This window comes from Streptomyces sp. NPDC000075 (assembly GCF_040301925.1).
GTDB lineage: Bacteria > Actinomycetota > Actinomycetes > Streptomycetales > Streptomycetaceae > Streptomyces > Streptomyces polychromogenes.
In genome coordinates this window covers 80,664-196,006 of record NZ_JBEPFL010000001.1, presented here as the reverse complement: position 1 = coordinate 196,006, position 115,343 = coordinate 80,664, and the positions used below count along the sequence as shown (strand labels likewise).

General features: G+C 72.2%; 88 protein-coding genes and 2 pseudogenes (1 of these 90 only partly in view). 50 read left to right on the top strand and 40 right to left on the bottom strand.

Translation table 11 applies throughout. From position 1 onward, the window contains the following. A protein-coding gene (locus tag ABT403_RS00765; protein ID WP_344167658.1) for a sugar ABC transporter ATP-binding protein crosses the window boundary here: on the bottom strand, positions 1–487 show its 5' end (the start). It extends 1,076 nt beyond the left edge of the window; 487 of the gene's 1,563 nt are visible here — the first part of the coding sequence; its start codon is at positions 485–487; the stop codon falls past the left edge of the window. Between the two features lie 121 nt (positions 488–608). Continuing rightward, complete coding sequence (locus tag ABT403_RS00760) at positions 609–1,619, bottom strand: ABC transporter substrate-binding protein (RefSeq protein ID WP_344167661.1); 1,011 nt, start codon at positions 1,617–1,619, stop codon at positions 609–611. Between the two features lie 215 nt (positions 1,620–1,834). On the opposite strand from ABT403_RS00760, the gene araB reads away from it, so the two are divergent. From araB to ABT403_RS00745, 3 genes are all read left to right on the top strand, one after another. Beyond that, positions 1,835–3,529, top strand: a complete 1,695-nt coding sequence (gene araB, locus ABT403_RS00755; protein WP_344167664.1) for a ribulokinase — start codon at positions 1,835–1,837, stop codon at positions 3,527–3,529. Positions 3,530–3,600: 71 nt separating this feature from the next. Beyond that, complete coding sequence (gene araA, locus ABT403_RS00750) at positions 3,601–5,112, top strand: L-arabinose isomerase (RefSeq protein ID WP_344167667.1); 1,512 nt, start codon at positions 3,601–3,603, stop codon at positions 5,110–5,112. Between the two features lie 277 nt (positions 5,113–5,389). Beyond that, positions 5,390–7,126: a glycoside hydrolase family 6 protein gene (locus ABT403_RS00745; RefSeq protein ID WP_344167670.1), complete on the top strand. Its 1,737-nt coding sequence runs from the start codon at positions 5,390–5,392 to the stop codon at positions 7,124–7,126. Between the two features lie 114 nt (positions 7,127–7,240). Here the strand turns inward: ABT403_RS00745 and ABT403_RS00740 are convergent, their stop codons facing one another. Beyond that, entirely contained in the window at positions 7,241–8,305 is a 1,065-nt protein-coding gene (locus tag ABT403_RS00740) for a LacI family DNA-binding transcriptional regulator (RefSeq protein ID WP_344168404.1), read from the bottom strand. Between the two features lie 335 nt (positions 8,306–8,640). Here ABT403_RS00740 and ABT403_RS00735 point away from each other — a divergent pair, with 335 nt between their 5' ends. The 4 genes from ABT403_RS00735 to ABT403_RS00720 all read left to right on the top strand — a co-directional run bounded on the left by ABT403_RS00735 (position 8,641) and on the right by ABT403_RS00720 (position 13,530). Next, positions 8,641–9,987 (top strand): ABC transporter substrate-binding protein, encoded by a 1,347-nt coding sequence (locus tag ABT403_RS00735; protein ID WP_344167673.1) that lies wholly within the window; start codon positions 8,641–8,643, stop codon positions 9,985–9,987. A 140-nt stretch (positions 9,988–10,127) separates the two neighbouring features. Then, positions 10,128–11,144 carry a carbohydrate ABC transporter permease gene (locus ABT403_RS00730; RefSeq protein WP_344167676.1) on the top strand — a complete coding sequence of 339 codons (1,017 nt, stop codon included), beginning with the start codon at positions 10,128–10,130 and terminating at the stop codon, positions 11,142–11,144. A 4-nt stretch (positions 11,145–11,148) separates the two neighbouring features. Then, a complete protein-coding gene (locus tag ABT403_RS00725) occupies positions 11,149–12,042 on the top strand; it encodes a carbohydrate ABC transporter permease (protein WP_344167679.1) in 894 nt (297 codons plus the stop codon). A 45-nt stretch (positions 12,043–12,087) separates the two neighbouring features. Then, positions 12,088–13,530, top strand: coding sequence for a GH1 family beta-glucosidase (locus ABT403_RS00720; protein WP_344167682.1), 1,443 nt, complete (start codon positions 12,088–12,090; stop codon positions 13,528–13,530). Between the two features lie 4 nt (positions 13,531–13,534). Here ABT403_RS00720 and ABT403_RS00715 read toward each other — a convergent pair whose 3' ends face one another. Continuing rightward, complete coding sequence (locus ABT403_RS00715; RefSeq protein WP_344167685.1) at positions 13,535–14,755, bottom strand: ROK family protein; 1,221 nt, start codon at positions 14,753–14,755, stop codon at positions 13,535–13,537. Next, entirely contained in the window at positions 14,752–16,200 is a 1,449-nt protein-coding gene (gene xylB / locus ABT403_RS00710; RefSeq protein WP_344167688.1) for a xylulokinase, read from the bottom strand. Before xylB ends, ABT403_RS00715 begins: the two co-directional genes overlap by 4 nt. Before the next feature lie 91 nt (positions 16,201–16,291). Between xylB and xylA the strand changes: the two genes are divergently transcribed. The 4 genes from xylA (at position 16,292) to mmsB (ending at position 21,802) form a co-directional block, all read left to right on the top strand. Beyond that, entirely contained in the window at positions 16,292–17,464 is a 1,173-nt protein-coding gene (gene xylA / locus ABT403_RS00705; protein ID WP_344167691.1) for a xylose isomerase, read from the top strand. A 384-nt stretch (positions 17,465–17,848) separates the two neighbouring features. Next, a complete protein-coding gene (gene chvE, locus ABT403_RS00700; protein WP_425580318.1) occupies positions 17,849–18,946 on the top strand; it encodes a multiple monosaccharide ABC transporter substrate-binding protein in 1,098 nt (365 codons plus the stop codon). Positions 18,947–19,015: 69 nt separating this feature from the next. Further along, positions 19,016–20,563: a multiple monosaccharide ABC transporter ATP-binding protein gene (gene mmsA, locus ABT403_RS00695; RefSeq protein WP_344167694.1), complete on the top strand. Its 1,548-nt coding sequence runs from the start codon at positions 19,016–19,018 to the stop codon at positions 20,561–20,563. Between the two features lie 3 nt (positions 20,564–20,566). Next, positions 20,567–21,802: a multiple monosaccharide ABC transporter permease gene (gene mmsB / locus ABT403_RS00690; RefSeq protein ID WP_344167698.1), complete on the top strand. Its 1,236-nt coding sequence runs from the start codon at positions 20,567–20,569 to the stop codon at positions 21,800–21,802. 25 nt (positions 21,803–21,827) lie between these two features. Here mmsB and ABT403_RS00685 read toward each other — a convergent pair whose 3' ends face one another. Next, positions 21,828–23,093, bottom strand: coding sequence for a hypothetical protein (locus ABT403_RS00685; protein ID WP_344167701.1), 1,266 nt, complete (start codon positions 23,091–23,093; stop codon positions 21,828–21,830). A 215-nt stretch (positions 23,094–23,308) separates the two neighbouring features. Beyond that, positions 23,309–24,217 (bottom strand): LysR family transcriptional regulator, encoded by a 909-nt coding sequence (locus ABT403_RS00680; protein WP_344167704.1) that lies wholly within the window; start codon positions 24,215–24,217, stop codon positions 23,309–23,311. Between the two features lie 248 nt (positions 24,218–24,465). Between ABT403_RS00680 and ABT403_RS00675 the strand changes: the two genes are divergently transcribed. The 5 genes from ABT403_RS00675 (at position 24,466) to aspA (ending at position 30,033) form a co-directional block, all read left to right on the top strand. Then, entirely contained in the window at positions 24,466–25,257 is a 792-nt protein-coding gene (locus ABT403_RS00675) for a gamma-glutamyl-gamma-aminobutyrate hydrolase family protein (protein WP_344167707.1), read from the top strand. A gap of 31 nt (positions 25,258–25,288) precedes the next feature. Then, on the top strand, positions 25,289–26,020 hold the full coding sequence (locus tag ABT403_RS00670; protein WP_344167710.1) for a FadR/GntR family transcriptional regulator: 732 nt from the start codon (positions 25,289–25,291) through the stop codon (positions 26,018–26,020). After that, positions 26,017–27,456, top strand: a complete 1,440-nt coding sequence (locus ABT403_RS00665) for an amino acid permease (RefSeq protein WP_344167713.1) — start codon at positions 26,017–26,019, stop codon at positions 27,454–27,456. Before ABT403_RS00670 ends, ABT403_RS00665 begins: the two co-directional genes overlap by 4 nt. An 84-nt stretch (positions 27,457–27,540) precedes the next feature. After that, positions 27,541–28,563 carry an asparaginase gene (locus ABT403_RS00660; protein WP_344167716.1) on the top strand — a complete coding sequence of 341 codons (1,023 nt, stop codon included), beginning with the start codon at positions 27,541–27,543 and terminating at the stop codon, positions 28,561–28,563. Between the two features lie 60 nt (positions 28,564–28,623). Then, positions 28,624–30,033 carry an aspartate ammonia-lyase gene (aspA, locus tag ABT403_RS00655; protein ID WP_344167719.1) on the top strand — a complete coding sequence of 470 codons (1,410 nt, stop codon included), beginning with the start codon at positions 28,624–28,626 and terminating at the stop codon, positions 30,031–30,033. Positions 30,034–30,143: 110 nt separating this feature from the next. Here the strand turns inward: aspA and ABT403_RS00650 are convergent, their stop codons facing one another. From ABT403_RS00650 to ABT403_RS00635, 4 genes are all read right to left on the bottom strand, one after another. After that, entirely contained in the window at positions 30,144–30,644 is a 501-nt protein-coding gene (locus tag ABT403_RS00650) for a universal stress protein (protein WP_344167722.1), read from the bottom strand. Between the two features lie 5 nt (positions 30,645–30,649). Then, entirely contained in the window at positions 30,650–31,906 is a 1,257-nt protein-coding gene (locus ABT403_RS00645; protein ID WP_344168410.1) for an SLC13 family permease, read from the bottom strand. Positions 31,907–32,014: 108 nt separating this feature from the next. Next, positions 32,015–33,166 carry a glycosyltransferase gene (locus ABT403_RS00640; protein WP_344167725.1) on the bottom strand — a complete coding sequence of 384 codons (1,152 nt, stop codon included), beginning with the start codon at positions 33,164–33,166 and terminating at the stop codon, positions 32,015–32,017. Then, on the bottom strand, positions 33,163–34,263 hold the full coding sequence (locus tag ABT403_RS00635; RefSeq protein ID WP_344167728.1) for a glycosyltransferase: 1,101 nt from the start codon (positions 34,261–34,263) through the stop codon (positions 33,163–33,165). Before ABT403_RS00635 ends, ABT403_RS00640 begins: the two co-directional genes overlap by 4 nt. On the opposite strand from ABT403_RS00635, the pseudogene ABT403_RS00630 reads away from it, so the two are divergent. Beyond that, positions 34,264–35,712: pseudogene (locus tag ABT403_RS00630) on the top strand (ABC transporter ATP-binding protein); the annotation flags it as partial. A 6-nt stretch (positions 35,713–35,718) separates the two neighbouring features. Here ABT403_RS00630 and kdpB (ABT403_RS00625) read toward each other — a convergent pair. Continuing rightward, positions 35,719–37,875, bottom strand: a complete 2,157-nt coding sequence (gene kdpB / locus ABT403_RS00625; RefSeq protein WP_344167731.1) for a potassium-transporting ATPase subunit KdpB — start codon at positions 37,873–37,875, stop codon at positions 35,719–35,721. Between the two features lie 605 nt (positions 37,876–38,480). On the opposite strand from kdpB (ABT403_RS00625), the gene ABT403_RS00620 reads away from it, so the two are divergent. From ABT403_RS00620 to ABT403_RS00605, 4 genes are all read left to right on the top strand, one after another. Next, positions 38,481–39,974, top strand: coding sequence for a cytochrome P450 (locus tag ABT403_RS00620; protein WP_344167735.1), 1,494 nt, complete (start codon positions 38,481–38,483; stop codon positions 39,972–39,974). Positions 39,975–39,985: 11 nt separating this feature from the next. After that, positions 39,986–40,576 (top strand): quercetin 2,3-dioxygenase, encoded by a 591-nt coding sequence (locus ABT403_RS00615; protein ID WP_344167738.1) that lies wholly within the window; start codon positions 39,986–39,988, stop codon positions 40,574–40,576. Next, the gene (txtE, locus tag ABT403_RS00610) at positions 40,573–41,793 is read left to right on the top strand and encodes a 4-nitrotryptophan synthase (RefSeq protein ID WP_344167741.1); all 1,221 of its coding nucleotides are present in this window, start codon (positions 40,573–40,575) and stop codon (positions 41,791–41,793) included. The genes ABT403_RS00615 and txtE overlap by 4 nt, the downstream gene beginning before the upstream one ends. A gap of 80 nt (positions 41,794–41,873) precedes the next feature. After that, positions 41,874–43,007, top strand: coding sequence for a nitric oxide synthase oxygenase (locus ABT403_RS00605; RefSeq protein ID WP_344167744.1), 1,134 nt, complete (start codon positions 41,874–41,876; stop codon positions 43,005–43,007). A gap of 50 nt (positions 43,008–43,057) precedes the next feature. Here ABT403_RS00605 and ABT403_RS00600 read toward each other — a convergent pair whose 3' ends face one another. Next, positions 43,058–44,995, bottom strand: coding sequence for an APC family permease (locus tag ABT403_RS00600; RefSeq protein ID WP_344167748.1), 1,938 nt, complete (start codon positions 44,993–44,995; stop codon positions 43,058–43,060). Positions 44,996–45,117: 122 nt separating this feature from the next. Next, entirely contained in the window at positions 45,118–47,043 is a 1,926-nt protein-coding gene (locus ABT403_RS00595) for an APC family permease (protein ID WP_344167750.1), read from the bottom strand. Between the two features lie 222 nt (positions 47,044–47,265). On the opposite strand from ABT403_RS00595, the gene ABT403_RS00590 reads away from it, so the two are divergent. The 9 genes from ABT403_RS00590 to ABT403_RS00550 all read left to right on the top strand — a co-directional run bounded on the left by ABT403_RS00590 (position 47,266) and on the right by ABT403_RS00550 (position 59,011). Next, positions 47,266–48,015, top strand: coding sequence for a DUF4118 domain-containing protein (locus tag ABT403_RS00590; RefSeq protein WP_344167753.1), 750 nt, complete (start codon positions 47,266–47,268; stop codon positions 48,013–48,015). A gap of 240 nt (positions 48,016–48,255) precedes the next feature. After that, the gene (kdpF, locus tag ABT403_RS00585; protein WP_037807443.1) at positions 48,256–48,345 is read left to right on the top strand and encodes a K(+)-transporting ATPase subunit F; all 90 of its coding nucleotides are present in this window, start codon (positions 48,256–48,258) and stop codon (positions 48,343–48,345) included. Positions 48,346–48,351: 6 nt separating this feature from the next. Next, positions 48,352–50,016: a potassium-transporting ATPase subunit KdpA gene (kdpA, locus tag ABT403_RS00580; protein ID WP_344167764.1), complete on the top strand. Its 1,665-nt coding sequence runs from the start codon at positions 48,352–48,354 to the stop codon at positions 50,014–50,016. Then, positions 50,013–52,115 carry a potassium-transporting ATPase subunit KdpB gene (gene kdpB, locus ABT403_RS00575; protein WP_344167767.1) on the top strand — a complete coding sequence of 701 codons (2,103 nt, stop codon included), beginning with the start codon at positions 50,013–50,015 and terminating at the stop codon, positions 52,113–52,115. Before kdpA ends, kdpB (ABT403_RS00575) begins: the two co-directional genes overlap by 4 nt. 6 nt (positions 52,116–52,121) lie before the next feature. Further along, positions 52,122–52,799: a potassium-transporting ATPase subunit C gene (locus ABT403_RS00570; protein WP_344167770.1), complete on the top strand. Its 678-nt coding sequence runs from the start codon at positions 52,122–52,124 to the stop codon at positions 52,797–52,799. A gap of 101 nt (positions 52,800–52,900) precedes the next feature. Further along, positions 52,901–53,590, top strand: a complete 690-nt coding sequence (locus ABT403_RS00565) for a response regulator (RefSeq protein ID WP_344167772.1) — start codon at positions 52,901–52,903, stop codon at positions 53,588–53,590. Between the two features lie 39 nt (positions 53,591–53,629). Then, positions 53,630–56,176: a DUF4118 domain-containing protein gene (locus ABT403_RS00560; RefSeq protein WP_344167774.1), complete on the top strand. Its 2,547-nt coding sequence runs from the start codon at positions 53,630–53,632 to the stop codon at positions 56,174–56,176. Positions 56,177–56,796: 620 nt separating this feature from the next. Continuing rightward, complete coding sequence (locus ABT403_RS00555) at positions 56,797–57,609, top strand: SDR family NAD(P)-dependent oxidoreductase (protein WP_344167777.1); 813 nt, start codon at positions 56,797–56,799, stop codon at positions 57,607–57,609. Positions 57,610–58,219: 610 nt separating this feature from the next. Beyond that, positions 58,220–59,011, top strand: a complete 792-nt coding sequence (locus ABT403_RS00550) for a GNAT family N-acetyltransferase (RefSeq protein ID WP_344167780.1) — start codon at positions 58,220–58,222, stop codon at positions 59,009–59,011. A gap of 129 nt (positions 59,012–59,140) precedes the next feature. Here the strand turns inward: ABT403_RS00550 and ABT403_RS00545 are convergent, their stop codons facing one another. From ABT403_RS00545 to ABT403_RS00525, 5 genes are all read right to left on the bottom strand, one after another. Continuing rightward, positions 59,141–60,583: a serine/threonine-protein kinase gene (locus ABT403_RS00545; RefSeq protein ID WP_344167783.1), complete on the bottom strand. Its 1,443-nt coding sequence runs from the start codon at positions 60,581–60,583 to the stop codon at positions 59,141–59,143. Continuing rightward, the gene (locus tag ABT403_RS00540) at positions 60,580–61,389 is read right to left on the bottom strand and encodes a serine/threonine protein kinase (RefSeq protein ID WP_344167786.1); all 810 of its coding nucleotides are present in this window, start codon (positions 61,387–61,389) and stop codon (positions 60,580–60,582) included. The genes ABT403_RS00545 and ABT403_RS00540 overlap by 4 nt, the downstream gene beginning before the upstream one ends. Positions 61,390–61,869: 480 nt before the next feature. Then, positions 61,870–63,921, bottom strand: coding sequence for a DUF8189 domain-containing protein (locus tag ABT403_RS00535; protein ID WP_344167789.1), 2,052 nt, complete (start codon positions 63,919–63,921; stop codon positions 61,870–61,872). A gap of 89 nt (positions 63,922–64,010) precedes the next feature. Continuing rightward, positions 64,011–65,519 (bottom strand): DUF8189 domain-containing protein, encoded by a 1,509-nt coding sequence (locus ABT403_RS00530; RefSeq protein ID WP_344167792.1) that lies wholly within the window; start codon positions 65,517–65,519, stop codon positions 64,011–64,013. After that, entirely contained in the window at positions 65,516–66,502 is a 987-nt protein-coding gene (locus ABT403_RS00525) for an alpha/beta hydrolase (RefSeq protein WP_344167795.1), read from the bottom strand. Before ABT403_RS00525 ends, ABT403_RS00530 begins: the two co-directional genes overlap by 4 nt. 233 nt (positions 66,503–66,735) lie before the next feature. Here ABT403_RS00525 and ABT403_RS00520 point away from each other — a divergent pair, with 233 nt between their 5' ends. Together ABT403_RS00520 and ABT403_RS00515 are read left to right on the top strand one after the other, a co-directional pair. Then, positions 66,736–69,207: a penicillin acylase family protein gene (locus tag ABT403_RS00520; protein ID WP_351647399.1), complete on the top strand. Its 2,472-nt coding sequence runs from the start codon at positions 66,736–66,738 to the stop codon at positions 69,205–69,207. Positions 69,208–69,267: 60 nt separating this feature from the next. Beyond that, positions 69,268–70,287, top strand: a complete 1,020-nt coding sequence (locus ABT403_RS00515) for an alpha/beta hydrolase (protein WP_425580319.1) — start codon at positions 69,268–69,270, stop codon at positions 70,285–70,287. A 71-nt stretch (positions 70,288–70,358) separates the two neighbouring features. On the opposite strand, the gene ABT403_RS00510 is transcribed toward ABT403_RS00515, so the two are convergent. Next, complete coding sequence (locus ABT403_RS00510; protein WP_344167804.1) at positions 70,359–71,432, bottom strand: AfsR/SARP family transcriptional regulator; 1,074 nt, start codon at positions 71,430–71,432, stop codon at positions 70,359–70,361. A 304-nt stretch (positions 71,433–71,736) separates the two neighbouring features. On the opposite strand from ABT403_RS00510, the gene ABT403_RS00505 reads away from it, so the two are divergent. Both ABT403_RS00505 and ABT403_RS00500 read left to right on the top strand, forming a co-directional pair. Next, entirely contained in the window at positions 71,737–73,254 is a 1,518-nt protein-coding gene (locus ABT403_RS00505) for a PLL family lectin (protein ID WP_425580320.1), read from the top strand. Positions 73,255–73,291: 37 nt separating this feature from the next. Next, positions 73,292–74,986, top strand: a complete 1,695-nt coding sequence (locus tag ABT403_RS00500) for a PLL family lectin (RefSeq protein ID WP_344167807.1) — start codon at positions 73,292–73,294, stop codon at positions 74,984–74,986. A gap of 146 nt (positions 74,987–75,132) precedes the next feature. Here the strand turns inward: ABT403_RS00500 and ABT403_RS00495 are convergent, their stop codons facing one another. Together ABT403_RS00495 and ABT403_RS00490 are read right to left on the bottom strand one after the other, a co-directional pair. After that, positions 75,133–76,311, bottom strand: coding sequence for a M6 family metalloprotease domain-containing protein (locus ABT403_RS00495; protein WP_344167810.1), 1,179 nt, complete (start codon positions 76,309–76,311; stop codon positions 75,133–75,135). 76 nt (positions 76,312–76,387) lie between these two features. Continuing rightward, positions 76,388–77,653, bottom strand: coding sequence for an alpha/beta fold hydrolase (locus ABT403_RS00490; RefSeq protein WP_344167813.1), 1,266 nt, complete (start codon positions 77,651–77,653; stop codon positions 76,388–76,390). A gap of 284 nt (positions 77,654–77,937) precedes the next feature. Between ABT403_RS00490 and ABT403_RS00485 the strand changes: the two are divergent. Further along, a pseudogene (locus ABT403_RS00485) lies at positions 77,938–79,245 on the top strand (ABC transporter substrate-binding protein); the annotation flags it as partial. Here ABT403_RS00485 and ABT403_RS00480 read toward each other — a convergent pair. Then, positions 79,217–79,468, bottom strand: coding sequence for a hypothetical protein (locus ABT403_RS00480; protein WP_344167816.1), 252 nt, complete (start codon positions 79,466–79,468; stop codon positions 79,217–79,219). The pseudogene ABT403_RS00485 and the gene ABT403_RS00480 sit on opposite strands and share 29 nt — an antisense overlap. Beyond that, positions 79,465–79,761 carry a metallopeptidase domain-containing protein gene (locus ABT403_RS00475; protein ID WP_344167819.1) on the bottom strand — a complete coding sequence of 99 codons (297 nt, stop codon included), beginning with the start codon at positions 79,759–79,761 and terminating at the stop codon, positions 79,465–79,467. The genes ABT403_RS00480 and ABT403_RS00475 overlap by 4 nt, the downstream gene beginning before the upstream one ends. Positions 79,762–79,886: 125 nt before the next feature. Between ABT403_RS00475 and ABT403_RS00470 the strand changes: the two genes are divergently transcribed. Continuing rightward, positions 79,887–80,852: a LysR family transcriptional regulator gene (locus ABT403_RS00470; protein ID WP_344167822.1), complete on the top strand. Its 966-nt coding sequence runs from the start codon at positions 79,887–79,889 to the stop codon at positions 80,850–80,852. Positions 80,853–80,860: 8 nt separating this feature from the next. Here ABT403_RS00470 and ABT403_RS00465 read toward each other — a convergent pair whose 3' ends face one another. Together ABT403_RS00465 and ABT403_RS00460 are read right to left on the bottom strand one after the other, a co-directional pair. Next, complete coding sequence (locus ABT403_RS00465) at positions 80,861–81,793, bottom strand: hypothetical protein (RefSeq protein ID WP_344167825.1); 933 nt, start codon at positions 81,791–81,793, stop codon at positions 80,861–80,863. Between the two features lie 14 nt (positions 81,794–81,807). Continuing rightward, positions 81,808–82,674 (bottom strand): papain-like cysteine protease family protein, encoded by an 867-nt coding sequence (locus tag ABT403_RS00460; RefSeq protein WP_344167828.1) that lies wholly within the window; start codon positions 82,672–82,674, stop codon positions 81,808–81,810. A 1,965-nt stretch (positions 82,675–84,639) separates the two neighbouring features. On the opposite strand from ABT403_RS00460, the gene ABT403_RS00455 reads away from it, so the two are divergent. From ABT403_RS00455 to ABT403_RS00420, 8 genes are all read left to right on the top strand, one after another. Continuing rightward, positions 84,640–86,004, top strand: coding sequence for an MFS transporter (locus ABT403_RS00455; RefSeq protein ID WP_344168416.1), 1,365 nt, complete (start codon positions 84,640–84,642; stop codon positions 86,002–86,004). 13 nt (positions 86,005–86,017) lie between these two features. Next, positions 86,018–87,925 (top strand): helix-turn-helix domain-containing protein, encoded by a 1,908-nt coding sequence (locus ABT403_RS00450; RefSeq protein WP_344167831.1) that lies wholly within the window; start codon positions 86,018–86,020, stop codon positions 87,923–87,925. A gap of 113 nt (positions 87,926–88,038) precedes the next feature. After that, the gene (locus tag ABT403_RS00445) at positions 88,039–88,983 is read left to right on the top strand and encodes an ABC transporter ATP-binding protein (protein ID WP_344167834.1); all 945 of its coding nucleotides are present in this window, start codon (positions 88,039–88,041) and stop codon (positions 88,981–88,983) included. Next, entirely contained in the window at positions 88,980–89,966 is a 987-nt protein-coding gene (locus ABT403_RS00440) for an ABC transporter permease (protein ID WP_344167837.1), read from the top strand. Before ABT403_RS00445 ends, ABT403_RS00440 begins: the two co-directional genes overlap by 4 nt. A gap of 78 nt (positions 89,967–90,044) precedes the next feature. Then, positions 90,045–90,467 (top strand): GntR family transcriptional regulator, encoded by a 423-nt coding sequence (locus ABT403_RS00435; protein ID WP_344167840.1) that lies wholly within the window; start codon positions 90,045–90,047, stop codon positions 90,465–90,467. Between the two features lie 136 nt (positions 90,468–90,603). Further along, positions 90,604–91,488 carry a MetQ/NlpA family ABC transporter substrate-binding protein gene (locus ABT403_RS00430; protein ID WP_344167843.1) on the top strand — a complete coding sequence of 295 codons (885 nt, stop codon included), beginning with the start codon at positions 90,604–90,606 and terminating at the stop codon, positions 91,486–91,488. Then, positions 91,485–92,588: a methionine ABC transporter ATP-binding protein gene (locus tag ABT403_RS00425; RefSeq protein WP_425580321.1), complete on the top strand. Its 1,104-nt coding sequence runs from the start codon at positions 91,485–91,487 to the stop codon at positions 92,586–92,588. The genes ABT403_RS00430 and ABT403_RS00425 overlap by 4 nt, the downstream gene beginning before the upstream one ends. Beyond that, positions 92,585–93,247, top strand: a complete 663-nt coding sequence (locus tag ABT403_RS00420; RefSeq protein ID WP_344167846.1) for a methionine ABC transporter permease — start codon at positions 92,585–92,587, stop codon at positions 93,245–93,247. The genes ABT403_RS00425 and ABT403_RS00420 overlap by 4 nt, the downstream gene beginning before the upstream one ends. A 63-nt stretch (positions 93,248–93,310) precedes the next feature. Here the strand turns inward: ABT403_RS00420 and ABT403_RS00415 are convergent, their stop codons facing one another. The 3 genes from ABT403_RS00415 to ABT403_RS00405 form a co-directional block, all read right to left on the bottom strand. After that, positions 93,311–93,688 (bottom strand): hypothetical protein, encoded by a 378-nt coding sequence (locus ABT403_RS00415; RefSeq protein WP_344167849.1) that lies wholly within the window; start codon positions 93,686–93,688, stop codon positions 93,311–93,313. Positions 93,689–93,844: 156 nt separating this feature from the next. Beyond that, positions 93,845–94,627: a class I SAM-dependent methyltransferase gene (locus ABT403_RS00410; RefSeq protein WP_344167852.1), complete on the bottom strand. Its 783-nt coding sequence runs from the start codon at positions 94,625–94,627 to the stop codon at positions 93,845–93,847. Further along, positions 94,624–95,847, bottom strand: a complete 1,224-nt coding sequence (locus ABT403_RS00405) for an MFS transporter (protein WP_344167855.1) — start codon at positions 95,845–95,847, stop codon at positions 94,624–94,626. Before ABT403_RS00405 ends, ABT403_RS00410 begins: the two co-directional genes overlap by 4 nt. Before the next feature lie 72 nt (positions 95,848–95,919). Between ABT403_RS00405 and ABT403_RS00400 the strand changes: the two genes are divergently transcribed. After that, positions 95,920–96,675, top strand: coding sequence for a DeoR/GlpR family DNA-binding transcription regulator (locus ABT403_RS00400; RefSeq protein WP_344167858.1), 756 nt, complete (start codon positions 95,920–95,922; stop codon positions 96,673–96,675). 65 nt (positions 96,676–96,740) lie between these two features. Here the strand turns inward: ABT403_RS00400 and ABT403_RS00395 are convergent, their stop codons facing one another. The 4 genes from ABT403_RS00395 to ABT403_RS00380 all read right to left on the bottom strand — a co-directional run bounded on the left by ABT403_RS00395 (position 96,741) and on the right by ABT403_RS00380 (position 99,833). After that, a complete protein-coding gene (locus ABT403_RS00395; protein ID WP_344167861.1) occupies positions 96,741–97,481 on the bottom strand; it encodes an SOS response-associated peptidase in 741 nt (246 codons plus the stop codon). Between the two features lie 39 nt (positions 97,482–97,520). Continuing rightward, on the bottom strand, positions 97,521–97,820 hold the full coding sequence (locus tag ABT403_RS00390) for an SHOCT domain-containing protein (protein WP_344167864.1): 300 nt from the start codon (positions 97,818–97,820) through the stop codon (positions 97,521–97,523). Positions 97,821–97,935: 115 nt separating this feature from the next. Next, entirely contained in the window at positions 97,936–98,601 is a 666-nt protein-coding gene (locus ABT403_RS00385) for a response regulator (RefSeq protein WP_344167867.1), read from the bottom strand. Continuing rightward, positions 98,598–99,833, bottom strand: coding sequence for a sensor histidine kinase (locus tag ABT403_RS00380; RefSeq protein WP_344167870.1), 1,236 nt, complete (start codon positions 99,831–99,833; stop codon positions 98,598–98,600). The genes ABT403_RS00385 and ABT403_RS00380 overlap by 4 nt, the downstream gene beginning before the upstream one ends. A gap of 157 nt (positions 99,834–99,990) precedes the next feature. On the opposite strand from ABT403_RS00380, the gene ABT403_RS00375 reads away from it, so the two are divergent. The 3 genes from ABT403_RS00375 (at position 99,991) to ABT403_RS00365 (ending at position 103,223) form a co-directional block, all read left to right on the top strand. Next, positions 99,991–100,242 (top strand): hypothetical protein, encoded by a 252-nt coding sequence (locus ABT403_RS00375; protein ID WP_344167873.1) that lies wholly within the window; start codon positions 99,991–99,993, stop codon positions 100,240–100,242. Between the two features lie 248 nt (positions 100,243–100,490). Beyond that, positions 100,491–100,988 carry a hypothetical protein gene (locus ABT403_RS00370; protein WP_344167876.1) on the top strand — a complete coding sequence of 166 codons (498 nt, stop codon included), beginning with the start codon at positions 100,491–100,493 and terminating at the stop codon, positions 100,986–100,988. A 126-nt stretch (positions 100,989–101,114) separates the two neighbouring features. Next, positions 101,115–103,223: a SpoIIE family protein phosphatase gene (locus ABT403_RS00365; RefSeq protein WP_344167879.1), complete on the top strand. Its 2,109-nt coding sequence runs from the start codon at positions 101,115–101,117 to the stop codon at positions 103,221–103,223. A gap of 18 nt (positions 103,224–103,241) precedes the next feature. Here ABT403_RS00365 and ABT403_RS00360 read toward each other — a convergent pair whose 3' ends face one another. Then, positions 103,242–105,320, bottom strand: a complete 2,079-nt coding sequence (locus ABT403_RS00360) for a prolyl oligopeptidase family serine peptidase (protein WP_344167881.1) — start codon at positions 105,318–105,320, stop codon at positions 103,242–103,244. Between the two features lie 38 nt (positions 105,321–105,358). After that, on the bottom strand, positions 105,359–106,273 hold the full coding sequence (locus ABT403_RS00355; protein ID WP_344167884.1) for an aldo/keto reductase: 915 nt from the start codon (positions 106,271–106,273) through the stop codon (positions 105,359–105,361). Between the two features lie 86 nt (positions 106,274–106,359). On the opposite strand from ABT403_RS00355, the gene ABT403_RS00350 reads away from it, so the two are divergent. Further along, on the top strand, positions 106,360–106,980 hold the full coding sequence (locus ABT403_RS00350) for a TetR/AcrR family transcriptional regulator (protein WP_344167887.1): 621 nt from the start codon (positions 106,360–106,362) through the stop codon (positions 106,978–106,980). After that, entirely contained in the window at positions 106,977–108,344 is a 1,368-nt protein-coding gene (locus tag ABT403_RS00345; RefSeq protein WP_344167890.1) for an MFS transporter, read from the top strand. Before ABT403_RS00350 ends, ABT403_RS00345 begins: the two co-directional genes overlap by 4 nt. On the opposite strand, the gene ABT403_RS00340 is transcribed toward ABT403_RS00345, so the two are convergent. The 5 genes from ABT403_RS00340 to ABT403_RS00320 all read right to left on the bottom strand — a co-directional run bounded on the left by ABT403_RS00340 (position 108,334) and on the right by ABT403_RS00320 (position 114,997). Further along, entirely contained in the window at positions 108,334–111,588 is a 3,255-nt protein-coding gene (locus ABT403_RS00340) for a TIM-barrel domain-containing protein (protein ID WP_344167893.1), read from the bottom strand. The genes ABT403_RS00345 and ABT403_RS00340 overlap by 11 nt on opposite strands. A 201-nt stretch (positions 111,589–111,789) precedes the next feature. Further along, positions 111,790–112,566 (bottom strand): class I SAM-dependent methyltransferase, encoded by a 777-nt coding sequence (locus tag ABT403_RS00335; RefSeq protein WP_344167896.1) that lies wholly within the window; start codon positions 112,564–112,566, stop codon positions 111,790–111,792. 90 nt (positions 112,567–112,656) lie between these two features. Continuing rightward, complete coding sequence (locus ABT403_RS00330; protein WP_344167899.1) at positions 112,657–113,610, bottom strand: ABC-2 membrane transporter-related protein; 954 nt, start codon at positions 113,608–113,610, stop codon at positions 112,657–112,659. Then, entirely contained in the window at positions 113,607–114,581 is a 975-nt protein-coding gene (locus tag ABT403_RS00325; RefSeq protein ID WP_425580322.1) for an ABC transporter ATP-binding protein, read from the bottom strand. Before ABT403_RS00325 ends, ABT403_RS00330 begins: the two co-directional genes overlap by 4 nt. Further along, complete coding sequence (locus tag ABT403_RS00320) at positions 114,578–114,997, bottom strand: GntR family transcriptional regulator (RefSeq protein ID WP_344167902.1); 420 nt, start codon at positions 114,995–114,997, stop codon at positions 114,578–114,580. Before ABT403_RS00320 ends, ABT403_RS00325 begins: the two co-directional genes overlap by 4 nt. Between the last annotated feature and the right edge of the window lie 346 nt (positions 114,998–115,343).

Sequence of the window (115,343 nt, the reverse complement as noted above, 5' to 3'; positions counted from 1 at the left end):
CCAGTTGCTGCACCGCCAGGGAGTGCGCGCCGAGCGGACGGGTGACGTCGAGGCCGAGCTCCAGTTCCGTCAGCAGCTCGGCCGCCCGCCGCCGCATCGCGGACCAGCGCAGGAGGCCGAACCGGCGCGGTTCGCGCCCGATGAGGATGTTCTCGGCGACCGAGAGGTTGGGGCAGAGGTTGACCTCCTGGTAGACGGTGCTGATTCCGGCCCGCTGCGCCTGGAGGGGGTCCGTGAACGAGTGGGGCCGGCCGTCGACGAGGACGGTGCCGCCGTCGGTGGGGTGGACACCGGTGAGCACCTTGATCAAGGTGGACTTCCCGGCGCCGTTCTCGCCCATCAGGGCGTGCACCTCGCCGGGGAAGAGCCGCAGGGCGACTCCGTCGAGGGCGAGAACGCCCGGGAACCGTTTGCGGATGCCGTGGGCTTCCAGGACCGGTCGCGGACCGCCGGTGCCCGTGGGCGGCGGGGTGGACGGAGATGTCATCCGCCCTCCTCTCGTGTGGGGGTGGAGCGGGCCCGGCCGCCGGGCCTCGCGGGCCGGCGGGACCGGGAGGGGACGGCCGGCCCGCCGGGACCGGGCGGCGGCGCGGCCGCCGTGGGTCGGGTCAGTACTTCCGGGACGGCAGCGCGGCCGCGGCCTGGTCCTGCGGGAACACGCCCTCCTGGGTCTCGACCCGGGCCGGCACGCTCTCGCCCGCGACGACCTTCTTGGCCAGTTCCATCAGCTGGTCACCGAGGAGCGGGTTGCACTCCACCACGACGTTGATCTTGCCCTCGGTCATCGCGGTGAAGGCGTCCTTGATCCCGTCCACCGAGATCACCTTGATGTCCGTACCGGGCTTCTTACCGGACTCCTCGATGGCCTGGATGGCGCCGAGGGCCATGTCGTCGTTGTGGGCGTAGAGGACGTCGATGTTCTTCTGGGACTTCAGGAACGCCTGCATGACCTCCTTGCCCTTGGCCCGCGTGAAGTCGCCCGACTGGGAGGCGACGATCCGGAACCTGCCGTCGGCCCGGATGGCCTCGGCGAAGCCGGCCTTGCGGTCGTTGGCGGGTGCGGAGCCCGTGGTGCCCTGGAGTTCGACGATGTCGACCGGGCCCTGCCGGTTGGCGTACGCGGCGGTCAGCCACTCCCCCGCGGCCTTGCCCTCCTTGACGAAGTCCGAGCCCAGGAAGGTCTTGTAGAGGGAGGTGTCCTTGGTGTCCACGGCGCGGTCGGTCAGGATGACCGGGATGCCCGCGTCCTTGGCCTCCTTCAGCACCGTGTCCCAGCCGGACTCCACGACCGGCGAGAAGGCGATCACGTCGACCTTCTGCTGGATGAACGTGCGGATCGCCTTGATCTGGTTCTCCTGCTTCTGCTGCGCGTCGGAGAACTTGAGTTCGATCCCGGCCTTCTTCGCCGCCTCCTGGACGGACTTCGTGTTGGCGGTGCGCCAGCCGCTCTCGGCTCCGACCTGGGCGAAGCCCATGGTGATCTTGCCTCCGGAGCCCGCCTTGGCCCCGGAGGCCGGGCCCGGCGCGGGAGCGGCGGCCGGGCCCTGGGTCGAGCAGGCGGTCAGCGCCGAGGAGGCGAGGAGTGCGGCGGTGAGGACGAGGACTGCTCTGCGAGCCATGACGGATGTCCTTTCGGGGAAGGGGAGCCGTCGCATTGTGAGCGCTAACAAGTGCGGTTCTCAACCCTCTTGCGCACGTTACCTCTCTGTTATCCCCGCCGGATGCGGCATCGAGTGACTCGTCGCGCGATCCGGGCGCACCCTCTTGCCCTCCGCATTGTTAGCGCTCACACTGCATGGGCGCCGACACCACCACTCCTTCGAAAGGCATTCAGTTGACGTCACCCCACCTCCGCACGCCCACCCCCCGTTCCGGCGAACCGGAGCAGTACACGGTCGGTGTCGACTTCGGCACCCTGTCGGGCCGCGCCGTGGTGGTGCGGATCCGCGACGGGCAGGAGCTGGCGGCGGCCGTCCACACCTACCGGCACGGCGTCATGGACCGGTACCTGCCGCACGGCGGTGCGCCCCTGCCTCCCGACTGGGCCCTGCAACACCCCGAGGACTGGCGGGACGTCCTGCGCCGCGCCGTCCCGGCGGCCGTGGCGGCGGCCGGAGTCGATCCGGCCGCCGTGATCGGCATCGCCACCGACTTCACCGCCTGCACCGTCCTGCCCACCCTGGCCGACGGGACCCCCCTCGCCGAGACGGAGCTCGCCGGACGGCCGCACGCGTGGCCCAAACTGTGGAAACACCACGCCGCCCAGCCGTACGCCGATCGCATCAACGAACTCGCCCACGCCCGCGGGGAGAAGTGGATCGCCCGCTACGGCGGACGGATCTCCGCGGAGTGGCAGTTCGCGAAGGCCCTCCAGGTCCTGGAGGAGGATCCGCTCGTGTACGACACCTGCGCGCGGTGGATCGAGGCCGCCGACTGGATCGTGTGGCAGCTCACCGGAACGGAATCCCGCAACGCCTGCACCGCCGGATACAAGGGCATCCACCAGGACGGCGCCTACCCGAGCGAGGAGTACCTGGCCGGGCTGAACCCCCGGTTCGCCGACTTCGCCCGTACCCGCCTCGCGTTCCCGCTCTCCGCGCTGGGCTCACGCGTGGGCCCGCTCAGCACCCGGGCGGCGGCCTGGACCGGGCTGCGCCCCGGGATCGCCGTGGCCGCAGGCAACGTCGACGCCCATGTCACCGCGGCCGCGGCCCGGGCCGTGGAGGACGGTCAGTTGCTCGCCATCATGGGCACCTCCACCTGCCACGTCGTGAACGCCCCCGTCCTCGCGGACGTCCCCGGCATCTGCGGCGTCGTGAACGGCGGGATCGTCGAGGGGGCCTACGGCTACGAGGCCGGGCAGAGCGCGGTCGGCGACGTCTTCGCCTGGGTGCTGGACCAGGGCGTCCCGCCGGACTACCTCGCCGAAGCGGCCGAGCGCGACGAGGACCTGCACACCCTGCTGAGCCGGAAGGCCGCCGGCCAGCCGGTCGGCGGCCACGGCCTGGTCGCCCTCGACTGGCTGGGCGGAAACCGCTCGGTCCTCGTCGACCACCACCTCTCCGGAGTCATCGTGGGCCTGACCCTCGCGACCCGCCCCGAGGACGTCTACCGGGCGCTGCTCGAAGCCACCGCGTTCGGCACCCGCGTCATCGTGGAGGCCCTGGAGACGGGCGGCGTACCGGTGCGCGAGTTCATCGTCGCGGGCGGACTGGCCAGGAACGAACTGCTGATGCAGATCTACTCCGACGTACTGCGCCGCCCCGTCTCACTCGCCGCGTCGGACCAGGCGCCCGCCCTCGGGGCGGCCATCCACGCCGCCGTGGCCGCCGGCGCGTACGCCGACGTACGCACGGCCGGCGCCGCCATGGGCCGCCGGCTCCCGGCCGTCTACACGCCGGACGCCTCCCGGGCCGATGCCTACGACGCCCTCTACGCCGAATACCGGCTCCTGCACGACCGCTTCGCCGCCGACGGCCAGCTGCACCGCCTGAGGCGCATCCGCGACACGACCCGCACGGCGAACTGATCCGCACCGCCGTCCGCCCTCCCCTCCCGCCCGGTTCGACGCGCCGCGGGACGTCACCTCCAGGAGTCCATGTGCCCAGCCTCACGTCTCCCGCCCAGGAAATCTGGTTCCTCACGGGCAGCCAGCACCTCTACGGGGAGGAGACGCTGAAACAGGTCGCCGAGCAGTCGCGGCAACTGGCCGCCGCGCTGGACGACACCTCCGGCATTCCCGCACGTGTCGTGTGGAAGCCGGTCCTCACCGACGCCGACGCCATCCGCCGCCTGTGCCTGGACGCGAACGCCGACGACCGGTGCACCGGGCTCATCGCCTGGATGCACACCTTCTCGCCGGCGAAGATGTGGATCGCCGGACTGGACGCGCTGCGCAAGCCGCTGCTGCACCTGCACACCCAGTCGAACGTGGCCCTGCCCTGGGACACCATCGACATGGACTTCATGAACCTCAACCAGGCCGCCCACGGAGACCGCGAGTTCGGGCACGTCCAGGCCCGCCTCGGGGTGCCCCGCAGGACCGTGGCCGGCCACGTCACGGACCCGGCGACGACCGCTCGGGTCGCCGTCTGGGCGCGGGCCGCCGCCGCACGCTCCGAACTGGCCTCCCTCAAGGTCGCCCGCTTCGGCGACAACATGCGCGACGTGGCCGTCACCGAGGGGGACAAGGTGGAGGCCCAGCTGCGCCTCGGCGTCTCCGTCAACACCTACGCCGTCAACGACCTGGTGCGGGTCGTCGACCACGCGCTGGAGAGCGAGGTGGCCTCGCTCGTGGCAGAGTACGCGGACCTGTACGACCTGGCGCCGGAGCTGCGACGGGGAGGCGAACGGCACGAGTCCCTGCGCTACGCGGCCCGCATCGAGGCCGGCCTGCGCACCTTCCTCGAAACGGGCGGCTTCCGGGCCTTCACCACCAACTTCGAGGACCTGGGCGGACTGCGCCAGCTGCCCGGCCTCGCGGTCCAGCGGCTCATGGCCCAGGGGTACGGCTTCGGAGGGGAGGGCGACTGGAAGGCCGCCGTCCTGCTGCGCGCCCTCAAGGCGGCCACCGCCGGCCTCCCCGGCGGCACCTCCTTCATGGAGGACTACACCTACGACCTGACACCGGGCAGCGAGCTCATCCTCGGCGCACACATGCTGGAAGTGTGCCCCACCCTCACGGCCGCCAGGCCCCGCTGCGAGATCCACCCCCTCGGCATCGGCGGACGCGAGGACCCGGTCCGGCTGGTGTTCGACGCCGCCCCCGGACCGGCCGTGGTCGTCGGGCTCGCCGACCTCGGCGACCGGTTCCGCCTGGTGGCCAACGACGTCGACGTCGTGGCACCCCCGCACCCGCTGCCCGCCCTGCCCGTCGCCCGCGCGGTCTGGCGGCCCCGCCCGGACCTGCGGACCTCCACCGAATCCTGGCTGACGGCCGGCGGCCCCCACCACACCGTCCTCAGCACCGCCCTGACCTCCGACCACCTCGACGACCTCGCGGAAATGCTCCGCCTGGAGCTCCTCCTCATCGAAGAGAGCACCACCCCCCGGCAGTTCCGGCGCGATCTGCGCTGGAACCAGGCCTACCACCGGCTGGCGATGGGGTTCTGAACCGGAGGGAGGAGTCGGGGATTCCCGGGCGAAAGCCTTTCGACCCTCCCCGTACCTTGACGCGGCTGGGCGCCGTCCGCACAGTGGGAGCGCTCCCACTGTTCATCCGTCGTGCACGGCCCGCCGTGCCACGGCCAGGACGGCGCTCCGCCCGCGGACCAGCGCGCTCAGGCCTGCCGCGGCCCGGTTCCGGCGTCCGTGCCCTCCCCGTACGACGGAACGCCAGCAGCGGCGCCGGGCCCCGCCTGCGCGCCCGACCTGAAAGGCACCCCGCGAAATGAGCCGCAGCATCCCCCGTACCGCGTTACTGGCGGCCCTCGGCCTCGTCACGGCCGCGGGCGCCACCGCCACCGTCTTCGGCGCCCCCGCCGGAGCCGCCACCGCCGGCTGCAAGGTCGAATACCGGATCACGAACCAGTGGAACACCGGGTTCGGTGCCGACGTGGTCGTCACCAACACCGGCGACCCCCTCGCCGCCTGGACCCTGGAGTGGACCTACGGATCCGGCCAGCAGGTCACCCAGGGCTGGAACGCCGCGATCACCCAGTCGGGAGCGGCCGTGACGGCCAAGAGCCTCTCGTACAACGGGGCGCTGTCCACCGGCGGTTCGACGTCCTTCGGGTTCAACGCCTCCCACAACGGCACGAACACCGTGCCCGCGACGTTCAAGCTGAACGGCGTCACCTGCAACGGCGCCACCGAACCGACCCAGCCCCCCACCACTCCCCCGACGACCCCGCCCACGACGCCTCCGCCCACGGGAGGCAAGGCGGACAACCCCTACGCCGGCGCCAGGGTGTACGTGAATCCCGAGTGGTCCGCCAAGGCGGCCGCCGAGCCGGGCGGCACGAGGGTGTCGAACCAGCCCACCGCCGTCTGGCTCGACCGCATCGCCCTCGTCACGGGCACCAGCGGCAAGATGGGCCTGCGCGACCACCTCGACGCGGCCCTGGCCCAGAAGGGCAGCGGCGAACTCGTCGTCCAGCTGGTGGTCTACGACCTGCCCGGACGCGACTGCTCCGCGCTCGCCTCCAACGGAGAACTGGGCCCGACCGAGATCGACAAGTACAAGACGCAGTTCATCGACCCGATCGCCGCGATCCTCTCCGACCCCAAGTACGCCGGACTGCGGATCGTCACCGCCGTCGAGATCGACTCGCTGCCGAACCTCGTCACCAACGTCTCGGGCCGTCCGACGGCCACCCCCGCCTGCGACGTGATGAAGGCCAACGGCAACTACATCAAGGGGGTCGGCTACGCGCTGAACAAGCTGGGCTCGATCCCCAACGTCTACAACTACGTGGACGCGGGCCACCACGGCTGGCTCGGCTGGGACGACAACTTCACCGCCTCCGCGGAGATGTTCAAGCAGGCCGCGACCGCCGAGGGCTCCACCCTCTCCAAGGTGCACGGCTTCATCGTGAACACGGCCAACTTCAGCGCGCTGAAGGAGGACAACTTCACCATCGACGACTCGGTGGGCGGCACCTCCGTGCGCCAGTCGAAGTGGGTCGACTGGAACCGCTACACCGACGAGCTGTCCTACGCCCAGGCCATGCGGGCCAAGGCGGTCTCGCTGGGCTTCGACGCCGGCGTCGGCATGCTCATCGACACCTCCCGCAACGGCTGGGGCGGCACGGCCCGCCCGACCGGCCCCGGCCCGACGACCAGCGTGGACTCCTACGTCAACGGCGGGCGCTACGACCGGCGCATCCACCTCGGCAACTGGTGCAACCAGGCGGGAGCCGGGCTGGGCGAACGACCGCAGGCGGCACCGGCCGCCGGCATCGACGCCTACGTCTGGATGAAGCCGCCGGGCGAGTCGGACGGGGCGAGCAAGGAGATCCCGAACAACGAGGGCAAGGGCTTCGACCGGATGTGCGACCCCACCTACACGGGCAACGTCCGCAACGGCAACAGCATGTCGGGCGCGCTCCCGGACGCACCGCTCGCCGGACAGTGGTTCTCCGCCCAGTTCCGGGAACTCATGAAGAACGCCCACCCGGCCCTGTGACGGACCGCACCTGAGGGACCCGGAGCCGTACGGAGCCACCCGGGTCCCGTACGGCTCCGGCGCGCACGCGCTCGGGCCCCGGCGGCGCCCGGAACCGGCGCGCGCCCCCGCCGCTCAGGAGGAATCCCGCACGACCAGCTCCGTGGGAAGGACCCGCCGATGCTCCTCCCCCGCCGCCGAACCGGCTCCGGGCCCCTCGGTGATCTTCCGCAGGAGCAGCCGGGTCATCGTGCGGCCCATCTCCTCGATGGGCTGGCGCACGCTCGTCAGGGGCGGGTCCATCAGGCGCGCCACCACCGAGTCGTCGACGCCGACGAGGGCCACGTCCTCGGGGACCCGCCGGCCGGCCTCGCGCAGCACCCCGCGCGCTCCGGCCGCCATCACGTCGGAGGCGGCGAAGACCGCGTCCAGCCCGGGGGCACGCTCCAGCAGGGCGCGCATCGCCAGCCTGCCGCCCTCCTCGGTGAAGTCCGCGGTCGCCACGAGCGACTCCTCGGGGGCGATCCCCGCCTCGGTGAGGCCCGCGCGGTAGCCGCCGAGGCGGGCGCGGGCCACGTACATGTCGAGCGGGCCGCTGATGGTCGCGATCCGGCCGCGGGCCCGGCCCACCAGGTGGGCGACGGCGGCGCGGCCGGCGCCGACGTTGTCGGAGTCCACGTAGTCGACCGGTTCGGCCTCGGAGCGCCGTCCGTTCATGACGACCGGCAGGCCCAGTCGCACCATCCGGTCGGGCAGGGGGTCGTCCCCGTGGACGGATGCCAGCAGTACGCCGTCGACCCGCTGGGCGGCCAGATAGTGTTCGAACCGCCGCCGCTCGGCCTCGGTCCGGACCAGGGTGAGCAGCAACTGCTTGTCCGCCTGGGCGAGTTCGGCGCTGACCCCGCGGATCAGGTCCAGGAAGTACGGCTCCGAGAACACCCGGGCCTCGGTCTCCGGGATGACCAGGGCGACCGCGTCGGTCCGGCTGCCGGCCAGCGCCCTGGCCGCCTGGTTGGGTACGTACCCGAGCTCGGCGACCGCGCGGGCGACGGCTTCCCTCGCCTGCTCGCTCACCCTCGGCGAACCGTTGATGACCCGGGACACCGTGCCCCGGCCGACGCCGGCCAGGGCCGCGACCTCTTCCAGGGTGGGCCTGCCGTTCCGCTGTCCGCTCACGCCTCTCGAACTCCCCTCGCGCATCGCACGACGCGTCGGCCCCGATCCGGTGGATCCGGCGAGCACCATGGACCCCGCCGCGTCGCGCGGCACACCTTACGCCGAAGAGCGCTGTGGGAGCGTTGGGAGCGCTCCCACACTACCCCTGATCGCCCGAACACGCCACGGACGAATCCGCGTTCAACTCTTGACACTCGCGCCCGCCAGGCAGGAACCTTCCGGCAGCGGCGTGGGAGCGCTCCCATTACAGAGAGGGCGCGACGGACGCCACTTCAGGTCCGCGCGGTGCCTCGCCGAGCCGCGTACGAGCCGCCGGACCCCTGCGCACGACCGGCACCGCCTTGGACGAGGAGAGTGGAATGCGCACTTCCAGCAGCAGACGTGGCCGCGGCCCCCGCACCGCGCTCATCACGGCCGTCGCCACGGCCACCGCCGCGGCCTTGCTCGCCGGTTGCGGAGGCGACGCCGGCGGGGACGGCGACGCGGACGCCGGCGGACGGATCACGCTGCGGATCGCGACCTTCGGTTCCTTCGGCTACGACGACGCCACCGGGGCGAAGCTCTACGCCGCGTACGAGAAGTCCCACCCCCACATCAAGATCGAGGAATCGAACGTAGCGGACGGCCAGAAGTACTGGGACACCCTCAAGCTCCGCCTCTCCCGCGACAGCGGCCTCGCCGACATCCAGGCTCTGGAGGTGGGATACATCGCCGAGGCCACCGGCCCGGCCCTGGCGGACAAGTGGGTCGACCTGGGCAAGACGGGCGGCGCGGACCTCGGGGCGTTCCTCGACTGGAAGGTCAAGCAGGCCACCACGGCCGACGGCAAGGTCATCGGGCTGGGCACGGACATCGGCCCGATGGCCATCTGCTACAACAAGGACCTCTTCGCCCAGGCCAAGCTGCCGACCGAGCGTGCGGAGGTGGCCCGGCTCTGGGCGGGCGACTGGGCGAAGTTCCTGGCGGCCGGGGAGACGTACAAGAAGAACGCCCCCGCCGGGACCGCGTTCCACGACTCCGCCGGCGGGCTGTTCAACGCGGTGATCTCCAGCGAGCCCGTGCAGTACGCCGACGCCGAGGGAAAGCTGGACTACGAGAACAGCCCCGGCGTGAAGAAGGCCTGGGACACCGCCGTGGCGGCGGCCCAGGGCGGACTGACGGCCAAGCTGCGCCAGTTCGACGAGAAGGGCACCTGGAACGCGGCCTTCAAGAACTCCCGGTTCGCCACCGTCGCCTGCCCCAGCTGGATGACCGGCATCATCAAGGAACAGGCGGGCCCGGAGAACCGGGGGAAGTGGGACATCGCCGCGCCGCCCGTGGCCGGGAACTGGGGCGGCTCCTTCCTCGCCGTGCCGAAGTCGGGCAAGCACGTCAAGGAGGCGGCCGAACTCGCCGCCTGGCTCACCGCTCCGGCCCAGCACGCCAAGGTCTTCGGCGTGAACGGCAACATCCCGTCCTCCAAGGACACCCTCGCCTCCCCCGCGGTCCAGGACGCGAAGCTGCCGTACTTCGGGGACACCCCGGTCGGCAGGATCTACTCGCAGGCCGCGGCGGGGATCACGCCCGCGCCGATCAGCCGCTGGGACGGCCAGGTGAAGACCTTCCTCACCGACAACGGCATCCTCGACATCGAGCAGCGCGGCACCGATCCGGCGAAGGCCTGGGAGAACGTCAGGAAGCTGGTCGCCGACAAGATCGACCGGTAACGCGGGCATCCGTGACGGCCCGCCGCCCGCCGCCTCCCCGGCTGAGGCGGGCCGTCCATCGCCGGCATCACCCCACCACCACAGCACCACCGCACCACAGCACCGCAGCACCGCACGCATCGACCTGGAAGGACGCCCCCGTGGCCACCTCCGTACGGGCGGCGGGCGACGGCTCCGCGCCGCCCGCCGCACCGGTCCGGCGCCGCAGCGCCGGCCCCGGCTCCCCCGGCCGGCGGCCCCCCGGCCGCAGCGGTTGGCGCAGCACGCTCCACCGCCTCGACCTGAAGGCCGTCCCGTACGTCTTCGTCGCCCCCTTCTTCCTCACCTTCGCCGCCTTCGGCCTCTTCCCCCTGATCTACACGGGCTGGCTCTCGCTGCACCGGGTCGAACTCGGCGGGGAGGCCCGGTGGAAGGGAATGGGGAACTACTCTTCCCTGGCGACCAGCGAGTTCTTCTGGAACGCGCTGGCCAACACCTTAACCATCGGTGTGCTCTCGACCGTGCCCCAGCTGCTGATGGCCCTGGGCCTGGCCCATCTGCTCAACTACAGGCTCCGCGGCCGCGGGTTCTTCCGGGTCGCGGTCCTCGCCCCGTACGCCACCTCCATCGCGGCGGCGACGCTCGTCTTCGCCCAGCTCTTCAACACCGACTACGGTCTGATCAACACGGTCCTGGGCTGGGCCGGCTTCGCGCCGGTCGACTGGGAGTCCTCCAAGTGGCCCGCGCAGATCGCGATCTCGACGATCGTGACCTGGCGGTGGACGGGCTACAACGCGCTGATCTACCTGGCGGCGATGCAGGCCGTACCGCAGGACCTGTACGAGGCCGCGGCGCTGGACGGGGCTTCGCGCTGGCGCCAGTTCCTCAGCGTGACCATCCCCGGCATCCGGCCGACGATCCTCTTCACCGCCGTCGTCTCGACCATCGGCGCCACCCAGTTGTTCGGCGAGCCGCTGCTCTTCGGCGGCAGCGTGGGGATCAGCGGCGGCAGCGGCAACCAGTTCCAGACCCTGAGCCTGCTGATGTACGAGAAGGGCTGGGTGACCGGCGCGCTGGGCCAGGCCTCCGCCATCGCCTGGGTCATGCTCCTGCTCCTCCTGCTCGTCGGGGGCCTGCGGATCCTGATCTCCCGGCTGCGTACGAAGGCGGGGAGCTGAACCCATGGCCCGCACACCCGATACGACCGCCTCCGGGGCGCCGCGCGTCAGGCGCCTTCGCCCGTCGGCCGGCCGTCAGCACCACGCGGGACCGCTGACCTACGTCCTCCTGGGCCTCGCCGCCCTCATCTCCCTCTTCCCCCTCTACTGGAACCTCGTCGCCGCCTCCCACACGGGCGAGCGGGTGGTCAAGGCCCCGGCGCCGCTGCTGCCCGGCCCCCGGCTGCTCGACAACCTCTCCTTCGCCTGGAACCAGGTCGACATGGGTGAGGCACTGGTCAACACGACGGTCGTGGCGGGCCTGGTGGCCCTGTCGACCGTCCTGTTCTCCACTCTGGCCGGATTCGCCTTCGCCAGACTGCCGTTCAGGGGCCGGAGCGCCCTGCTGGCCCTCGTGGTGGCCACGATGACGATCCCGCCGCAGCTCAGCGTGATCCCCCTCTACCAGATCATCACGGACCTCGGCTGGGTCGATCAGCTCCAGTCGGTCGTCCTGCCTTCGCTGGTCGCCGCCTTCGGCGTGTTCTTCATGCGGCAGTACCTGATCGAGGCACTCCCGGTGGAGCTCGTGGAGGCGGCCAGGGTGGACGGCGCGCACAGCCTGCGCATCATCTGGCACGTGGTGTTCCCCGTGGCCCGGCCGGCGATGGCGGTGCTCGGGATGCTCGTCTTCGTCCAGGCCTGGAACGACTTCTTCTGGCCGTTCATCGCGCTGACCCCCGACGGCAACCCGACCCTCCAGGTAGCCCTGGCCGGCCTCGGGGCGGGCAACCACACGGTCGACCAGGCCGTCGTGCTGACCGGTGCGCTGATCTCCACGCTGCCGCTGCTGCTGGTCTTCGCCGTCCTCGGCAAGCACATCGTGGGCGGCATCACCGCGGGTGCCGTCAAGAACTGACGGTGCCTCACGACTTCATCCGACCCGCGTTGGGAGCACTTTGCGATGACCGTGCCCGAGACCCGGCCACTGACCGCCACCCGCACCTTCCCGTCCGGTTTCCTGTGGGGCACGGCCACCGCCGCGTACCAGATCGAAGGTGCCGCCCGCGAGGACGGCCGGACCCCGTCCATCTGGGACACCTTCTCGCACACCCCCGGCAAGGTCTTCGAGGGCCACACCGGTGACGTGGCCGTGGACCATTACCACCGGTTCCCCGAGGACGTCCGCCTGATGTCCGAACTCGGCCTGGGGGCGTACCGGTTCTCCGTCTCCTGGTCGCGTGTCCAGCCGACGGGCCGGGGTCCCGTCGTCCAGAGGGGCCTGGACTTCTACCGCCGGCTCGTCGACGAACTGCTCGGCGCGGGCATCGAGCCGGCGCTCACGCTCTACCACTGGGACCTGCCCCAGGACCTGGAGGACGCGGGCGGCTGGCCCGCGCGCGCGACCGCCGAGCGGTTCGCCGCGTACGCGGGTCTCGTGGCGGACGCCCTCGGAGACCGGGTGAAGCGCTGGACGACGCTCAACGAGCCCTGGTGCAGCGCGTTCCTCGGCTACGGCTCCGGTGTCCACGCCCCGGGACGGACCGATCCGGTCGCCGCCCTGCGCGCGGCCCACCACCTCAATCTCGGCCACGGCCTCGCCGTCCAGGCCCTGCGGGCCTCGCTGCCCGGCGACGTCCAGCTCGCGGTCTCCCTCAACCTGCACGCGGTCCGCCCCCTGACCCCCTCGGCCGGGGACCGGGAGGCGGCCCGGCGCATCGACGCCGTCGGGAACCGGATCTGGCTGGGGCCGATGCTGGAGGGCGCGTACCCCGGCGACCTGTTCACGGACACGGCGCACCTGACCGACTGGTCCTTCGTCCGGGACGGCGACTCCGCGACGATCCACCAGCCGCTGGACCTCCTGGCCGTGAACTACTACACCCCGACGGTCGTCTCGCACGTCGCGCCGGGCGCCGAGCGGCCGCAGGACGACGGCCACGGCGACAGCGAGTACTCGCCCTGGCCGGGCGCGGACGACGTGGCCTTCCACCGTGCGCCGGGTGAGCGCACCGCGATGGGCTGGCCGGTCGACCCCGGCGCGCTCTACGACCTGCTCACCAGCACCGCCGCCCGCTATCCCGGCCTGCCGCTCGTCGTCAGCGAGAACGGCGCCGCGTACGAGGACGAGGTCGGGCCCGACGGCAGGGTGCACGACCCGCGGCGCGCCGCGTACGTCCACGCGCACCTCGAAGCCGTGCACCGGGCGATCACGGACGGTGCGGACGTGCGCGGCTACTTCCTCTGGTCGCTGCTCGACAACTTCGAGTGGTCCTACGGCTACGCCAAGCGCTTCGGCGCCGTTCACGTCGACTACGACACCCTGGAGCGCACGCCCAAATCCAGCGCGCTCTGGTACGCGCGCGTCGCCCGGACGGGACGGCTGCACACCCCGGACGGGGCGTAGGGGCTCACCCGGCCCGGTGCACGGGCAGGCGGGTGGGGTCGGCGATGATCCGCTGCACGGTCGACCAGGCCGCGCCCAGTACCGGTCCGCGGCGCCCCAGGGCGGAGGGGCGTACCGCCTCCGGGGGCCAGGGCCGGACGGTGACCCGGGCGGCCAGTTCGGCGCGTATCGGGGACAGGAGCCAGTCGGCGAGTTCGGCGTAGGCGCCGCCCAGGACGAGGCCGTCCGGGTCGATCAGGTCCACCGCCGAGACGAGGGCGAGGCCCAGGGCCCGTCCGGCGCGGTCCAGGGCGCGCAGGGTCGCCGCGTCCCCGGCGCCCGCCCGCTCGGCCAGCACGGCGACCGGGTCGCCGGCGGCTGCCAGCCCCGCCTCGCGCAGGACGGCCGCTTCACCCGCGTACTGCTCCAGGCAGCCGCGTGCCCCGCAGGGACAGGGCGCGCCCTGCGGGTGGACGGGCAGGTGGCCGAGCTCGCCCGCGAACCCGCGGGCGCCCCGGAACAGCCGGCCGCCGATGACCAGTGCGGCGCCGATTCCGGCCTCGGCGGAGACGTGGACGAAGGTCTCGGCGGGGTGTCCCCGGTGCCGCTGCTCGGCGAGGGCTCCGAGGTTGGCCTCGTTCTCCGGCTCGGGCACGGTGTCGGGGTCGGGCCAGTGGTCGGCGGGGCGGACGGCCTTCCAGCCGAGGTTGGGGGCGTGGGCGACCAGCCCTCCGGGGGCGTTCGGCACCACCCCCGGGACGGCCAGGACGCGGCCCTCGACGCGCAGTCCGAGGGCGGCGGCCCCGGCCTGCGCGTCGGCGGCGAGCGCGGCGGCCTCCTTGAGGACCTGTCCGGCCGGCCGGCCCGCGTTGGCCCGCTCCACCCGGCGCCACACCCGGGGTTCGCCGCGCAGGTCGACGACGCACGCGGCGAGATGGGTGACGCCGATCTCCAGTCCGAGGCCGGCGGGGCCCCGGTCGTTGAGGGCCAGGGCGCGCCCGGGGCGGCCGACGCGTCCGCTCGGGGCGGTCTCCGTCTCGGTCAGGGCGGCGCGGCCGATCAGCTCGTCGGCCAGGGAGGAGACGGCCGGTCTGGTCAGGCCGGTGTGTCCGGCGACGTCCGCCCGGGAGAGCGGGCCGTGCGCGGCGACGGCGCCGAGCACCGCGGCGAGGTTCTGCCGGCGCATCCCCTGCTGGGAGGCGGGGGCGGTGCGCGCGCCCCCGCCCGGCCTGCCGAGCGCGGTCATCGTCCCCGTCCCTCCTGTCGCCCGTCCGGCGGGACCTCCTGCAGGGCCCGCGCCCGCCGCAGCGTACCGGTGATCCGTTCGAGCGCGTCGTCGTCACGGGGTACGGGCTCCAGCACCCGGCCCTCCGTGGTCCGCCAGCGCCGGGCGACGGCGTCGGCGGGCTCACCGGTGAGCAGGGCGGCGGCCTGCGCGGCGGCCCCGAGCGCGACGAGTTCCCGGGCCTCGGGCACCTGGACGGGCCGGCCGGACAGCCGCAGGACCGTGTGCCGCCAGGCCCGGCCCGCCGCTCCGCCGCCGATCAGCAGCAGGGGTTCGTCCGGGGCCGGGTCCTCGCCTCCGGCGCGCAGGACGTCGTCCAGGGCCGTGAGCAGGGCGTGGGCGGCGCCGTCGTAGGCGGCCTGGAGCAGCTGGCCGGGTGTCGTGTCGTGGCGGAGTCCGTGGACCAGCCCGGAGGCGCCCGGGAGGTCCGGGGTGCGTTCGCCGTCGAGGTAGGGGAGCACGACCACCGTGCCGCCGTCCTCGACGTCTTCGCGGTCGCGGCCGGTGAGGGCGGCGAAGCGGTCGACGGCGAGGGTGCAGTTGAGCGTGCAGGCGAGCGGCAGCCAGCCGCCGAGGGCGTCGGCGAAGCCGGCGACGGTTCCGTTCGGGTCGGCGGGCCGGGTCCGGCCGACTGCGTAGACGGTGCCCGATGTGCCGAGGCTCAGGACGGGGCGTCCGGGGGTGAGGCCCAGTCCGAGGGCGGCGGCCATGTTGTCGCCGGTTCCGGTGGCGACGAGGGCGCCCTCGCGCAGGGGCGTCCCAGCCCGGACGAGGCCCGCGCGGGCGCCGGGCGCGAGGACTTCCGGCAGCAGGGCGGAGTCGAGCCCGATGTGGGCGAGGACCTCCCGGTCGTAGCCGTCGGGGCCCCACCAGCCGGTTCCCGACGCGTCACCGCGGTCCGTCACCGCCTCGCCGGTCAGCCGTTCCGTCAGGAAGTCGTGGGGAAGCCGGACCGCGGCGGCGCGGTCGGCCGCGGCGGGTTCCCGCGCGCGCAGCCAGGCCCACTTGGCGGCGGTGAAGGCGGCGGTCGGGACGCTTCCGATGCGGCGGGCCAGTTCCGCCGGGCCGAAGGCGGCCGCGAGTGCGGCGGCCTGCGGGGCGGAGCGGACGTCGTTCCACAGGAGTGCGGGGCGCACGGGACGGCCGGCCGTGTCGAGGGTGACCAGGCCGTGCTGCTGGCCGGCGATCGAGCAGGCGGCGGCCCGGTCCGCCCAGCCGGTGGCCGCCGTGGCCTCGCCGAGCGCCCGCCACCACTGTTCGGGGTCGCCCTCGCGTCCGGGGCCCGCGCTGACCGTGTGCGCGGCGCGGCCCTCGCCCAGGACGGCGCCGGTCTCGACGTCGACGGCGAGGGCCTTGGTGGACTGGGTCGAGCTGTCGACACCGATGACGACACGCTGTGCGGGCATGGTCCCTCCGGTGGGGTTCCTTCTGGCGTCTCGGCATACTAATTTGTTTTTCGCCCTTACAAATAGCCCTCGGCCCGATCCGGAGCGCCTCATGAGCAGCGACCCGCTCGTCCCCGTCCCCGCACACAGGTTCACCTTCGGCCTGTGGACCGTCGGCTGGCAGGGGCGGGACCCCTTCGGCGACGCCACCCGGCCCGCCCTCGACCCGGTCGAGACCGTGCACCGGCTGGCCGGGCTCGGCGCCTACGGGGTCACGTTCCACGACGACGACCTCATCCCCTTCGCCGCCGGCGACGCCGCCCGCGAGCAGGCGGTCAAGCGCTTCCGCACCGCCCTGGACACGGCCGGGCTGAAGGTGCCGATGGCCACCACCAACCTGTTCACCCACCCGGTGTTCAAGGACGGAGCGTTCACCGCCAACGACCGCGACGTGCGCCGGTACGCGCTGCGCAAGACGATCCGCAACATCGACCTGGCCGTGGAACTCGGCGCCTCGGTCTACGTCGCCTGGGGCGGCCGCGAGGGCGCGGAGTCGGGGGCGGCCAAGGACGTGCGCACGGCCCTCGACCGGCTGAAGGAGGCCTTCGACCTGCTGGGCGAGTACGTCGAGGAGCAGGGGTACGACCTGCGCTTCGCGATCGAGCCCAAGCCGAACGAACCGCGCGGGGACATCCTGCTGCCGACCGTCGGCCACGCCCTGGCCTTCATCGACGCGCTGGAGCGGCCGGACCGGGTCGGCCTCAACCCGGAGGTCGGCCACGAGCAGATGGCGGGGCTGAACTTCGCGCACGGCATCGCCCAGGCCCTGTGGCACGGCAAGCTGTTCCACATCGACCTCAACGGCCAGAGCGGGATCAAGTACGACCAGGACCTGCGTTTCGGCGCGGGCGATCTCCGCCAGGCCTTCTGGCTGGTCGACCTGCTGGAGTCGGCGGGCTACGACGGCCCGCGCCACTTCGACTTCAAACCGCCGCGCACGGAGGACCACGAGGGCGTCTGGGCCTCGGCGGCCGCCTGCATGCGCAACTACCTGCTCCTGGCGCAGCGCGCCCGCGCGTTCCGCTCCGATCCGGAGGTCCAGGCCGCGCTCGCCGCCTCCCGGCTGCCCGAACTCGCCGTCCCCACGGCCGAGGACGGCCTGGCCGGGCTCCTGGCCGACCGGTCCGCGTTCGACGGGTTCGACGTCGACGCGGCCGCCCGCCGCGGCATGGCCTTCGAGCAGCTGGACCAGCTGGCCCTCGAACACCTCCTCGGCGCCCGCTGACCCGCGGCCCCCGTGAGCCGGGCCGCGCCCCCTCGGCGCGGCCCGGCCCCCCGAAAGGATTGTTAACGCTAACAATCAACGCGTCAAGGACACAGTGGCCAGCCTCGCCACGGAATCCCGGCCGTCTCCCGCCCTTCGGACCGGAGACGCCCACCCTCACGAAACACGCTCCCCCACCCCGGAGTTGGCCTCGCACGATGATCCGCCCAGACCCTTGACGGGGCTCTTGTGAGCGTTAACACTCGGGATCGCCAGGCCGGGCACACCGCTCACACGGACTTCGCACGCTGCGAGGACGCGGCACCCGGCCGGCCCCGCCCGGCCGTTTCCGGTCGTCCCCGCCGGGGCGCGCCGTGCCGGTCGCGGACCATCACTGGAGGAACTGTGCGGAAGCTTTCAGCGGGCCTTGCCGCCCTGGGCATGACGCTGGCGCTGGCGGCCTGCGGCCAGAGCGCCAACGGAGCGGGCGACGGAGGGGGCGGCCGCGACGCCGAAGGCGGCCTCATCGGCATCGCGATGCCGACCAAGTCCTCGGAGCGCTGGATCAACGACGGCGCCAACATGGTCAAGGAGTTCCAGGCCAAGGGCTACAAGACGGACCTCCAGTACGGCGACAACGTCGTGGAGAACCAGGTCTCCCAGGTGGAGAACATGATCACCAAGGGGGCGAGGCTCCTGGTGATCGCCGCCATCGACGGTTCCTCGCTCACCAACGTGCTCCAGCGGGCCGCCGACGCCCACGTCCCCGTCATCTCCTACGACCGGCTGATCCGGGGCACCGGCAACGTCGACTACTACGCGACCTTCGACAACTACAAGGTCGGCGTCCTCCAAGGCGGCTACATCGTGGACAAGCTCGGCCTCAAGGACGGCAAGGGCCCCTTCAACATCGAGCTGTTCGCCGGCTCTCCGGACGACAACAACGCCGCGTTCTTCTACAACGGCGCGATGAGCGTCCTCAAGCCGTACATCGACGACAAGAAGCTGGTCGTACAGAGCGGCCAGACCTCCCTCGCCCAGATCGCCACACTGCGCTGGGACGGCGGTCTGGCCCAGTCCCGGATGGACAACCTGCTGAGCAAGTCGTACACGGCCGCACGTGTCGACGCCGTGCTCTCGCCGTACGACGGCATCTCGATCGGCATCATCTCCTCGCTCAAGGGCGTCGGCTACGGCACCCCGGGCCGGCCGCTGCCCGTCGTCACGGGCCAGGACGGCGAGCTCGCCTCGGTGAAGTCGATCATCGCGGGCGAGCAGACCCAGACCGTCTACAAGGACACCCGCCAACTGGCCAAGGCCGCGGTCCAGATGGGCGACGCGCTGCTGACCGGCGGCAAGCCCGAGGTCAACGACACCCGGCAGTACGACAACGGCGTCAAGACCGTCCCGGCGCAGCTGCTCCAGCCGGTCAGCGTCGACAAGGAGAACTACCGCAAGGTCCTGGTGGACAGCGGCCAGTACACCGAGGACCAGCTCAAGTAGCAGCCGGCGGGTGCGGTGCCCGGGGAACCCACGGGCACCGCGCCGCCCCGACGATACGGACGCACAGCCATGGCCCGACCCGTTCTCGAAATGCGGTCGATCAGCAAGACGTTCCCCGGTGTCAAGGCCCTCTCCGAGGTCAACCTGACGGTCGCCGCCGGCGAGGTGCACGCCGTCTGCGGTGAGAACGGCGCCGGCAAGTCCACCCTGATGAAGGTGCTCAGCGGGGTGTACCCGCACGGCGGCTACGAAGGCGAGATCTACTTCGAAGGCGCCCCCTGCCGGTTCCGGGACATCCGGGCCAGCGAGCGGCGCGGCATCGTGATCATCCATCAGGAGCTCGCCCTGGTGCCCTACCTGTCCATCGCCGAGAACGTCTTCCTCGGCAACGAGCACGCCACCCGGGGCGTGATCGACTGGCACCGGACCCTGGCCCACACCGCCGACCTGCTCCGGCAGGTCGGGCTCGACGAGAGTCCGCACACCAGGATCGCCGATCTCGGCGTGGGCAAACAGCAGTTGGTCGAGATCGCCAAGGCGCTCGCCAAGAAGGTCAAGCTGCTCATCCTGGACGAGCCGACGGCCGCTCTCAACGACGAGGACAGCCGCAAGCTGCTCGACCTGATCCTCGGCCTCAAGGCCCGCGGCATCTCCTGCATCCTGATCTCGCACAAGCTGAACGAGATCGCCCGGGTCGCCGACGCCGTCACCGTCCTGCGCGACGGGCGCACCATCGAGACCCTCGCCATCGGCCCCGCGGGCATCTCCGAGGAGCGGATCATCCGCGGGATGGTGGGCCGCGACCTGGAGCACCGCTTCCCGGAGCGCTCCGCGCAGGTCGGCGAGGTCGCCTTCGAGATCGAGGACTGGAGCGTCCGGCATCCGATCGACCACCGGCGCACGGTGGTCGACGGGGTTTCGCTGAACGTCCGGCGCGGTGAGATCGTCGGCATCGCGGGCCTCATGGGCGCCGGCCGCACCGAACTGGCCATGAGCGTCTTCGGCCGCTCCTACGGGCGCTGGACCGGAGGCCGGGTGCGGCTGGACGGCCGCGAGATCCGCACCCGGACGGTACCGGAGGCGATCGGACACGGCATCGCCTACGTGACCGAGGACCGCAAGCAGCTCGGCCTCGACCTCAACGCCGACATCAGCCGCAACATCTCGCTGAGCGCCCTCGGCAAGGTCGCCCGGAGGGGCTGGGTCGACCGGCACGAGGAGGCGAGGGTCGCCGAATCGTTCCGGCGGACCATGAACATCAAGGCCCCCTCGGTGTTCGCGCAGACCGGCAAGCTCAGCGGCGGCAACCAGCAGAAGGTCGTCCTCAGCAAATGGATCTTCGCCGAGCCGGAGGTGCTGATCCTCGACGAGCCCACCCGGGGCATCGACGTCGGCGCCAAGGCGGAGATCTACGCCGTCATCGCCCAGCTCGCCGCCCAGGGCAAGGCGGTGCTCCTCATCTCCTCGGAACTCCCCGAACTCCTGGGCCTGTGCGACCGGATCTACACCATGGCCGCGGGCCGGATCACCGGTGAGACCGGCCGTGCGGACGCCACCCAGGAATCCCTCATGCGGCTCATGACCATGAGCACGGCATCCCCCGACAAGCAGGTGTGAGGCATGGCGCAGACACGGACCACCCCGGACTCCACACCCGGCACGCCGCAGACCGGCGCACGGCCTTCGGCCGGTGCCGTACTGGCCCGAGCGCTGCGGGGCAACCTGCGCCAGTACGGGATGCTGCTCGCGCTGGCGCTGATCGTGCTGCTGTTCCAGTTCTGGACGGGGGGCATCCTGCTCCAGCCGCTCAACATCACCAATCTGATCCAGCAGAACGGCTACATCCTCATCCTGGCCATCGGCATGATGATCGTCATCATCGCCGGGCACATCGATCTTTCGGTCGGGTCGCTCGCCGCCTTCGTCGGGGCGGCCGCGGCGGTGATGATGGTCGAGCACAGGACTCCCTGGCCCCTGGCGCTGGCGGCCGCGCTGCTGATCGGGGCGCTCGCCGGAGCCTGGCAGGGGTTCTGGATCGCCTACCTGGGGGTCCCCTCGTTCATCGTCACGCTGGCCGGCATGCTGCTGTTCCGCGGCGGGACCCAGATCCTCCTCCAGGGCCAGTCGGTGGCGCCGTTCCCCAAGGGTTTCCAGAACATCAGCAGCGGCTTCCTCCCCGAGGTCGGCCCTCACACCGACTACCACAACCTCACCCTCCTGCTGGGCCTGGCGGTGCTGGCCGTCGCGGTCCTGCAGGAGGTGCGCGGGCGGCGGCGGGCCGCCTCGTACGGGCTGCGGCCGCTCCCGGCCGGACTGTTCCTGGTGAAGCTCGGCGCGATCACCGCGGCCGTGGTGAGCTTCACCCTGCTGCTGGCCAGCTACCACGGCGCGCCGATCGTCCTGCTGCTGCTCGGCGTCCTGCTGGCCGTCTTCGGATACGTGATGCGCAACTCGGTCCTGGGCCGCCACACCTACGCCATCGGCGGCAACGAGGCGGCGGCGCGGCTGTCCGGGGTGAAGAGCAAGCGGGTCGTCTTCCTGGCCTTCGTGAACATGGGCGTCCTCGCGGCCCTGGCCGGGATGGTGTTCGCCGCACGGCTCAACGCCGGTACGCCGCAGGCGGGCATCAACTTCGAGCTGGAGGCGATCGCCGCCGCCTTCATCGGCGGCGCCTCCGCGAGCGGCGGTGTGGGTACCGTCCTCGGCGCGCTCACCGGCGGTCTGGTGCTCGGCGTGCTCAACAACGGCATGTCGCTGGTCGGCGTGGGCACCGACTACCAGCAGGTGATCAAGGGCCTGGTGCTGCTGGCCGCCGTCGGCTTCGACGTCTACAACAAGCGCAAGGCCGGATCCTGACGCCCTGGTCGTGGCCGGGCGTGCGTCACGCTCCGGGGGGCGTGCCGGTCTCTTCGTCGTTCAGGTGGGCCCGCCACTGGCCGACGTGTTCATCGGACAGGGAGCCCAGGCGGGCGATCTCGGCGTCGCCGCGCCCGTCGGACCAGGCCAGGATCCGTGCCACGGTGCGGTTCCGTCCGGCACGGAAGTCCTTGAGCAGGTTCTCCAGGCGTTCGATCTCCTCGCCTTCGAAGCGGAGCTGCTGGTCGACGCCGGCGCGTTCCTCGGCGCGCAGGGTGCGCAGGTAGGTGTCGAGTCCGGTCAGGACGAGCCCGTGTTCGCGCGCGCTGTTCTGGAACCTGTCGCTCAGGTCGGCCAGCACGCAGTCGGAGACGTCGGCGAGGTTGGCCCCGGGGGGTTTGGCCGCTTCCCAGATGCCTTTGCCGGTCTCCGTGGTCTCCAGCCAGGTGCGGGCGTCGGTCGGGGTGCGGTCGCCGGACGCCTGTGCGCGGTAGGCGTACAGGGCGGCGCGGTGGCCGTAGAAGGTGAAGCCGTCCTCGATGTGTCTCCCGGCGTTGTGGCAGATCCTGCCCGGTACTCCCCCGTAGCCGGTGGCGGGCTGGTAGTCGGCGTAGGCGTCGAGTTCGGCGTCGGGGGCCACGGCCCAGGAGGGGTCGCACAGCTCGGGGTTGGCGTCCAGGAAGGCGCCGACCTCGACGCGCCAGGACGGGACCGGTGTCATGCGCGGCAGGGGCCAGCGCAGTTCCCCGGAGGGGTCGTAGGCGGGGGTCGCGGTCTGCTCGATGTCGTCCCACGCGGTGGCCGCCTCGGCGGACCATTCCAGCTCGCCCGCGGGCCCGATCCGGTGGATCGAGTCCACGAGTCGCTGCACGGCGGGCAGGACGCGCTCCGCCAGCGCGTGCAGTTCCTCCGCGCTGAAGAAGTGCCAGGTGCAGCCCCGCTGTTCGTCGTGGCTCAGGTGTCCGAGCAGCTGCACCATGATTCCGGGGCCGGGGACGGTCCCGTCTCCGAGTGCTCTGCGGGGGATGCCCGGTATCCGGCTGCCGGGGGATTCCTGCGGGGCCCGCCAGTCGGTGTCGCCGAACCAGACGGCACCGCCGCGGGCGTCCACCGCCAGCCACTGCCGGTAGCCGACTCCCGGACCGTAACGCTGGTCCTGCTGCTCGGCGTTCTCGTCGTGCCACACGTACTCGGGCGGGGGCGGGTCCAGCTCTGCGGCCATGAAGCCGTCCTCGGGGCGGTAGCCGGTGAGGACGCGCGCCGTTCCGGGCGCGCAGTCGGCTGAGGTCATGAGGGGTTTCCTCTCGGTGGAACGTCAACCGCGGCAAACATAGTGTGCCCGTCAGACAATAGTTTAACTTTCAGCCACCGTGTCCGGTAGTCGGACACGGTGGGACGTCCGGCATGCCGGTGGGGTCTACGCGCGTGCGAGGGCCGACAAGTTGGCCGCTTTTCACGTAGCCTCCACGATCCGTTCGCCCCCACTGCCACGGGACGCCGCGCCCCTCACGAGAGCGCGGCCAGCGCCTGCGCGGCGAGCATCTCCTCCAGGTCCAGGACGGCGCGCGGGGTGTGCCGGGTGTCGATGCGGACGGCGTAGATGAAGCGCGTCAGGCGCGGCTCGGCCAAGGGGCGCGCCACGACCTGGGTGTGGGTGCGGGGCAGGGCGAGTCGCGGCATGACGGCCACGCACAGACCGGCGGCCACGAACCCGAGCACGGTGTTGAAGTCGTCCCCCTCGTATTGCAGACGGGCCTGGAAACCGGGCGTGTTGGCCATCTGCGAGAGCAGTTCCAGGCGCAGCGCGGCCTCCGGAGCGGCGATCCACGTCTCCGAGGCGAGGCTGGCCAGGTCGATGACCTCCCGGCCGGCCAGGCGGTGGTGGGCCGGGACGACGGCCACCACCGGATCCCGTGCGACCAGCGTCCGGCGCAGCATCCGGGGCGGCGGGACGGGGATGAAGTCGTAGTCGTAGCTCAGCGCCAGGTCCATGTCCCCCCGCTTGAGCCGGTTGTAGCCGGCCTCGGGCTCCAGCTGGCTGAGGCTGACCTGCACGTGGGGGTAGGCCGCGTGGAGCCGGGCCAGCGCCTGCGGAACGATGCCGGTGGCGGCCGAGGCGAAGGCGCCGAGCCGGATCCGTCCGGCCGTACCGGCGCGCATGGCGCCGAGTTCGGCCTGGGCCGCCGCCAGCGCGCTGCGGACGCCCTGCTCCGCGCCGAGGAGGACTTCGCCGGCCGGTGTGACGCGAACGGGGCGGCGCTCGAGCAGCCTGAGGCCGGCGCGGCGTTCGAGTTCGGCGATCTGCTGGGAGACGGCGGGCGGGCTGTAGCCGAGTTCGCGTGCGGCGGCACTGAACGAGCCGTGCCGTACGACGGCTTCGAGGGTGGCGAGCAGGCGGGGGTCGAGTCCGTGCACGGGGTTAAGGCTCACTTATCTGTCGCGAAGATGTGTTTTCTTGTGATTGGAGATGAACGCCAGGAGGATTCTTGCCAGCGGCAAGAAAAACGCAAGCCTGCGCCCTTGGCCCGCCAACACCCCTCCCCCGCCGTCCCGGTGACCTCCGCCGGTACCGCCTCGCCCTCCGCCGCAGCCTGCCGTGGCGGGGGCGTTCGGTCCGGCTCCGGCTGTCGACGGTCACCCCTCATGCCCCGAAAGGAAGTGGTATGCCCCAGCCACCACTCATCGGAATCACCACCTACCTCGCTCACGCTCAGTGGGGTGAGTGGGACCTTCCCGCCGCAGTGCTGCCCGCGGCCTACGCGGACTGCGTCCGGGCGTCCGGCGGCCGCGTCGTACTGCTGCCGCCGGACGCGCCGGAGGCCGCGGCCGACGTGGTCGAACGGCTGGACGCGATCGTCCTGGCGGGGGGCGAGGATCTCGATCCCGCACTGTACGGGGCCATGCCCCATCCGCGTACCGGGCCGCCGGTGCGCGAGCGCGACCGGTGGGAGCGGGCCGTACTGGCCGCCGGCCTCGCCCGTGACATGCCCGTGCTCGGGGTGTGCCGGGGGATGCAGCTGATGAACGTACACGAGGGCGGCACGCTCATCCAGCACCTGCCCGACACCGTGGGCCACGAGGCCCACAACCCCTACCGGGGCCACTTCTGCGCCCACGCCGTGACCACGGTGGCCGGGACACGGGTCGGCGCCCTGCTGCCGGGGACGCACCAGGTCGCCACGCACCACCATCAGGCGGTGGACCGCCTCGGCGCGGGGTGGATCGTCGCCGCCCGCGCGGCGGACGGCACCGTCGAGGCGATCGAGAGCACCCGGTACCGCTTCGCCGTGGGCGTCCAGTGGCACCCCGAGATGGGTGCCGACGCACCGGTCGTGCAGGCCCTGGTGACTGCCGCGGGCTCCGCCGAAGGTACCGGTCCGGCCCGGACGGCCGGACGGCACGCACGCACGGTGCGAAGTGTGCCGGGCCCGATTTTCCCGACACAGGTGTCTTGACACCCCGGGGCGCACCCCGCAGGATCACAGCGTGAACCTGTCAGACAGCCAGACAGGTGGCCCCCTTCCCCGGCGCGTCAGCGCCATGGAAGCGGTCTTCGGCCACCTGCGCAGCGCCATCGAGCGCGGCGAGTACGCCGTAGGAGACAAGCTTCCTTCCGAAGCCGAGTTGTGCCGCACCCTTGAGGTCAGCCGGCCCGTGCTGCGGGAGGCCCTGCGGGCCCTGCAGGCCATGGGGCTCACCGTCTCCAAGAGCGGCAAGGGGACCTTCGTCGTGGCCAACACGGTCGAGGACCCCACCTTCGGCGACTACGCCGCCAGCGACCTGCTGGAAGTGCGCCGGCACGTCGAGATCCCGGTCGCCGGGTACGCCGCTCTGCGTCGCACCCCGGAGGACCTGGACCACCTGAACCATCTGCTGGACCGGATGGAGCAGGAGACCGACACCACCGCGTGGGTGGCGATGGACACCGTCTTCCACCTGGCGGTGGCCGAGGCCTCCCGCAACCCCGTCTTCCGCCGCGTCATCGAGGAGATCCGCGACGCACTGGCGCGTCAGTCGACCTTCCTCAACGAGCTGGGCGGCCGGCGCGAGCAGTCCAACTGCGAGCACCGGGCGATCCTGGAGGCGCTGGCCGACGGCAGCGAGCACGACGCGGTGGAAGCCATGTCCCACCACCTGCTACGGGTCGAGACGACCCTCACCGACATCGTGCGCCCCCAGCGCACCACCGCCCTCACGGAAGGCAGACCCGAGGCGTGAGCGAGCAGTTCCTCAAAGACGAGAAGCGCCCCACGACCCGTCACGTCGACGCCGGGGACACCGGCTACAGCAAATCCCTGAAACCCCGGCACGTCAACATGATCGCTATCGGGGGTGCGATCGGCACCGGGCTCTTCCTCGGCGCGGGCGGCCGCCTCGCCGACGCCGGTCCCTCCCTCTTCGTCGCCTACGCCGTCTGCGGGATCTTCGCGTTCCTCGTCGTGCGCGCGCTCGGCGAGCTGGTCCTGTACCGGCCCTCCTCCGGTGCCTTCGTCTCCTACGCCCGGGAGTTCCTCGGGGAGAAGGGCGCCTACACCGCGGGCTGGATGTACTTCCTGAACTGGGCGACCACCGGCATCGCGGACATCACCGCCGTCGCCACGTACACCCACTACTGGCACCTGTTCTCCGACGTCCCCCAGTGGGTGATCGCCCTCATAGCCCTGGCCCTGGTCCTCACCGTGAACCTGATCTCGGTGCGGATCTTCGGCGAACTGGAGTTCTGGTTCGCCATCGTCAAGGTCAGCGCCCTGGTCGTCTTCATGGGGATCGCGATCTTCCTCCTGGTGACCCGGCACCCGGTCGACGGCACCGTCCCCGGCCCCGCCCTGATCACCGACCACGGCGGGATCTTCCCCAACGGGCTGCTCCCCATGCTGCTGATCATCCAGGGCGTCGTCTTCGCCTACGCCTCCGTCGAACTGGTCGGCGTCACGGCCGGCGAGACCGAGAACCCCGAAGAGATCATGCCCAAGGCGATCAACTCGATCATGTGGCGCGTGGGCCTCTTCTACGTCGGCTCGGTCATCCTGCTGTCGATGCTGATGCCCTGGAACAGCTACAGCGCCGGCCAGAGCCCGTTCGTGACCGTGCTCTCCCACATCGGCATCCCGGCGGCGGGCGACGTGATGAACCTGGTCGTCCTCACCGCGGCCATGTCCTCGCTCAACTCCGGCCTCTACTCCACCGGCCGCATCCTGCGCTCGATGGCCGTCAACGGCTCCGCACCGCGCTTCACCGCCCGGCTCAGCCGCACCCAGGTCCCCTACGGCGGCATCCTCCTCACCAGCGGCATGTGCGTCCTGGGCGTCGGGCTCAACTTCGTGGTCCCCGCGGACGCGTTCGAGATCGTCCTCAACCTCGCCGCGATCGGCATCCTCGCCACCTGGGGCATGATCATGGTCTGCCACCTCCTCTTCTGGCGGAAGACCCGCAGCGGCGAACTCACCCGCCCCTCGTACCGCCTGCCCGGCTCCCCGTGGACCGAACTCGTGACGCTGGCCTTCCTCGCCTCCGTCCTGGTCCTCATGTACGCCGACGGAGGAGCCGCGCGCACCACCGTGCTGTGCGTGCCGCTGATCGCCGCGGCGCTGGTCGCCGGCTGGTACGCGGTCCGCGGCCGCGTGGCGCGCGCCGCCGCCGGGAGCGACGGCTGAGCCGGACGCCACCCGTCCTCCCTGCCCCGGGGGCGGCGATCGCCGCCCCCGGTCAGCAGTGAACCACCACAGAACGAGGCAGTGATGCGCAGCAGTTTCCTCGCGGACGCGCCCGCGATCCGCGAGCCCCGGCACGCCCCCGTCGCCCACGTCATGCGGGGCGGTCTGATCGAGGGGGTCCACTACGGCTCCGTCGTCGTCCTCGACGGCGAGGGCGAGGTCCGCATGAGCCTCGGAGACATCGAGGCCGCCTGCTACCCGCGCTCGGCCCTCAAGCCGGTCCAGGCCGTCGCCATGGTCCGGGCCGGCCTGCCGCTCGACGGCGTCCTGCTCTCCCTCGCGATGGGCAGCCACTCGGGCGAGGAACACCACCTCGCCGGCACCCGGCTCATCCTGGAGCTGGCCGGCCTCACCGAGGCCGACCTGCGCAACGTCCCCGACCTGCCCTACGCCCCGGCCGTCCGGGACACCTGGGTCCGTGAGGGGCGCGGGCCGTCCCGGCTCGCCCAGAACTGCTCCGGCAAGCACGCCGCGATGCTGTACCTGTGCAAGGTGTCCGGCTGGCCCCTGGAGACCTATCTCGACGCGGACCACCCGCTCCAGAAGGCGATCGCCGAGACCGTCGAGGACCTCACCGGCCAGCACATCGCGAACGTCACCGTCGACGGCTGCGGAGCCCCGCTCTTCGCGGTGTCCCTGCACGGCCTGGCCCGCGCCGCCGCCCGCATCGCCACGGCCCCGCCGGACACCGCCGAACACCGGGTCGCGGGCGCGCTGCGCATCCATCCGGAGATGGCCTCCGGAACAGGACGGGACACGGCCGAACTGATGCGCGCGGTGCCCGGGCTGCTGGCCAAGGACGGCTTCGAGGGCGTCCAGGTCGCCGCGCTGCCCGACGGCCGGGCCATCGCCGTGAAGATCGCCGACGGGGCCGACCGGGCGCGCATCGCGGTGACGGCCGCCGCCCTCGCCCGTGCGGGCGTCGAGCCCCGGCTGCTCGCCGGGTTCGCGGGCGAGCCGGTGACCGGCGGCGGCCGGGCCGTCGGGGGCATCCGCCCGGTCGCGGCCCTGGACCCGCCCGTCACCCCCGTCGCCGCGACCGCCTGACCTCCGCTCCCCCATTCCCCCCTTCGATCCGCCCACCTCAGGAAGAGGACCCGCACACCCATGACCGCCTCCAGCCGCAGTGAACACGACCTGCTCGGAGACCGCGACGTCCCCGCCGACGCCTACTGGGGCGTCCACACCCTGCGCGCCACCGAGAACTTCCCCATCACCGGCACGCCGATCTCCGCCTACCCGCACCTGATCGACGCCCTCGCAGCCGTCAAGGAGGCCGCGGCCCTCGCCAACGGGGAACTCGGCCTGCTGGACCCGTCGAAGGCCGCCGTCATCGTCGCCGCCTGCCAGGAGATCCGCGGCGGCAAGCTCCACGACCAGTTCGTCGTCGACGTCATCCAGGGCGGCGCGGGCACCTCGACCAACATGAACGCCAACGAGGTCATCGCCAACCGGGCGCTGGAGCTGCTGGGCCACGCCCGGGGCGACTACGGGCACCTGCACCCCAACGAGGACGTCAACCTCGGCCAGTCCACCAACGACGTCTACCCCACCGCCGTACGGATCGCGACCGTCTTCGCGGTGCGCGGCCTGCTCGACGCCATGGCCGTCCTGCAGGACGCCTTCGCCGGCAAGGCGGCCGAGTTCCACGACGTCCTGAAGATGGGCCGCACCCAGCTCCAGGACGCCGTGCCGATGACGCTCGGGCAGGAGTTCTCCGCCTTCGCCGTCATGCTGGACGAGGACCGCAGCCGGCTCGCGGAAGCCCTCGGACTCATCCACGAGATCAACCTCGGCGCCACCGCCATCGGCACCGGTCTCAACGCCCCGGCCGGGTACGCCGAGGCCGCCCGCCGTCACCTCGCCGACATCACGGGCCTGCCCCTGGTCACCGCCCCCGACCTGGTGGAGGCCACCCAGGACTGCGGCGCCTTCGTCCAGATGTCCGGCGTCCTCAAGCGCATCGCCGTCAAGCTGTCCAAGACCTGCAACGACCTGCGCCTGCTGTCCTCCGGGCCCCGCGCCGGACTCGGCGAGATCAACCTGCCGCCGGTCCAGGCCGGCTCGAGCATCATGCCCGGCAAGGTCAACCCGGTGATCCCCGAGGTCGTCAACCAGGTCGCCTTCGAGGTGATCGGCAACGACATCACCATCACCATGGCCGCCGAAGCCGGACAGCTCCAGCTCAACGCCTTCGAGCCCATCATCCTGCACTCGCTGTCGAAGTCCGTCACCCACCTGCGCGCGGCCTGCCTCACCCTCGCGGAACGCTGCGTCAGCGGCATCACCGCCAACACCGAGATGCTGCGCGCCACCGTCGAGAACTCCATCGGCCTGGTGACCGCCCTGAACCCGCACATCGGGTACACCGCCGCCACCGACATCGCCAAGGAGGCCCTCGCCACCGGGCGGGGCGTGGCCGAACTCGTCCTGGAGCGGGGTCTGCTGCCCGCCGGACAACTCAAAGCCCTGCTGCGGCCCGAGGTGATCGCCGGAACGGGTGCGGTCCGTACCTGACACCGAGGGCGCCGTTGCCCTGCCGTCTCACCTCTTCACCCTCAACCGGTGGGACGGCAGGGCAACGGCCGTTTTCACGGGCCGGTCCGCATTCCGCCCCGGGCGCCCTGTCAGCGGTCATGCGGAGGGTGCGGCGGCGGGGGCGGGATGGTGGACGTCGACGGTGCGCTCTGCGGCCAGACGAGCAGGACCGGGCAGGGGGCGTGGTCGACGACGAACCGGCTTGCCGGCCCGAGGCTGTGGGGGCCGAGGCGGCTGTGGTCTCCGTCGCGGGCGAGGATGAGCAGGTCGGCGCCCTCGGCAGCGGCCACGACTTCCCGTTCGGCGCGGCCCGCGCGTTCCCGCCGGACGCACGGGCCTCCCAGCCGGGCGGCGGCCCGGGCCAGGAGCTGTTCGCCCGCCGCGCGGGCCAGGCCCTCCACCTGCGTGCCGGGGTCGCGGTCGGGCCGGGCCCGGCCCAGCAGCCCGGCGTAGGCACCGTGCGCGAGGCCGGGTGCCTGAGGAGCGCTGATGTGGAGCAGCACCACCTCGGTGTCCGCGGGAGTATGGACGCGTGCGGCCTCCACGCAGGCGGCCCAGGTGCCTTCGACGATCCAGACGATGACGCTCACCGTGTTCAGCCTCCGATCATGTGGAGTGAGACCCAGAGTGCCGCCACCGACAGCAGCAGTGCGGCCGGCGTGGCGAGCAGGCCGAGCCGGGTGAACTCGCCCAGCTCCACGTCGGTGTCGTGCTCGCGCACGATGCGCCGCCACAGCAGCGTGGCCAGGGAGCCGGCGTAGGTGAGGTTGGGGCCGATGTTCACCCCGAGGAGCACGGCCAGGACCGCGCCCGGGCCGGTGGGCGCGGTCAGCGGGAGCAGCACCAGGACCGCGGGCAGGTTGTTGATCACGTTCGCCAGTACGGCGGCCAGTCCCGCGATGGCCAGGAGGGCCGGCAGGTCGGTCCCGGTGGGAATCAGGCGGCCCAGCACGTCCGCGAGGCCGTTGTCGACCACGGCCCGGACCACGATGCCCAGGGCCAGCACGAAGACGCAGAACGGCAGCGCCGCGGCCCGCACGATCGCCCGCCCGGTGGTCCGTCGCCGTGCCAGGGCGCGGGTGGCCAGGACGGCGGCACCCGCGGCCGCCGCCCACGCCGGGTCGATGCCGAGTACGGAGGCCAGCACGAATCCCGCGAGGGTGCCCGCCACCGTGAGCAGGGCGAACAGCGGCAGCTCGGGAGCGTCTGCGGCGGGTGGGGCGTCCGCGCCCGCGTCCAGGTCGGTGGCGAAGAAGCGGCGGATCACGACGTACTCGGCCGCGATGGCGGTGAGCCAGGGCAGCGCCATCAGCGCGGCGAACCGGGTGAAGGCCAGGCCGCTGGCGGTGAAGGCCAGCAGGTTGGTCAGGTTGGAGACCGGCAGCAGCAGCGACGCGGTGTTCGACAGGTGGGTGCACGCGTAGACGTGCGGCTTGGCTCGGGCGCCCAGCCGGGCGGCGGTGGCGAAGACCACCGGAGTCAGCAGCACCACGGTGGCGTCGAGGCTGAGGACGGCCGTGATGAGGGAGGCCATCACGAAGACGAGGACCAGCAGGCGGCGTGGACGGCCCGCCGCCCGGCGCGCCATCCACGCCCCGCAGGCGTGGAAGAGGCCCTCGTCGTCGCACAGCTGGGCCAGGACCAGAACGGCCGCGAGGAAGCCGATCACCGGGCCGAGCCGGACGGCCTCCGCCACCGCCTGGTCGGGGGAGATCGCTCCGGCGGCGATGACCGCCCCGGCGGCGGGGACGGCCACGACCGCCTCCGGCCAGCCCCAGGGCCTGATCACCGCACAGGCCAGGACCGCGAGGAGCAGGACGACGGACAGTGCTTCTGAGAGGGAGGCGTTCAGCGTCGGAGCCTTTCGGGGGTGCGGTCCGGGCGCGGGAGGAGGCGTTCGAGCGTCTCACCGCCTTCTGACACCCGGCGCCGACCCGATCCGTGCCGTGGTGCTCCGCTCCTAAGGGGTGTCCTGGGAAGCGGCATGCGTGGTCAGGACGTCTGTGGCGAGGCGGTGGTAGCGGGCGGCGACGGCCGGCCAGCTCAGGTCCTGGGGTGTCTCGCAGGACGCGGGAAGGGGGGCGGATTCCTCGCTGAGCAGGGCGGTGACGGCGTCGGCCAGGGCTGTGGGGTCGCGGTGGGGGACCACGGTGCCGCGGCCGGCGGTCAGGAGCTCCGTGGCGTGGGGGAAGGCGGTCGCCACCACCGGCACTCCGGCGGCGATGGCTTCGGCGAGGACGCCGGAGGTCGCCTGGTCCGCGGATTCGTACGGAAGTACCACGCATGACGCGCGCTGGAGCCGGAGCCGCAGTTCGTCGGGGCTGAGGAAGCGGTCGTCGAAGCTGACGCGGTGCGCGACACCCAGGCGGTCGGCGTGTGCGGCGAGCCGGCGGCGGTAGGTGTCGCCGTGTTCGTCGATGAGGCGGGGATGGGTGCGTCCGGCCACGACGTAGCGGGCGTCGGCGGCCCGGCCCCGCAGCAGGGGGAGGGCGGCGATGGCCCACCGGATGCCCTTGGCCGGCCGCAGCAGGCCCCAGGTGAGCAGGGTCGGGGCCGCGTTCTCGGCGGCCGGCGGGTCGTGGGCGCGGCGCAGGCCGACGAGTGCGGGGGCGACGCCGTGCGGGATCAGGTGGATGCGCTCGTCGGGGACGTCGTATCCGGCCGACAGGCGGGCGCGGGCGTCCTGGCTCATGACCACCACGGCGGCGGCCTTGCGGCAGACGCGGTTGAGGACGGCGCGCGCGTGGTCGGCCGGATCGTCGAGCACGGTGTGGATGACGACGATGGCCGGCACGGTCAGCAGGTCGACGACGCGCAGTGCGTCGACGCCGGACGGGCCGCCGTAGATGCCGAACTCGTGCTGGACGAGGGCGACGTCCTCCCGGTTGAGGATCCGCGCGGCGGCGATGCAGCTCGCCGGCGACTCGGGCCGCAGCACGCCGCATACCTCGGGGGGCCATTCGGCCGTCCCGGGGTCGGCGCCGTCGGGTTCTTCGAGGGCGACCACGGCGCCGGCGGCCCGCGCGGGGAGCGCGTCCCGCAGCGTGGCGCTGAAGTTGGCGATGCCGCACACCTGGGGCGGGTACGTGGTCAGCAAACCGATCCGGGTCACCGCGCGACCGCCACGGGCGCTGCCGTCAGGGCGTGCAGTTCTTCGAGGAGTGCGTCGGCCACGCTCTCCCACGAGCGGGTGGCGGCCTGCCTCAGGCCGTGCGAGGCCAATGATGCACGCAGGTCGGGGTGGTGGAAGAGGGCGTTCATGAGCGTTGCCGCGTGTACCGGGTCCGGTGGCCACGCCCAGACCAGGCAGTCGTCGTCGAGCGCCGAGACGCGGCCCGGGGAGTGGATGAGGAGGCCGGCGCGCCCGAGGACCTCGCCGACGCAGCTGTTGGCCGTGGCCACCACCGGCAGCCCCACCGCCTGGGCCTCCAGCAGCGGCAGCCCGAACCCCTCCCCCGTGGTCGGGAAGAGGAACGCGTCGGCCGCCTGGTACAGGTTCGCCACCTCGTTCTCGCTGAACGGGTTGTCGAACAGGTCCCGGTCCCGGTGGCTGAAGGTCACGCGTGAGGACAGCCCGCTGGAGTGGATGAGTTCCAGCAGGCCGCGGTCGGGCTGGGTGTGCAGGTGGAGCACGGTGCGCCGGGCCGCCTCGGGATCGTCGCGGCAGTAGAGGCGCAACGCCTCGATGGCGTACTCGATGCCCTTGCGCGGATCGTTGCGGCCCACGAACAGGAACACGAAGGCGTCCGGGTCCCAGCCGAGCCGGGTCCGCAGCCCGGCCTTGCGACGCCCGTCCACCGGGTGGAAGACGTCGAGGTCGACACCGAGTCCCACCCGGCCGACGCGGCCGCCGTCCACCACCCGCGAGAACTGGGAGCGGCCGTTGTCGGCCTGCGCGAGGACGCGGTCGCAGGACTCCAGGACGCCCCGCCACGGGTGCGGGGGCGTGTCGCGTTCGAACTCGACGGGGAACCAGCCGACCACCGGGGCCGAACGGGCACGAAGGGCCGGCAGCAGGGAGCGGAAGTGCTGCACCGAGCCGAGGAGCAGGACGACGTCGGGCCGTACCCGGTCGAACAGCGTTCGCCGGAACTCGGGGTCACGGGCCTGTCGGAGGTCGGCCGCCTCGTGCAGCAGCACCCCGTCGGGCACCGGCGGCGCCTGTGCGCCCGTGAGCTCGGCGTCGAGGGCACCGGCGTAGTGGTGCACGTCGAAGGAGTGTTGCCCGTCGCCGTGACCCTGACGGTGATGTTCCGCCTCTCCTGGCAGATCACCGCGGCGGCCCTGCTCCTCCTGCCGCTCTTCCTCCTCCCCGCACGCGTCATGGGCGGCCGGCTGACCGCCCTGATGCGGCAGACCGCGGCCTGCCACTCCTCCCTGACCGCCCTGATGACCGAACGGTTCTCCGCCCCCGGAGCGGGCCTGGTCAAACTCTTCGCCGACCCCGAGGCCGAGAGCACCGGGTTCACCGCCCGCGCCACCCGGATCAAGGAGCTGGAAGTACGGAGCACCGTCAGCCAGTTCCTGTTCGTCATCGCCCTCGCGCTCGTCTCCGCGCTGGCCGTGGCCCTCGTCTACGGTCTCGGCGGCTACCTCGCCGTCACCGGCACGATCCGGGCGGGTACCGTCGTCACCCTCGCCCTCCTGCTGCGCGAGCTCTACGATCCCCTCACCCGCCTCGCCGGCACCCGCCTCGACCTCATCACGGCCCTGGTCGGCTTCGAGCGCATCCTCGAAGTCCTCGACCTGCCCCCACTCGTCACGGAGCCGGCCCACCCGAAGCAGCTGCCCGCAGGCCCGCTGCCGGTCGAGTTCGACGAGGTCACCTTCGCCTACCCGGCACCCGACCAGGTCTCCCTCGCCTCCCTGGAAGACGCCGCCACCCTGGACACCCGCGGCGGCGAGGACGTCCTGCGCAAGGTCAGCTTCCGCATCGAACCCGGCACCCTCACCGCCCTCGTCGGCCCCTCCGGCGCCGGCAAGTCCACCCTCGCCACGCTCATCCCACGCCTGTACGACACCGACCACGGCAGCGTCCGCATCGGCGGCGCCGACGTACGCGACCTCTCCTTCGCCACCCTGCGCCGCACCGTCGGCATGGTCACCCAGGACAGCCACCTCTTCCACGACACCGTCCGCGCCAACCTCACCCTCGCAGACCCCGAAGCCACCGACGAGGACCTGTGGCACGCCCTGCGCCGGGCCCGCGTCGACGGCCTCGTACGGTCGCTGCCCGAGGGACTCGACACCGTCGTCGGGGAACGCGGCCACCGCCTCTCCGGCGGGGAGCGCCAGCGCCTGACCATCGCCCGCGTCCTCCTCGCCCGCCCCCGCGTCGTCATCCTCGACGAGGCCACCGCCCACCTCGACGCCCACGCCGAAGCCGCGGTCCAGGAGGCCCTCACCGAAGCCCTCCAGGGCCGGACCGCCCTGGTCATCGCCCACCGCCTGGCCACCGTCCGGGCGGCGGACCGCATCCTCGTCCTCGAAGCCGGCGAGCTCGTCGAATCCGGCACCCACGACGCCCTCCTGGCCGCGGACGGCGCCTACGCCCGGCTGTACCGGACCCAGTTCGCCGAACCTGCCGACATCGGCGGTGCCGTGAGCGTCCCCGCTCCCCCGCACCGGACACCTGATGCGGCTCTGACGCGGCCCTGACGGTGTTCATCCGATGCCGGGGATGAGGGAGACCAGCAGGTCGATGAGTTTGATGCCGGCGAAGGGTGCGATCAGGCCGCCGAGGCCGTAGACGGCGAGGTTGCGGCGGAGCAGGTCGTGTGCGGAGGCGGGCCGGTAGCGGACGCCGCGCAGGGCGAGCGGGATGAGGGCGACGATGATCAGGGCGTTGAAGATGATCGCCGAGGTGATGGCGGACTGCGGGCTGTGCAGGCCCATGACGTTGAGGGCTCCGAGGCCCGGGTAGGCCGAGGCGAACATCGCCGGGATGATGGCGAAGTACTTCGCGACGTCGTTGGTGATGGAGAAGGTCGTCAGGGCGCCCCGGGTGATGAGGAGCTGCTTGCCGATCTCCACGATCTCGATGAGCTTGGTCGGGTTGGAGTCCAGGTCGACCATGTTCCCGGCCTCCTTGGCGGCCGAGGTGCCCGAGTTCATCGCCACGCCCACGTCCGCCTGGGCGAGGGCCGGGGCGTCATTGGTGCCGTCGCCGGTCATCGCGACCAGCTTGCCGCCCTCCTGTTCGCGCCTGATGAGGGCGAGCTTGTCCTCGGGGGTGGCCTGCGCGAGGTACTCGTCGACGCCCGCCTCGGCCGCGATGGCCTTGGCGGTCAGCGGGTTGTCGCCGGTGACCATGACCGTACGGATGCCCATCCGGCGCAGTTCCGCGAAGCGTTCGCGGATGCCGTCCTTGACCACGTCCTTGAGGTGGATGATGCCGAGCACCCGCGGGCCGTCCCCGTCGTGGACGGCCACCAGCAGCGGGGTGCCGCCGGAGGCGGACACCGAGTCCGCCCAGGTGACGGCCTCGGCCTGGACGGTGCCGCCGCGCAGCGCCACCCACGCGGCGACCTCGGCCACGGCCCCCTTGCGGATGGCGACGCCCGCGCCGTTCGGCCAGCTCAGGTTGAGCCCACTCATCCGGGTCCGTGCGCTGAACTCCACGAAGCGCGGGTTGCTCAGCTCGCCCTCGGCCGGGGGCCGGACGCCGTACCGCTGCGCCAGGGCGACGACGGAGCGGCCCTCGGGGGTCTCGTCCGCGAGGGAGGACAGCTGGGCGGCATCCGCGAGCCTGCCCAGGTCCTGGCCGGGCAGCGGGATGAGGGCGGTCGCCTCGCGGTTGCCGAGGGTGATGGTGCCGGTCTTGTCGAGGAGCAGGGTGTTCACGTCCCCGGCCGCCTCCACGGCGCGGCCGGACATGGCCAGGACGTTGCGCCGCACGAGGCGGTCCATGCCGGCGATGCCGATCGCGGAGAGCAGGGCACCGATGGTGGTGGGGATGAGGGTGACGAGCAGGGCGACGAGGACGGCGGTGCTCTGGCCGGCCTTCGCGTACTCGGCCATCGGCTGGAGGGTGACCACCACCAGGACGAAGACGATCGTGAGGGCCGCCAGGAGGATGTTGAGGGCGACCTCGTTGGGCGTCCTCTGCCTGGCGGCACCCTCGACCAGCGCAATCATGCGGTCGAGGAAGCTGTTTCCGGGACGGGAGGTCACGCGGACGACGATCGAGTCCGACAGGACCGTCGTCCCGCCGGTCACACCGGACTTGTCACCCCCCGACTCCCGCAGCACGGGCGCGGATTCGCCGGTGACGGCCGACTCGTCCACCATCGCGGCGCCGTCCACGACGTCCCCGTCGGCCGGGATCAGCTCGCCGGCCTCGACCAGGACGAAGTCCATCGGCTGGAGCTCGGCCGGGGTGACGGCCTCCGATTCGGCCCGGTGCGCGTTCGTACCGTACGACCAGTGCTTGATCCGCAGCGCGACGGTATCGGTACGGGCCTTGCGCAAGGACGCGGCCTGGGCACGTCCGCGGCCCTCGGCCACCGCTTCGGCGAGATTCGCGAACAGCACCGTGAGCCACAGCCAGCCGCTGATCACCCAGGTGAAGACCGACGGGTGGATCACGGCCGACAGGGTGGTCAGGACCGAGCCGACCGCCACGACCAGCAGCACCGGCTTCCGGGACAGGGCGCGCGGGTGCAGTTTGCGCACCGCCTCACCGGCCGCCTCAGCCAGCTGCTCCGGCTCCAGCAGCCGGGACGGCCGGCCCGGACGCCGGTGCGGCGGCCGGGTCACGGGCGGCGGGGGCGGGCTGCCCGGGCCCGGCGGGGTGTGCTGCGCGGTGGCGGCGGAATGCATGCGAGGTGAACCTTCTGACGTGAAGCGGGGGCAGGCGGACTGGTCGGGCCGGCCGGGTGCGCGGCGTGGGCCGGCTGTACGGGAAGAGCCGCTGCCGGGGACCGGATCGCATGGGCCCCTCAGCCGTCGCACGCACTGTGTCTGGGCCCCCGGCAGCGGGAACGGGCAGGAAGCTACCGGACCGGACGGTCGCCCGCGCGGCTCGGGCGGAGGAATTGCCGCGCCTTTGACGCCCGTGCCGGGATTTCCGTCAAGATCACGTCAGAGCCGCGTAAGAAACGCCCCTCCGGGGTGCTCGGCCGCCGACGGTGAAGCCGCCCCCTGGCGCCCGCCGAAATCTGCGGATGTTCGTCAATTCACTGACGGCCCCACGCACGGATCCGGCCATCCGAATGCGGGCGGCCGACGCCCCGTCAGCTGCCGGTATCGGCCGCGCCCGCAAACCGCACCAGCCCGGACGACGGGCGGACATACGCACGGCATATTCATTCCCCTGCCCGAACCGGCCATACGGCCATCCAGTCATTGTGGGACGCTCGCTGCACTCCCTAACCTTTGAGCGCATCTCGATCCCCTCACTGATCGGGGAGTCACCCACCGTGAACATGCCCGATGCAGAAAATCCATTCGGCCTTTACCGGTTCCTTTACACGGCCGGCTGCGCCACGGTCCTCTTGGCGGCCGGCGCCGCCGCCTGGGCCGGAGTGACCACGGCCGGCCCCTTCGTGGCCGTCGGAGGCGCCCTGCTCGTCGCGCCTCTCGCGTTCGCCGTCGCCCGCCGCCTCCGGGAGTTCCGTTCCCGGCGCCATCTGCCCGGGCCGAAGCCCTCGTTCCTCCTCGGCAACCTCGCCGACCTGCTGGCCCGCGGGCACGGCAGCCGGCACGAGGCGCTGCGTGCCCTGCACGCCGAGTACGGGCCGGTCGTACGCCTGCACCTGGCCTGGGGGACCGCACCCCTGGTGTCCTTGTCGTACGTCTCGCCCAACCTGCACAGGAAGGAGTTCGACTCGCTCCGCCGGGCGGACGGGACGGTGCTGTCGCGGAGCCTGATGGGCGTACCGGGCGGCGACCTGCACAAGTCCCACCGGCAGACCCTCTCCCCCGCGCTCACGACGAAGAGCGTCGCCCGGCGCTCCGGCGTCCTGACGGACGTCTCCGCCCGGTATGCAACCAAATGGCGTGAGGCCGGCACCACCTACGAGGGCCTGCAGTCCGATCTGCGCGACTGGAGCGTGGACTGCCTGAGCACCTTCCTGTGCGGCGAGGACTGGGAGCTGCCGGCGGACCTGCCCCGCTACCACCGCGCGCTCGCCGCCATCGAGGAGGAGGTCAGCTTCCGGGCCTTCCACCCGTTCTTCGTCCGCTGGATCCACTTGGGACGGCGACGGCGGGTCCGGGCGGCCTACCGGGAGGTCGCCGGCGTTCTCGGGACGGTGCTGCGCCGCAGGTCGGAGCGGATACCGGCCGGCTGCCCGGCCCACCAGCGGCCGGACGACCCGCTCGACCGCGTGTCCGAGGCGGCCTGGTCCGACCGGGACCGGATCGAGGAGCTGATGTCCCTCGTCCTCGGCGGCGCCGACCCGATGTCGTACGTGCTGTCGCAGGCACTGGTCATGCTCTCCCGGGACGCGTACGTGCAGGAGAAGGCGCGCAAGTCGGCCGAGGGGGCGGAGGAGGGCCGCGCGTACGTGCACCGCGTCTTCCACGAGACGCTGCGGATGTTCCCGCCGGTTCCCTTCAGCGCCAAATTCAGCGAGGACCGGGCCGTGGAGGAACACGGGATGGAGATTCCGCCCCGTACCTCGATCATGTGGATGAAGAACGAGGTCGGACGGAATCCCGAGGTTTTCCGCGAAGCGGACCGGTTCAATCCCGACCGGTTCACCGACAGGGAGGAATCCCTCAACTCCTTCCTTCCCTTCGGTGCGGGCCCGCGCCACTGCGTGGGAAACCGGCTCGCCGAACAGTGTTGCGTCGCGATGCTGACCGAGATCCTCAAGAACTTCGACATCGTGCCCGTCGAGAACGTGGACGTGCGGTTCCACTCCACCATTTCCGTCGTTCCGTCCGCCGTGCCGGTCAGGCTCGTCGCCCGATGAAAGGCCGCTCCATGCCGGATGCCGTCCCGCCCCACCCGACCGCCCCCATCGCGCTGGGTGCCGGCGGGGGCGAAACCCTGTGGTTCCTGGACTTCCTGGCGGCCGTGAAGGGCTCCGCCTCCCAGCTCAACGGCGCGGCGACCGTGATCGAGTTCCTGGGCCGCGAGGGCAGCGGCTCCCCGCTGCACCGGCACAGGGACGAGGACGAGTGGTGGTACGTCCTGGACGGGGCGATGACCTTCTGGGTGGCCGGGCAGAGCTTTCCCGTCCGGTCCGGAGCCTTCGTCTACGGCCCTCGCGGCCTCGCCCACACCTTCCGCGTCACCTCGCCCGAGGCCCGGTTCCTCCACGTCACCGAGCCGGGCGGCTTCGACGGGTTCCTCCGCGCCCTGGCCCGGCCCGCCGCATCGCCCACGATCCCGCCCGGCGATGCGCCCCTGCCGGACCTGGACCACGTACGGGCCGTGGCCGACGGCTTCGGGATCGAGGTACTCGGGCCGCCCGGCATCCCCGACGCGCTTGCCCCCACGAGCCGTCGCCCCCACACCGCCGCCCCGTCCGCCTCCCCCTCCGCAGGCGGACACGCCAAGGAGCCCCGATGACCCCACCGTCACCGCTCACGGATCCGGACATCGTGCCCGACCCGTACCCCGTCTACGCCGGCCTCGCCGCACGCGAGCCGGTCCACTGGTGCGCGGGCCTGAACGCCTGGGCCGTCATGCGGTACGCGGACTGCGCCGATGCGCTCAAGGACCCCCGGCTGAAGGCCGAGCGCATGGGAGAGGTGCTGGCCGCGAAGTTCCCCGGACAGCCGCTGCCCCCGGACAACATCTACCACCGCTTCACCCGCAACGTGATGATGTACACCGACCCGCCGCTCCACGACGCGCTGCGCCGGTCCACCCGGGCGGGCTTCACCCGATCCGCGCACGAGCACTACGACCGGGTCATCCGGCGGGTCGCGGCCGACGTGGTCGCCGCCCTTCCCGCCGGGACCACGGAGATCGACGCGGTCCCCGCCCTGGCCGCCCTGCTCCCGGTGCGATCCGCCGTCCACGCCTTCGGGGTGCCGGAAGAAGACCTCGGTTTCGTCATCCCGTGCGTCGAGACCCTCATGACGTACTGGTCCGGCCCGCAGGAGCAGCCCGTGGAGCTGGACCGGCTGCTCGGGCTGCTCACCGAACTGCACACGTACGCCGCCGAACTCCTGGACGGCAAAAGGGGCGAGGTCCTGCCCGACACGGTCATCGCCCGGCTGGCGGCGAGCCAGGACGACCAGGCCGGGACCACGAGGGAACAGACCGTGCACCAGCTCGTCCTGCTGTTCATCGCTCTGTTCGCGCCCACCACCCCCGGCTCCCTCAGCAGCGGCATGCTGGCCTTTGCCCGCAACCCGCGGCAGGTCGAACGCTTCCTGGCGGATCCCGCCTGCGTGGAGAACACGGCCAACGAGATCGTGCGCTACAACGCCTCGAACCAGTTCACCTGGCGCGTCACGACCACCGATGTGGACCTCGGCGGCGTGAGGATCCGCGCGGGGCAGAACGTGGCCTTGTTCCTGGGCGCGGCCAACCGGGACCCGGGCGTCTTCGAGCGGCCGGATGCCTTCGACCTCGACCGCCCCAACAGCGCACGGCAGTTGTCGTTCGGCATCGGGGTCCACTCGTGCCTGGGCCGGCAGATCGCGGCCCTGCAGCTGAAGTGGTTCTTCGTCGCGCTGCTCGGCCGCTTCCCCGGCCTGCGGCCGGCCGGCGAGCCCCTCTGGAACGAGAACCTGGAGTTCCGCTCCCTGCGGTCCCTCCCGCTCAGCCTCCGCTGACCAGCCGGTCCCGACCGGACCGACCCGCGCGGTCCCGCCCCGCCGGCGGGACCGCGCGCTCCCCTTCCTGCGAGGCAACCGTGACCCAGCACCTCGGACCGATCCCCGTACCACCGCAGACCGGCGGCGCGGCCGACCGCGCCGAGGCGGAGGAGTTCCTGCGCCAGTTCCACACCGAGCAGCCCGCCCGGACCGTCGCGCTCACGAAGCGGCTGGAGCAGGTCCGCGCCTCCATCGACCGTACCGGCACCTACCGTCACACGACGGCCGAGCTGGCCTTCGGCGCCCGCGTCGCCTGGCGCAACTCCAGCCGCTGCATCGGCCGTCTGTACTGGAACAGCCTGCACGTCCTCGACCGCCGCGACGCCACCACCCCCGAGGAGATCCACCGGCACCTGTGCGAGCACCTGCGGCAGGCGACCAACGGGGGCCGCATCAGACCCGTGATCTCCGTCTTCGCACCGGACTCCCCCGGACGGCCCGGTCCGCGCGTGTGGAACGAACAGCTCGTCCGCTACGCCGGCCACCGCCGCGCCGATGGCACCGTCCTGGGCGATCCACGGAACGCGGACCTGACCGACGCCGTACGCGGCCTCGGCTGGCAGGTGCGCGAGCCCGGCCGCTTCGACGTCCTGCCGCTGGTCGTCGACACCCCCGACGACAAACCGCAGCTGTTCGAACTGCCCCGTGACCTGGTCCTGGAAGTGCCCATCAGCCACCCGGACTGCCCGCGCATCACCGAACTCGGCCTGCGCTGGCACGCCGTACCCGCCATCGCCACGATGCGCCTGCGCGTCGGCGGGATCAACTACCCGCTCGCACCCTTCAACGGCTGGTACATGGGCACCGAGATCGGCGCCCGCAACCTCGTCGACGAGGACCGCTACGCCCTGCTCCCCGACGTCGCCGCCTGCCTCGGCCTCGACACCGGCGACGAGGCCACCCTCTGGCGCGACCGCGCCCTGGTCGAACTGAACGTCGCCGTCCTCCACTCCTTCCGGGCCGCGGGCGTACGCATCAGCGACCACCACACCGAGTCCCGGCGCTTCCTCACCCACCTGGCCCGGGAGGAGCGTGAAGGCCGACGGGTCCCCGCCGACTGGAGCTGGATCGTGCCCCCGGTCTCAGGCGGAATCACCCCCGTGTTCCACCGCTACTACGACGAGGCGGAACAACGGCCTGCGTTCTGTCCCGCCGCCGACGACCGTCCCTGACCCGTCGAGCGCCGTATCGCCCCGGCCCGTCTGCCTCCTTGTGCCGGCCGTCAGCCGGCGTGTACGTGGGGGCGGCGGGAGCGGTCCGGTTCGGCTTCGCGGATGACCTCGCGGGTGACCGGGGCGACCTCGCCCTGGCCGAAGAGGAAGAACCGGAAGAAGTTGGCCATCGGGTTGCCCTCGGTCCACTCGAAGTAGATGTGGGGCCGCTGGCCGGTCTCGTCGCGGACGTGGAGCAGGAGGGCGGCCAGCGCGTTGGGGATGCTGGAGCTCTCCAGGCTCAGGACGCGGTAGCGGCCGTGGAGGACCTCGCCGCGCACCCGCATGCCGGACTCGAATTCGGAGGCGTCGAGGACGGTGACCTCGACGAACATGACGTCGTCCTCGGCCGGGATGTCGTTGTCCGCGCGGATCTGCGCCTTCTTCTGCCGGTACTCCTCCAGGTCCCGGCTGTCGGGCTCGTTGGCGATGAACCGGATCGTGCGGTTCGCGGTGTCGCGGATGAACCGCTCGGCCATGTCGTCGAACTCGATGTGCGTGACGCGCAGCTCGAAGACGCGGGCGAGGCGCGAGAGGAGCGAGAGGGCCATGATGCCGCCGATGAAGCAGGCGCCGATCTTCACGCCGTCCGGCCGCTCCACGACGTTGACACCGGTGGTGTAGATGAAGACGGCCGAGATGATCCCGAAGCCGATGGTCCAGCCCCGCTCCCCCGCCCGGCGTGCGGCGATGGTCACGGCGACCGCCGCCGAGGTGATCAGGACGAGGACGCCGGTGGCGTAGGCGCCGCCCTGGGCGTCGACGTCGGCGTTGAAGAGCCAGGTGACCAGGAAGGCGACCAGCGTGAAGACGATCACCATCGGGCGCAGGGCGCGGGCCCAGTGCGGGGCCATGCCGTAGCGGGGCAGGTAGCGCGGCATCAGGTTGAGCAGGCCGGCCATGGCCGAGGCGCCCGCGAACCACAGGATGCAGATGGTCGAGACGTCGTAGACCGTGCCGAAGGCGGAGCCCAGGTGTTCGTGGGCGAGGTACGCGAGGGCGCGGCCGTTGGCCTCGCCGCCGGGCTGGAACGCGTCGGCGGGGATCAGCAGGGTGGTGATGAGGCTGGAGCAGATCAGGAAGACGCTCATGATCACGGCGGCCGTGGTCAGCAGCTTCTTGGCACCGCGGATCCGCCCGGCGGGCTTCTCCTCGGTGTCCGAGGGGTCTCCCTGGACGTGCGGCATGACCGCCACACCGGTCTCGAAGCCGGACAGGCCCAGCGCGAGCTTCGGGAACACGACGAGCGCGATGGCGATCATCATGAAGGGATTGCCGTGCTCGGCGGTCAGGGCGCTCGTCCAGTCCGTGATGACGTGCGTCTGCGTGAACACGTTCCACAGACCGACCGCCACGACGACGACGTTCAGGGCGAGGTAGGTGGAGACGAGGACCACGGCGACGCCGATGGCCTCGCTGAACCCCTTGAGGAAGACGCCGCCGAGCAGCGCGATCAGGATCAGGGTGATCAGCACCTCGTGCCCGTGCAGGGTGCTGGTGAGGTGCGGGTTCTCCACCATGTGGGCGGTCGCGTCGGCGGCCGACAGGGTGATGGTGATCAGGAAGTCGGTCGCCGCGAACCCGAGCAGGGTCAGGACGAACAGCTTGCCCTTCCAGAAGGACAGCAGTTTCTCCAGCATGGCGATGGAGCCCTCGCCGTGCGGGCTCTCCTCGGCCACCCGCCGGTAGACGGGCAGCGCGCCGAAGAGGGTCAGCAGGACGAGCACGATGGTCGCCAGCGGCGACAGCAGGCCGGCCGCGAGGAAGGCGATGCCGGGCTGGTAGCCGAGGGTGGAGAAGTAGTCGAGGCCCGTCAGGCACATGACCCGCCACCACGGCCGGCCGTGCGGCTGGGCCGCCGCTTCCTTGGCGGCGGGTGAGCTGGTCTGGGCGGTCAAGCCTTCCAGCATCCACGCGCGCAGGCGCGAGGCGCGGGCAGGGGTGGCCATGGTCGGGCGCTCCTGTCGTACGGTGCGGATTCAGCCATCGGAGTCGACGGCTGGGCCAGCGTACGCAGCGAGAACGCAGCCAATACGTCTATAGCCTCGTCTGACGGAATCCTGACGCCCTCTTAACGCCCTTCCTCCCGGTGGCCTAGGCAACGCACTCCGTCTGGAGGCGGAGCCCCCGTGACGCGGAAGCGGAGCCGGCAGATCACGGCGTCGGTGTCGCGGCGGACCGCGTGGGCGACGACGGAGCCGCGCTGGTTCTGGAGCAGCCGCTGCCAGAGGCGGGCGGGTTCGGTCTCCGGGATCAGGACGGTCACCTGCGCGTCCTGACGGGTCTGCGTCAGCTTCCGCACGTACTCCGACAGGGGCCGGCCGAGCGAGCGGGTCTCCGGGCAGAGCTCGATCAGTTCGACGCCGGGCTTCCACAGCTCCCAGTCGCGCCGCAGGGCTTCGGCCGCGTCACGGTCCTCGGGGGACGGCTGGGTGACGGTCACGGCGATGACCTCGTCGCCGAGCGAGCGGGCGGCGGTCAGGGCCTGGCTGGTCAGGCGGGACAGGCCGGAGACGGGGACCACGACCAGGGAACGGGACCGGTGCGGCGCCTGCGGGATCCGGCCGAGCTCCAGGCGTTCGCCGATCTCGGTGTAGGCGCGGTGGATCTTCTCGAAGCCGAGGACGAGCAGCGGCAGCGCGACGACGATCAGCCAGGCGCCCTCGGTGAACTTGGTGGCCGTGACCACGACGGCCGACACACCGGTCAGGAGGGCGCCGAAGCCGTTGAGCACCGCCTTGGCCTGCCAGCCGCGCGGCCGCCGCGCGTACCAGTGCCGGACCATGCCGGCCTGGCAGATGGTGAAGCCGACGAACACGCCGATGGCGAAGAGCGGGACGAGGGTGTTGGTGTCGCCGCCCGAGAAGACGAGCAGGACGGCGGAGACGAGCGCCAGCCAGACCACGCCGTGGCGGTGGACCTGCCGGTCGGCCTTGAGGGCGAAGACGTGGGGCAGGTGGTTGTCCCGGGCCAGCAGGCTCATCAGCACGGGCAGCCCGCCGAAGGAGGTGTTCGCGGCGAGCGCGAGCAGCACCATGGTGGCGAACTGGACCACGTAGAAGGCGGCGTTGTGGCCGAAGGAGGCGTCCGCGAGCTGGGCGAGGACGGTGACTCCCTCGACGGGCTGGAGGTGGAAGCGCCCGATCAGGACCGACAGGCCGATCAGCATCACGCCCAGCAGGGCGCCGAGGGCGACCTCGGTGCGCTGCGCCCGGCGGGCGGCGGGGGCCCGGAAGGACGGTACGGCGTTGGCGACGGCCTCGACCCCGGTCAGGGCGGAGCAGCCGGCGGCGAAGGCCTTCAGCAGCAGGAGCGCGCCGACCGTGGTGGCGCCCTCGCCGAGCGCGGAGGCGTGCCCGGTGGCGGACGCGGTGCTGACGGGACCGTCGCGGAAGAGCCCGACGACGACCATCGCGAGGATCGACCCGACGAAGACGGCGGTGGGCACGAGGAAGGCCTTGGCGGATTCCACGACGCCGCGCAGGTTCACCGCCGTGACCAGGACCAGCACGCCCAGGCAGATCCACCCCCGCTGCCCGTACAGCCCGGGGAAGGCGGAGGTCAGGGCGGCCACGCCGGCGGTGACGGACACGGCGACGTTCAGGACGTAGTCCAGGATCAGCGAGGCCGCCGCGACCAGGCTCGTACGCCGGCCCAGGTGGCGTCTGGCGACCGCGTAGGAGCCGCCGCCGTCCGGGAAGGCGGCGATGACCTGCCGGTAGGAGGCCACCAGGACGGCCAGCAGCGCGGCGATCGCCACCGTCACCGGCAGGGTGAAGCCGAGGCCGTACGCCCCGGCCGCGGCCAGGACCAGCACGATCGACTCCGGCCCGTACGCCACGGACGCCATCGCGTCCAGGGAGAGCGCGGCCAGCCCCTGGAGGGCGGTCAGCCGGTGGCGGTCGCCCGCCGCCGCCGTCGGTACGCCGGCATCAGGCGGCTCCTCCGTACCCGGGGCCTGTCCTGCGGTGCTCGGCTTTCCCATGTCTGTCGACATCTCTCGCTGTTCCTCCGTTGGTCAAAACGAGGACAGCGTCGGAAATTCCATGGCCGGATCGCCAGGGTCCTTGACGTTGTCCATACGGCCGCCGTGCCAGTCCTCACGCGTTCTTGATGCCGAAGCGGGAGCGCCGTATGAGGTGCGTCAAGACCTCGCGGGGGCGGGTGCCCGCGCCTGTGGTGAGGGGCAGGGTTGAAGCGAACGGACAGGAGGCCCCACATGTCCGGATACCGGCTCCACGACGCCGCCGCCCTGCTCGCGGCGCTCGTGGCCCCCTTCCTCGTGGCGCTCGCGCTCGTGCCCTTCCCTACGGACCTTTCGGCGACGAACGCGGCCCTGGTCCTGGTCGTCGCGGTGGTCGCGGTCGCCGCCATCGGTACACGGACCGCCGGAGCGGTGGCCGCACTGTCGGCGGCCGCCTGGTTCGACTTCCTCCTGACCGCGCCCTATCGACGGTTCACCATCACCAACCGCGAGGACGCCGAGACGGCGGTCCTGCTGCTCGTCGTCGGTCTGATCGTCTCCCAGCTGTCGGTACGCGCCCGCCGGCTGCGGACCGCCGTGATCACCGACGCCGCTCATCTGACGAGGCTTCAGGGCACCGCCCGGCTGGCCGAGGACGGCCGCTCGCCGGAGGCGGTCGTCGAGTACGTGCGCCGGGAGCTCGTCGGCCTCCTCGGACTGCGTGGCTGCCGCTTCGAGTACGGGAACCTGATGGGCGGCCTGCCGCGTCTGGAACACGACGGTGGGGTGTGGCTGCGCCGCCCTGACCGGGTGACCGAGTACGCCGACTGGCCGGACGGCGAGACCGAGCTGCGGGTCGTCGGCGGCGGACACCACTACGGCCGCTTCCTGCTGGACCCCCGCCCCGGCCCGCTGCCCCCGGAACAGGACCGCCTGGTGGCCGTCGCCCTGGCCGCGCAGGCCGGATCCGCCCTGGACACGGCCGGCCTGGCCCACCTGGGCTGACCGGGCCTTCCCCGTCCCTACCCGTCAGGGTGCCGTTAAGACATCCCCTGCGCCCGTATGGACACCGTCAAGGCGTCTTAACGCCGGGATGAAGACACGGTTATCTCGTCATCGGCCATCTGGCCGATTCATTACTTCCCACTTCACTCAGGAGCTCGCGATGGCCGATCTGGCCTTCGTCGTCACCACGGTCGCGGTGTTCGCGCTGGTGGCTCTCATCGCCCGGGGGGTGACCAAGCTGTGACCGTCGAAAACATCGTCGGCCTCGCCGTGGCCGTCTCCCTGCTCGGATACCTCGTCCTCGCCCTCGTATACCCGGAGAGGTTCTAGCCGGCGATGAGTCCCGTTCTCGCTGGTGTGCTCCAGCTCCTCGCACTGATGGCCGCGCTCGCGCTGGCCTACCGCCCCCTGGGCGACTACATGGCCAAGGTCTACTCCTCCGAGAGGCACTACCGCCCGGAGAAGTGGATCTACAAGGCGATCGGCGCCAACCCGTCCGCCGAGATGCGCTGGCCCGCCTATCTGCGCGGCGTCCTCGCCTTCTCCGCGGTGAGCGTCCTGTTCCTCTACGGCCTCCAGCGCGCGCAGGGCGTGCTGCCCGGCTCGCTCGGCTTCCAGGCCATCGACCCCGACCAGGCGTTCAACACCGCCGCGTCGTTCGTCGCCAACACCAACTGGCAGTCGTACGCCGGTGAGCAGGCCATGGGCCACGTGGTGCAGACGGGCGGGCTGGCGGTGCAGAACTTCGTCTCCGCCGCCGTCGGCATGGCCGTCGCCGTCGCCCTCGTACGCGGCTTCGCCCGCTCCCGTACCGGTGAACTGGGCAACTTCTGGGCCGACCTGGTGCGCGGCACCGTCCGGATCCTGCTCCCGATCTCCGTCGTCGGGGCCCTGGTCCTGGTCGCCTGCGGCGCCATCCAGAACTTCGCCGGAATCCACGAGGTCGGCCAGTTCCTCGGCGGCACCCAGCAGTGGAACGGTGGCGCGGTCGCCTCGCAGGAGGTCATCAAGGAACTGGGGACGAACGGCGGCGGCTACTTCAACGCCAACTCCGCCCACCCCTTCGAGAACCCGACCCCGTTCTCCAACCTGTTCGAGATCTTCCTGATCCTCGTCATCCCCTTCGCTCTGACCCGGACGTTCGGCCGCATGGTCGGAAGCCTGCGCCAGGGCTACGCGATCCTCGCCACCATGGCGACGATCTGGCTCGGGTTCACCGCCCTGATGATGTGGACCGAGTTCGCCCACCACGGCCCGGCGCTCCAGGCGGCGGGCGGGGCGATGGAGGGCAAGGAGACCCGCTTCGGGATCGGCGCCTCCGCGATCTTCTCGGTCGCCACGACCCTGACCTCGACCGGCGCGGTCAACTCCTTCCACTCCTCGTACACCGGGCTGGGCGGCGGCATCCAGCTGCTGGGCATGCAGCTCGGCGAGATCGCCCCCGGCGGTGTCGGTTCCGGCCTGTACGGCATGCTCGTCATGGCGATCATCGCCGTGTTCATCGCCGGTCTGATGGTCGGCCGCACCCCCGAGTACCTGGGCAAGAAGATCGGCACCCGCGAGATCAAATTCGCCGCCTGCTACATCCTCATCACCCCGGCCCTCGTGCTGTGCTTCACCGCCGCCGCGATGGCCCTGCCCACCCCGCCCCACTCGATGCTCAACTCCGGGGCGCACGGCTTCTCCGAGGTGCTGTACGCCTACACCTCGGGCGCGAACAACAACGGCTCCGCCTTCGGCGGGCTGAACGCCGACACCCAGTGGTACAACACCACGATCGGCATCGCCATGCTGCTCGGCCGCTTCCTGCCGATGGTGTTCGTCCTCGCGCTGGCCGGGTCGCTCGCCGAGCAGAAGCCCGTCCCCGAGACCGCGGGCACCCTCCGTACCGACAAGCCGCTCTACACGGGCCTGCTCGTCGGCACGATCCTCATCGTCACCGGTTTGACCTACTTCCCCGCGCTCGCGCTGGGGCCGCTCGCCGAAGGGCTCGCATCATGAGCACCGCCACCCCGACCCGTGCCCCGCACGAGGACCTGCCCACCGGCCACAAGCCCGACGCCGGACGCGTGGGCGGCGGCCTCTTCGACCCCCAGCAGCTGGTCAAGTCCTTCCCTGACGCGATCCGCAAGCTCGACCCGCGAGTCATGATCAAGTCGCCGGTCATGTTCGTGGTCCTCGTCGGCTCGGTCGTCACGACCGTCTTGGCCGTCAAGGACCCGACGGACTGGTTCGGCTGGGCGATCACCGCCTGGCTCTGGCTGACCACGATCTTCGCCAACCTCGCCGAAGCCGTCGCCGAAGGCCGCGGCAAGGCCCAGGCCGACACCCTGCGCAAGGCCAAGACCGACTCGGTGGCCCGCCGCCTCACCGCGGACGGCAGCGAGGAGTCCGTAGCGGGCACCGAGCTGAAGATCGGCGACCTGGTGGTCTGCGAGGCCGGCGACATCATCCCCGGCGACGGAGACGTCGTCGAAGGCGTCGCCTCGGTGGACGAGTCCGCGATCACCGGCGAATCCGCACCGGTGATCCGCGAGTCGGGCGGCGACCGCAGCGCGGTCACCGGCGGCACGAAGGTCCTCTCCGACCGGATCGTCATCAAGATCACGACGAAGCCCGGTGAGACCTTCATCGACCGCATGATCGCCCTCGTCGAGGGCGCGGCCCGGCAGAAGACGCCCAACGAGATCGCGCTGAACATCCTCCTCGCGTCCCTCACCATCGTCTTCCTGCTCGCGGTCGTCACCCTCCAGCCCTTCGCGATCTACGCGGGCGCCGAGCAGTCCATGATCGTGCTGACGGCCCTGCTGGTCTGCCTCATCCCCACCACCATCGGCGCCCTGCTCTCCGCCATCGGCATCGCCGGCATGGACCGCCTGGTCCAGCGCAACGTCCTGGCCATGTCGGGCCGAGCCGTCGAGGCCGCCGGCGACGTGTCGACGCTGCTGCTCGACAAGACCGGCACCATCACCCTCGGCAACCGCCAGGCCTCCGAGTTCGTCCCCGTCAAGGGCACGACCGAGGCGGAACTGGCCGACGCGGCCCAGTTGTCCTCTCTGGCCGACGAGACCCCCGAGGGTCGTTCCATCGTCGTCCTGGCGAAGGAGAAGTACGGGCTCCGCGAGCGTCACCAGGGCGAGCTGGCGCACGCCACCTGGATCGAGTTCACCGCCCAGACCCGTATGTCGGGGGTGGACGTCGACGGCAGGCAGACCCGCAAGGGTGCGGCCGGCTCGGTCATCACCTGGGTCGAGGAGCAGGGCGGCCAGGTCGCCGACGACGCCGACCTCCTCGCGAACACGATCTCGGAAGCGGGCGGTACGCCGCTCCTCGTCGCCGTCAACGACGAGAAGGGCGCCCGGGTCCTGGGTGTCATCCACCTGAAGGACGTGGTCAAGGAGGGCATGCGGGAGCGGTTCGACGAGCTGCGGCGCATGGGCATCAAGACCGTCATGATCACCGGTGACAACCCGCTGACCGCGAAGGCCATCGCCGAGGAGGCCGGTGTCGACGACTTCCTCGCCGAGGCCACGCCCGAGGACAAGATGGCCCTCATCAAGCGGGAGCAGGCCGGCGGCAAGCTCGTCGCGATGACCGGCGACGGCACGAACGACGCCCCGGCACTGGCCCAGGCGGACGTCGGTGTGGCCATGAACACGGGTACGTCGGCCGCCAAGGAGGCCGGGAACATGGTCGACCTCGACTCCAACCCGACCAAGCTCATCGAGATCGTCGAGATCGGCAAGCAGCTCCTGATCACCCGGGGCGCCCTCACCACGTTCTCCATCGCCAACGACGTCGCCAAGTACTTCGCGATCATCCCGGCCATGTTCGCCGTGGTCTACCCGGGCCTGGACAAGCTCAACATCATGGGCCTGCACTCCCCGCAGTCCGCGATCCTGTCCGCCGTCATCTTCAACGCGCTGATCATCATCGCCCTCGTGCCGCTCGCCCTCAAGGGCGTGCAGTACAAGCCCACCAGCGCCGACAAGATGCTCCGCCGCAACCTGGGGCTGTACGGCGTGGGCGGTCTGATCGCCCCGTTCATCGGCATCAAGATCATCGACCTCCTCATCACCCTCATCCCCGGAATCGGCTGAGACGACATGAACAACTCTGTAGGCAACACCGCGCGGCTGATCGGGGCCGGCCTGCGAGCCCTGCTCGTCCTGACCGTGATCTGCGGGGTCATCTACCCCCTCGCCGTCACCGGCGTCGCCCAGGCCCTCTTCAACGACAAGGCCAACGGCTCCGAGATCAAGGACAAGAGCGGCGTCGTCGTCGGCTCCTCCCTCATCGGGCAGACCTACAACCTGCCCAAGAAGGATCCGAACGACGCCGAAGAGGCCGCCAAGCCGGACCTGAAGTGGTTCCAGCCCCGCCCGTCGGGCGGACTGGGCACCAACAGCGTCAACACCCGGTACTCCCTCATCCTCTCCGGCGCCACCAACAAGGCCGCCGACAATCCCGACCTCGTCAAGGCCGTCGACGAGACCAAGGCCGCCGTCATCGCCGACAACTCCACCGCCACCTACCGGGTCAAGCCGCAGGACGTGCCGGCCGACGCCGTCACCTCCTCCGGCTCCGGCCTCGACCCCGACATCTCGCCCGCCTACGCCGAACTCCAGATCCACCGCGTCGCCGAGAAGAACGGCCTCACCGTCAAGCAGGTCGCGAAGCTCGTCAAGGACCACACCACGGGCCGGACCCTCGGCTTCATGGGCGAACCCCGCGTCAACGTCCTGGAACTCAACACCGCCCTCAAGGCACTGACCAAGAGCTGATGTTCCCCCTCGCACGGACCGGGAGCCGGCAGGGCGCGCAGTGCTCGCGCCCTGCCGGCTCCTTGGTGTCCCGCTCGCAACGAAGGAAAGGCTGCTTACCGATGACCCGGGTGCTGGTGGTGGAGGACGATCCCCAGCTCGTCCGCGCGCTCAAGATCAATCTCCAGGCGCGCAAGTTCGAGGTCGAAGAGGCTCCCGACGGCGGCTCGGCCCTGCGGCTGGCGGCCGCCCGCAAGCCGGACGTCATCGTGCTCGACCTCGGTCTGCCCGACATGGACGGCGTCGACGTGATCAGGGGCGTTCGCGGCTGGAGCCGCGTGCCCATCCTGGTCCTCTCCGCCCGCCACACCTCGGAGGACAAGGTCCGAGCCCTGGACGCGGGCGCCGACGACTACGTGACGAAACCGTTCAGCATGGACGAGCTCCTCGCCCGGCTGCGGGCGGCCGCCCGCCGGCAGGAGCCGGCGGGCGCCTCACGGGCCGACGAGGTGTCGATCGTCACCACCGACGAGTTCACCGTGGACCTGGTCGCGAAGAAGGTGTACCGGGGCGAGCGCACGATACGGCTGACCCCGACCGAATGGCACCTGCTGGAGATCCTCATCACCCACCCGGGCCACCTGATCACCCAGAACCGGCTCCTGCTGGAGGTCTGGGGTCCCACCTACAGCGAGAACACCAACTATCTGCGCGTCTACATGGCCCAGCTGCGGCGCAAACTGGAACCGGACCCCTCGCACCCCCGCTACCTGATCACCGAACCGGGCATGGGATACCGCTTCGAACCCTGATCATCCGCCCGACCGCCATCACAGAAGAAGAGTCTGAACATGGGACGCGGCAAGCTCCGCATCTACCTCGGCGCGGCACCGGGCGTCGGCAAGACCTACGCCATGCTCTCCGAGGCGCACCGCAGGGCCGAGCGGGGCACCGACTGCGTCGTCGGCTTCGTCGAGCACCACAACCGGCCGCGGACCGAAGTCATGCTGCACGGCCTCGAACTCGTCGAGCGGCGGGAGCTGGAGTACCGGGGCTCCACGTTCACCGAGATGGACGTCGACGCGATCCTCGCCCGCCGCCCCGCCGTCGCCCTGGTGGACGAGCTCGCGCACACCAACGTCCCCGGTTCCCGCAACGCCAAGCGCTGGCAGGACGTCGAGGAGCTCCTCCAGGCGGGCATCGACGTCGTCTCGACCGTCAACATCCAGCACCTGGAATCGCTGGGCGACGTGGTGGAGACGATCACCGGGGTCCGCCAGCGCGAGACGGTCCCCGACGAGGTCGCGCGCCGGGCCGACCAGATCGAACTCGTCGACATGGACCCGCAGGCCCTGCGCCGGCGGATGGCCCACGGCAACGTCTACAAGCCCGACAAGGTCGACGCGGCCCTCTCCAACTACTTCCGGCCCGGTAACCTCACCGCGCTGCGCGAGCTCGCGCTGCTGTGGGTGGCCGACCGGGTCGACGAGTACCTCCAGCAGTACCGGGGCGAGCACGACATCCGCTCCACCTGGCAGGCCCGCGAGCGCATCGTGGTCGGCATCACCGGCGGCCCCGAGGGCCGCACCCTCATCCGCCGCGCCGCCCGGCTGGCGGAGAAGGGTGCCGGCGGCGAGGTGCTCGCCGTCTACATCGCCGCCAGCGACGGCCTCACCTCCGCCTCGCCCAAGGAACTCGCCGTCCAGCGGACCCTGGTGGAGGACCTCGGCGGCACCTTCCACCACGTCATAGGCGACAACATCCCCGACGCGCTGCTGGAGTTCGCCCGAGGGGTCAACGCCACGCAGATCGTGCTCGGGGTGAGCCGTCGCCGCTCCTGGCAGTCCGTCTTCCGCCCCGGGGTCAGCGCCACCGTCGCCCGCGAATCCGGCCCGGACCTCGACGTCCACATCGTCACCCACGACGAGGCCGCCAAGGGCCGCCGCGGCCTGCCCGTCGCCCGTGGCGCGCGCCTCAGCCGCTCCCGCGTCATCTGGGGCTGGGCCGCCGGCATCGCCGGCCCCGCCGTGCTCACCGTCCTGTTGAGCCGGTTCGTCCCCGAGCCCGGGCTCGCCAACGACATGCTGCTCTTCCTCACCTTCACGGTGGCGGCGGCGCTGCTCGGCGGACTCCTCCCCGCGCTCGCCTCGGCGGCGTTCGGGTCCCTGCTGCTGAACTACTACTTCACGCCGCCGCTCCACGAGTTCACCGTCTCCGACCCCAAGAACATCGTCGCCATCGCGATCTTCGTCGGGGTCGCCGTGTCCGTGGCCTCCGTGGTCGACCTCGCCGCCCGGCGCACCCACCAGGCCGCCCGCCTGCGCGCCGAGTCCGAGATCCTGTCCTTCCTCGCCGGCAGCGTCCTGCGCGGCGAGGACTCCCTCGACGCCCTGCTCGAACGGCTGCGCGAGACCTTCGCCATGCGGTCGGTCGTCCTCCTGGAACGCACCAGTGAGGTGGACCCCTGGACCACTGCGGCGTCCGTCGGCACCGGCCCCGTCAGCCGGCCCGAGGACGCGGACGTGGACCTGCCCATCGGCGACACCATGGCGCTCGCCCTGACCGGCCGGGTCCTGCCCGCCGAGGACCGTCGCGTCCTGGGCGCCTTCGCCGCCCAGGCGGCCGTCGTCCTCGACCGCCAGCGCCTCGTCGACGAGGCGGAGAAGTCACGGGAGCTCGCCGAGGCGAACCGCATCCGTACCGCCCTGCTCGCCGCCGTCAGCCACGACCTGCGCACCCCCCTCGCCGGCATCAAGGCCTCCGTCACCTCCCTGCGCTCCGACGACGTCGCATGGTCCGAGGAGGACAAGGCGGAACTGCTCGAAGGCATCGAGGACGGCGCCGACCGCCTCGCCGCCCTGATCGGCAACCTCCTCGACATGTCCCGGCTCAACACCGGCACCGTCGTCCCGCTGATCCGCGAGACCGACCTCGACGAGGTCGTCCCCATGGCCCTGGGCGGCGTACCGGAGGACAGCGTGGACCTCGACATCCCCGAGACGCTCCCGATGGTCGCCGTCGACCGGGGCCTGCTGGAGCGTGCCGTCGCCAACATCGTCGAGAACGCCGTCAAGTACAGCCCTCACGGCCAGCCCGTCAACGTCTCCGCGAGCGCCCTGGGGAGCCGTGTGGAGCTCCGGGTCGTCGACCGGGGCCCGGGTGTCCCCGACGAGGCCAAGAACCGTATCTTCGAGCCCTTCCAGCGCCACGGCGACGCCCCGCGCGGCGCAGGCGTCGGTCTCGGCCTCGCCGTCGCCCGCGGCTTCACGGAGGCCATCGGAGGCACCCTCGCGGCGGAGGACACCCCGGGCGGCGGCCTCACGATGGTCCTCACCCTGCCCATGGCGGGCGGCTGTCCACCGGTGTCGCCGGAGATGCCGACGTCCGCGGTGACCTGACGTCGAGACGACCGACCGGAACACGCGAGCCGTCCGGCCCCGGTATCCCCACACCGGCGAGCCGGACGGCTCATGTGTTGTGCGACGGGTGACCGACACGCGCTCGCTCAGGTCCGTACCCCCACGGTGGGACCCTGCGCTGCTTCGGGCGATGTTCAGGTCACCGCCACCGGCCACGTGCCGCCGGACCGTCTTCCGGCTCCGTCGCCACACCAGTCTGCGACCGGCAGGCGGCCCTGGCAGCCGTCCTTGACGGGTTCCTTCCGCACGGAAGTCGATCTTTGATGCGGCCCTGACGAAAGGCATCAGAAGGCCGTCAAGAAGCCTTCGAGCGCTTGCCTCCGCGTCCCCGGTGCGCTGGGATTGCGCCATGAACAGCGGTCCGCGCCACGACGACCGGCCACCGAATCAGGTGCGGCCGACGGCGCCGGCTGTCCGCCCGGCCCTCTGACGTCGGCCGCGCGTCCCGCGCGTACCAGCTGCCGCCGCCCGCTTGAAGGGCGCTGCCGCAAGCTCCGTACGCGTCCTCACCTTCACCTCCACCGCATGACCTGAGCCCAGCCCCCGTCTCACGCCGGGGTACCGGGCACGTCAGGCATGCCTTCTTCCGGGAACTCGCCATGTCCTCATCCCTGTCCGGCCGTACCGTCCTCGTCACCGGAGCCTCCTCCGGCATCGGCTACGAGACCACGCGCCGGCTCGCCGAGCTCGGCGCCACCGTTCTCCTCCACGGCCGCACGCCCGAGGAGGCCCAGACGGCCACCGACCGGCTGATCGCCAGCGCCAGCGCCGGCGTCGACGGCGCCCGGCTCCGGCCGCTCGCCGCCGACTTCACCCGCCTGGAGGAGGTCGAGAGCCTCGCCCATGCCGTCGTACGGGACCACCCGCGCCTGGACGTACTCGTCAACAACGCGGCCATCGCCGCGCCCGAGCGCCACACCCTGACCGCCGACGGCAACGAGATCGCCTTCCAGGTCAACTTCCTGGCCCACTACCTCCTCACCAACCTCCTGGAGCCCGCCCTCACCAGCGACCCCGGCGGGCGCGTCGTCAACGTCTCCTCCGCGCTCCACCGTTCCGGTGCCATCCAGTGGAACGACCCGCAGCGCGTGCGGCGCTACTCCCGCCTCGCCGCGTACGCCCAGTCGCAGCTCGCGCTGACCGTCTTCGCCGCCGACCCGCGCGTCACCGCCGTCTCCGTCGACCCCGGCGTGTGCGAGACCGGCCTCCGCCCGCTCTACGGGCACGTGGGCGCCCCCGCCTCCGAGGGTGCACAGCACGTCGTACGGCTCTGCGACCCGGCCACCGAGATCGTCAACGGCGCCTACTACGACCGCTCCGAGCGCGTCGCCCCGGCCCCCGCCGCCACCGAGGACCGCACCGTCAAGCGCCTCAACAAGCTCGCCGACCTCCTCGTCGGCCACACCGCCTGAAGGGATCCACTCACATGTCCAAGCGCGCACGCAAGCAGAAGGCTCTCGCCTGGACCCCCGGGTTCCGCCCGGTAGGTGAGTACGCCCATTACGCCGTCGGTGCACCGACGGTGCCGTCGATCGTCCTGTGAGATCCGCACCGGACGGCCGGTGTTCCCCGCCTTCGGTCCGGTACGGCCCAGTCTGCGAGCCCCGCCCGGAGGCGATGCGCCCTGTTGACGGCCCTCTGATGGCGGGCCGGTACTTCTTGACGTGCCGGTGATGCCGGGCGCGGGCGGTATCAGAGCTGTGTCAAGGACGCGTCGTCCGCCTTGAGCCCGTCTTCGCCCAGGGGGTTGAATGGGGGATGTGAACAGCGGTCTGCGCCACGACGACCGGCCACCGCATACGGTGTGCCCGGCCCCGCGCGCCGCCCACCCACCGGTGCGCTGACGCACCGCCCGCAGCGCCGGCGGCCTCTCCCACCACTGCCCGCTGTCTCCTTCAGTCCGGCCTCCGCGGCATCGCACCTCGTCGCGCCCCGGCCGGGGGCAGTGTTTCCGCCTTTCCCGGACCGCACCGCGCCCCGGTCCGCGCACCCGTGTACCCGTGCACCGCCTGGAGACGATTCGTGATCGAGATCGGTCCGCAGCAGCTTCCCCTCCTCAGCCGTTGGTTTCCCACCGGCTCCCCCGGCCCCGGCACCCTCGCCGAGCACGCACTGACCACGGGGGCCGGCAGCTGGTGGGCCGACCGCCCCGACCGGCCCCGCGTCCTCGCCGTCAGCTGCGCGGACCACGTGCTGCTGCGCGGCGACCCGGGCGCGCTCGCACCTGACGCTCTGGTCCGGTTCGCGGACCGGTACGTCGAGGCCCCGGCTCGGTTCTGGCCCGCCCTGGGATCCGCCTTCGAACGCGTCGTCCCCTGGGAACGGATGCTGTACGTCCACCAAGCCCAGACGCCCGTGTCCCCGCCCCGGACACCGCGCGGCGTGACGGTGCGCCGGCTGACGCCCTCGGACGGACCGGCGCTGGCCGGCCTGTGCCCCGAGGACGCCTGGGTCCATGCCAGTTGGGGCGGGCCCGTGGGGCTCGCGGCGTCGGGCCACGCGTGGGGCGCTCTCGCCAAGGGCCGGATCCTCTCGGTCGCCTGCACCTACTTCCTCGGCAGCGCCTACGAGGACATCGCCGTCCTCACCGTGCCCGATCGCCGCCGCGAACGCCTCGCACTGGCCTGCGTCGCCGGCCTGACGGCCGACATCCGCGCCCGGGGCCACACGCCGAGCTGGTGCTGCTCGCGCGACAACCGGCCCAGCCGGCTGCTGGCCTGGACGGCCGGGTTCCGGCTGACCCGCGAGTACGTCCATCACGCCACCGGCCCGGCCCCGGCCCGGGCGGTCAGGGCGGCCCCCGTTCCCGCGTGAAGCGGGGGCCATCGGACAAGGGGCTCACGACCCGGCCGGCCCAGACGGCCCGAGGCCCGCGCCCCCCATGGTGCGGCCCCCCGCGTTTTCGTCCTCCTCCCGACCCACCTGGGCGGCAGCCCCCGCGGATCAGCGCGCGGTCGTGGGGACCGGGCACCCCGGCAGGGCCGGCCGGTCCTTCGTGCGTACGGCGGGGAGCCAGGCCGTGGGGGGCGTGGAGCCGGAAGGGAGGCGGACGCGGAACCAGCGGGTGGACTGCTGGTCCTCCTCGTTGATGATGGGCTGCCCGTCGGACACCTGGCAGTCGGCCGCGAGGACGTCGCCGTGCCACACCCGGGTCGCCACGACGTTGTCCGCGGCGTACGGCCGCCGGGGGTCGATCGCCAGGCCCAGACTGCACTGCCGGTCCCGGTCGGCCCGCTCCCGGCACCCCTTCTCGGCGTTGAACACCCGGATCGCGCCGGCCTTCGCCTCCGCGCCACCGGGAGGTGCGGACGGGTTCGCCCGCACCGTGTCCGCCCACAGGGTCGCACCCGCGATCCCGCACAGCGCGGTGGCCAGGACGGCGGCGCGGGCCCGGCCCCGCAGCCGGCCCGCCCCCGTCCCGCGGGTTCCCTGTTCGGCGGCGATACGGGCGAGCAGGCTCTCGGCGGTGTGCGGGGCGCGCGCCGCGTGGGTGGGGGCGAGGCAGTCGGCGGCCAACGCCCGCCAGAACGGCGGCACCGCGGGGTCCAGGCGCAGCGGCACCCGGCCTTCGCCGTACCCCTGCACGGCGGCGCCCCGGGCCATGGGTGTGGCGCCGGCGAACGGGGAGGTGCCGGAGGCGAACACCTCGTGGATGATGATGCCCAGGGCCCAGATGTCGGCGCTCGGCCGGACCTGTACACCGAGCTCCCCGAGCGGCGCCCGCCAGCGCTCGGGCGGGAGGTAGTCCAGGGTGCCCATGGGCGGCGCGTACCCGTGCGTGCCTGTCATCTCGGTGGCGAGGCCGAAGTCCGACAGCTTCACGGAACGGTCGGTGCCCAGGAGGACGTTGTCCGGCTTGAGATCGGCGTGGACCCAGCCCGAGCGGTGGAGGTGGGCCAGTCCCTCGCAGATCCCCGCGATCAGCCGGGGGCGGTCGGCCTCGGCCACCCCCGCGTCGAGGAGTTCGCGCAGACTGCCTGCGGCTCGCTCCATGACCAGCACGATCGCGCCGTCCAGCGAGGGGCGGTCGGGTGCGGCGAGGACGAAGGAGTCCAGGAGACCGATCAGCCGGGGGTGGCCCGCCCTGCGCCCGAGTTCGACCTCGCGGCGCGCGGATTCCACGATCCTGCGCGTCTGGCGCGGGGCGTACCCGGCGGTCGGCATGATTTTCAGCGCGACGTCGGCTCGTCCCGTCGGCATGCCCGCGGGGGCCACCCCGCCGGTCCGGCCGGGGTACCCGTCGGCGGGCCGTGCCGCGTAGACCGTGGACCAGCCCCCGGACCCGATGAAGTCGGTGACCGTCCAGTCCCGCACCCGGTAGCCGGGCGGCAGGAGGTCCCTGCGCTCGCACTCCGTGGTGTCGCGCAGGCCGCTCGGCGGCGTCATCGCATGCTCTGCCGCTCCCGCCCGCCGGCCCCGGTCAGGGGCGGCAGCAGCGTGAGGTGCTCCTCCCGTACGAGCCCGAACCGCAGCGCGAGCCCCACGATCTCCTCCCGCTTGCCGTTGCGGCGCTCGCTCCTGCCGGGTTCGCGCAGGTCCGGGGCGCCGATGCGCAGCTTCTCCTCGGCGAGGTAGTCGATGTGCGAGCTGATCGCACGCGCGGTCAGCGTGCCGCAGGCGGGGTGCCCCCTGAGCCGCTCGACGATCTGGGGAGTCGTGGGGACCGCCACGCGGGACTGGTCGCGCAGGCGCGGTTCGCAGAGCGCGACGAGTACGAGGAAGTAGACGGCCGTCTCGTCCAGGGAATACGCCGTGACCGTGGGGCGGCCCCAGGGGGCGCCCATGGCGTCCGGGTCCAGATAGACGTGGTCGGGCGCGAACACCTGGAAGGAGACGGTGACGTCGCTGCGGGTGGGCAGCACCACGCGGGAGAACTCGAACGGGACGGGCGCCCCGGCCCGTCGCGGCGGAACCCTCAGGTACTCCCCCGCTCCCTCCGGGTTCTCCACCAGGTAGCTGTGGGTGGCACTGTGGTTGGTCAGCTGCCAGTGGTCGTCGGCGACGCGGATCTCCCCGGCGAGCCGGGAGATCGCCGGATCGGCGAGGCGCAGTTCGACGGGGACCGTCGATGAGCCGCGTCCGAAGCGGGCGGCCTCGCCCGGTCCGAGCCGCAGCGTCACGGGGTCACCGTACGGTTCGCCGCCGTCGGCGCCACTGCACCCCTGCGGCAGATGGACGACTACACCGCTCATGGTTCCCCCTGTTCCACGCGTCGCTGCTCGGACGAGTGGAACAATACTCATCTCTCAAGGGAGTTCATCGGCGTACTTCGGCCACTTCGGCAGGGCAGCGCCTGCCCGGCTTCCACCGGGTCGGGACGCCCACCCCGGCGCCCATGGAACCTTCCCGGTCTCCCTTCCCATCCGGCTCACCCACCCTCCCGCAAGGGCCGCCCGTGGTGAGCGGGGTCAGGCCGACTCTGTGTCAGCGGTGGCGTTTTGGGGCTCTTTCCGACTCTCTGCCGAGCGGAACGGAGCAGCGGACGGTGCGGCCGGCACAGGGGCATCGGAGTGGTATCCGTCCCTCCGGCCGTGGCCGCCGATGGCCTGCCACGGCCCCGCCAGGGTGGGGAAGCTCACCGTGCCTGGGGGTCACGACGCCGCCTGCCCGTCCTTTTCCCCCTTTCACTTGGCGAAATCCACACTCCACGATCCGCCCTCCGCACTCCGCACTCAGAGAGCGGGACTGCCCGATACGACGGGGACGACCGCTCGGTCGCCGAAGGCCGTCCACGGCTGCCATCCACCACTCGGCCGGTCCTGGACGCGGGTGCGGATCCGGCCCTCGGCGGTGACGGCGAAGACGTGCGTCCGCCCGGTGGAATCGAGCGCGGTGGCCGGGGTGGCGGCGAGCCTGATGCCGGGCTCGCCGAACTCCCCGCCGGAGTCCCAGCTTCCGCCGGGGGTGGTCTGCCAGCGGTGGCCGAGCCGGGCGCCACCGGGCGTCAAGGAGAAGGCCTCCAGGCGGCCGTCGGCGTTGACGGCGAACGCCGGGGCGGCGGCGCTCCAACCGAACAGGGGCAGCCAGTCGCCCCAGCCGCCGTTCGCCGCGAACTGCCGCCGGCCGAAGGTTCCCACGCCCGACGGTCCGATCGCGGCGACGGTGAGCCGGCCGCTGCCGTCCCGGGCCACCCGCGGTGCGGCGCCCGCCGCGGTGCCGAAGCGGTGCCATGCGGCGGTCCAGGCACCGCCCGGGGTCTCCTGCCACCGGTGGACGATCCCGGAGCCGCCGGGCGAGAGGGCGAATACCTCCAGGCGGCCGTCCGCGTTGGCCGCGACCACCGGGGGCGCGCCCGCCGCCCCGCCGAAGCCGGGCTCCCACGGGTCCCAGGCCGGGGATCCGGGTGACCGCTGCCGTCGCCGGGCGACGGACGCGCCGCCGGGGCTCAGGGCGAACACCTCCAGCCTGCCGTCGGCGTTACGGGCGACGGCAGGGGCGGCGCCGGCCGGGCCTCCGAACTCCTCCCAGTCGTACCAGCCTCCGTCCGGCCGCTGCACCCGGTGGTGCAGATTGGCCCCGCCCGGGGCGAGCGAGAACACCTCGAGCCTGCCGCCTGCGCCCTGGCCGAGGGTGGGAACGGCCCCGGCCGGCCCTCCGAAGGGCTCCCACTCCGACCAGGCGTCGGTGTCCGGGGCGAGCTGGACGCGCCGCAGCATCGAGCGGTCGGAGGCGTCGAGCGCGAACACCGTGAGGCGGCCGCCGACGTCGAGGCCGGCCACCGGATTGTCCGCGCTCTGCCACGGCGGCGGCGTGTCCCGCCATTCCAGGGGCGCCACGTGCAGCCCGTACCGGAACCAGCCCGCAGCGCTGGCGTACCAGGTGTCCCCGTCCGCGAAGACCTCGACGGCGTGGCCGGACACATGGCCCGCGTAGCCGTCGAGGCCGAAGCGGTAGGGGTCCCGGGACGCCAGCACGTCCGTGCCCTCGTAGCCGCCCCTCGGTCCCGTGAACAGGTAGTACCAGCCGTCCCGTTCGACTACGTACGGGGACTCGGTGACCGAGACGGTCGTGTCCGTGGTCGCGTCGGTGAACGCGACGCCCGGCTCGCTCCAGTGCAGCAGATCGGCGGACCGCCGGAAGGCCACGACGTGGTGGCCGCCCGCGCCGGAGAGCTCCGTGTAGTACATGACCCATTCGTCGCCGACCCGCAGCACCATCGGGTCGCGCGCCGCGAGTCCGCGGAAGAGCGGGCCCGACGGCTCGCGCGTCCAGTTGAACAGGTCGGGCGAGGTGGCGAGGTTGATCGCGGCGCCGCCCGCTCCGCCCGCGGCGTAGAACATCCAGAACCTGCCACCCGCGGCGACGACGTGGGGCGCCCACAGGTGTTCCTCGCCGAAGTAGGAGGGATCGACGGTGAGCGCGTCGGCGTGGGTGGTCCACGGACCGTGCGGGCTCGGCGCGGAGGCGTGGACGAAGGAGGTCTCGCCCGTGCTGTCCGGGGATTCGCCGCGCGGAGCGCTGTTCCCGACGATGCTGAACAGGTGCCAGCGGCCCTGGGCCTTGATCAGGGAGTGGTCGTTGAGGTAGCGCGGCCCCGCAGGGGTGGACGGGTCGTAGACGTACGCGAAGGGGCCGGCGCCGACCCACCGGGCGGGCGGTACGGCATCGGTGGCGCGGTAGGCGGCGGCCGGGGCCGCGGCCGCGGTCCGGCCGGTGTCCAGGAACGGGAACGCGCCCGCCCCGGCGGCACCCCGCAGGAGGGTGCGCCTGCTGATCGCCGGCATGAGTCTCTCCAGTGAGGCCGCGTGGCCGGCCGTGCCCGAACGGGGGGCATGGCCGACCACGGGGCGCGTGTGTGGCGGTCGGAGACCGGTCAGCCCTGGGTGGGGCCGGCGGTGCTGTTGAGCCAGGCCCATTCGGACCAGGTGGAGAAGCCGGTCTGCCATTTGTGGAAGGTGCCGGTGTGGTTGGTGCCGAAGACTTCCATCCGGCCGTCGGCGTTGGTGACCGCCGTGACCTCGGTGCCGCCCCCGCCGAAGGCGTTCCAGTCGCCGTACGCCCCGTTGACGGCGCGCTGCCAGGTGTGCATGGCCGTACTGCCGTTCATGGCGAAGACCTCGACCCGGCCGTCCGGTGTGCGTTCGCTGCTGAGTTGTGCGTCGGCGGGACCGCCGGTCCCCTCCCAGCCTGACCAACTGGCCGCGTTCGTCTGGTATTTGTGGAACACCCCGGTCGGGCCGGAGGCGAACACCTCCAGGCGGCCGTCGGCATTGTGGTCGACGGTGAGGTCGTGGCCGCCGCCTCCGAAGGTCTCCCAGTTCGACCAGCCACCGCTGGGGGCCGTCTGGTAGGCGTGCTGGAAGGTGTCGGCGCCCAGGGCGAACACCTCCAAGCGGCCGTCGGGCGACTTCTCCATCTCCACCCGGCTGTCGGCGGGGCCGCCGCCGGTGGCCTCCCACTGCGACCACCCGCCGTTGGGGACGAGTTGGTACCGGTGGAAGAGGCCGGCGGTTCCGGAGGCATAGACCTCGATGCGGCCGTCGGCGTTGACACCGGCCGCGGTGTCGCGGCCGCCACCGCCGAAGGTCTCCCAGTTCGACCAGCCACCGGAGGGGGACAGCTGCCAGCGGTGCTGGAAGGTGCTGCCCGACAGGGCGAACATCTCCAGACGGCCGTCCGCATCGGGCGCGATCGCCAGTTCGGCGTTGCCCGGCCCGCCGAGCGGTTCCCAGGCCGACCAGTTGCCGTTCACTTCCTGCTGCCAGGCGTGGTGCACCCCGTCGGCGCCGGCGACGAACACCTCGAGCCGTCCGTCCGCCGACCGCGCCGACACCACGCGTCCCGACTCCGCCGGGTACACCGGCGGCTTGGGCCGCGGCCCGCTGCCCGGGGTGCAGGGCAGGACGACGCCGCGCTCCGCCAGGTAGGCCTCGGGGTCGATGCCGTAGGAGGTGGACCGGTCCCCCCAGATCCGCAGGTGGAGGTGGGAGCCGTCGACGTTGGTGCCCTCCGCGCCCATCAGGGCGATCTGCTGGCCTGCCACGACGTGGTCGCCCACGGAGACGTCGCGGCGGGACATGTGCCCGTACTCGGAGATCCGCCCGTCGGGGTGGAGCACGCGGATCCACTGGCCGTAGTCGCCGGTGTATCCGGAGATGGTCACTTCGCCGTCGCCGACGGCGTAGATCGGTGTCCCGACGTCGTTGGCGATGTCGACGCCGTTGTGGCCGCTGTGGAAGTGCTGGGACACCCAGCCGGTGGTCGGGCAGGCCGCGGTGAGCTCGGCGGGCCGGGCCTCGGCCGAACCCGTGGCGGCCGGCACCGACAGCGCCGAAAGGAGTACGGCGGTCGCCGCGAGGACGCGGCTCAGTGGGCCGTTCACGCCTTGCGCAGCCGGTCGATGATGCCGTTGATGTCGTCCTGCAGCAGATCCCGGCGGACATAGTGACCGCCGCCCACCTCGTGCTGCTCGTAGGGGATGCCCGCGCGGTCGAGGTTCCACTTGAACTCCCGCTGGGTGGCCAGCACCAGGGTTTCGTTGGCGTAACCCTGGATGTCCTCGGGGCTGGTGCCGGCGACCAGGAAGACCCGCTTGTTCCGGTAGCTCTCGATGCGCTCGCACGGGTTGTCCGCGCTGACCCGGGCCTGGTCCCAGAAGGGCACGCCATAGATGCTGCCGCCGTTGAGTTCCACCGCGGCGGAGGAGGCGTTGGCCCAGTGGGTCACCAGGTCGCCGTTGCCCCCGCGCAGGTTGGCCGGGCCGGAGTGGGCGCTGACCGAGGCGAAGTGGCCGTAGTACTTGGCGGCGTACTTCAGGGCGCCGAAGCCGCCCATGGAGAACCCGGAGACGGCGCGGCCGTCGTATTCGGCGTAGGTACGGAAGTTCGCGTCGACCCAGGGGATCAGCTGACCTATGTGGAAGTACTCCCAGTTCCGGGCACCGATGTTGGAGCTCACCGGGTTGGAGTACCAGCCGGCGCGCCCGCCGTCGGGCATCACGACGATGAGGTCCTTCCAGGCGGTCAGACCCCGGATGTCGTGGAACCGGTCGAAGGTGATGAAGTCCTCCAGGCCACCGTGGAGCAGGTAGAGGACGGGGTAGCGGCGCCCGCTGGTGTGGTAGCCGTCGGGGAGCAGCACGTTGACGGCCGGGGTCCAGCCGCCGATGGCGGAAGTCTGGAACCGGTAGTACCACATCCGGGGATCCTGCTCGCCGCGTTCCGTGATGTGCAGGCCGGGAATGTCACCGACGGCGGAAGCGGTCGACGCGGCGGCGAGGACTCCCGCGCCGCCCATGGCCATCGCGGCCGTGAAGCCACCGGCGGTCTTCAGGATGCTCCTGCGGCTGGGGTGCTGCGCGCTCACTGTGTCCTCCTGGTCCGGAGCGTGACGATGCTCCCGGAAGGTAGCAACGGTGCCCGGGCCGGGAGACCCCGGAAGATTCCGGACTGACAGGGGCCGGGTGCGTCGGCTAGGGGGTGTGGCGGGGGCATCGGGGAACTGTCGGAGCCGGTGTCGGGGTCATCGGGATTTCATCGCTCCTCCCTAGCGTGGCCGCGGTCAGACGAAGGCCCGGACCACAGGGGAAGGACGGCTCGATGGCGCGGAGGAGATTCAGGGCGAGGCTGCCGATGGTGGTCACGGCCGCGGTGGCGGCGGTGCTGAGCACGATGGCGGCAACCGGGGCGCCGGCTCCGGGACAGGCGCCCGACAAGCCGGCCATCCGTTACACCGAGTACGGAATCCCGCACATCATCGCTTCCGACTGGGCGGGACTGGGCACGGGCTACGGATACGCCGCCGCCAAGGACAACATCTGCACCTTGGCCGACACCCATCTGATGGTCAACGCCCAGCGGTCCCGCTATCTGGGGCCGGACGGCAAGGCGAGCCCCGGCGAGCACCAGAACACCACGACGAACCTCAACAGCGACATCTACTTCCAGCGGATGAACGACAACCGGGTGGTGGAGCGGCTGATCGACCTGCCCGCGCCCAACGGACCTGAGCCGGAGGTCAAGGAGGCCATTCGCGGCTACGTCCAGGGGTACAACAGGTACCTGGCCGAGACGGGCGTGGACCACATCACCGACCCGGCCTGCCGCGGCAAGGCGTGGGTGCGGCCGATCACGGAGCTGGACGTCTACCGGCACGCACACGCCGAGATCATCATGGGCACCGCCGACGTGCTGCTCGACGGCCAGGTGAACGCGGCTCCCCCAGGGGCTTCGGCCGCCGCTTCGGCCGCCACTTCGGCCGCCGCCCCGCCGGCCTCCTCGGCCGCGGAGACCGCGTCGAAGATCCGTGACGCGATGGCGGTCAGCCGTCAGCAGAGCATGGGCAGCAACGCGCTGGCGGTCGGCTCACAGGGCGTGTCCGGGGGCACGAGCATGCTCCTCGCGAATCCGCACTTCCCCTGGCAGGGCAAGAACCGGATGTGGCAGAGCCAGCTGACGATCCCGGGCAGGATCAACGTCTCCGGGGCCAGCCTCCTCGGCTTCCCCGCGGTGAACATCGGGCACAACGACGATGTCGCCTGGAGCCACACCGTCGCCACCGTGGCCCCCTTCGGGCTGTTCGACGTACAGGTCGATCCACTGCGTCCGACCAACTACCTGGTCGACGGCGCCTGGGAGGCGATGACCTCACAGCAGGTCGGTGTAGACGTGCTGAACGCGGACGGTTCCATCGGCAGGGTCAACAGGACCTTGTGGGCGACGCGTTACGGCCCGGTCACCACACAGGTGCTGACCGTCCCGCTGCCCTGGGTGGTCAGCGCGCACGCGGTGCGCGACGTGAACATGGACAACTTGAGGGCGCTGAACACCTGGTTCCGCCTCGACCAGGCCAAGGACGTCGACGAGGTGGTGAACACCCTGGAGACCACGCAGGGCGTCCCCTTCTTCAACACCGTCGCCTCCGACCGCAAGGGCAACGCCCTGTACGCGGACATCCAGGCCACCCCGAACATCACCGACGAGCACGCCCGGTCGTGCCTCACCCTGACCGGCCAGGCGCTGTTCAACCAGGTGCTGCGGCTGCCGAACGTGCCGCCGGTCTCCATCTTCGACGGCAAACGCAGCGCGTGCGACTGGCCCACCGACCCGAACGCGGTCGCACCAGGGCTGCTGGACCCGCACAGGCAGCCGCGGCTGATCCGCAAGGACTTCGTCGGCAACGCCAACGACAGCGCCTGGCTGGCCAACCCCGAGCAACCGCTGTCCTTCCCCCGGGTGATGGGCGATACGGCGGCGCCCCGGTCGCTGCGCACCCAGGAGTTGATCCTGACTGCGCAGAAGCGGATCAACGGCACCGACGGCCTGCCCGGCCGGGGGTTCACGCCGGAGAACATGCGGCAGCTGCTGTTCGCCGACAACAGCCGGGCCGCCGATCTGGCCCTCGACGCCACGGTGACGATGTGCCGGGCCCAGCCCTTCGGGCTCATCCTGGTGGACGGCCAGCTGGTCAACGTGAGCGAGGCCTGCCCGATCCTGGCCGGATGGAAGAGCCACGACTTCACGGCGGACAGCCGGGGGTCCTGGCTGTTCGAGAACTACTGGTACGCCCTGCTCGACGGCCAGTCGGTGGAGAAGCTGCCGTGGCGGATCCCCTTCGACCCCAACGACCCGGTGCACACCCCCAACTCGCTCGACTCCGGCAGCTCCGCCGTCCGCGACGCGTTCGGCCGGACGGTCATCGCCTTCCGCAACGCGGGGATCCCGCTGAACGCGGCGTTGTCGGACGTACAGAAAATCACGCGCAACGGCGAACAGATCCCGATCCACGGGGCGGTCCACGAGCTGGGGGTGCTGAACGTGGTCACCCCCGGCTCGGTCGACGGCACGATGGACATCACCTTCGGCTCCAGCTTCGTCCAGCAGGTGCGGTTCACCGCCGACGGACCGCCGCAGGCCTCTTCCGTACTGGCCTACTCCCAGTCGGCCAACCCGAATTCACCGCACTACGCCGATCAGACCAAGTTGTTCTCGGCCGGCCAGTGGGTGACCGAGCGGTTCACCGAGGAGCAGATCGCGGCCTCGCCGGCCCTGGAGGTCAAGGTCCTGAACTGAGACCGGTCTCCCGATCGGTCCCGCACCCGCACGACGACAGAACTCACGAGGGAGCACGCTGTGACGAGGACATCGAGTCGGTGGCGAATGGTGGTGGCCCTGATGGCCGCCGTGGTGGGAATGACGCTGCCGGCGGGTACGGCACAGGCCGCCGAAGGCACCGAGCCACCGAGGATGACGGACGGGTTCGGCCTGACCCAGGTCGACACGACGGTGGGCGGTCCCACCAACTTCTACATCACCGTGACCACACCTGAGGTCTCGGGCAAGCACCACATCAAGATCATCCTGCCGAGCGGTTACTACGACGCCCCGGCCAGGCGCTACCCGGTGCTGTACTTCCTGCACGGTTCGCCCGACGACCCGATCCAGCAGAACTACCCGGCGCTGACCACCTCGAACGAGATGATCACCGTCATCCCGGACGGGGGCGCCCGGGGCTGGTACGCCAACTGGCTCAACCAGAGGACCGCGGCCGGTGCCCAGAACTGGGAGAACTTCCACCTCAAGCAGGTGATTCCGTTCATCGACGCGAACCTGCGGACCATCGCCGCCAAAAAGGCCAGGGCCGTCGCCGGTGTGTCCATGGGCGGGTTCGGGGCCCTGCACTACGCCCAGGTCCGCCCCGACCTGTTCCGCCAGACCGCGTCCCTGTCAGGTGACATCGACCTGTCGGTCCGGTCCATGGACCTGCGGATGGCCGTCGTCGCCTCCCTCGTCGGCTACTCCCCCGGCGTGGACAGTGACGCCGCGTTCGGCTCGCCCTACCCGGTGTTCAACGCCGACTGGAGGTTCAACGAGGTGGACCCGGCGGCGCACATGGACAAGCTCGCGGGAGTCGGGGTCTCCATCTACGTCGGCAATGGACGCGGAGACGTCACCGACCTGGAGTTCTGGGTGGAGAGCGCGTCCAAGCACGTCAAGGACAGCATGGACGCCCTGCGCATGCCCTACTACTACGTCGACTACGGCGACGGCGGCGGCTGGGGCACCAACTGCAACGGCGGCCACAACGCCTGGTGCTGGGAAGCCGACCTCCAGGACCTGGTTCCCCGGCTGGAACGGTCCTTCGCCTCCTGACGGGATGACCGGGCCGCCCCGCTCCGGCGGCGGCCCGGTCCGGAGGCGGCCCGGTCATCCCGGCGGCGTGGTCATCCCAGCGGCGTGATGATGGCGAGGCCCGCTTCGTCCCCGCGCAGGACCAACTGGCGCGTCCGCTGCAGCAGCCAGCCCGGAGGAACGCCGAGTTCCTCGGCCAGCCGGCGGCGGGCCCGGTCGAACACGGTCAGCGCGTCGGCCCGTCGGCCGCTGCGGTACAGCGCCCGCATCAGCATCGCGGCCACCGGCTCGTGCAGGGGGTGGGCCGCGGACAGCGCGAACAGTTCGGCGACCGCTTCGGAGTGCTGCCCCAGCCGCAGCTGCCACTCCAGCTTCCGCTGCGCGATGGTGATCCTGCGCTCGTTGAGCCGCAACCGCTCCAGCTCGGCGAGCGGCCCGGGCAGGCCGGCCAGGGGCTCCCCGCGGAACAGGTCCAGCGCCTGCGAACACAGGCGGACCGCCTCCGCCGGATCTCCCGCCCGGTCGGCCGCCGCGATGTCGGTGACCAGCTTCTCCATGCGGGACACGTCCACGTCGACCCGGCCGGAGACCAGCCGGTAACCGCACCGGTCGTGCTCGATCACCGCGTCGGGGCGGCCGTCCCCGGTGCGCAGGGTCTTGCGCAGCCGGTAGATGTACACCGGCACCACGTTCGTGCCCGGCGAGTCGGTCCCCCATACTCCGTCGAGCAGCTCCTGCTGACCGACAGTGCGGCCCGCGCACAGCGCGAGCGCCGCCAGTACGGCTTGCTGGCGCAGGTGCCCGAGCCTCAACGGCCGCCCGTCCTGCCATGCCTGCAGCGGTCCGAGCAGGGAGATCCGCATCGTCGGTCCGGTATCCGCGCGGGTGGGGGCCCGCGGCGCCGGGTTCGCCGCCTGCGTACGCGGGCCGCTGCCGGGGACGACCAGGCCGCTGTCGAAGGCGTGGACGATGGCGGCGGCCCGGTCGCGCAGCCCGAGCTTCACGAGGACCCGCGCGAGGTGTCCGGCGACGGCGTCCTCGGAAAGGGCGAGAGCGGCAGCTATCTCGTCGTCCCGCAGGCCGCAGCCGACCGCGTGGAGCACCTCGCGCTCCTGGTGCCCGAGCGCAGTGGCGATCGGTCGGCAGGTGGTGGCGGTCGTCGGCATCGCTGCTCCCCCGGGCTCCGGGCTGATCGGTTCGGTCGGTCGGTTCCGCAGGTCTGGCGGAAGCCGTCGACAAAGTAGGGGGGAGAGCGCCGGGCCAGGCATCCGGAACGATCCGGAGTGACAGACGCAAAGCCCCCAGCATCCCTGGACACGGCGCCGCCCCGGCGGCGTAAGCCCATTGGACCATCTGCCGTGCCAGCCAAGGCAGTTGCCGATTCCATCGGCATTTCATCGGTGCGCCCTACTGTCGGCTGCCGACGACGGGAGAGTTCCGGTGACGACTTTAAGATCATGGTGCGGCAGAGTGCTCCTGCTGCTGATGGCAGGCGCGGCCGCCGTCGCCGCGACCGCACCCACTGCCGCGATGGCGGCCGTCTCGTCCGACCGCGGCGGCCCGATCACCCGTAGCGAGGTGATCGGGCGGGCCCAGTACTGGATGGACCAGCATCCCCCGTACAACCAGCAAGGGTCCGCGCCCGACGCCGGCGGCGACTTCCGCTACCGCACCGACTGTTCCGGTTACGTCTCCATGGCGTGGCATCTGAACGCGAGTCCGAATACCCAAGGGCTGCCCGGCTATTCGCACGAGATCGCACGGGACGAATTGCGCCCGGGGGACATTCTCAATTCGTTCTACGACCACACCCTGATCTTCCACAAGTGGGAGGACGATCACGGCGGGTTCTCCTACTACAGCTTCGGCGGAGGTTCCAGCGGCGTAGAGCCTCCGGGGCACTTCCGCACGAACATCAACAACGCCACGATCGACGGTCACCCCAACGGCGACTACAAGGCACTCCGGTACGACAACATCGTCGAGGAATCCGCGACGCGGCCGCACCCCTACGCCCCGGGCCGGGTCACCTCCGGGCGGTCCGCGGACGGCCGGCTCGAGGCCTTCGCCGCCGGAACCGACGGGGTGTACCACTCCTGGCAGACCGCGGTGAACGGCGCCTGGTCGCAGTGGCGATTCGAAGGCGGACCCCGCAACGCACAACTCTCCGTAGCGGCCAACGCCGACGGACGGCTGGAAGTCTTCGCCCTCTCCGACACCACCTTCGACCACATGTGGCAGACCGGGGTCAACGGCGGCTGGTCCACCTGGGCCAACTTCGGCGGCGGCGGACACCGACTCGCCACCGGCAACAACGCCGACGGCCGCATCGAAGTCTTCGCCTCCAACACCAACGGAGTCTTCCACCGCTGGCAGACCGCACCCAGCGGCAACTGGGCCAACTGGGAAGGCACCGGCGGCGGCCCGGCCACCTCCCGCCTCGCCCTCGAAACCGCACCCGACGGACGGCTCGAAGTCTTCGCCCTCTCCGACACCACCTTCCAGCACCTCTACCAGACCGGGGTCAACGGCGGCTGGTCGGCCTGGGAGAACTTCGGCGGCGGCGGACACGACCTCACCGTGAATCACAACACCGATGGACGGCTGGAGGTCTTCGCCTCCAACGCGGGCGGCGTGTTCCACCGCTGGCAGACCAGCCTTTCCGCCTGGTCGGGCTGGGAGGGGGTGAGCGGTCCGGTGAACTCCGAGCTGGCCTCGGACCGTTCGGTGGACGGCCGGGTCGAGGTGTTCGCGATCAACGGCAGTACCGCCGCCCACATCTGGCAGACCGATCCGAACGCCCCCTATGCGGCTTGGGAAACCTTCGGCGGTGGCGGCACGGAGATCACCGCCGGCCACAACGCCGACGGGCGCATCGAAGTCTTCGCGACGAGCAGCGCCGGGGTCTACCACCGCTGGCAGACCGGTTTCTCCGCCTGGTCCGAATGGGGCTGGGTGGGCACTTCCGCAGGGCCGGGCATCGCGTGAACTCCGCACATCTCACCTCACCACTGAAGGGCAGACCATGGCGATAACTCATGTACGCCGCGTGTTCACCAGACTGGCCTTCGTGGCCGGCACCTGGGCCTTGGCCGTCGGGATGACCGCCTCGGTCGCCGTAGCCGCACACGCGCCCGTCTCGGCTCCGGTTCCGGTTACGACTCCGGCTCCGGTTCCGGGCAAGGAGCACTCCGGGGTCTCCCGGTATTTCAGCGGCCCGCAGGGCTTCGCCATTCCGACCGCGCCGTGTGATCCGGCCGGTCCGTCGGCCGCCGACGGCATCATGGCCGACCAGCTCAACCCGCAGTTGCACGCGAAGATGGCCGGGTACATGGACGCCTACAAGGTGTCCTGCGCGCGGATGGTCACGCAGGCGGTCAAGGACCGGGGCCTCAACCAGAGGGCCGCGGCCATCGCGATCGCCACGATCATCGTGGAGTCCAGCGTCAACAACTACGCCCAGGCCGTCGACTACACCAGCCTCGGGCTGTTCCAGCAGCAGGACTGGTGGGGCACACGTGAGGAGCGGCTGAACCCGGCCCACGCCACCAACGCCTTCTTCGACGAGGTGGAACGGATGTATCCGGGCGGCTCGTGGAACAACGAGGCGATCGGCGAGGTGTGCTGGCACGTCCAGCGACCGCGCGAGGACCTGCGCGGCCTCTACGCCATCGAGGCGGACGACGCGGTGATCATGGCCAACGCGCTGTGGTCCGGTACGAGCGGCACCGGCCCCAAGCACCCCTACGGCGCCGGCCGTGTGGTGTCCGGGCGGTCCGCGGACGGTCGGCTCGAGGCCTTCGCCGCCGGAACCGACGGCGTGTACCACTCCTGGCAGACCGCGGTGAACGGCGCCTGGTCGCAGTGGCGGTTCGAAGGCGGACCCCGCAACGCACAACTCTCCATAGCGGCCAACGCCGACGGACGGCTCGAGGTCTTCGCCCTCTCCGACACCACCTTCGACCACATGTGGCAGACCGGGGTGAACGGCTCGTGGTCCACCTGGGCCAACTTCGGCGGCGGCGGACACCGACTCGCCACCGGCAACAACGCCGACGGCCGCATCGAAGTCTTCGCCTCCAACTCCAACGGAGTCTTCCACCGCTGGCAGACCGCACCCAGCGGCAACTGGGCCAACTGGGAAGGCACCGGCGGCGGCCCGGCCACCTCCCGCCTCGCCCTCGAGACCGCACCCGACGGACGGCTCGAAGTCTTCGCCCTCTCCGACACCACCTTCCAGCACCTCTACCAGACCGGGGTCAACGGCGGCTGGTCGTCCTGGGAGAACTTCGGGGGAGGCGGACACGACCTCACGGCCAGCTACAACCAGGACGGCAGGCTGGAGGTGTTCGCCTCCAACTCCACCGGTGTGTTCCACCGTTGGCAGACCAGCCCGACCTCGTGGTCGGAATGGACGGGCATGGGAGGGATCTCCAACGCCGAGCTGACCCACTCGCGGTCGGCCGACGGCCGCGTCGAGGTGTTCGCGATCAACGCCACCGCCGCGAGCCACGCCTGGCAGACCCGCCCGAACGCACCATACTCGGAGTGGGAGACCTTCGGCGGCGGCGGCACCGAGATCGCCGCGGGCAACGACGCCGACGGGCGCATCGAAGTCTTCGCGACCAGCAGCGCCGGTGTCTACCACAAGTGGCAGACCGGCTTCGCCACTTGGTCGGCCTGGGCCTGGCTGAACAACTCCGGACCGGCGATCAACTAGTAGTGCTTTGTCAGGTGGTGTCGTAGGGCTGCCATGGAACGGTTCGCATCCGAAGCCCCCAAAAGCGCAAGAGGCTCGCTGTCACGAGTCGTGGCCGCGAGCCTCAGAGGATCGCCTGGCCGTCGTCGGCGGCGCCCGGACCGGAGTCACTCCTTGGTCAGCCGCACCGTGTCTCCCGTCCGTCCGGCCGCGAGGACGTCGATGCGCACGCCGGTCGCGGGGTCGGTGAAACTCTGCCCGGGCGCGTACGCGGCCAGGTCCAGCGGTGTGCACCCGGTGGGCGGAGTCGTGGCCGGGGTCGCGCTCATGATCCGGACCGGGCCCTCGCCGGTGCGGGCGGCGGAGTCGACCTTGTATATGAGTACGCCGGTGGAGCAGGCGGCCGCGTCATTGCCCTCGGCACGGCGGGATTCCGCCACGTATGCCGTCGTCTCACCGGTGCGCAGCACGGCGATCTTGGTTCCGCCGGGCCGTTCCACCGGGCTCAGCCGCACCGTTCGGCGACCGGACGCGGGCAGGCACGCGACCTGGTCGTCGCGGGTCCAGCCGAGCTTCCAGGAGTGCCAGCCGAGGTACTGGGGGGCGTGGCCGGCGATGTCGCCCATGAGGTCCCAGCCGCCCACGTATGCGTGGGTGGCGCCGGTGAAGGCGTACAGGTCAGGCAGACCGAAGGTGTGGGCGGTCTCGTGGGCTGCGACCTTGTGGCCCCAGCGCCACATGTCCTGGCCGAAGGTGACGGCCCACTTCAGGCGGGTGCCGTCGGCGGTGATCCCGGGCGTGGCCGGGTCGTAGAGGTAGGTCGGCGAGAAGGGGATGGCTGTCGCCGCCTTGGCGGGGACGACGTAGACCATGTCGTAGCGGGAGAAGTCCGCGTACGGGTCGGCGGCCGTGACCGCGTCGCGGACGTACTTCTCGTGGGCCTCGAAGGTGAGGCCGCGCGCGAAGCCGTAGGAGATGGAGTCCGCGGGCATCCTGATCCAGCGCTGCAGCGGGGTGTTCTCCAGTCGCAGACGGCCGTAGCTGGCCCGTCTCATCCAGTCGGCGGCCGGGGCGAGGTGAGCGGCGTACGGCTCGGTGGAGTCGGTGGCCGGGGCGTCGGGGAAGTCCACGAACAGCGTGAGGACGCGGCGGGTCCCGGTGGCGGGCTGGAACTGGATCCGGTCGATGTCGTGGCCCTCGTCCGTCCAGCCGGTCCTGCCGGGGAGGGCGCAGCCGGCGGCGGAGGGCGGCGAGCCGGCGGTGGCTGCCGCTGCGGGGGCGGACAGGCAGGAGGTGAGGGCGACTGCCGCGGCGAGGGGCCGCAGGCGGCGGGGCGGGGTGATCATGTCTCTCCCGTCGGAGGCAGGCTGAGGGGGCCGGGGGGCCAGCGGGTACGAGGAGTGCTGCCCGGAGGTACCGGGGCTACGCGCGACCTGCGGCCAGGTCCATCAGGCGGGACAGCACGCGGCCGCCGGAGGCGGTGACGCCGTCGTGCTCCCATTCGTTGGTGACCCAGACCCGGGTGGCACCGACCTCGCGCGCGGTACGCAGGGAGAGCCCGGCGTCCACGTACATGTCGTCGTGGTAGACGAGGGCGGCGAGCGGGACCCGGTTGACGGCGAGGCGGTGCGGGTCGTACAGCGGTGGCCATTGCGAGCGTTCGGCGAGCACATCGGCCGCGTCGGCGAAGGGGCGCAGGCCCTTGATCTCACGGAACATCCAGGGGTAGATCATTTCTCCGGTGAGCAGGAGGGGGTCGGCGTCGCCGGCGAACTCGGGGAACGCCGCCATGGCCCGCGACGCCGCCCAGCCGGTCGGTCCCGCACCCTGGCCGTACAGGGTCTCCTGCATGACAGCGAAGAGCGGGTTGTCGGTGAAGCCGGTCAGCGTCATCACCTGGTGCAAGAACGTGTCGGTCGGCTTCGCCTCCGCGTCGAGGGATTCGTCGAGCAGCCAGTGGATGCGCTCGAAGCCGTCGCCCATGCCGAGGGCGAGGCCGAGCGTACGCATGCGGTGGGGGGTGAGCCGGTCTCCGTCGGGCAGGCGCACGTCGGTGGCGGCCAGGAGGCGGGCGATCTCGCGCAGCCGGTCGGCGTCGTCGGGGTAGCGGGCGTAGAAGTCGAGGACGCGGTCCCGCACCCGGGGGTAGGTGCGGGCGTAGACGTCCTCGGCGGTGGCGGAGATACCTGGCAGGCCGCCCGTCACGTAGCAGGCCCGCAGCCCTTCGGGCGCCTGGGAGAGATAGGTGAGGGTGACGAAGCCGCCGTAGCTTTGGCCGAGGGTCTCCCAGGGCTCGTCGCCGCACAGCTGCCGGCGGATCAGTTCGGCGTCCGCGACGATCGAGTCGGCCCGGAAGTGCCCGAGGTGGTCGGCCAGCCGGGCCGGTGAGGCGAAGCGTGAGGCCGAGCGGGCGGTGACGGGGGTGGAACGGCCCGTGCCGCGCTGATCGAGGAGGAGGACCCGGTGGGTCTTGAGGGCCTCGGGCAGCCAGCCGGGTGAACCGGCCGACGGGCGGGGCGACTTGCCGCCGGGTCCGCCCTGTAGATAGAGCAGCCAGGGCAGTTGCCGAACTGTTTGGCGCGCGTCGGTCACCTCCCGGGCAAAGATCTGGATGGTCGGACCGTGCGGGGCCGTGTGGTCCAGGGGGACGGTGAAGACATGGTCGGCGGTCGCGTACGCAGGGTTCATGGGGCCCTTTCGCGGCCCGCATGGGCCGCACGGAGGCATGTGACAGTGCACGACAGCATGGCGCGGTCAACGGCGGCCGTGGAGCCCCCACTTACCCATAACTCCGCGCTATGGAGACGCGACAATTGTGGGTGCCATTTCACATAACTATGTTATCGGTCACATTCCAGCCTCTTTGGCTGCCCGACTGTTCACGGAGTGACCACTGATGAACAAGCGCACTCTCCACGCCGTCGCCACGGCCCTGGCGGCGACCGTCACACTCGGCCTGGCCGGCTGCTCCGAACGTGGAGCGGTCCTTCTCCCCCGACCTGCCCGGCGGCCCGGACTACGCCGCCCGCTACCTGGCCGGCGCCGAGGGCTACCGGGGCCCCGCCCAGGGACAGCACCTCGACTCCGTCAAGACCCCCGACGACCACACGATCGTCTTCGAACTCCGCAAACCCTTCGCGGAGTTCCCCAACGCCACCGTCCTGCCCACTTTCGCCCCGGTGCCCCCGGTCCAGGACAAGGGCCCCCAGTACGACAGCCGGCCGTTCTCATCGGGCCCGTACAAGATCGAGTCGTACGACCGGGACAAGCGGCTGGTGCTGGTACGCAACCCCCACTGGGACCCGGCGACGGACACCGTACGCAAGGCGTAGCCGGACAAGCTGGTCGTGGTGATGGGCCTGAGGGCCAATCAGATCGACGACCGGCTCATCGCCTCGGACGGCGTGGACGCCTCCGCGGTCTCCTGGGGCAAGCTCCGGCCGGAGAGCGCCCCCAAGGTGCTCACCAAGTCCGACGTCAGGGCGCGGCTGCTCGCCGAGTCCACCAACTGCACCGAGATGGTGCAGATGCACACCGGCCGGGCCCCGTTCGACAACGTCAAGGCCCGGCAGGCCGTGCAGTACGCCCTGGACCGCGAGGCGGTGCTGACCGCCTCGGGAGGCCCTGCCCTCAACGACACGGCCACCGCGCTCATGCCCGGCTCGCTCTTCGGCGGCAAGCAGCCCGACACACTGGGGATCCCGGCCACGGGTGACGTGGAGAAGGCGAAACAGCTCCTGCGGGAGGCGGGCAAGCCGGACGGGTTCACGACGACCATCACCGTCTCCAACGGGGACAAGGGGGTCGCCGAGGCGATCCAGGAGTCCCTGGGCCGAGCGGGGATCAAGGTCACGATCGACGCCGTAGACCCATCGGCCTTCTACGACACCATCGGTGACACCAAGAACCGCAGCGACCTCGTCTACACCGGCTGGTGCCCCGACTATCCCTCCGGCTCCACCTTCCTCCCCTTCCTTTTCGACGGCCGCTACATCAAGGAGAAGGGGAACTCCGGCAATCACTCGCTCTTCCGTGACGAGCCGACGATGAAGCGGATGGACGAGATCGCCGGCATGACCGACGCCGCGCAGGCCAACACGGCGTGGCGGCAGCTGGACGGGGAGATACTCGCCCAGGCCCCGACGGCGCCCGCCGTCATCGAACGCATGCCGCTGCTGGTCGGCACCAACATCGCCGGCGCCTTCGGGCACACCTCCTTCGGCGGCCAGCTCGACTACGCCACGATCGGGCTCAAAAGGCCCGGTACGAGCGGAAACTGATGTGAGATCCCATGTCGGAGAACGGGGCGTCGTCCAGCGGGCGGCAGTCGCCGACGGGCGCGGCGGCCGGCTTGGCGTCCATCATCCGGACCGGCCCCTCGCCGGTCCGCACGGAGGCGTCCACCCGGTAGACCAGGGCGCCGGTCGAGCAGGAGCCCGCGTCCGCCTGGATCCCGCGCCTGGATTCGACGACGTGCGCGGTCGTGGGGCCGGTGCGGATCACCGCCATTTGGTACCGCTGCCGTACTCGACCGCGGTGAGGTACACGGTGTCGCTGCCCTTCGTCGCCCGGCACACGACCTGGCCGTCCCCGGTCCATCCGAGCTTCCAGGAGTGCCAGGCGAAGAACTGCGACCCACGGCCGCCGATCAGGCCCATCACGTCCCAGCCGCCGATGAAGCGGTGGGCGTCGCTGCTCGCCTCGAAGGCGTACAGGTCAGGCAGCCCGAAGGTGTGGGCGGTCTCGTGGGCGACCAGCTTGGCACCCCAGTGCCACATGTCCTGGCCGAAGGTCACCGCCCACTTGAATGGATGGGTCTCATGGACACTCGACTCCCCTAGATGGTGTGTGACATTTCACATAAGACTGACGGGATCCCACTCCTGCCCGAAAGCTGTTGCCGCTCCATAACATGCACGACATGGAACTGGAGGTACGGCACCTGCGGGTCGTGTGCGCGATCGCCGAGGCCGGCAGTCTCACCCGGGCCGCCGCCTCGCTGTCCATGACCCAGCCGGGCCTCAGCACCCAGTTGCGTCGCATCGAGTCGATGCTCGGCGGTGTGCTCTTCGACCGGCGGCGGGCCGGAGCCACGCCCACGGCCTTCGGTGAGCTGGTGCTGGCCCGGGCCCACGCCGTCCTGCCGGGCATCGACGCGCTCCTCGCCGACACCGCCCGCGCGGCCCAGCACCTGGCGTCCCCGGACCGGGTCCGCGTCGGATCGGTCGGTGCTCCCCTCATCGGCCACCTCGTGCTGGCCATAGGGACGTTGCTGCCCGACGCGGAGGTGACATCCCGGTGCCACTACTCCCCCGTCACGCTCCTGGACGACCTCGCCGCCGGCCGCCTGGGGGCGGCGGTCCTCGGTGACCACCCGGAGCAGGTCCTGCCGCCGCGCGACGGGGTGGTCCTCACCCCCTTGGTCACCGAACCCGTTTTCGCCCTGCTGCCCGCGCCCCACCCACTGGCCGGCCAGGAGACCGTGTCCCTGACCGAACTCGCCGCCCACGACTGGGCGATGCCCCGGCCCGACGGCGACCGCACCCGCGAGTACTGGTCCTCGGTGTCCGCGCTGGCCGGCCGCCGTCCCTCCGCCCCGCACGAGGCCGAGGGACGCCAGCTGATCGAACTGGTCCGCGCGGGCCTGGCCGTCAGCCTCTGCCAGGCCACCTTCGCGGAAGCCCCCGGCGTCACCGTCCGCCCCCTCACGGGAAACCCGCTCTGGTACCGCCACGTCCTGGCCTGGCAGCGTGACGGCCCGCTGGCCTCACACGTCGACGGCCTTCTGCGCACGGTGGCGGCCGGCTACCTGGAGACCTGCGCCGCCAGCCCGGTCTACGCGGACTGGCGCCGCCGTCACCCGGCTCTGGCCCAGCCCTCCGCATGAACAGCAGGTCAGGCACTACCAGCCGTCTTCCGGCGGCGCACGTACACCACCGCACCCCCGATCGCCGCCAGCGCTGCGGCCGCGGTGGCGGAGATCGACTGCCAGGACGCCTCGGCCGCCGGTGCGCCGGACGCGGCGGCGACCTGTTCCGGCTGTTCCTCCACGAGGCCGGCGTACCCGCCGGCCAGGCCCTTGCGGTCGTACTCCGAGCCGGGCATCTTGTCGCCGTAGCGGCTCGTGACCAGCTTCTGGTAGGCGGCGAGGGTAACGCCGCGCTTTCCGCCGAGGCCGGTGTTCGCTTCGTCGTTGAGCGGCTCGACCATGCCGTCGGCGGTGAGCCGGTACCAGGCGTGGATCTGCGGCTCGGTGAAGGTACGGGCCTGTGCGGTGCCGCGCTCGGCGAAGCCGACCTCGGCGTCCCCGTCCCGGATGCCGGCCAGCTGCCAGCCCTCGGCGCCGACGTTCTGCGGCCCGCTTCCCGTCGTAGCGGCATCCCCCTTGGGCGCGAGCAGTACGGCGGCGTTCTTGCCGTCGGAGGCGGTCACCCGGGAGGCCAGGTAGGAAAGCCGGATCGCGGTCTGCGGGTTCGCCTGGGTCCTGCCGGTCACGAACTCGGGGCTGATCTCGAACATCGGCACGGGGTCCTTGAGCTCGAACCGGGGCGGCGCGGCGACCGCGGCGGGTGCGTTGCCAGGGGTGCCGACGGTGCCGCCGTCCGCTCCGGGGCCCGTGCCGTGCTGCCGGGCCGAAACCAGGAAGCGGGAGACCGTGTCACGGAGTTGGTCGCTCCGGACGGCCTGCTGGGCGGACGGGTAGCCCGCGATCCCGTCGCCCTCCGCAGCCTGGGCGGGAACGATTGCGCTCAGGGCGGCCGCCAGCGCGGCCGTGGCGAGGACGGCGGCCCGGACTGCCATGTGCTTGGTGTGTCGCATGGTCTGCATGGTCGGTCTTCTCCTCAGCCCTGGATCCCGATGCGGGAGTGGGTCCACTGGAACGAGTTGTTGTTCACGTAAGTGGCGTGGTTCCACCAGGTGTAGGTCTGCGTGGTCTGCCACGGGTCCCCGACCGCGACCATGTTGGTGGCGCTGTCGTAGCCGTAGATGACGTTCATGTGACCCCCGCCGGTGCGCCAGCCGATCCGGACGGCGAACGGCCGGCCCGCCGCTATCTCGGCGGCCGACTCGCTGAACGAGGCGTTGCGGTACAGGCTGCGTCCGCTGTTGCTCAGGCCCAGCCTGGCCAGGCCGTTGGCCATGTCTTCCAACGTCGCGGGCTGGTTGTTGCAGTCCACCCAGGAGCCCTGGGCGGCGAGCCGGCAGAACTGCTCCTGGCTGACGGAGCGGCCCCAGTGTTTGGCGATGGTCACGCCGGAGGCGTCCCAGCACCACTGGGTCCTGACCTGCTTCTGCATGTCGATCTTGAGCGTCTTCGCGGTCGTGGGGGGAGGGGTGGGGGTGGGTTTCGGGTTCGGGCTCGAACCGCAGACCGGCAGGGCAGTGGTGTTCTCGTTGATGAAGGCGTCAGCGATGTAGTACGAGCCGGTGTAGATCCACCGCGGGTTGTTCTCCACGGTGTCGCCGGTGGTTCGGCAGGACATCTGGATCCTGTCGCCCACCTTCGAGGAGCCGTTCACCTGGGCCGAGAGGGACGGCTTGGCCCGGTGGTTGACGGTGTTGTAGTTGCCCTGCCCGCCGATGACCGTGCCGCTGACCACATCGGCTTGGGCCAGCGCACCGAAGCCGAACAGCAGACCGCCGGAGAGTGCGGCGGTGACCGAGGCTGTCAGCGCCTTCTTGCGGCGGGACGCGCGACGTTTGTGCATCATGCTCCTTGATCTGGAAATGCGGGAACTTGCTTGCCTGGCAGCCGGATCGTCCGGTCTGCGCGACCGATGCCGACGGGCGCCTGGCTCGACGGCGGCACGGTCAGTGATGGTCGGCCAGCCCACGGCACCGAAGGGAACGGCGCAGGAAAGCCACGCCCGGTACGCATCGTTGTGGTGCTCCCTGGTGCGGTGAGGGTGCGAGGTGCTGCCACGGCAGTGGTGCGGTGGAGGTGGGGTGCTGTGAGGGATCGGCGGACGGCCGCGGGCGGAGGTGGCCTGCGCCGGCGATGGAGCCGACGGTCAACCGACCTTCCGGACGGTCCAGATCCTCGTCGCGCGCCCTTCGCAGACGGCCTGGGCGCGGTTGCCGGTGCTGTCGTCGCCGTCGCGCTGGACAGGCGATGCCCCCGCTGACCCGGCGGCCGCACCCATGGCGCTGGCGCGCAGTGCCAACCGGCTCGGTGCGCGCCGGTGTTCACGTTTCCCTCGACGGTAGGCCGACATGCGCACCTCAAATTCGGAGATGGAGGAGTGGGTGCACGGAAGCCTGCCAGACGAGCACGGTGGAGAATTCGGACAAACGGGAGTGGACTTCGAGATACCTGACCGTTACCTTGGCCGCCGAATCTAATGATCTATCAAGTCTCTTTAGTCCAGGGGGAGTTACGCGGGTAGAAGCGGAAAGGTCCAGGCCATTTCGGCGATGTCGTTATAGAATCGAGATAAGCGTGCGGAACTTATTGACGGAAATTCAGTCAGCGATTCACCTATTTACTACCGGACGAATTCCCTCTGTTACGAGCGGTAAGGAATCCCTCGCTCCGCCCAAGGGGTGACAACTCGGCGATGCCGAGGTCTTTGACACGCGACGGGTCCAGCCGCCGGAGGGTCGCGTAACCCGAGGCCGAACCTGGGCCCCCAGCCTCAACGTTCGCCACTCGCCGTAGCCATGCGTGGGCCTGGTAAGCGGCCAGGGTCGCGGGTTCTTCCGGGCGCAAGAGGGCAATGAGCTTGGCCGAGGCCCACCACTGGACCGGTCGCAGCGTTCCGTCATCGGACAGGGGAAGATCGACGCCGATGGTGCGGCCCTCATGCTCTGGCGCTCCTCCTGGAGGGGCAGGGCCGCCGGAGCGAGGCAGAACAGCTGGCCCGACAGGCCGGAGCCGCCGGCGACCCCAGGGTCATCAGCCATGTAGCGGTGCAGCATGAGAGCAAAGGTGACCCTGCCCGCGCCCGAAAGACTCCCGCGGGAGGCGGCCGGGGCCGGCGACCCCCGAGCCCTCACAGGCCTGGCGCACATGCGCTGGCAGGACGGCAAGGAACACGCCAAGCGGCTTTTGCGGGAAGCGGCGCCGGCTGGAGACGTACGAGCGCTCACCGATCTGTCGCACTACAGGGAGCGGACGGGGCACCGTGAGGAAGCGGATGAACTGGCGCGGCAGGCGGTGCACAGCGGTGACCTGCGCGCGCTGAGGGACCTGGCCCGTATGCGGGAGCAAGTAGGCCGCCTGGACGATGCCAGGCGCTCGCTGGCACAAGCCGCTCAAGAAGGCGACCTGTGGGCCCTCACGGCTCTGGCCAGATTGCGAGAACGCGGCGGCCATCCCGAGGACGCCAGGCGGCTCCTGCAACAAGCCGTTGACGCAGGTTACTCCGCCGTCCTGCCCACACTGGCCCGCTTACGCGGTGACCCTGCGGCCCGGTACGCCCGTTTCAGCCTCGCCGCCGACGGATCGCTGTCCGGCCAGCACCGCACTGCCAAAGCGGGCGGAATTCTGCAAATCCGGCGCGATGCGGAGGGGGGTATTCCGAGGGTGGAAATTAGCCGTCAATGGTGGTGTGGTGCCGACGCACACAAGACGGCGCCTGATTGTGATGGACCGCCACATATGCCGTTGACCTGGGGACTTCTACGTTGTGGCGACACCCGACGTCCCCGCAGACCCCCTGGAAGTGGTGCACATGGTCTCCCCCGCAGCGAGCAGAACGAGCCCCTCGGGCATACGCAGGATCGTCGCCGCCAGTCTCGTCGGGACCACCATCGAGTGGTACGACTTCTTTCTCTACGGGTCCGCCGCCGCCCTCGTCTTCAACACCCTCTTCTTTCCCGCCAGTGACCCCCTCGTCGGGACCCTGCTGGCGTTCCTCACCTATGCCGTCGGGTTCGCCGCCCGGCCGCTCGGCGGGGTCGTGTTCGGGCATTTCGGGGACCGGATCGGGCGTAAGCGGCTGTTGGTGGTGAGTCTGCTGATGATGGGCGGGGCCACCTTCGCCATCGGGCTGCTGCCCACGCACGCGAGCGTCGGCGCCGCCGCGCCCGTGCTGCTGACCCTGCTGCGGCTGGTGCAGGGGTTCGCGCTGGGCGGGGAGTGGGGCGGGGCCGTGCTGCTGGTCGCCGAGCACGGGGACGACCGCAGCCGGGGGTTCTGGGCCTCGTGGCCGCAGGCCGGGGCGCCCGGGGGGAATCTGCTGGCCACCGGGGTGCTGGCGCTGCTGGCCGCCGTGCAGTCGGACGAGGCGTTCCTCGCCTGGGGGTGGCGGGTTCCGTTCCTGCTGTCCGGGGTGCTGGTGGTGGTCGGGCTGTGGATACGGGTCTCCGTGTCCGAGTCGCCGGCGTTCCTGGAGGCCCGGGCCCGGGCCGAGGCCGAGGAGGCGGCGGGGCTGCGGCAGCGGCCGCCGGTGGTCGAGGTGTTCCGGAGCCACGGGCGCGACGTGGTCACCGCCATCGGGGTGCGGCTCGGGGAGAACGTCTCCTATTACGTCCTCACCGCCTTTCTGCTGGTGTACGTCACCGTGCACCTGCACCTGCCCAAGTCGGACGCGCTCAACGCGGTGCTGATCGGCTCGGCCGTGCACTTCGTGACCATCCCGCTGTGGGGGGCGCTGTCGGACCGGATCGGGCGGCGGGCGGTGACGCTGGTGGGGTCGGCCGGGATGGCCGTGTGGGCGTTCGCGTTCTTCGCGCTGCTCGACTCCCGTTCCTTCGCCGTGATCGCCGTCGCCGTCACCGCCGGGCTGCTGCTGCACGGGGCGATGTACGGGCCGCAGGCGGCGTTCATCTCGGAGATGTTCGACACCCGGGTGCGCTACTCCGGCGCCTCGATGGGTTCCCAGCTCGCTTCCCTGCTCGGCGGGGCGCTCGCGCCGATCGTCGCCGTCGAACTGCTCAAGGAGTACGGCTCGTCCGTGCCGGTGTCCGTGTACCTGTGCGCGGCGGCGCTGGTCACCACGGTGGCCGCGGTCGCCGCCCGGGAGACCCGGGGCCGCAGCCTCACCGGTGCGCGGGGGGCCGGGCCGGTGGCGGCGGGTTCCCCGAGCGGGCGTTGAGCGGGCGGCCCGTATGCTCGGCGGCGTGACCGACTCGAGTCTGCGGGAGCTGCTCGGGCTGCTGGCCCAGGGCGCGCCGGCCGAGGAGTTCTCCCGGCCGGCGGCGTCCGCGCGCGCGGCGGGGGCCTCCGCCGCCGAGCTGGCCGCCCTGGAGGAGGCCACCGGGGTGGCCCTGGAGATCCACCGGACGCTGGCCCAGCACCGCACCCGCGAGGCCGAGCTGACCGCGCTGTTCGACACGGCGGGCGACCTCGCGGCGCTGCGGGACCTGGACTCGGTGCTGCGGGCCATCACCCACCGGGCCAAGCTGCTGCTGCACACCGACGTCACGTACCTGTCGCTGAACGACGAGGCGGCCGGGGACACCTTCATGCGGGTCACCGACGGTTCGGTGTCGGCGGCGTTCCAGCAGCTGCGCCTCGGTATGGGTGAGGGGCTGGGCGGGCTGGTCGCGCAGACGGCCCGCCCGTACGCCACCGGCGACTACCAGCGCGACCCCCGCTTCCGGCACACCGCCGCCATCGACGGCGCGGTCGGCGAGGAGGACCTGCACGCCATCCTCGGGGTGCCGCTGCGCCTGGGGGCGCGGGTGATCGGGGTGCTGTTCGCCGCCGACCGCAGCCCGCGCGAGTTCAGCCCGCGCGAGGTGGCGCTGCTGTCCTCGCTCGCCGACCACGCGGCCATCGCCATCGACGGGGCCCGGCTGCTGGAGGAGACCCGCCGGGCGCTGGCCGAACTGGGCGTGGCCTCGCGGACCGTGCAGGAGACCAGCGACGCGCTGCGCCGGGCGGAGGAGGCGCACGACCGGCTGACGGGCCTGGTCCTGCGCGGCGGGGACCTGGGCGAGGTGGCGGCGGCGATCGGCGCGCTCCTCGACGGGGGCACCCTCGTGCACGACGCCGACGGGGCGGAGCTGGCCCGGGCGCGGTCCCGTCCGGTGGCCCCGCCCGCCCGGGCCGTGGCCGCCTCGCGGGCCAGCGGACGGGCGGTGGCCGAGGGCGGCACGTGGGTGTGCGCGGTGCTGGCCGGCCCCGAACTCCTGGGCAGCGTCACGCTGACCGGGCGGCCCGCCCTGGACGAGGCGGGGCGGCGGCTGTTCGAACGGGCCGCCATGGTCACGGCCCTGCTGCTGCTCCTGCGGCGGTCGGTGGCGCAGACGGAGGACCGGATCCGCGGGGAGCTGCTCGGCGATCTGCTCGGGCCCTCCGGGGATCCGGCGGGCCTGGCCGAGCGTGCCCGCCGGCTGGGGGTCGATCTGGCGTGCCCGCACGCCCTGTTCGTCCTGCACAGCGACTCCGCTCCGCGCCCCCGGCTGCTCACGGCCGCCGCGCACCACGCCCGGGAGCGGCGGGGTCTGGCGGGGGTGCACCACGACCACGCCGTGCTGCTGGTCCCCTCGCGCGCCCCGGGCGCGGACGCCGCCGGTCTGGCGGCGGCGCTGGGCCGGGCCGTGGGGGCCCCGGTGACGGTGGGTGCGGCGGATGCCGGGGACGACGGTCCGGCGGGGTTGCCCGCCGCGCACGCGGAGGCCCTGCGCTGCCTGACGACGCTGTGCGCGCTGGGCCGGTCCGGTGACGGCAGCACCCTGTCCGAACTCGGGTTCCTCGGCGTGCTCCTGGGCGACCGGCCGGACCTGTCCGGGTACGTGCGGGCGGCGCTGGGGCCCGTACTGGACTATGACGCGCGGCGCGGCAGCGACCTGCTGCACACCCTGCGGGTCTACTTCGCGTCGGGGATGAGCCAGGCGCGGGCGAAGGAGGTGCTGCACGTGCACGTGAACACCGTGGTGCAGCGGCTGGAGCGGATCGGCCGCCTCCTCGGCCCCGACTGGCAGTCGCCCGACCGGGCGCTGGAGCTCCAGCTCGCCCTGCGGCTGCACCAGGTCTCCGCCCGGCGGGACGCGGGCCCCGCGTCCTCCTGAGTACCCGGAGCTTCCAAGTCCGCGCCGTCTCCCGCTGTTTGACAGGGCCGGAACCTGCCTCCATGATTCCATTAGTTCCCTAGTGGATTCATGGAGAGCGGAGAGGGGGAGCCGTGGACGATACGAGCGCATCCGTCGCGGCGAGCGGCCGGTGGGCCCTGGAGGCGCACGGGCTGGGCAGGAAGTACCGGCGCGGCTGGGCTCTGGAGGACTGTTCCTTCCGGGTTCCGGCGGGCCGGATCGCCGCCCTGGTGGGGCCCAACGGGGCCGGGAAGAGCACCCTGCTGGCGCTCGCGGCCGGGTTGCTGGAGCCCTCGGCCGGTGAGGTGCGGGTGTTCGGGGCCCCCGTCACCGCTCCCGCGACCATGGCCCGGTGGGCCTACCTCGGGCAGGACAAGCCGCTGTTCAAGCGCTTCACGGTCGCGGAGCACCTGCGGATGGGGCGGGAGCTGAACCCGGGCTGGGACCAGGAGGCGGCCGAGCGGATCGTCCGCTCGGGGCAGGTTCCGCTGGGGGCGCGCGCGGGGGACCTGTCGGGCGGCCAGCGCACCCGGGTGGCTTTCGCGCTCGCCTTCGGGAAGCGGCCCGGACTGCTCCTGCTGGACGAGCCGATGGCGGACCTCGACCCGGTCGCCCGGGACGAGCTGGGCGCGCTGCTCCTGTCGGAGGCCGCCGAGCACGGGACGACCGTGCTGATGTCCTCCCATCTGCTGAACGAGATCGAGCACATGTGTGACTACGTCCTCGTCCTGGACGGCGGACGCATGCGGATGGCGGGCGAGACCGACGAGCTGGTGCCGATGCACACCCTGGTCAGCGGGGTGACGGCGGACGGCGCTCCGCCCGCCGCGCTCGACGCCCACACCGTCGTCGAAGTGCGCACCTCGGGGCGCCACTTCTCCGCCCTCGTCCGGCGCGAGGGCCCGCTGGACCCCGCGTGGCAGCTGTCGGAGCCGAGCACGGAGGAGGTGCTGCTCGCCTACCTCCGCTCCCCCGGCGCGCCCCCGCTGCTCTCCCCCACCGCCGTCCCCCACCACCGGAAGGAGGCCCGCGCATGACCGCGCCCGCCCCGGCCCCGGCCCGCCCGGCCGCCACTCCCCCCGGACCGCGCCGGCTGCGCGGACTGGCCTGGCTCCTCGTACGCCAGCACCGCGCGGCGCTGATCCTCTGCGCCGCCGCGGTGCTCCTCGGCTCGATCTGGATGCTCTACCGGCGGGCGGAGATGCTCGACGTCCTGCACTCCGCCGGCTGGCCCGCCCGGCCCGGCGACTCCATCGACGAGACCGTCCGCAACCGGGCGGGCAACGACCTCGACTCCTTCGGCAACAACCTGGCCTTCCTGGCCCTGCTGTTCGGCGTCTTCCTCGGTGCCCCGCTCCTCTCCACCGACCGGGAGCAGGGGACCGCCCGGCTCGTCACCACGCAGTCGGTGCCCCGGGGCCGCTGGCTGCGCTGGAAGCTGTGTTTCGCGCTGGCGCTGCCGGCGCTGACCACCGGGGTCCTCAGCCTGCTGTACGGCTGGTGGTGGCGGTCGGCCGGACCGCTGGCGCCCGCCGACTGGCTGAACGGCTCGCTGTTCGGCTCCAGCGGTCCCGTGCTGGTGGCGACGGCCCTGTTCACCACCTCGCTGGGCATCGCGATCGGGGCGCTGGTCCACCGGGCCGTGCCGGCCATGACCCTCACCTTCCTGGTCTCGGGCGTCGCCCTGTTCGCGGGTGACGTCCTCAAGTCCGGACTCGCCACCCCGCGACGGCTGGTCTCCCCGCTGGGCTCGCCGGTCCCGTCGAGTCTGCGGGACGTGGTGCAGGTGGACCAGTGGGTCGGGACCGCGTCCGGCCGGCTCTACGGCTGGAGCACCTGCGTGCACGACGCCTCGCCCGAGAACTGCCGGGCGGCGCGCGGGATCATCAACGGGGTCTGGGAGTACTTCGGCCCCGACCAGATGGCGGGCATGCAGTGGAGCGCCGCCGGGGTGCTGCTGGGGCTGAGCGCCGTCCTCACGGGAGCGGTCCTGCGGTGGACCCGGCCGGGCACCCCGTGAGCCGGATCGGGCGCTGAACCGCGCCCCCGCACCCCCTAGGCTGGACCGGAATCCCGAAAGATCAAGGAGGCGGGCACCGTGGTCGTGTTTCGCATCGAGCGCCGCAGCGGCCTGCCCGCCTACCTCCAGATCGTCCAGCAGGTGGAGCAGGCGCTGCGCATGGGGGTGCTGGCCGAGGGGGACAAGCTGCCGACGGCGGCGCAGGTCGCCGCCACGACGAAGGTCAACCCCAACACCACCCTCAAGGCCTACCGGGAGCTGGAGCGCTCCGGGCTGGTCGAGGTGCGTCAGGGCTCGGGCACGTTCATCATCCGCTCCCTCGCCACCCCGCAGACGGCGCCGGAGTCCCCGCTGCGGGCCCGGCTCGGGGAGTGGGTGCGGGAGGCGCGCGAGCAGGGGCTGACCGCGCGTGACGTGAGCACGCTGTTCGACACGGTGCTCGGCGAGAACTACCCGGTCTCCGAACCGCCCCCCAGAACCGTCGCCCTGCCTCCGGATTAGCCCCCACCACCCCTGCGGACCTTTCATTCATTGCAGGATCGTGAATACGATCTTTCATATCAAGCCAATACCGGGATCCATGCCTACTGTTCAGAGGTACCTCGCTTGACGCGTTCTTCTACCTCTGGATCCCACGATGTCTGCTGCAACACCGCGCCGCCGTACCGCGCTCGTCCTCACCACCACCGCCACCGCCCTCGCGCTGCTCGTCTCCGGCTGCGGGCTCGGGGGCTCGGACGGCAAGCGCATCCGCGTGGGCGTCTCCGGCGACTCCCCCGAGTGGGAGGTCCTCGCCAAGGAGGCGAAGAAGGAGGGACTGACCGTCGAGCCGGTCGTCTTCGACGACTACTCGCTGCCCAACAAGGCCCTCGCCGCCGGCGACATCGACCTGAACGCCTTCCAGCACCTGGTCTTCCTCGCCCAGTCGAACACCGCGAACAAGACCGACATCACCCCCGTCGCCGCCACCACCGTCGTCCCGCTCGGGCTCTACTCCGGCAAGCACAAGCAGCTCGCCGACCTGCCCGACGGGGCCTCGGTCACCCTGCCCAACGACCCCTCCAACCAGGGCCGCGCCCTGCACGTCCTGGAGCAGGCGAAGCTGATCGAACTCAAGAAGGACGCCGGGCTCTTCGCCACCCCCGACGACATCACCGCCAACCCCAAGCACGTCAAGATCACCCCGGTCAACGCCCAGCAGACCCCGCGCACCCTCCAGGACGCGGACGCCGCCGTCATCAACGACGGGGTCGCGCAGCTCGCCGGGATCGACGCCAAGACCGCCCTGTACAAGGACGATCCGACGAGCCCCCAGGCCCTGCCGTACCTCAACGTCATCGCCGCCCGCGCCGACCGCAAGGACGACCCGGACTTCCAGAAGATCGTGAAGCTGTACGCCTCCCAGGCCGTCCAGGACGAGGTCCGCCGCACCAGCAACGGCACCGCCCACCACATCGAGCTGCCCGCCGTCGAGCTCCGGGCCGAACTCAGCCGCATCACGAAGCAGCTGGCGGCCCGGTGACCACCCCCGCCACCCCCGCGCACCCGGTCGTCGAACTGCGCGAGGTCCGCAAGGAGTTCCCGGGCGGATCCGTCGCCGTCGACGGAGTGAGCCTGACGGTCGCGGCGGGCACCGTCTTCGGCGTCGTCGGCCACAGCGGCGCCGGCAAGTCCACCCTGCTGCGCCTGGTCAACGGCCTGGAGGAGCCCACCTCGGGCAGCGTCCTGCTGGACGGCCGGGACCTCGCCGCCCTCGGCGAGCGCGGACTGCGCCCCGTACGGCGGGAGATCGGCATGGTCTTCCAGCAGTTCAACCTCTTCCGCTCGCGCACCGTCCTCGGCAACGTCCTCTACCCGCTGCGGCTGGCCGGGCTGGACCGCGCTGCCGCCCGGGCGCGCGCCGAGGAGACCCTCGCGTTCGTCGGCCTGTCCGGGCACGGCGGGCGCTACCCCGAGCAGCTCTCGGGCGGACAGCGCCAGCGCGTCGGCATCGCCCGCGCGCTGGCCACCCGCCCCAAGGTGCTGCTGTGCGACGAGGCCACCTCCGCCCTCGACCCGCAGACCACCGGCGAGGTGCTGGCTCTGCTCCGCCGGGTCAACCGGGAGCTGGGGGTCACCATCCTGCTGATCACGCACGAGATGGAGGTCGTCCGCGGCCTGTGCGACCGGGTGGCCGTCATGGAGGACGGCCGGGTGGTGGAGAGCGGCGAGGTCTACGACGTGTTCGCGCGCCCGCGGCACCCCACCACCGCCGCCTTCGTCCGCTCCGCCCTGCACAGCGCGCCGCAGGGCCCGCTGCTGGAGCGGCTGCGCGAGCGCCATCCCGGGCGGCTGGTCACCGTGCCGGTGGTCGACGGCGCCCCCGCCATGGACGCCCTCGCGCCGCTGCTGCGCGGCCACGGCGTCGACTTCGCCTTCGTCCACGGCGGGGTCGGCGAGGTGCGCGGACGCCCGCTGGGCAGCGTGACCCTCGAACTGCGGGGTGAGGAGGCGGCGGTCGAGGCCGTGGCCGCCGGTCTCGCCGCCGCCTCCGGCACGTCGGCCGCTCCCGCCGCTTCCGGCACGTCAGCCGCTTCCGTCACTTCCATCGCTTCCGTCGCGAAGGCGGGTGGTGTGCGGTGAAGGCCGACTGGGGCACGTTCTGGCCCAAGGTCCTCGATGCGACCGGCGAGACCGTCTACATGGTGCTGATCACGCTGGCGCTCTCCACCGTCGGCGGCCTGGCGGTCGGGCTCGCCCTCTACGCGACCCGCAAGGGCGGCGTCCTGCCCAACCGGGCCGTCCACGCGGTACTGGGGACGTTCATCAACGTCATCCGCCCGATCCCGTTCATCATCGCGATCGTGGCCCTGGCCCCGGTCACCCGGGCGGTGGTCGGCACGATGATCGGCACCGACGCCGCCGTCTTCCCCATGACCATCGTGGCCACCTTCGGCATCGCCCGGATCGTGGAGTCCAACCTGCTCTCCGTCGAGCCGGGCGTCATCGAGGCGGCCCGCTCCATGGGCGCCGGCCCGCTGCGCATCCTGCTCACGGTGCTCGTCCCCGAGGCGCTCGGGCCGCTGGTGCTCGGGCTGACGTTCATGCTCGTCGCGCTCATCGACTTCTCCGCGGTGGCGGGGACGGTCGGCGGCGGCGGGGTGGGCAACCTGGCCATGACGTACGGGTACCTGCGCTTCGACACCTCGGTGATGGTGGTCACCGTGCTGGTCCTGATCGTCCTCGTGCAGTCGGCGCAGCTCCTCGGCAACCTGGTCTCGCGCCGGATCCTCAGGCGCTGAACCGCGGGGCGGCGGCGCCCCCTCCTCGGAAAGGGGACGCCGCCGCCGGTCTCTCAGTGCCCGTCAGTAGGTGTAGCTCAGACCCGACTTGTACGGGGTCAGGGTGCGCTGGGACACCACCCCCCGGTAGGTGTACCAGCCCCACTTCTTGCACATCGTCTGGTAGCTCAGGGTGTTGAACGAGCCCGAACCCACCCGCACGCGCGGGTAGATGACGTTGTCGCCCCAGTCACCCCCGGCCGGGCCGCTCGAATAGGTGTCGACCGCCCAGTAGACGCCGACGACCGATCCGCCCGCCGGACAGTTCCAGCTGCCGAAGTTCACCCAGACGTTCCCGCCCGACCAGGCACTGGCCGGGGCGGCGCTGAGGCCGACGGCTCCCAGCGCCATGAGCGAGCCTGCCAGTACGGCACGGGACTTCCGCAGCAGTGATCCACGCATATGACCTCCCCAGTGACGGCCGCGCGTATCGGTGCGCCGCCGCGCGCAGCAGCCTCCCATACCGGCCACATGATTGTCCGACTTTCGATGAAACGACTTTCAAGTCGAACTTTTGCCTGACATACGGGTGTTCGGGTCGTTCGAGGGGGTCGGGGCTCAGGCCGCCAGCGCCGTGGTCACCACGAGCGGGGGACGCTCGCGCTCGGCGGTCCAGGGGCGGCTGCGGACCAGGTCCGGGTCGGCGGTCTCCAGCGCCTCCCCGACCGTCGGACGCTCCTGGACCACGTCCCGGAATCCGGCCCGTTCCAGCAGCCCGGGGAGCCGGCCGACGGGCCAGGCGTGGTTGCGCACCTCCTGCCAGGAGCCGTCGGTGCGCCGCAGCCACACGGTCAGCGCCTGGCCGGGCGTGTGGACCGTGCCGGGATCGCCGATCCGCAGGGAGGCGTACTCCGCGCCCCCGCAGTCCGGGTCGGTGGACAGCAGGACGAACGGGCCCCCGGGGCGCAGCAGCCGGCGGACCTCGGTGAACACCGACAGCACCGCCGGCTCGTCCGGCAGGGAGGCGAGGACGTGGTTGCACATCACCGCGTCGGCGCAGGCGTCGTCGAGGCCCTCCGTCCGCCCGTCCTCGACCAGGTGGAACTCCGCGACGGCGGATTCCGCGGCGCGGGCCAGCTCCAGCATCTCGGGCGAGGTGTCCACCCCGATCACCCGCACGCCCAGCCGCCGGGCCGCATGGCCGGCCACTTTGCCGGGCCCGCAGCCGTAGTCGACGAGGACGGCGCCCGCGCCGATCCGGCGGGACAGGGCCCGGAAGACGAAGGGGTAGCCGAGCAGCCAGTCCGTGGCCGCCTCCACCGCGGCGAAGGCCCGCGCGCCCTCGGTCCCCGACCAGGTCGCGCCCGCCCCCGGGGAGTCCCCCGTCCGTTCGTCGCTCACAGCTCCACTATCGGCCCGCCGTGGGAACCCGGCGCGGCGGCGGCCGGCGCGACGCCCGGCGTGCCGTCCGGGCGGGGGCGCAGTGCGGGGGCGGCCAGGGCGGCGAAGGCGCAGCAGGCCACGGGGAGCAGCAGGGCCTGGCCGAGCGGTACGAGGCGGGTGAGCGGGCCGATGACGGCGGGGCCGGCGAGCATGCCGAGGTAGCCCAGGCCCGCGACGCGCGACACGTTGGCACCGGCGGCGTCGGGGTCGGCGTGGCCGGCGGCGCTGAACAACTGCGGGACACAGCCGGAGAGGCCCGCGCCGAAGAGGGTCCAGCCGGCCAGGGCCACCGGCGCGGCGGGTGCGGCGACGGCCAGGGCGAGGCCGGCGCCGGCGAGCGCGGCGCCGTAGCGCAGGACGGCGACGGGCCCGGTCCGTGCGGTGACGCGGTCGGCGAGGAGCCGGCCGGCGGTCATGGCGGTGGCGAAGGCCCCGTAGGCGAGGGCGGCGGTGGCGGGGGCCGCACCGAAGGAGTCGCGCAGGTGGAGCACGCTCCAGTCGTTGGCGACGCCCTCGCAGAGCATCAGGAGGAAGGCCAGGACGGCGAGCATCCGGATGCGCGGCGGGGTCCGGCGCCGGATGCGGGAGGTGGCGGGCCGCGTGATGGCGGCCGCGGGCTCCTTGGGCAGGAGCGCGGGCGCGAGGAGGAGCGCGAGGAGGACTCCGCCGAGGGCGGTGGCGCCCAGGGTGACGGCGGGGGAACGGCCGGAGCCGAGGGCGAGGGCGCCGGCCAGGGCGGCGAGGACGCCGCCGATGGAGAACACGGCGTGGAAGGCCGACATGACGGGCCGCCCGTAGCCGCGTTCGACCTGGACGGCGTGGGTGTTCATGGCGACGTCCAGGCAGCCGTTGCCGAAGCCGAGCAGCAGCAGGGCCCCGCCGAGGGAAGGGGCGTCGGCGGCCAGGGCGGGCGGCAGCACCGCGGCGCTGCACAGGGCCGCGCCGGCGGGGACCACCAGGCGGGCGCCGAAGCGGTCGGTGAGCGGGCCGGCGATCCGCATCCCGGCGAAGGCGCCCGCTCCCAGGAGGAGCAGGAGCCAGCCGAGCAGGGCGTGGCCGACGCCGGTGCGCTGTTCCACCGGGGGGATGTGGACGATCCACATCCCCATGACGAATCCGTTGAGGGCGAAGCAGGCCGTGGTGGCCGCGCGGGCCTTCCTGAGTGCGGTCATCTCCATGCGATCGAACATAACAAACATAATTTCTGTTCGATACTTGCGTTTCAATCATGCCGACTGTTCAATCGGAGGATGAGTGCAGACCGCCTGAGGCAGATCACCGACGCCGTGCGCGCCGGGGGCAGCCGTAGCGTCGCCGAGCTCGCGGAGCTCACCGGCGCCTCCGAGATGACGATCCGCCGCGACCTGGAGGCCCTCGCCGCGCAGGGGGTGCTGGAGCGCTACCGGGGCGGGGCCCGCAGCCTGCTGCTGCGCGGCGAGGAGACCCCGTTCCCGCTGCGCGCCCGCGACGGGCTGGAGGTGAAGCGGCGTCTGGCCGCCGAGGTCGCCGCCCTGATCGCCGACGGGGAGTCGGTCGTCCTGGACAGCGGGACCACCTGCCTCGAGGTGGCCCGCGCGCTGCACCACCGCAGGCTCACGGTCATGCCGCTGTCCCTGCACGCCGCCAACGCCCTGGCCGACGCGCCCCGGCTGACGTTGCTGCTGCCCGGCGGGGCGCCGCGCCGCGGGGAACTCGCGCTGACCGGGCCGCTGACGGAGGCCTCGCTCGCCGCGCTGCGCTTCGACACCGCGGTCATCGGCTGCTGCGGGCTGTCGGCGGCCGACGGGCTGACCGCCTACGACCTGGCCGACGCCGCCGTCAAACGGGCGGCGATCGCCTCGGCCCGCCGGGTCGTCGCCGTCACCGAGTCCGAGAAGCTCTCGCGCACCGCCCTCGCCCATGTCCTGCCGGCCGCCGCGCTGCACGCCGTGGTCACCGACCGGGCGGCGCCGCAGGACGCGACCGACGCGCTGGCGGCGGCCGGCGTCACCGTACGGACGGTGTGAGCGGAGCGGACGGCCGCCCTGATCGAGGCCCTACATCGCGAGTCGGAGCGCGGTGGACGAGTCCGTCACCGCGCGGCGGGGGCGTCGGCCAGGAGTTCGGGGCCGTTGTTGCGGACGCTGTTGACCGCCGTCGTGACCGCGCGGGCCTGCAGGCGGCCCGCGGCCGGGGTGGTCAGGAGGGCGCGCAGGGCGGAGGGGTCCTCGTGCGCGGGGTCGAGCCAGGCGTCGTAGTGCGCCGGGGTGAGGGCCAGCGGCATGCGGGGGTGGACGCGGCCCGCCGCGTCGGTGGCCTCGGTGGTGATGACGGTGCAGGTCGACCACCAGGCGGCCGGGTCGTCCGGGTCCGGGACGGCGGGGTCGCGCCAGAACTCGTACAGGCCCGCCATCGCCATGACCGAGCCGTCCTCGGGGCTGATGAAGTACGGCTGCTTGTAGGCCTTCGCGGTGGCGGTGGCCGGGACGGCCTCCCATTCGTAGAAGCCGTCGGCGGGCAGCAGGCAGCGGCGTTTGGCGAAGGCGCGGCGGTAGGCGGGTTTCTCACCGACCGTCTCGACCCGCGCGTTGATCATCCGGGCGCCGCCGTCCGCGGTCTTGGACCAGGACGGCACCAGCCCCCAGCGCAGGGGCCGCAGCTGCCGCTCCAGGACCCCGCTCTCCCGGTCGGCGCGCTCCAGCACGGCCCAGACCGGGTCGGTGGGAGCGACGTTCCAGCTCGGCGGGATGACCAGGTCAGGGGCGGGCGGGGCCGTGGCGAAGAGGCCCGTCAGGTCCTCGGGGCTGCGGGTGGAGACGTAGCGGCCGCACATGGCTCCAGCCTGCCACGCGCCCCCGGCCCGGGCGCGGTGTCACCGCGCCGGGCCGTCCTTGAGGGGGCGGCCGAACTGCTCGTCCAGGACGGAGAGGCGGCGCCAGTACTCGTCCTCGTCGATCTCGCCGGAGGCGAAGCGCCGGCCCAGGACCGCGATCGGCGAGTGGCCGCCGTACGCGGCTTCGCGGGCCGCCTGCCACGGCGCCCGGCGGCCGCCGCGCCAGGCGGTGCGGCGCAGCACGGTGAAGACCGTGACCACGACCGCCGCCCAGATCAGCGGGGCGAACAGGATCCACGGGCCGGGCCCGCCGTAGGCGAGGGTGGTGAGGGGGTTCACGGTGGTTCAGCTCCTCGGGAGTGACGGTGTCTCGTTCTGGTCCGAGAGTGGCCCGCGACAGGGGTCCGGGGCGTCGTACGGCCGGCTGCACCTCGGGTACTCCCCAGGGAGTACGTCAGCCCAGCCAGCCTGGGCGGACGAGGCCCGATTCGTAGGCCAGGACCACCAGCTGGGCGCGGTCGCGGGCGCCGAGCTTCACCATCGTGCGGCTGACGTGCGTCTTCGCGGTGAGCGGACTGACGACCAGGCGGCGGGCGATCTCCTCGTTGGACAGGCCCGCGCCGACCAGGGCCATGACCTCCCGCTCCCGGTCGGTGAGCCGCTCCAGCCCCTCGGCGGGGCCCGGTTCGCGGGAGCGGGCGGCGAACTCGGCGATCAGGCGGCGGGTGACGCCCGGGGAGAGCAGGGCGTCCCCGGCGACCACCGCCCGCACCGCGCGCAGCAGTTCCTCGGGCTCGGTGTCCTTGACCAGGAAGCCGGAGGCGCCGCCCCGGATCGCCTCGAAGACGTACTCGTCGAGTTCGAAGGTGGTCAGCATGACCACCCTGACCGCGGCGAGCGCCTCGTCCCCGGTGATGGAGCGGGTCGCGGCGAGTCCGTCGAGAACCGGCATGCGGATGTCCATGAGGACCACGTCGGGGCGCAGCTCCCGGACCAGCCGGACGGCCTCGCGTCCGTCGGCCGCCTCACCGGCCACCTCGATGTCGGGCTGGGCGTCGAGGAGGGCGCGGAACCCCGCCCGGACGAGCAGTTGGTCGTCGGCGAGCAGGACGCGGATCACGGGGCCTCCCGGCCGGGTTCGGGTGCGGGTGCGGGTGCGGGTGCGGTTTCGGGGTTGAGGGGGAGGGTGGCCCGCACGCGGAAGCCGCCGTCGGGGCGGGGGCCGGCCTCTACGGTGCCGCCGAGGGCGCCGGCCCGTTCGCGCATTCCGGCGAGGCCGTTGCCGCTGCCGCCGGCGGGATCACCGGTGGCCGGGCCGTCGTCGTCCACGCGCAGTTCGAGGGCGTCGGGCCGCCAGCCGAGGTGGATGCGGGCGGTGCGCGAGGCGGAGTGCCGCACGACGTTGGTCAGGGCCTCCTGGAGGACGCGGAAGGCGGCGAGGTCCGCTCCGGGCGGCAGCGGTCGCGCCCGCCCGGCGGTCTCGGTGGAGACGGTGAGCCCGGTGGCGGCGGCCTGTTCGACCAGCTCGGGGAGGCGGTCGAGGCCCGGGGCGGGGGCGCGCGGGGCGGCGCCGGGGGCGCGGAGGGTGTCGAGGACCTGGCGGACCTCGCCGAGCGCCTCCTTGCTGGCCGCCTTGATGGTGGTCAGGGCCGTACGGGCCTGTTCGGGGTCGGTGTCGAGCAGGGCGAGTCCGACGCCGGCCTGGACGTTGATCACCGAGATGCTGTGGGCGAGTACGTCGTGCAGTTCGCGGGCGATGCGCAACCGCTCCTGGTCGGCCCGGCGCCGGGCGGCGGCCGCCTGTTCAGCCCGCTCGCGGGCCCACTGCTCGCGGCGGGCGCGGAACAGCTCGGACAGGGCGACCATGGCCAGGCCCCAGGCGGTCAGGCCCAGCTCCTGCCCCCAGGGCGCCGGGCCGTCCCCGGCGGGCGGCAGCCACCGGTAGAGCCAGTGCGCGAGGAGCAGGTGTCCGCCCCAGAGCAGGCCGACCGCACCCCAGGCGGCCCTGCGGCGCCCGGCTATGAGGGCGGCGAAACAGGCCACGGCCGGGGCGGCGAGGACGGGGCCGTAGGGGTAACCGGCCCCGAGGTACACCAGGGTGACGGCGACGACCCCGTAGGCGACGGGCACCGGGTGGCGGTGCCGCACCACCAGCAGCGCGGGCCCGAGCAGGAGCAGGATCCGGGCGAAGGCGTCCAGCGGGAGCCGGCCGGGCTGTGCCTGGGCGGCCCATCCGCTGGCGGCCTGGGCCAGGACGGCGACGAGGAGCGCGGAGCGCCAGGCCGGGCCCCGCCCGGTCCGCTCCGCCCACTGCCGCCACGGGGGTCCGGGACGTGTGCTGCGCGTTTCCATACGATCAAGCTAGTCGGGCGCCGCCGTCACCCGCGTCACCCCTGCGTAGCGTTCGCGGCGTACTCCCCCGGTAGTACGCGCGGGTACTCCGGCCTGCGGCGACGCCGCCCGGCCCCGCCCGGATGCGGCCGTCGCCGGCCGGATCCAGGGTGGAGGGATGGAGCACGCGCCGATCGTCGTACACCGCGTCTCACCGTCGGGCGGCCGCCGGGTGAGTCTGCGCGCCCGGGGCCGCGAGACGGTCCTGGGCCTGGCGCACTCGGACCCCGACGTCATCGAGTTCCTGCGGCGTGCCGAGGTGCCGGACCCCGACGAGGTGGTCCTCGGCGGGCCGCCCTCGACGATCGAGTGGCAGGGCGACGCCCCGCACGTCTACGAGGCCGAACCGCCGGACACCGACGTTCCCTGAGCCCGACCGACCCGCCCGCCCCGCCCTCCACCCCTACCGGCCCCACCACCCCCACCACCCCCACCTGTCCCACCGGCCCCGCCATCAGCGCCCCGATCACCACCCGCCGACCGCCGGATTCCGGCCATGCTTGACACGCGCATGACATCTCTCATGACTTCTCGACACCCCTGTGGCACGCTCCCTGCGCACTCGGCACCGCCCTCGCACCACACCCCCACAAGGACGTGTCACGGAGGAGCGACATGATGCACCGCGCGAAACTCGCCATAGCGGCCCTGGCCCTCGCGGCCACCGCCGGCAGTGTCACGAGCGCCGCCGCCCTCGGCCCCGCCGCCGACCAGAAGGCGGACGGCGTCATCGTGGTCTCGGGCAACACCTGCACCTGGACCAACGCCCGCACCAGCGCCAATCCCCCCACCGCCCTCACCGTCGACCGCACCAGCATCAACAAGCCCGGCGGAAACCTCGCCTGCGACGGCGGGATCACCGCCTCCCTCAACAACAACCCGGCCTTCACGTTCGACGACGCCACCGCCACCGCCCGCACCGACCTGATCGACATCACCGGGAGCCAGAGCTTCGTCTCCTGCCGCTACAAGGCGTCGAACATCGTGTGGGACCGCGACGGGACCACCCGCAAGTACGTGAACCGCGCCTTCACCGCCACCAAGGCCTCGGGCAGCTTCCTGTGCCCGGGCTCCGTCACCACGGCGGCCGGGGGCGCCTCCATGCTCTTCCACTGACCGGCCGGCCGGGGCGCCGCGCACACGGCGGCGCCCCGGCCCCTCCCCGATGGCCCCCGCCGGGTCGCCGGGCCCGGGACGGGGCATCAGCATGGAAGGAGCTCCGTCCGGGTGAGGAGGCCGGTGATGGCCGATGAGCAGCCCGCCCCGCCGGCCGACGGCCCCGGGCAGGATCCCCCTGCTCCCCCGCCCGCCGCCCGCGCGCCCGCCGGATCCCCCTCGGCCGGCGGACTCCTCGACGTCCTCGGGGTGGCCGCGGTGGTGCTGGACTCCGAGGGCCGGATCCGGCTGTGGAGCCCGCAGGCCGCCACCCTCTTCGGCTACCCGGCCGAGGAGGCCCTGGGCCGGTACGCGGCCACGCTGCTCGTGGAGGAGCAGAACCGGGACGAGGTCCTCGGCCTGTTCGCCCGGGTCATGGCGGGCGAGGGCGCCTGGGCCGGGTCCTTCCCCGTGCGCCACCGCGACGGCCACACCGTCCTCGTCGAGTTCCGCAACATGCGCCTCCAGGCCGACCAGGGCGGCACCTACGCACTCGGGCTCGCCTCCGAGCAGGCCACCCTGCGCCGGGTCGAACGCGACCTGGCCCTCTCCCTGCGGATGGTCGACCAGTCCCCCATCGGCCTGGCCGTCCTCGACGCCGACCTGCGGTACGTCCTGGTCAACCCGGCCCTGGAGCGGATCAACGGGGTGCCGTCCGAACGCCACCTCGGGCAGCGGATCGCCGACATCCTCCCCTTCCTGGACGCCCCGGCCGTCGAGGCCCGGATGCGGGAGGTCATGGAGACCGGCGTCCCGGTCCTCGACAACTTCACCACCGGCCGGATCTCCGAGGAGGCCGGTGAACGCGCCTGGCTGGTGTCGATCTACCGGCTGGAGGACCAGTCCGCCCGGGTGATCGGCGTCGCCGTCTCCGTGGTGGACGTCACCGAACAGCACCGGGCCGCCGTCTCCGCCGCCCACGCCCGGCGCCGCCTGTCGCTGATCGCGGACGCCTCGGTGCGCATCGGCACCACCCTCGACCTGGACATCACCGCCCGGGAGCTGGCCGACGTCGCGGTGCCGGAGATCGCCGACATCGCCGCCGTCGACGTCCTCGACACCGTGCTCACGGGCGGGCGCCCGGGCGACGGCCCGGCCGAGCGGGCCGTACGGTTCCGGGCGCTGGCGGTCAAGGCCGGCTACCGCACCCCCGCCGAGGACGCGGCCGACCCCGTGGGCGACGTGGCCCTCTACCGCACCGACCGGCTGGTGGCCCGCTGCGCGGGCACCGCCCGGCCCGTCCTCGTCCCGCACGTCACGCCCGAGGACCTGCCGCGCATCGCCCGTGACGAGCACGCCGCGCGGCTGCTGGGCGAGGCGGGGGTGCACTCGTACCTCGCCGTCCCACTGATCGCCCGCAGCCAGGTGCTGGGCACCCTCGACCTCAAGCGGGCCCGCAACCCCGTCCCGTTCGGCCCGGACGACGTCCTGCTCGCCTCCGAACTGGCCGCCCACGCCGCCGTGTCCATCGACAACGCCCGCTGGTACCAGCGCCAGCGGCACGCCGCCCTCGCCCTCCAGCGCCACCTGCTGCCGCAGCACCCCCCAGCCGCCCCCGGACTGGACATCGCCTACCGGTACCAGCCGGCCGGCGCGGCCGACGAGACCGGCGGCGACTGGTTCGACGTCATCCCCCTCACCGGCGACCGCACCGCGCTCGTCGTCGGCGACGTGATGGGCAGCGGCATCAACGCCGCCGCCACGATGGGACAGCTGCGCGCCACCGCCCGGGCGCTGGGCCGTCTCGGCCTCGACCCGGCGACGGTCCTGACCCACCTCGACGCGGCCACCGCCGACCTCGGCGAGGCCATGGCCACCTGCGTGTACGCCGTCTACGACCCGCACACCCGGCTGTGCCACATCGCCACGGCCGGACACCTGCCGCCCGTGCACCTGCGCAGCGGACGCCACCCCCGGCTGCTCCAGCTGACGACGGCCGTTCCCCTGGGGGTCGGCGGCGTCCCCTTCCACACCAGCGCCTTCACCCTCGGCGAGGGCGACGAGCTGGTCCTCTACACGGACGGCCTGGTGGAGACCCGCGACCAGGACATCGACACCCGGCTGCTGACCCTCACCGACCTGCTGGCGGGCCCGCACCGCCCCATCGAGGAGACCTGCGACCTGCTCCTGTCCGCCCTGCGCCGCCCGGACACCCACGACGACGTCGCCCTCCTCGTCGCCCGCGCCCACGCCTAGCGGCGCGGTCGGCGGCGGTCAGCTCGGCGGGGTCAGGTGCTTCCAGAGGAAGGTGTGCACCAGTGCCTCGTTGAAGGCCGTCTGCTCGTGGTCGGTGGCCCCGGAGTGGCCGCCTCCCAGGTGTTCGTGGAAGAGGACCGGGTGCCCGAACTCGCGCAGCCGGGCGGCCGCCTTGCGGGCGTGGCCGGGGTGGACGCGGTCGTCGCGGGTGGAGGTGAGCAGGAGCAGCGGCGGGTACGGGGGGCCGCCGGCGCGGATGCGGTGGTACGGGGAGATGGCCTCCAGGTGGGGCCGGTCGGCGGGGTCGTCGGGGTCGCCGTACTCGGCGGTCCAGCTGGCTCCGGCGAGGAGCTTGTGGAAGCGGAGCATGTCGAGGAGGGGGACGTGGGCGACGACCGCGCCGAACAGTTCCGGTTCGCGGGTGAGCATCGCGCCCATCAGGAGGCCGCCGTTGCTGCCGCCCTCGATGCCGAGCTGGGCGGGGGTGGTGATGCCCCGGGCGGTGAGGTCGCGGGCGACGGCGGCGAAGTCCTCGTAGGCCCGGACCCGGTTGGCGCCGAGGGCGGCCTGGTGCCAGGCGGGCCCGTACTCGCGCCCGCCCCGGATGCCGGCGACCACGTACGTCCCGCCGCGCGCGAGCCAGGCCCGGCCGGTGACGGCGCTGTAGTGGGGGACCATCGAGACCTCGAAGCCGCCGTACCCGTAGAGCAGGGCGGGTCCGGGGCCGGGGCGGTCCTCGGGGCCGATGACGAAGTAGGGCACCCGGGTGCCGTCGGGCGAGGTGGCGAAGTACTGGCTGACGGCGAGGCCCTCGGTGTCGAAGAGGGCCGGGGCCTGCTTGAGCGTCTCGCCGCGGCCGGTCCCGGCCTCGCCCCGGTAGAGGGTGGAGGGCTGGAGGTGGCCGGTGACGTCGAGGAAGTACTCGTCGCTCCCGTCCGGGTCGGTCCCGGTCACCGTGGCCGTCGACAGCGGGGGTACGCCGGCCAGGGGGGCGCGGGTCCAGCCGTCCGGGCCGGGGGTGAGGAGCTCCAGGCGGGAGGAGACGTCGGCGCGGGTGCGCAGGATGAGGTGGTTGCGGGTCCAGTCGTAGCCGGCGAGGGCGGTGCGCTCGTCCGGGGTGAACAGGACCTGCGGGGTGCGGTCGCCGGCCCGGAAGGCGTCGAAGCCGAAGGCGAGGAGGCTGCCGGCGGGGTGTCCGAGCCAGGGCGAGCGGGGGTTGACGAGGAGCCAGTCGCGGTGGACGCCGGCGACGGCGTCGTCCGGGACGTCGATCTTCTCCGGCCGGGCCGCGGGGGCTCCGGGGGCTGCGGGGGCCTCGGGGAGGAGGAACAGCTCCTGGTTCCAGAAGTCGATGCCGCGGGAGACGAAGTCCCGTTCGAAGCCGGGGGTGTGGTCGCGCCAGCCGGACGCGGACAGGTCGGTGGGGCGGCCCTCGTAGACGAGTTCGGCCTCGTGCAGGGGGGTGCCCCGGCGCCAGCGGCGGACCTGGAGGGGGTAGCCGGAGGGGGACATGGAGCCGGGGCCGAAGTCGGTGCCGATCCAGAGGTGGTCGGCGTCGATCCAGCCGGCCCGGGTCTTGGCCTCCTCGACGGTGAACCCGTCCTCGACGAACTCGAGCGCCTCCAGGTCGAACTCGCGCACCACGCAGGCGTCGGCGCCGTCCCGCGAGAGCATGACGAGGGCGTGGCGGTGGTCCGGGGCCAGGACGCTGCTGCCGGCCCAGGCCCACTTCTCGCCCTCGGCCCCGGCCAGCGCGTCCAGGTCGAGGACGGTCTCCCAGTCCGGCCGCTCGGTGCGGTACTCCTCCAGGCCGGTGCGGCGCCAGATGCCGCGCACCCGGTCGGCGTCCTGCCAGAAGTTGTACAGGTGGCGGCCGCGCCGGACGACGTACGGGATCCGGCCGTCGTCGTCGAGCACCTCCCGCACCTCGCGTTCCAGCACCTTGAACGCGGGGTCGGGGGTCAGCGCCGCGACGGTCTCCGCGTTGCGCTCCCGCACCCAGTCGAGGGCGGCCTCGCCGGTGACGTCCTCCAGCCAGAGGTAGGGGTCGGCCTCGGGGGAACCGGGCGCGGGGTCGCGGGGGGCTTCATGGCTCATCCGCCGATTGTGCCGGACGCCGGCGGGGGCGCGGGCCGCTACGCCCCGGCGCGGTGGAGGGTCTCCAGGCGGGCCAGGTCGTCCCCGGTCAGGCGCAGGGCGCCGGCGGCCACGTTGGCCTCGAGGTGGGCGGGGTCGCCGGTGCCGGGGATGGCCAGCAGGTGGGGTCCCCGGTGCAGGGTCCAGGCGAGGCGGACCTGCGCGGTGCTCGCGCCGTGGGCCCGGGCTATCGACGTCAGCACCTCGCTCTCGGAGCCGGCGGCGCCGTTCTCGCGCCCGGCGGCGGCGATGGAGTAGAAGGGCACGAAGGCGATGCCCTGCTCGCCGCAGGAGCGTACGAACGCGTCGTACTCGGGGCGGACGCCGATGCCGTACATGTTCTGCACGCAGACGACGGGGGCGACGGCCCGGGCCTGTGCGAGCTGCTCGGGGGTGACGTTGGAGACGCCGAGGTGGCGGATGAGGCCGGCGTCGCGGAGTTCGGCGAGGGCGCCGAAGCGGTCGGCGACGGAGTCGGTGCCGAGGACGCGCAGGTTCACCAGATCGAGGTGGTCGCGGCCGAGCTGGCGGAGGTTCTCCTCGACCTGGCCGCGCAGCTCGCGCGGGGTGCGGGCGTGCTCGGCCCACTCGCCCGAGGGGTCGCGGCGGGGGCCGACCTTGGTGGCGATGACCAGGTCGTCGGGGTAGGGGCCGCCCAGCGCGCGGTTGATCAGCTCGTTGGCGGAGCGCAGCGGGGAGAAGTAGAAGGCGGCGGTGTCGATGTGATTGACACCGAGTTCGACGGCGCGGCGCAGCACGGCGACGGCCCGGCCCCGGTCGCGGGGCACGGCGTCGGGCCGCAGGGCGGGGCCGTCCTGGGGCACGCGCATGGCGCCGAAGCCGATGCGGTTGACCGTCATGTCGCCCAGGGTCCAGGTGCCCGAGGCGGCCGCGGTGATCGTTTCTGTGGTCATCCGGGGATGATCTCCCGTCCCCCACGGTCCGCACCAGGCATTTCAGCGAGTAGACATTGTCTACTACCGGCTGGTAGACACTGCGCATGGAAACGATCAAGGAAGAGGTGCCCGGGGGCCCGCTGCGCGAGCGGCTGGTCGACGCCGGCGTGGAGCTGCTCGCGGCCGAGGGGCCGGGTGCGCTGGGACTGCGGGAGATCGCGCGCCGGGCGGGGGTCTCGCACGGGGCGCCCCGCCGGTACTTCCCCACCCACCGCTCCCTGCTGTCGGCGATCGCCCGGCGGGGGTTCGAGGACCTCTCCGCCCGCTTCGTGGTGGCCCTGGCCGGGAAGTCGGAGCCCAGGGCGCAGGTACGGGCGCTGGGGCGGGCGTACGTGGGCTACGCGCTGGAGCGGCGCGGGATGTTCGAGCTGATGTTCCGCCACGACCTCCTCGACGGCACCGGCCGGGACCCGGCGGAGGCGGGACCCCGGCTGCGGGAGTCGACGCGGCCGCTGTTCGAGCTGCTGACCGCCCTGGTCGGCCGGTGCGGCGCGGCGGCACCCGGGGTGACGGCCGCCGCGCTGTGGGCCAATCTGCACGGGGTGGCCCAGCTGTGGGCCTGGGGCAGTCTGTCGCTGGCCCTCGGGGAGGGAGAGGGACGGGTGGACGTGGACCGCCTGGTGGCGGCCGCCCTGGACGCCCATCTCGGTTCGGTGCCGGCATGAGGCGGCTCGCGCTCCTGGCGAGCGTGGGCGGGGCCGCGCTGGTCGCCCTCGACGGCACGGTGCTGATGGTGGTGCAGCCGGCCCTGCGCCGCGATCTCGGGGCGAGCGTGGCCGAGGTGCAGTGGACGAGCACCGCGTACCTGCTCACCGTCGCCGCCTTCCTGGTCCTGGCGGGCCGGCTCGGGGACCGGTACGGGCACACCCGTCTCCTGGTGGCCGGGGTGGCCGGCTTCGCGGCGGCCTCGGCGGGGATCGCGGTGGCGCCCGGCGTCGGCTGGGTGATCGCACTGCGTGCCCTCCAGGGGCTGTTCGGGGCCTTGGCTCAGCCGGCCACGCTGGCCCTGCTGCGGCTGGCCTACCCGCCGGAGCTGCTGGGCAGGCCGGTGGCGGTGCGGACCGTCGCGATCGGGGTGGCCGCGGCGGCGGGGCCGCTGCTGGGCGGGGTGCTGGTGACGCGGTTCGGGTGGCGGTCGGTGTTCGTGCTGAACGTCCCGGCCGCGCTGGCCGTCGCCGCGCTGGCGCTCGCCGTACGGGTGCCCGCGCCGCGGCGGAGCGGGCCCGCCCGGCTGGGGGCCGGGGGTCCGGCCCTGCTCGCGCTGGCCCTGGCGGGGCTGGTGCACGCGCTGTCGGGCGTACCGGCGTACGGGTGGACCGCGCCGCGGACGCTGCTGGGGCTCGGGGCGGCCGCCGGGCTGGGCGCGCTCTTCATACGCGCCGAACGGCGGGCGGGGCAGCCGCTGGTGCCGGCCGAGGTGGCCCGGTCGCGGCCGGTGGCGGCCTCGATGGCGCTGCTGCTGGTGGTCTCCGCCGGGATGTCCGGGGCGCTGTTCACCGTCACCTTCCTGCTCCAGGACGTACGGGGGCTGGGTCCCCTGGAGACGGGGCTGCGGGTGCTGCCGCTGACCGCGCTGATGATCGCCGGGGCGCCGGTGGCGGGCGCCGCGCTGCGCCGGTTCGGGGCCCGGCGCACGGCGCTCGCCGGGACCGCGCTGGTGGTCCTCGGGATCGCGGGGCTGGACTCGGGCGGCGGGGTGGCTTTCGGGCTGCTGGGGGCCGGGTTCGCGACGGTGATGGTCACGGCGACGGGGACGGTGGTGGGCGACGCCCCGCCCGGGTTCGCGGGTGTGGTGGGCGGGCTCAAGCAGACGGCGATGAACGTCGGCCCCTCGCTCGGCATCGCGGCCGCGGCGGGGGCCGGGGCGGCGGGCGCGGCACCGGCCGGCCGGCCGCTCGCGGTCCTGGCCGCCCTGGCGGGGCTGGGCCTGGCGGCGGCCCGGCTGCTCCCGGGGCGCGGGTCGCAGGAGGCCGGAGCCCGGCCCGGCGTGGGGGCCGGGCCGGGCTCCGGGAGGGGGCTCAGGGGGTGAAGGTCCAGCGCTGGGACGGGGCCCCCGTGCAGGCGGTGCGGGTGAGGGTGGTGCCGTCGGCCGTGCCGTTGCCGGACGGGGTCAGGCACCGGCCCGCCGTGCGGAGGCTGCCGTCCGGGCCGGGCTGCCAGGTCTGGGCGGGGGTGCCCGCGCAGGGCTGGACGGTGACCCGGGCCGGGTCGGCGGCGTCCAGGCAGACGCCGTTCAGCCCGGTGAGGCGGCCGTCGCTCTGGAGGGTCCAGCGCTGGTTGGGGCCTCCGTGGCAGGAGTAGAGGGTGGGGGCGGTGCCCGGGGCGGTGGCGCTGTGCGGGAGGTCGAGGCAGCTCGCCGAGGCCGCGTTGACGAGGGTGGCGTCGGCGGGCAGGGGCGTGGGCCGGCCGGTCAGGGTGATTTCGGCGGCGCTGGTCCAGGGGCCCCGGCCGCCCGCCTCGGTCAGGGCTCTCAGGCGCAGGTAGCGGCCGGTGCGGGGGGCCAGGGTGACGGTTTTGGCGGCCGCCGTGTCGGCGAAGGTTCCGGTGGCGGCCGGGGTGCCCCAGTCGGTGGTGGTGTCCGAGACGTAGACCTCGTAGCCGCCGATCCTGCCGTTGACGCCGCCGTCCTGGCGCGGCAGGTAGCCGAGGCCGTCGACGGTGTAGCGGGCGCCGAGGTCGATGCTGATCTCGTGCGGGAGGGGGGCGGGCTTGCCGGCGGACCAGGCGGTGTGCCAGAAGGTGGCGGGGTCGCCGTCGAAGGCGTTGACGGCCGCGCCGTTCTCGGCGGCGGTCTCCTGGCTGTCGGCGGAGACCACGCTCCAGCCGGAGGACGGGACGGGGGACGAGGTGACGGGGATCGGGTCGGCCGCGGGGACGGCGGTGCCGGTGGCGGTGACGCTGAAGGCGCCCGTCTTCGTACCGGTCTTGACCCACAGGACGCCGCCCCGGTCGGCCGGGTCGAAGAACCAGCCGGTGGCGGCGGAGTCGTAGGCGCTCTTGCTCGTCAGCCGGGCCAGGGCCGCGCCGTCGGCCGTGAGGGCGGTCGGCGCGGTGGCCACGTGGAGGGTGAGTTCGTAGCCGCGTGAGGCGGGCTGCCCGGCGTAACTCCCGTCAGGTGCGCCGACATTGACGGTGACCGTGCCGGAGCCGCGCTCCGGGGCGGAGACGTCGACCCGCTGGCGGGCGTAGGCGCCGGTGGCGTAGGCGCGGGTGCGGCCGTCGTCCTCGTACAGGCTGAAGGAGGAGGCGCCGCGCGGGTGGATGTCGTAGGTGAGGGTGGAGACGGGCTTCTCTCCGCCGTAGTTCATCTGCGGCCACATCGGGACGACGGCGCCGCCCTTGACGAAGAGGGGCAGCGTGTCGAGGGGTGCCCGGTAGCCGTTCAGCCAGCCGGGCCCGGCGTACGTCCTGCCCGTCCAGTAGTCCGTCCAGGTGCCCGCGGGCAGGTAGATGCCGTCGCGCACGGAGGTGTCGGAGACGACGGGCGCGACGAGGAAGGAGTCGCCGGCCATGAACTGGCCGCTGGTGAGGTTGCCCCGGGCCACCGGGTCGTCGGGGTACTCCAGGACCATGGCGCGCGTGCTGGGGACGCCGGTGTCGTGGGCGACGCGGCTCATCGTGTACAGGTAGGGCATCAGCCGCATCTTCAGCTGGAGGTACTTGCGGTTGATGGAGAGGTACGGTTCGGCGAAGCGCCAGGGCTGCTTGTCCTGGTAGCCGGCGGACGGGTTGACGGCGCCCCAGCCGGACATGGTCATGAAGGCGGGGGTGAACGCCTTCCACTGGAGGTCGCGGGCGTACGTCTTGGGGCTGCCCCCGAAGATCCCGTCGACGTCGCCGGAGGCGTAGTTGAGGCCGGACAGGCCGGCGCCCGCGATGGCGGGGACGTGCCAGCGCATGTCGTCCCAGGTGCCGTACGTGTCGCCGGTCCAGACGACGGCGTTGCGCTGGGTTCCGGCCCAGCCGTCGACCGTCCAGACGTAGCGGCGGGCGTCGGAGTTCTTCTCGATGCCGTCGACGGCCTGCTGGACGCCCTGGAAGGCGCTCTTGTAGCCGCCGCCGATCCAGGCCACGTCGGTCTTGACCCCGCGCGTCCCGGCCGTGCCCACCTCGTCGGCGATGGAGCCGAGGCCGGTGGAGGTCCACAGGCCGGTCTGGAAGCCCTTGGCCTTCAGGGCGTCGACGGTGGACTTCAGGGGCGCGGTGTAGCCGCAGCCGTAGCCGTCGTTGGGCAGGAACCAGCCCGAGGGCATGTCGGCGGCGCGGGCGTCGGCGGCGTAGCCGGCCACGTCGGGGGTGGTCTGGTGGCGGAGCCGGTCGTGGTCGCCCTGGTAGGCGGGGTTGGAGGCGTTGAAGCAGTCGGCGTTGCCGAGTTCGAAGCCCCACAGGGGCGCCATGAAGGGTTTGCCGCTGACGTCGGTGTAGGCGTCGAGGACGGATTTGAGGGAGTTCCCCGTGAAGTACCAGGCGTCGAATCGGTTCTCGTCGTGGGTGAGGGTGGTGGGGGCGTTGAAGGCGTACGAGCCGGGCGCCCAGGTGTTGCGCATGACGCCGTAGTCGTTGGTGGACATGTAGAAGGGGGCGGGGCTGGCGTTGTCGTTCTCGCGCCACTTGTTGTCGACGGCCACGGGGACGGTCTTGTCGCGCAGCGCCCATTCGCCGAGGCGCAGGCCGGTGCCGTAGAACTGCTCGTCGGCGCCGCGCGCCAGGGTCTGGACGGTCTTGCCGCCGCCCCACTTGGTGGGCTGGGTCTCCTGCCAGACGGGGGTGGAGTCGTCGGCGCGGTAGACGGAGAACATCAGCGGCGACTTGTTGACGTGGATGGAGAGGGAGCCGGTGGTGATCCGGTAGTACGTGCCCGCGTCGGTGTAACTCGCTTCCACGGGGCCGAAGTCGGTGGTGGGGGCGAGGTCGGTGCCGGCCGGGTCGTCGGTGAAGGAGCCGTCCGGGGACAGCCAGAGCCGGAAGATGTCGGCGCGGGCGACGGTGACGCGGGCCTTGGCCCCGCTGGTGGTGCTCACGGTGAAGGTGCCGCCCGAGCGGGACAGGGCGGTGGCCGAGCCCGCGGTGGCGGACGGGGCCGCCGGGGCGGTGGCCGCGCGGGCGGTGGCCGGTCCGGCCGCCGCGAGACCGGCGACGGCGAGGGCGCCGGCGAGCAGGGCCGCGAGCCGGGTGCGGGCGCGGCCGCGGGGGTGTGGGGGGTCGTGCCGGGTGCGGGGGTGGTCGTGCCTCGTGGTCGGTCTCGTCGTGCTCGGCGGACGCGTCTGACTCATGGGGCAGCTCCTCGTGCGGTCCGGATAGCGGACAACCGCTTTGGCATGCACCCGGAAAGATAGCGATCCCTGCGGGGTTGGTGAAGGAACTTGCTCGAAGTACTGGGAGAGCACGCAGCTTCGAGCAGATGCCGGGCGGCGGAGCCCCTGTCCGGGAATCGGCGTTTGCGTCTCCCCGGACAGGGAACAGGGCCGGGCCGGTCAGCCGGCGGTGACGCGGATCTTGGACTGGCCGTGGCCGAGGGTCTCCCAGTCGTCCATGAACCGGGCCTTCAGCCCGTGCCCCGCCGCGAGGGCGACCAGGGTCTCGGTGCGGTAGTAGAAGTCCTCGCGCAGCACCTGGTGTTCGGCGCCCTCGGTGCGGTCGAAGGTGAAGTCGAACCAGCCGCCGGGCGCGAGCACCCGCTCCACGTGGGCCAGGCACTCGTCGATGATCCCGATCGGCGAGTGGGAGAACACGCTGTGCGCGTGGACCACGTCGAAGTGGCGGTCGGGCAGGAAGTCCAGGGTGAGGTCCTGGGTGATCGTGAGGTACGGCAGTTTGTCCTGGAGCCCGCGCCCGGACAGGGTCCGCTTGGCGGCTATGAGGATGTCGGGCGAGATGTCGATGCCGTAGTAGTGGCCCGCGTCGAGGTGCTCGATGAACCGCCAGCCCGCGCGGAGGTTCCCGCAGCCGATGTCGAGCATGCGGTGGCGCGGCGAGAGGCCGTGGCCGGTGAGGTAGTCGAACTGCATCTTGCCCAGGGCCAGCCAGCGTTCGTGGGTCTGGCTGCCGACGGCGGCCTCCGGGTTGCGGCCGGCGTCGGAGGCCATGACGGCGCGGTAGTAGCCCACGTGGTCGGGGTGCTTGAAGCGCAGCCAGCCGTCGCGGGCGGCGCGGCGTACGTACGGGGCGATGCGGGCCGGGTTGCCCAGTGCGTAGCGGACCTTGTGGCCGACGCTGGCCCGGTCGGCGGTGAGGTTCTTCTTGGTGGCCATGAGGGGTCTCCTCCGGGGTGCTCGGTCGTACGGTGCGTGCGTGCGTGCGTGCGGCTCGCGGGTGCGCGGTCGGTGCGGCGCCTGCGCCGGTCAGGCGGTGCGGCGGCGCAGGACGAGCAGGGTCAGGGCCACGAGCGCGGCGGCGGCCCCGAGGTAGAGGGCGGAGTCGATCCACTGGAAGGTCCAGAAGTCACCGCTGGGATAGACCTTGTGGTAGCGGGCGACGAACCCGTGTTCCGCCATGCACTGCCGGAGCTCCTCGCCGGAGGTCTGGCAGACGGTGTTGATGGAGTGCTCCCGGCCGTCGGGGGTGAGGTAGCCGAACTGGCCCGTGGACCAGCCGCTGCCGATCAGCCGCTTGGGGGTCATGCCCGGGGTGATCCGGGTCTCCGGGTCGATCCAGCTCCGGCGGAAGTAGGTGGTGAACACCATGGCCGTGCCGATGGCCGTGAGCGCCGCCGCCATGGCGGGCAGCACCCGGGGCACCAGCAGGCCCGCCAGGGTCCCGGCGGCCAGGCCGAAGAGCGCGCAGGCCACGGGGGCGGGGCCGGTGGCGTTGTAGACGGGGGCGTCGTGCCAGTACAGGCCGTCGAGGGTGTTGGCGATGGGCAGCCACCACCAGGCGACGAGGGCGGCGACGACCACCGAGGCGAGTACGGCGCAGAGCGCGGCGAGGCCGAAGCGGGCCGCGAACCAGCGGCGGGGGCCGACGCCCTGGGTGAGGGCCAGCTTGAAGGTGCCGGTCTCCAGTTCGCGGCCGATGAGCGGCGCTCCCCAGAACACGCCGATGACGGCGGGCAGGAGGAGGCCGGCGGTGCCCAGGACCCGGATCGCGGTGGTGTTGCCCTCCAGGATCTCGAAGGTGGCGAGGCTCTCGCAGCCGCCGTTCCAGCCGGGGCAGGGGGTCCAGCCGTACTGGTCGATCAGCCGCGTCATCTCGGAGCGCCGGTACGCCACCCAGGCCGCGCAGGCCGCCAGCAGGGCGGCGCCCGAGAGGATCATCGGCCGCTGCTGGCGCCAGGCCAGCCAGAGCACGCCCTTCACGCGGCGGCCTCCTTCGCGGGGGTGTCGGCGTCGGGCTCGGGGGTGTGGAGGTGTGCGAGCAACAGGGCTTCCAGGGAGGGGGTTTCGGCGATCCAGCGCCCGTCGGGGGCGGAACCGGTGGTGTTCGGGCCGGCGGGCGGGCGCCGGACGAGGGCGGTGACCTGGCGGCCGGCGACGGCGGCGTGCACGACGGTGCTCCGGTCGAAGGCGCGGGGCAGGCCGTCGCGTTCCATCGGGTCGGCGCGGCCGGTGAGCCGGATGTGCCCCTCGCGCAGGTCCTGGATGTCGCCGGCCAGGCGGACGGTTCCGTCCCTGAGGAGCAGGACGTGGTCGCAGACGTCCTCCAGTTCCGCGAGCACGTGCGTGGACATCACGATGCCCGTGCCGCGTTCGGCGGCCTCGGCCATCAGCAGGCCCATGACCTCGTGGCGGGCGAGCGGGTCGAGGTCGGCGAGCGGCTCGTCGAGGAGCAGCAGGTCGGCGCGCTTGCCGAGGACGAGGGCCAGGGCCACCCGGGTGCGGCTGCCGCCGGAGAGGGAGCCGATCCGCGCGTCGAAGGGGATCTTCCCGCCGCGCACGAGGCGTTCGGCGGCGGCCTGGTCCCACCGGCCGGGGTTCAGCTCGCGGCCGAGGCGAAGCGTTTCGGCGACGGTGAAGCGGGCGTGGAGCGGCTTCTCCTGGGCGAGGAAGGCGGTGCGGCGGCGCGCCTCGGCGGTGCCCGGGGCGTGGCCGAAGACCCGTACCCGCCCGGCGGTGGGGCGCAGCAGGCCGGCCGCGAGCTGGAGCAGGGTGCTCTTGCCGGCGCCGTTGGGGCCGACGAGGGCGGTGACGCGGCCCGGGGGAAGTTCCACGTCACAGCCCCACAGGGCCCGCCGGGCCGCCGCGTGCCGGCCCGGGAAGTCCCGTCCTAGGCCGGCCGCGGAAAGGGCGGGGGCGGCGGGGTCGTCCGGCGCCTGGTGGGGATCGTTCACGCCGTGTCCTCTCTCGACTGTCCGGGCGCGGGCCCGGAGGGGTTGAAGCTGTCGTCCACGACGGCCGTGACGAGCGCCGTGACGTCCTCTCGGTCCAGTCCGGCCTCGCGGGCCCGTGCCACCCAGTCGGCGAGGGCGGTGCGCAGCGGCGAGTCCGCCGCCGTCTGGGGGTGGGAGAGCGAGCGCCGTACGAACGTGCCCGCGCCGGGGCGGGGTTCGACGAGGCCCTCGCGTTCGAGTTCCCGGTACGCCTTGAGGACGGTGTTGGGGTTGATCGCGGTGGCCGCGACCACCTCCCGGGCCGTCGGCAGCCGGTCGCCCGGCTCCAGCACGCCCAGGCGCAGGGCCTGTTTGACCTGGTTGACGAGTTGCAGATAGGTGGCGACGCCGCTGCGCCGGTCCACGCGGAACTCCATGGTCTCCTTCCCGCACTATTCCACTAAGGTGTTAGTGGAATAGTGCAGACGAGGTGAGTGATCGTCAAACCGGGGCGGCGGAGTATGACCGAACGGTCACAGCGCGCCGGGGACGGAACGCGGAGGCCGGACCGGCCATCTAGGTGATCAACGGGCCCGGAACGGGGCGCGCGCGACGTGACGGTGAGACCGGCGCAGCCGGGTGTGAACAACAAGGTGGGGCGGATGAAGGCGGAAACGGTGACGGGCGACGGAACGGGTGCCCGGGCCGGGCGGGAGGAAACCCTTGCCCTGGCCGGGCGGGAAGGGGCCGCCGCGGACGCCCTCGCCGGGCGGGAAGAGGCCG

Coding starts and splice junctions, on each gene's coding strand:
- ABT403_RS00760 (WP_344167661.1), bottom strand. CDS start 1,619: ATGGCTCGCAGAGCAGTCCTCGTCCTCACCGCCGCACTCCTCGCCTCC.
- ABT403_RS00745 (WP_344167670.1), top strand. CDS start 5,390: ATGAGCCGCAGCATCCCCCGTACCGCGTTACTGGCGGCCCTCGGCCTC.
- ABT403_RS00740 (WP_344168404.1), bottom strand. CDS start 8,305: ATGCGCGAGGGGAGTTCGAGAGGCGTGAGCGGACAGCGGAACGGCAGG.
- ABT403_RS00735 (WP_344167673.1), top strand. CDS start 8,641: ATGCGCACTTCCAGCAGCAGACGTGGCCGCGGCCCCCGCACCGCGCTC.
- ABT403_RS00725 (WP_344167679.1), top strand. CDS start 11,149: ATGGCCCGCACACCCGATACGACCGCCTCCGGGGCGCCGCGCGTCAGG.
- ABT403_RS00720 (WP_344167682.1), top strand. CDS start 12,088: ATGACCGTGCCCGAGACCCGGCCACTGACCGCCACCCGCACCTTCCCG.
- ABT403_RS00715 (WP_344167685.1), bottom strand. CDS start 14,755: ATGACCGCGCTCGGCAGGCCGGGCGGGGGCGCGCGCACCGCCCCCGCC.
- xylB (WP_344167688.1), bottom strand. CDS start 16,200: ATGCCCGCACAGCGTGTCGTCATCGGTGTCGACAGCTCGACCCAGTCC.
- xylA (WP_344167691.1), top strand. CDS start 16,292: ATGAGCAGCGACCCGCTCGTCCCCGTCCCCGCACACAGGTTCACCTTC.
- mmsA (WP_344167694.1), top strand. CDS start 19,016: ATGGCCCGACCCGTTCTCGAAATGCGGTCGATCAGCAAGACGTTCCCC.
- mmsB (WP_344167698.1), top strand. CDS start 20,567: ATGGCGCAGACACGGACCACCCCGGACTCCACACCCGGCACGCCGCAG.
- ABT403_RS00685 (WP_344167701.1), bottom strand. CDS start 23,093: ATGACCTCAGCCGACTGCGCGCCCGGAACGGCGCGCGTCCTCACCGGC.
- ABT403_RS00675 (WP_344167707.1), top strand. CDS start 24,466: ATGCCCCAGCCACCACTCATCGGAATCACCACCTACCTCGCTCACGCT.
- ABT403_RS00660 (WP_344167716.1), top strand. CDS start 27,541: ATGCGCAGCAGTTTCCTCGCGGACGCGCCCGCGATCCGCGAGCCCCGG.
- aspA (WP_344167719.1), top strand. CDS start 28,624: ATGACCGCCTCCAGCCGCAGTGAACACGACCTGCTCGGAGACCGCGAC.
- kdpB (WP_344167731.1), bottom strand. CDS start 37,875: ATGCATTCCGCCGCCACCGCGCAGCACACCCCGCCGGGCCCGGGCAGC.
- ABT403_RS00620 (WP_344167735.1), top strand. CDS start 38,481: ATGCCCGATGCAGAAAATCCATTCGGCCTTTACCGGTTCCTTTACACG.
- ABT403_RS00615 (WP_344167738.1), top strand. CDS start 39,986: ATGCCGGATGCCGTCCCGCCCCACCCGACCGCCCCCATCGCGCTGGGT.
- txtE (WP_344167741.1), top strand. CDS start 40,573: ATGACCCCACCGTCACCGCTCACGGATCCGGACATCGTGCCCGACCCG.
- ABT403_RS00600 (WP_344167748.1), bottom strand. CDS start 44,995: ATGGCCACCCCTGCCCGCGCCTCGCGCCTGCGCGCGTGGATGCTGGAA.
- ABT403_RS00595 (WP_344167750.1), bottom strand. CDS start 47,043: ATGTCGACAGACATGGGAAAGCCGAGCACCGCAGGACAGGCCCCGGGT.
- ABT403_RS00590 (WP_344167753.1), top strand. CDS start 47,266: ATGTCCGGATACCGGCTCCACGACGCCGCCGCCCTGCTCGCGGCGCTC.
- kdpA (WP_344167764.1), top strand. CDS start 48,352: ATGAGTCCCGTTCTCGCTGGTGTGCTCCAGCTCCTCGCACTGATGGCC.
- kdpB (WP_344167767.1), top strand. CDS start 50,013: ATGAGCACCGCCACCCCGACCCGTGCCCCGCACGAGGACCTGCCCACC.
- ABT403_RS00570 (WP_344167770.1), top strand. CDS start 52,122: ATGAACAACTCTGTAGGCAACACCGCGCGGCTGATCGGGGCCGGCCTG.
- ABT403_RS00565 (WP_344167772.1), top strand. CDS start 52,901: ATGACCCGGGTGCTGGTGGTGGAGGACGATCCCCAGCTCGTCCGCGCG.
- ABT403_RS00560 (WP_344167774.1), top strand. CDS start 53,630: ATGGGACGCGGCAAGCTCCGCATCTACCTCGGCGCGGCACCGGGCGTC.
- ABT403_RS00555 (WP_344167777.1), top strand. CDS start 56,797: ATGTCCTCATCCCTGTCCGGCCGTACCGTCCTCGTCACCGGAGCCTCC.
- ABT403_RS00545 (WP_344167783.1), bottom strand. CDS start 60,583: ATGACGCCGCCGAGCGGCCTGCGCGACACCACGGAGTGCGAGCGCAGG.
- ABT403_RS00540 (WP_344167786.1), bottom strand. CDS start 61,389: ATGAGCGGTGTAGTCGTCCATCTGCCGCAGGGGTGCAGTGGCGCCGAC.
- ABT403_RS00535 (WP_344167789.1), bottom strand. CDS start 63,921: ATGCCGGCGATCAGCAGGCGCACCCTCCTGCGGGGTGCCGCCGGGGCG.
- ABT403_RS00520 (WP_351647399.1), top strand. CDS start 66,736: ATGGCGCGGAGGAGATTCAGGGCGAGGCTGCCGATGGTGGTCACGGCC.
- ABT403_RS00510 (WP_344167804.1), bottom strand. CDS start 71,432: ATGCCGACGACCGCCACCACCTGCCGACCGATCGCCACTGCGCTCGGG.
- ABT403_RS00500 (WP_344167807.1), top strand. CDS start 73,292: ATGGCGATAACTCATGTACGCCGCGTGTTCACCAGACTGGCCTTCGTG.
- ABT403_RS00495 (WP_344167810.1), bottom strand. CDS start 76,311: ATGATCACCCCGCCCCGCCGCCTGCGGCCCCTCGCCGCGGCAGTCGCC.
- ABT403_RS00490 (WP_344167813.1), bottom strand. CDS start 77,653: ATGAACCCTGCGTACGCGACCGCCGACCATGTCTTCACCGTCCCCCTG.
- ABT403_RS00470 (WP_344167822.1), top strand. CDS start 79,887: ATGGAACTGGAGGTACGGCACCTGCGGGTCGTGTGCGCGATCGCCGAG.
- ABT403_RS00465 (WP_344167825.1), bottom strand. CDS start 81,793: ATGCAGACCATGCGACACACCAAGCACATGGCAGTCCGGGCCGCCGTC.
- ABT403_RS00460 (WP_344167828.1), bottom strand. CDS start 82,674: ATGCACAAACGTCGCGCGTCCCGCCGCAAGAAGGCGCTGACAGCCTCG.
- ABT403_RS00455 (WP_344168416.1), top strand. CDS start 84,640: ATGGTCTCCCCCGCAGCGAGCAGAACGAGCCCCTCGGGCATACGCAGG.
- ABT403_RS00450 (WP_344167831.1), top strand. CDS start 86,018: ATGCTCGGCGGCGTGACCGACTCGAGTCTGCGGGAGCTGCTCGGGCTG.
- ABT403_RS00440 (WP_344167837.1), top strand. CDS start 88,980: ATGACCGCGCCCGCCCCGGCCCCGGCCCGCCCGGCCGCCACTCCCCCC.
- ABT403_RS00430 (WP_344167843.1), top strand. CDS start 90,604: ATGTCTGCTGCAACACCGCGCCGCCGTACCGCGCTCGTCCTCACCACC.
- ABT403_RS00415 (WP_344167849.1), bottom strand. CDS start 93,688: ATGCGTGGATCACTGCTGCGGAAGTCCCGTGCCGTACTGGCAGGCTCG.
- ABT403_RS00405 (WP_344167855.1), bottom strand. CDS start 95,847: ATGGAGATGACCGCACTCAGGAAGGCCCGCGCGGCCACCACGGCCTGC.
- ABT403_RS00400 (WP_344167858.1), top strand. CDS start 95,920: ATGAGTGCAGACCGCCTGAGGCAGATCACCGACGCCGTGCGCGCCGGG.
- ABT403_RS00395 (WP_344167861.1), bottom strand. CDS start 97,481: ATGTGCGGCCGCTACGTCTCCACCCGCAGCCCCGAGGACCTGACGGGC.
- ABT403_RS00380 (WP_344167870.1), bottom strand. CDS start 99,833: ATGGAAACGCGCAGCACACGTCCCGGACCCCCGTGGCGGCAGTGGGCG.
- ABT403_RS00375 (WP_344167873.1), top strand. CDS start 99,991: ATGGAGCACGCGCCGATCGTCGTACACCGCGTCTCACCGTCGGGCGGC.
- ABT403_RS00370 (WP_344167876.1), top strand. CDS start 100,491: ATGCACCGCGCGAAACTCGCCATAGCGGCCCTGGCCCTCGCGGCCACC.
- ABT403_RS00365 (WP_344167879.1), top strand. CDS start 101,115: ATGGCCGATGAGCAGCCCGCCCCGCCGGCCGACGGCCCCGGGCAGGAT.
- ABT403_RS00360 (WP_344167881.1), bottom strand. CDS start 105,320: ATGAGCCATGAAGCCCCCCGCGACCCCGCGCCCGGTTCCCCCGAGGCC.
- ABT403_RS00355 (WP_344167884.1), bottom strand. CDS start 106,273: ATGACCACAGAAACGATCACCGCGGCCGCCTCGGGCACCTGGACCCTG.
- ABT403_RS00350 (WP_344167887.1), top strand. CDS start 106,360: ATGGAAACGATCAAGGAAGAGGTGCCCGGGGGCCCGCTGCGCGAGCGG.
- ABT403_RS00345 (WP_344167890.1), top strand. CDS start 106,977: ATGAGGCGGCTCGCGCTCCTGGCGAGCGTGGGCGGGGCCGCGCTGGTC.
- ABT403_RS00340 (WP_344167893.1), bottom strand. CDS start 111,588: ATGAGTCAGACGCGTCCGCCGAGCACGACGAGACCGACCACGAGGCAC.
- ABT403_RS00335 (WP_344167896.1), bottom strand. CDS start 112,566: ATGGCCACCAAGAAGAACCTCACCGCCGACCGGGCCAGCGTCGGCCAC.
- ABT403_RS00320 (WP_344167902.1), bottom strand. CDS start 114,997: ATGGAGTTCCGCGTGGACCGGCGCAGCGGCGTCGCCACCTATCTGCAA.